General features: G+C 43.7%; 107 protein-coding genes, 1 tRNA gene and 1 other RNA gene (1 of these 109 only partly in view). 24 read left to right on the plus strand and 85 right to left on the minus strand.

Going from position 1 to position 115,343, the window contains the following annotated elements; genetic code table 11:
* The 6 genes in view from BO18_RS06650 to BO18_RS06675 are tightly spaced (at most 47 nt apart) and all read right to left on the minus strand, a layout consistent with a single transcriptional unit that may run on beyond the window.
* A protein-coding gene (locus BO18_RS06650; RefSeq protein WP_034444718.1) for a DUF5711 family protein crosses the window boundary here: on the minus strand, positions 1-843 show its 5' portion. Its footprint begins 384 nt before the window's first position; only the first 843 of its 1,227 coding nucleotides appear in the window; the start codon lies at positions 841-843; its stop codon lies off the left edge, out of view.
* A 35-nt stretch (positions 844-878) separates the two neighbouring features.
* Positions 879-1,922 carry an aldose epimerase family protein gene (locus BO18_RS06655; RefSeq protein ID WP_034444720.1) on the minus strand — a complete coding sequence of 348 codons (1,044 nt, stop codon included), beginning with the start codon at positions 1,920-1,922 and terminating at the stop codon, positions 879-881.
* A 37-nt stretch (positions 1,923-1,959) separates the two neighbouring features.
* A complete protein-coding gene (recR, locus tag BO18_RS06660) occupies positions 1,960-2,559 on the minus strand; it encodes a recombination mediator RecR (RefSeq protein ID WP_034444722.1) in 600 nt (199 codons plus the stop codon).
* Positions 2,559-2,906 carry a YbaB/EbfC family nucleoid-associated protein gene (locus tag BO18_RS06665; protein ID WP_034444725.1) on the minus strand — a complete coding sequence of 116 codons (348 nt, stop codon included), beginning with the start codon at positions 2,904-2,906 and terminating at the stop codon, positions 2,559-2,561. Before BO18_RS06665 ends, recR begins: the two co-directional genes overlap by 1 nt.
* Positions 2,906-4,507 (minus strand): DNA polymerase III subunit gamma/tau, encoded by a 1,602-nt coding sequence (gene dnaX, locus BO18_RS06670; RefSeq protein ID WP_034444727.1) that lies wholly within the window; start codon positions 4,505-4,507, stop codon positions 2,906-2,908. The genes BO18_RS06665 and dnaX overlap by 1 nt, the downstream gene beginning before the upstream one ends.
* Positions 4,508-4,554: 47 nt before the next feature.
* A complete protein-coding gene (locus tag BO18_RS06675; RefSeq protein ID WP_034444730.1) occupies positions 4,555-5,628 on the minus strand; it encodes a 6-phosphofructokinase in 1,074 nt (357 codons plus the stop codon).
* A 164-nt stretch (positions 5,629-5,792) separates the two neighbouring features.
* Between BO18_RS06675 and BO18_RS06680 the strand changes: the two genes are divergently transcribed.
* Positions 5,793-5,878 (plus strand) — tRNA-Ser (locus BO18_RS06680).
* A gap of 1 nt (position 5,879) precedes the next feature.
* Here BO18_RS06680 and BO18_RS06685 read toward each other — a convergent pair.
* From BO18_RS06685 to BO18_RS06720, 9 genes are all read right to left on the minus strand, one after another.
* Positions 5,880-6,896, minus strand: coding sequence for an HD-GYP domain-containing protein (locus tag BO18_RS06685; protein WP_034447110.1), 1,017 nt, complete (start codon positions 6,894-6,896; stop codon positions 5,880-5,882).
* Between the two features lie 3 nt (positions 6,897-6,899).
* Complete coding sequence (locus BO18_RS06690; RefSeq protein ID WP_034444732.1) at positions 6,900-7,943, minus strand: hint domain-containing protein; 1,044 nt, start codon at positions 7,941-7,943, stop codon at positions 6,900-6,902.
* A gap of 105 nt (positions 7,944-8,048) precedes the next feature.
* Positions 8,049-8,270, minus strand: coding sequence for a hypothetical protein (locus BO18_RS06695; RefSeq protein ID WP_034444734.1), 222 nt, complete (start codon positions 8,268-8,270; stop codon positions 8,049-8,051).
* A 73-nt stretch (positions 8,271-8,343) separates the two neighbouring features.
* Positions 8,344-9,045: a LytR/AlgR family response regulator transcription factor gene (locus tag BO18_RS06700; RefSeq protein WP_034444737.1), complete on the minus strand. Its 702-nt coding sequence runs from the start codon at positions 9,043-9,045 to the stop codon at positions 8,344-8,346.
* Between the two features lie 20 nt (positions 9,046-9,065).
* Positions 9,066-9,812, minus strand: a complete 747-nt coding sequence (locus BO18_RS06705; protein ID WP_034444740.1) for a DUF6033 family protein — start codon at positions 9,810-9,812, stop codon at positions 9,066-9,068.
* Positions 9,813-9,877: 65 nt separating this feature from the next.
* Positions 9,878-10,795 (minus strand): hypothetical protein, encoded by a 918-nt coding sequence (locus BO18_RS06710; RefSeq protein WP_034444743.1) that lies wholly within the window; start codon positions 10,793-10,795, stop codon positions 9,878-9,880.
* Positions 10,796-10,853: 58 nt separating this feature from the next.
* Complete coding sequence (locus BO18_RS06715) at positions 10,854-11,510, minus strand: NUDIX hydrolase (protein WP_034444745.1); 657 nt, start codon at positions 11,508-11,510, stop codon at positions 10,854-10,856.
* Positions 11,511-11,519: 9 nt separating this feature from the next.
* Positions 11,520-11,690 (minus strand): DUF6472 family protein, encoded by a 171-nt coding sequence (locus BO18_RS34800; RefSeq protein WP_185752362.1) that lies wholly within the window; start codon positions 11,688-11,690, stop codon positions 11,520-11,522.
* The gene (locus BO18_RS06720; protein WP_081860943.1) at positions 11,687-13,378 is read right to left on the minus strand and encodes an ASKHA domain-containing protein; all 1,692 of its coding nucleotides are present in this window, start codon (positions 13,376-13,378) and stop codon (positions 11,687-11,689) included. Before BO18_RS06720 ends, BO18_RS34800 begins: the two co-directional genes overlap by 4 nt.
* Positions 13,379-13,484: 106 nt before the next feature.
* Here BO18_RS06720 and BO18_RS06725 point away from each other — a divergent pair, with 106 nt between their 5' ends.
* From BO18_RS06725 to BO18_RS06745, 5 genes are read left to right on the plus strand one after another with little or no spacing between them, the layout of a single operon-like run.
* Positions 13,485-14,675 (plus strand): SPFH domain-containing protein, encoded by a 1,191-nt coding sequence (locus BO18_RS06725; RefSeq protein WP_034444747.1) that lies wholly within the window; start codon positions 13,485-13,487, stop codon positions 14,673-14,675.
* 23 nt (positions 14,676-14,698) lie between these two features.
* Complete coding sequence (locus BO18_RS06730; protein WP_034444749.1) at positions 14,699-15,760, plus strand: hypothetical protein; 1,062 nt, start codon at positions 14,699-14,701, stop codon at positions 15,758-15,760.
* Positions 15,761-15,781: 21 nt separating this feature from the next.
* Positions 15,782-16,660, plus strand: coding sequence for a TPM domain-containing protein (locus BO18_RS06735; protein ID WP_051688548.1), 879 nt, complete (start codon positions 15,782-15,784; stop codon positions 16,658-16,660).
* 20 nt (positions 16,661-16,680) lie between these two features.
* Positions 16,681-18,444 (plus strand): GGDEF domain-containing protein, encoded by a 1,764-nt coding sequence (locus BO18_RS06740; protein ID WP_034444750.1) that lies wholly within the window; start codon positions 16,681-16,683, stop codon positions 18,442-18,444.
* Entirely contained in the window at positions 18,441-20,141 is a 1,701-nt protein-coding gene (locus BO18_RS06745) for a GGDEF domain-containing protein (RefSeq protein WP_034444752.1), read from the plus strand. The genes BO18_RS06740 and BO18_RS06745 overlap by 4 nt, the downstream gene beginning before the upstream one ends.
* Before the next feature lie 53 nt (positions 20,142-20,194).
* On the opposite strand, the gene BO18_RS06750 is transcribed toward BO18_RS06745, so the two are convergent.
* The 7 genes from BO18_RS06750 to BO18_RS06775 are packed head-to-tail and all read right to left on the minus strand — an operon-like array spanning position 20,195 to position 27,821.
* A complete protein-coding gene (locus BO18_RS06750; protein WP_034444754.1) occupies positions 20,195-22,258 on the minus strand; it encodes an oxidoreductase in 2,064 nt (687 codons plus the stop codon).
* A 20-nt stretch (positions 22,259-22,278) separates the two neighbouring features.
* Positions 22,279-22,989 (minus strand): hypothetical protein, encoded by a 711-nt coding sequence (locus BO18_RS06755; protein ID WP_034444755.1) that lies wholly within the window; start codon positions 22,987-22,989, stop codon positions 22,279-22,281.
* Positions 22,990-23,007: 18 nt separating this feature from the next.
* Positions 23,008-23,175 (minus strand): hypothetical protein, encoded by a 168-nt coding sequence (locus tag BO18_RS34805; RefSeq protein ID WP_185752363.1) that lies wholly within the window; start codon positions 23,173-23,175, stop codon positions 23,008-23,010.
* A gap of 32 nt (positions 23,176-23,207) precedes the next feature.
* Positions 23,208-24,002 (minus strand): acyl-CoA dehydratase activase, encoded by a 795-nt coding sequence (locus BO18_RS06760; protein WP_034444758.1) that lies wholly within the window; start codon positions 24,000-24,002, stop codon positions 23,208-23,210.
* Positions 24,003-24,053: 51 nt separating this feature from the next.
* Complete coding sequence (locus BO18_RS06765; RefSeq protein ID WP_242856523.1) at positions 24,054-25,829, minus strand: 2-hydroxyacyl-CoA dehydratase family protein; 1,776 nt, start codon at positions 25,827-25,829, stop codon at positions 24,054-24,056.
* The gene (locus tag BO18_RS06770; protein ID WP_034444762.1) at positions 25,826-27,037 is read right to left on the minus strand and encodes a 2-hydroxyacyl-CoA dehydratase family protein; all 1,212 of its coding nucleotides are present in this window, start codon (positions 27,035-27,037) and stop codon (positions 25,826-25,828) included. Before BO18_RS06770 ends, BO18_RS06765 begins: the two co-directional genes overlap by 4 nt.
* A gap of 13 nt (positions 27,038-27,050) precedes the next feature.
* Positions 27,051-27,821, minus strand: coding sequence for an ATP-binding protein (locus tag BO18_RS06775; RefSeq protein WP_034444765.1), 771 nt, complete (start codon positions 27,819-27,821; stop codon positions 27,051-27,053).
* Positions 27,822-28,017: 196 nt separating this feature from the next.
* Here BO18_RS06775 and BO18_RS06780 point away from each other — a divergent pair, with 196 nt between their 5' ends.
* The 3 genes from BO18_RS06780 to BO18_RS06790 are packed head-to-tail and all read left to right on the plus strand — an operon-like array spanning position 28,018 to position 31,123.
* Positions 28,018-29,205: a 2-hydroxyacyl-CoA dehydratase family protein gene (locus BO18_RS06780; RefSeq protein WP_034444767.1), complete on the plus strand. Its 1,188-nt coding sequence runs from the start codon at positions 28,018-28,020 to the stop codon at positions 29,203-29,205.
* 5 nt (positions 29,206-29,210) lie between these two features.
* Positions 29,211-30,902 carry a 2-hydroxyacyl-CoA dehydratase family protein gene (locus BO18_RS06785; protein ID WP_034444769.1) on the plus strand — a complete coding sequence of 564 codons (1,692 nt, stop codon included), beginning with the start codon at positions 29,211-29,213 and terminating at the stop codon, positions 30,900-30,902.
* A gap of 17 nt (positions 30,903-30,919) precedes the next feature.
* Entirely contained in the window at positions 30,920-31,123 is a 204-nt protein-coding gene (locus BO18_RS06790) for a hypothetical protein (protein WP_034444771.1), read from the plus strand.
* A gap of 54 nt (positions 31,124-31,177) precedes the next feature.
* On the opposite strand, the gene BO18_RS06795 is transcribed toward BO18_RS06790, so the two are convergent.
* The 4 genes from BO18_RS06795 to BO18_RS06810 all read right to left on the minus strand — a co-directional run bounded on the left by BO18_RS06795 (position 31,178) and on the right by BO18_RS06810 (position 34,709).
* The gene (locus BO18_RS06795) at positions 31,178-31,360 is read right to left on the minus strand and encodes a CooT family nickel-binding protein (protein WP_034444773.1); all 183 of its coding nucleotides are present in this window, start codon (positions 31,358-31,360) and stop codon (positions 31,178-31,180) included.
* A 39-nt stretch (positions 31,361-31,399) separates the two neighbouring features.
* A complete protein-coding gene (locus BO18_RS06800) occupies positions 31,400-31,834 on the minus strand; it encodes a hypothetical protein (RefSeq protein WP_034444775.1) in 435 nt (144 codons plus the stop codon).
* A gap of 53 nt (positions 31,835-31,887) precedes the next feature.
* Positions 31,888-33,582 carry a phospho-sugar mutase gene (locus tag BO18_RS06805; protein WP_034444777.1) on the minus strand — a complete coding sequence of 565 codons (1,695 nt, stop codon included), beginning with the start codon at positions 33,580-33,582 and terminating at the stop codon, positions 31,888-31,890.
* Positions 33,583-33,713: 131 nt separating this feature from the next.
* Positions 33,714-34,709: a radical SAM protein gene (locus BO18_RS06810; RefSeq protein ID WP_034444780.1), complete on the minus strand. Its 996-nt coding sequence runs from the start codon at positions 34,707-34,709 to the stop codon at positions 33,714-33,716.
* A gap of 88 nt (positions 34,710-34,797) precedes the next feature.
* Between BO18_RS06810 and BO18_RS06815 the strand changes: the two genes are divergently transcribed.
* A complete protein-coding gene (locus BO18_RS06815; protein ID WP_034444782.1) occupies positions 34,798-35,379 on the plus strand; it encodes an Hpt domain-containing protein in 582 nt (193 codons plus the stop codon).
* A gap of 10 nt (positions 35,380-35,389) precedes the next feature.
* Here BO18_RS06815 and BO18_RS06820 read toward each other — a convergent pair whose 3' ends face one another.
* The gene (locus BO18_RS06820; protein WP_034444784.1) at positions 35,390-36,688 is read right to left on the minus strand and encodes an ABC transporter substrate-binding protein; all 1,299 of its coding nucleotides are present in this window, start codon (positions 36,686-36,688) and stop codon (positions 35,390-35,392) included.
* Between the two features lie 13 nt (positions 36,689-36,701).
* The gene (locus tag BO18_RS32500) at positions 36,702-39,203 is read right to left on the minus strand and encodes a response regulator (protein ID WP_051688549.1); all 2,502 of its coding nucleotides are present in this window, start codon (positions 39,201-39,203) and stop codon (positions 36,702-36,704) included.
* Positions 39,204-39,487: 284 nt separating this feature from the next.
* On the opposite strand from BO18_RS32500, the gene BO18_RS06830 reads away from it, so the two are divergent.
* Complete coding sequence (locus tag BO18_RS06830) at positions 39,488-39,679, plus strand: hypothetical protein (protein WP_034444786.1); 192 nt, start codon at positions 39,488-39,490, stop codon at positions 39,677-39,679.
* 178 nt (positions 39,680-39,857) lie between these two features.
* The gene (locus BO18_RS06835; RefSeq protein ID WP_034444789.1) at positions 39,858-41,138 is read left to right on the plus strand and encodes a dicarboxylate/amino acid:cation symporter; all 1,281 of its coding nucleotides are present in this window, start codon (positions 39,858-39,860) and stop codon (positions 41,136-41,138) included.
* A 28-nt stretch (positions 41,139-41,166) separates the two neighbouring features.
* Here the strand turns inward: BO18_RS06835 and BO18_RS06840 are convergent, their stop codons facing one another.
* The 5 genes from BO18_RS06840 to tig all read right to left on the minus strand — a co-directional run bounded on the left by BO18_RS06840 (position 41,167) and on the right by tig (position 47,458).
* Positions 41,167-41,517 (minus strand): LytTR family DNA-binding domain-containing protein, encoded by a 351-nt coding sequence (locus BO18_RS06840; RefSeq protein ID WP_051688550.1) that lies wholly within the window; start codon positions 41,515-41,517, stop codon positions 41,167-41,169.
* A 358-nt stretch (positions 41,518-41,875) separates the two neighbouring features.
* Positions 41,876-43,426, minus strand: coding sequence for a glutamine-hydrolyzing GMP synthase (guaA, locus tag BO18_RS06845; RefSeq protein ID WP_034444792.1), 1,551 nt, complete (start codon positions 43,424-43,426; stop codon positions 41,876-41,878).
* Between the two features lie 43 nt (positions 43,427-43,469).
* A complete protein-coding gene (locus BO18_RS06850; protein WP_034444794.1) occupies positions 43,470-44,795 on the minus strand; it encodes a C40 family peptidase in 1,326 nt (441 codons plus the stop codon).
* Between the two features lie 54 nt (positions 44,796-44,849).
* The gene (gene asnS / locus BO18_RS06855) at positions 44,850-46,241 is read right to left on the minus strand and encodes an asparagine--tRNA ligase (protein WP_034444797.1); all 1,392 of its coding nucleotides are present in this window, start codon (positions 46,239-46,241) and stop codon (positions 44,850-44,852) included.
* A 32-nt stretch (positions 46,242-46,273) separates the two neighbouring features.
* Positions 46,274-47,458: a trigger factor gene (tig, locus tag BO18_RS32510; protein ID WP_051688552.1), complete on the minus strand. Its 1,185-nt coding sequence runs from the start codon at positions 47,456-47,458 to the stop codon at positions 46,274-46,276.
* 136 nt (positions 47,459-47,594) lie between these two features.
* Between tig and BO18_RS06865 the strand changes: the two genes are divergently transcribed.
* On the plus strand, positions 47,595-48,068 hold the full coding sequence (locus tag BO18_RS06865; RefSeq protein WP_185752364.1) for a hypothetical protein: 474 nt from the start codon (positions 47,595-47,597) through the stop codon (positions 48,066-48,068).
* Positions 48,069-48,097: 29 nt separating this feature from the next.
* Here the strand turns inward: BO18_RS06865 and BO18_RS06870 are convergent, their stop codons facing one another.
* Positions 48,098-48,550 carry a DUF1934 domain-containing protein gene (locus tag BO18_RS06870; RefSeq protein ID WP_034444798.1) on the minus strand — a complete coding sequence of 151 codons (453 nt, stop codon included), beginning with the start codon at positions 48,548-48,550 and terminating at the stop codon, positions 48,098-48,100.
* A 12-nt stretch (positions 48,551-48,562) separates the two neighbouring features.
* Positions 48,563-49,432 (minus strand): 4-(cytidine 5'-diphospho)-2-C-methyl-D-erythritol kinase, encoded by an 870-nt coding sequence (gene ispE, locus BO18_RS06875; protein ID WP_034444801.1) that lies wholly within the window; start codon positions 49,430-49,432, stop codon positions 48,563-48,565.
* A gap of 222 nt (positions 49,433-49,654) precedes the next feature.
* Between ispE and BO18_RS06880 the strand changes: the two genes are divergently transcribed.
* Entirely contained in the window at positions 49,655-50,281 is a 627-nt protein-coding gene (locus tag BO18_RS06880) for a hypothetical protein (RefSeq protein ID WP_034444803.1), read from the plus strand.
* Between the two features lie 67 nt (positions 50,282-50,348).
* Here the strand turns inward: BO18_RS06880 and BO18_RS06885 are convergent, their stop codons facing one another.
* Genes BO18_RS06885 through BO18_RS06895 form a run of 3 tightly spaced genes read right to left on the minus strand, consistent with a single transcriptional unit; the run spans position 50,349 to position 53,399 of the window.
* Positions 50,349-51,248, minus strand: a complete 900-nt coding sequence (locus BO18_RS06885; protein WP_034447117.1) for a dihydroorotate dehydrogenase — start codon at positions 51,246-51,248, stop codon at positions 50,349-50,351.
* A gap of 11 nt (positions 51,249-51,259) precedes the next feature.
* Positions 51,260-52,060: a dihydroorotate dehydrogenase electron transfer subunit gene (locus BO18_RS06890; RefSeq protein WP_034444805.1), complete on the minus strand. Its 801-nt coding sequence runs from the start codon at positions 52,058-52,060 to the stop codon at positions 51,260-51,262.
* Positions 52,061-52,076: 16 nt separating this feature from the next.
* The gene (locus BO18_RS06895; protein WP_034444807.1) at positions 52,077-53,399 is read right to left on the minus strand and encodes a dihydroorotase; all 1,323 of its coding nucleotides are present in this window, start codon (positions 53,397-53,399) and stop codon (positions 52,077-52,079) included.
* Between the two features lie 136 nt (positions 53,400-53,535).
* Here BO18_RS06895 and BO18_RS06900 point away from each other — a divergent pair, with 136 nt between their 5' ends.
* Positions 53,536-54,273, plus strand: a complete 738-nt coding sequence (locus BO18_RS06900) for a lysophospholipid acyltransferase family protein (RefSeq protein ID WP_034444809.1) — start codon at positions 53,536-53,538, stop codon at positions 54,271-54,273.
* Between the two features lie 33 nt (positions 54,274-54,306).
* Here the strand turns inward: BO18_RS06900 and BO18_RS06905 are convergent, their stop codons facing one another.
* The 6 genes from BO18_RS06905 to tadA are packed head-to-tail and all read right to left on the minus strand — an operon-like array spanning position 54,307 to position 61,606.
* The gene (locus BO18_RS06905; RefSeq protein ID WP_034444811.1) at positions 54,307-55,512 is read right to left on the minus strand and encodes a D-alanine--D-alanine ligase family protein; all 1,206 of its coding nucleotides are present in this window, start codon (positions 55,510-55,512) and stop codon (positions 54,307-54,309) included.
* A 31-nt stretch (positions 55,513-55,543) separates the two neighbouring features.
* A complete protein-coding gene (locus tag BO18_RS06910) occupies positions 55,544-57,196 on the minus strand; it encodes a Mur ligase family protein (RefSeq protein ID WP_034444812.1) in 1,653 nt (550 codons plus the stop codon).
* A gap of 11 nt (positions 57,197-57,207) precedes the next feature.
* Positions 57,208-58,002 (minus strand): alpha/beta fold hydrolase, encoded by a 795-nt coding sequence (locus tag BO18_RS06915; RefSeq protein WP_034444814.1) that lies wholly within the window; start codon positions 58,000-58,002, stop codon positions 57,208-57,210.
* 8 nt (positions 58,003-58,010) lie between these two features.
* The gene (locus tag BO18_RS32515) at positions 58,011-59,555 is read right to left on the minus strand and encodes a glycoside hydrolase family 9 protein (protein WP_051688553.1); all 1,545 of its coding nucleotides are present in this window, start codon (positions 59,553-59,555) and stop codon (positions 58,011-58,013) included.
* Positions 59,545-61,092, minus strand: coding sequence for an extracellular solute-binding protein (locus tag BO18_RS06925; RefSeq protein WP_185752365.1), 1,548 nt, complete (start codon positions 61,090-61,092; stop codon positions 59,545-59,547). The genes BO18_RS32515 and BO18_RS06925 overlap by 11 nt, the downstream gene beginning before the upstream one ends.
* The gene (tadA, locus tag BO18_RS06930) at positions 61,085-61,606 is read right to left on the minus strand and encodes a tRNA adenosine(34) deaminase TadA (protein WP_051688555.1); all 522 of its coding nucleotides are present in this window, start codon (positions 61,604-61,606) and stop codon (positions 61,085-61,087) included. Before tadA ends, BO18_RS06925 begins: the two co-directional genes overlap by 8 nt.
* 69 nt (positions 61,607-61,675) lie before the next feature.
* Between tadA and ffs the strand changes: the two genes are divergently transcribed.
* Positions 61,676-61,775, plus strand: an RNA gene (ffs, locus tag BO18_RS33950) — signal recognition particle sRNA small type.
* Between the two features lie 55 nt (positions 61,776-61,830).
* On the opposite strand, the gene BO18_RS06935 is transcribed toward ffs, so the two are convergent.
* The 28 genes from BO18_RS06935 to BO18_RS07070 form a co-directional block, all read right to left on the minus strand.
* Positions 61,831-62,919 carry a PucR family transcriptional regulator gene (locus BO18_RS06935; RefSeq protein ID WP_034444818.1) on the minus strand — a complete coding sequence of 363 codons (1,089 nt, stop codon included), beginning with the start codon at positions 62,917-62,919 and terminating at the stop codon, positions 61,831-61,833.
* Between the two features lie 167 nt (positions 62,920-63,086).
* Positions 63,087-64,196 carry an ABC transporter ATP-binding protein gene (locus BO18_RS06940; protein ID WP_034444820.1) on the minus strand — a complete coding sequence of 370 codons (1,110 nt, stop codon included), beginning with the start codon at positions 64,194-64,196 and terminating at the stop codon, positions 63,087-63,089.
* A gap of 207 nt (positions 64,197-64,403) precedes the next feature.
* Positions 64,404-65,717, minus strand: a complete 1,314-nt coding sequence (locus tag BO18_RS06945) for a GGDEF domain-containing protein (RefSeq protein ID WP_185752366.1) — start codon at positions 65,715-65,717, stop codon at positions 64,404-64,406.
* Between the two features lie 121 nt (positions 65,718-65,838).
* Complete coding sequence (locus BO18_RS06950; protein WP_034444824.1) at positions 65,839-66,639, minus strand: YesL family protein; 801 nt, start codon at positions 66,637-66,639, stop codon at positions 65,839-65,841.
* An 18-nt stretch (positions 66,640-66,657) separates the two neighbouring features.
* Positions 66,658-67,077, minus strand: a complete 420-nt coding sequence (locus BO18_RS06955; protein WP_034444826.1) for a GNAT family N-acetyltransferase — start codon at positions 67,075-67,077, stop codon at positions 66,658-66,660.
* Positions 67,078-67,129: 52 nt separating this feature from the next.
* The gene (locus BO18_RS06960) at positions 67,130-68,083 is read right to left on the minus strand and encodes an alpha/beta fold hydrolase (RefSeq protein WP_034444828.1); all 954 of its coding nucleotides are present in this window, start codon (positions 68,081-68,083) and stop codon (positions 67,130-67,132) included.
* 61 nt (positions 68,084-68,144) lie between these two features.
* On the minus strand, positions 68,145-70,184 hold the full coding sequence (gene metG / locus BO18_RS06965) for a methionine--tRNA ligase (protein WP_034444830.1): 2,040 nt from the start codon (positions 70,182-70,184) through the stop codon (positions 68,145-68,147).
* Positions 70,185-70,207: 23 nt separating this feature from the next.
* Positions 70,208-71,083 (minus strand): methionyl aminopeptidase, encoded by an 876-nt coding sequence (locus BO18_RS06970; RefSeq protein ID WP_034444833.1) that lies wholly within the window; start codon positions 71,081-71,083, stop codon positions 70,208-70,210.
* Positions 71,084-71,157: 74 nt separating this feature from the next.
* A complete protein-coding gene (locus BO18_RS06975; protein ID WP_034444835.1) occupies positions 71,158-72,699 on the minus strand; it encodes a bifunctional metallophosphatase/5'-nucleotidase in 1,542 nt (513 codons plus the stop codon).
* 2 nt (positions 72,700-72,701) lie between these two features.
* Positions 72,702-73,511, minus strand: a complete 810-nt coding sequence (gene phnE / locus BO18_RS06980; protein WP_034444836.1) for a phosphonate ABC transporter, permease protein PhnE — start codon at positions 73,509-73,511, stop codon at positions 72,702-72,704.
* A gap of 17 nt (positions 73,512-73,528) precedes the next feature.
* On the minus strand, positions 73,529-74,350 hold the full coding sequence (gene phnE / locus BO18_RS06985; protein ID WP_034447120.1) for a phosphonate ABC transporter, permease protein PhnE: 822 nt from the start codon (positions 74,348-74,350) through the stop codon (positions 73,529-73,531).
* An 11-nt stretch (positions 74,351-74,361) separates the two neighbouring features.
* Positions 74,362-75,132, minus strand: coding sequence for a phosphonate ABC transporter ATP-binding protein (phnC, locus tag BO18_RS06990; RefSeq protein ID WP_034444838.1), 771 nt, complete (start codon positions 75,130-75,132; stop codon positions 74,362-74,364).
* Between the two features lie 233 nt (positions 75,133-75,365).
* A complete protein-coding gene (locus BO18_RS06995) occupies positions 75,366-76,472 on the minus strand; it encodes a phosphate/phosphite/phosphonate ABC transporter substrate-binding protein (protein WP_034444839.1) in 1,107 nt (368 codons plus the stop codon).
* Between the two features lie 153 nt (positions 76,473-76,625).
* Entirely contained in the window at positions 76,626-77,969 is a 1,344-nt protein-coding gene (locus BO18_RS07000) for a glycoside hydrolase family 30 protein (protein ID WP_034444843.1), read from the minus strand.
* Positions 77,966-78,979: a LacI family DNA-binding transcriptional regulator gene (locus BO18_RS07005; protein WP_034444845.1), complete on the minus strand. Its 1,014-nt coding sequence runs from the start codon at positions 78,977-78,979 to the stop codon at positions 77,966-77,968. Before BO18_RS07005 ends, BO18_RS07000 begins: the two co-directional genes overlap by 4 nt.
* A 117-nt stretch (positions 78,980-79,096) precedes the next feature.
* Positions 79,097-80,749 carry a DUF3502 domain-containing protein gene (locus tag BO18_RS07010; RefSeq protein ID WP_051688556.1) on the minus strand — a complete coding sequence of 551 codons (1,653 nt, stop codon included), beginning with the start codon at positions 80,747-80,749 and terminating at the stop codon, positions 79,097-79,099.
* A gap of 76 nt (positions 80,750-80,825) precedes the next feature.
* Positions 80,826-81,752: a carbohydrate ABC transporter permease gene (locus BO18_RS07015; RefSeq protein WP_051688557.1), complete on the minus strand. Its 927-nt coding sequence runs from the start codon at positions 81,750-81,752 to the stop codon at positions 80,826-80,828.
* Between the two features lie 16 nt (positions 81,753-81,768).
* Positions 81,769-83,196, minus strand: a complete 1,428-nt coding sequence (locus BO18_RS35555) for an ABC transporter permease (protein WP_242856524.1) — start codon at positions 83,194-83,196, stop codon at positions 81,769-81,771.
* A 265-nt stretch (positions 83,197-83,461) separates the two neighbouring features.
* Positions 83,462-84,115, minus strand: a complete 654-nt coding sequence (gene rpe / locus BO18_RS07025; RefSeq protein ID WP_034444847.1) for a ribulose-phosphate 3-epimerase — start codon at positions 84,113-84,115, stop codon at positions 83,462-83,464.
* Positions 84,115-85,056 carry a transketolase family protein gene (locus tag BO18_RS07030; RefSeq protein WP_034444848.1) on the minus strand — a complete coding sequence of 314 codons (942 nt, stop codon included), beginning with the start codon at positions 85,054-85,056 and terminating at the stop codon, positions 84,115-84,117. Before BO18_RS07030 ends, rpe begins: the two co-directional genes overlap by 1 nt.
* Positions 85,057-85,071: 15 nt before the next feature.
* Positions 85,072-85,905, minus strand: a complete 834-nt coding sequence (locus tag BO18_RS07035; RefSeq protein ID WP_034444850.1) for a transketolase — start codon at positions 85,903-85,905, stop codon at positions 85,072-85,074.
* Positions 85,906-85,965: 60 nt separating this feature from the next.
* Positions 85,966-86,670 carry an L-ribulose-5-phosphate 4-epimerase gene (locus BO18_RS07040; protein ID WP_034447126.1) on the minus strand — a complete coding sequence of 235 codons (705 nt, stop codon included), beginning with the start codon at positions 86,668-86,670 and terminating at the stop codon, positions 85,966-85,968.
* An 81-nt stretch (positions 86,671-86,751) separates the two neighbouring features.
* Positions 86,752-88,347: a xylulokinase gene (locus BO18_RS07045; RefSeq protein ID WP_034444852.1), complete on the minus strand. Its 1,596-nt coding sequence runs from the start codon at positions 88,345-88,347 to the stop codon at positions 86,752-86,754.
* A 30-nt stretch (positions 88,348-88,377) separates the two neighbouring features.
* Positions 88,378-89,457, minus strand: a complete 1,080-nt coding sequence (locus BO18_RS07050; RefSeq protein ID WP_034444855.1) for a GntR family transcriptional regulator — start codon at positions 89,455-89,457, stop codon at positions 88,378-88,380.
* Between the two features lie 295 nt (positions 89,458-89,752).
* On the minus strand, positions 89,753-90,010 hold the full coding sequence (locus BO18_RS07055) for a zinc-ribbon domain-containing protein (protein WP_034444857.1): 258 nt from the start codon (positions 90,008-90,010) through the stop codon (positions 89,753-89,755).
* Positions 90,011-90,466: 456 nt separating this feature from the next.
* Entirely contained in the window at positions 90,467-91,741 is a 1,275-nt protein-coding gene (locus BO18_RS07060; RefSeq protein ID WP_034444859.1) for an IS110 family transposase, read from the minus strand.
* 119 nt (positions 91,742-91,860) lie between these two features.
* Entirely contained in the window at positions 91,861-92,550 is a 690-nt protein-coding gene (locus BO18_RS07065) for a hypothetical protein (protein ID WP_034444861.1), read from the minus strand.
* A gap of 59 nt (positions 92,551-92,609) precedes the next feature.
* Positions 92,610-92,990 (minus strand): DUF805 domain-containing protein, encoded by a 381-nt coding sequence (locus BO18_RS07070; protein ID WP_034444863.1) that lies wholly within the window; start codon positions 92,988-92,990, stop codon positions 92,610-92,612.
* Between the two features lie 556 nt (positions 92,991-93,546).
* Between BO18_RS07070 and BO18_RS07075 the strand changes: the two genes are divergently transcribed.
* Both BO18_RS07075 and BO18_RS07080 read left to right on the plus strand, forming a co-directional pair.
* Positions 93,547-94,236 (plus strand): hypothetical protein, encoded by a 690-nt coding sequence (locus tag BO18_RS07075; RefSeq protein ID WP_034444865.1) that lies wholly within the window; start codon positions 93,547-93,549, stop codon positions 94,234-94,236.
* Positions 94,237-94,248: 12 nt separating this feature from the next.
* Complete coding sequence (locus tag BO18_RS07080; protein ID WP_034444868.1) at positions 94,249-94,650, plus strand: zinc-ribbon domain-containing protein; 402 nt, start codon at positions 94,249-94,251, stop codon at positions 94,648-94,650.
* A 107-nt stretch (positions 94,651-94,757) separates the two neighbouring features.
* On the opposite strand, the gene BO18_RS07085 is transcribed toward BO18_RS07080, so the two are convergent.
* The 3 genes from BO18_RS07085 to BO18_RS07095 all read right to left on the minus strand — a co-directional run bounded on the left by BO18_RS07085 (position 94,758) and on the right by BO18_RS07095 (position 97,335).
* The gene (locus BO18_RS07085) at positions 94,758-95,348 is read right to left on the minus strand and encodes a hypothetical protein (protein ID WP_034444871.1); all 591 of its coding nucleotides are present in this window, start codon (positions 95,346-95,348) and stop codon (positions 94,758-94,760) included.
* Between the two features lie 91 nt (positions 95,349-95,439).
* Positions 95,440-96,960 (minus strand): bZIP transcription factor, encoded by a 1,521-nt coding sequence (locus BO18_RS07090; RefSeq protein WP_185752367.1) that lies wholly within the window; start codon positions 96,958-96,960, stop codon positions 95,440-95,442.
* Between the two features lie 12 nt (positions 96,961-96,972).
* Positions 96,973-97,335, minus strand: coding sequence for a hypothetical protein (locus tag BO18_RS07095; protein WP_034444875.1), 363 nt, complete (start codon positions 97,333-97,335; stop codon positions 96,973-96,975).
* A 129-nt stretch (positions 97,336-97,464) separates the two neighbouring features.
* On the opposite strand from BO18_RS07095, the gene BO18_RS07100 reads away from it, so the two are divergent.
* Together BO18_RS07100 and BO18_RS07105 are read left to right on the plus strand one after the other, a co-directional pair.
* Positions 97,465-98,715, plus strand: a complete 1,251-nt coding sequence (locus tag BO18_RS07100; protein WP_034444877.1) for a hypothetical protein — start codon at positions 97,465-97,467, stop codon at positions 98,713-98,715.
* Positions 98,712-99,782: a WYL domain-containing protein gene (locus BO18_RS07105; RefSeq protein ID WP_034444880.1), complete on the plus strand. Its 1,071-nt coding sequence runs from the start codon at positions 98,712-98,714 to the stop codon at positions 99,780-99,782. Before BO18_RS07100 ends, BO18_RS07105 begins: the two co-directional genes overlap by 4 nt.
* A 14-nt stretch (positions 99,783-99,796) precedes the next feature.
* Here BO18_RS07105 and BO18_RS32520 read toward each other — a convergent pair whose 3' ends face one another.
* The 5 genes from BO18_RS32520 to BO18_RS07130 form a co-directional block, all read right to left on the minus strand.
* Entirely contained in the window at positions 99,797-101,953 is a 2,157-nt protein-coding gene (locus BO18_RS32520) for a protein kinase domain-containing protein (protein WP_051688558.1), read from the minus strand.
* The gene (locus BO18_RS07115) at positions 101,953-104,157 is read right to left on the minus strand and encodes a protein phosphatase 2C domain-containing protein (protein ID WP_034444882.1); all 2,205 of its coding nucleotides are present in this window, start codon (positions 104,155-104,157) and stop codon (positions 101,953-101,955) included. The genes BO18_RS32520 and BO18_RS07115 overlap by 1 nt, the downstream gene beginning before the upstream one ends.
* 51 nt (positions 104,158-104,208) lie before the next feature.
* A complete protein-coding gene (locus tag BO18_RS07120; protein WP_034444883.1) occupies positions 104,209-105,057 on the minus strand; it encodes a DNA-3-methyladenine glycosylase family protein in 849 nt (282 codons plus the stop codon).
* 88 nt (positions 105,058-105,145) lie between these two features.
* Positions 105,146-105,487: a restriction endonuclease gene (locus BO18_RS07125; RefSeq protein WP_242856525.1), complete on the minus strand. Its 342-nt coding sequence runs from the start codon at positions 105,485-105,487 to the stop codon at positions 105,146-105,148.
* A gap of 153 nt (positions 105,488-105,640) precedes the next feature.
* Complete coding sequence (locus BO18_RS07130) at positions 105,641-106,720, minus strand: PTS transporter subunit IIC (RefSeq protein WP_034444888.1); 1,080 nt, start codon at positions 106,718-106,720, stop codon at positions 105,641-105,643.
* 168 nt (positions 106,721-106,888) lie between these two features.
* On the opposite strand from BO18_RS07130, the gene BO18_RS07135 reads away from it, so the two are divergent.
* From BO18_RS07135 to BO18_RS07150, 4 genes are all read left to right on the plus strand, one after another.
* Complete coding sequence (locus BO18_RS07135) at positions 106,889-108,784, plus strand: acyltransferase family protein (protein ID WP_034444890.1); 1,896 nt, start codon at positions 106,889-106,891, stop codon at positions 108,782-108,784.
* A 65-nt stretch (positions 108,785-108,849) separates the two neighbouring features.
* Complete coding sequence (locus tag BO18_RS07140; protein WP_034444892.1) at positions 108,850-110,280, plus strand: MBOAT family O-acyltransferase; 1,431 nt, start codon at positions 108,850-108,852, stop codon at positions 110,278-110,280.
* Between the two features lie 16 nt (positions 110,281-110,296).
* Positions 110,297-111,325: a hypothetical protein gene (locus tag BO18_RS07145; RefSeq protein ID WP_185752368.1), complete on the plus strand. Its 1,029-nt coding sequence runs from the start codon at positions 110,297-110,299 to the stop codon at positions 111,323-111,325.
* Between the two features lie 121 nt (positions 111,326-111,446).
* Positions 111,447-112,127, plus strand: coding sequence for a hypothetical protein (locus BO18_RS07150; RefSeq protein WP_034444896.1), 681 nt, complete (start codon positions 111,447-111,449; stop codon positions 112,125-112,127).
* 56 nt (positions 112,128-112,183) lie between these two features.
* Here BO18_RS07150 and rsgA read toward each other — a convergent pair whose 3' ends face one another.
* From rsgA to BO18_RS07175, 5 genes are all read right to left on the minus strand, one after another.
* Complete coding sequence (gene rsgA, locus BO18_RS07155) at positions 112,184-113,155, minus strand: ribosome small subunit-dependent GTPase A (RefSeq protein WP_034444899.1); 972 nt, start codon at positions 113,153-113,155, stop codon at positions 112,184-112,186.
* Between the two features lie 280 nt (positions 113,156-113,435).
* The gene (locus BO18_RS07160) at positions 113,436-113,945 is read right to left on the minus strand and encodes a methylated-DNA--[protein]-cysteine S-methyltransferase (RefSeq protein ID WP_242856526.1); all 510 of its coding nucleotides are present in this window, start codon (positions 113,943-113,945) and stop codon (positions 113,436-113,438) included.
* A gap of 76 nt (positions 113,946-114,021) precedes the next feature.
* Entirely contained in the window at positions 114,022-114,576 is a 555-nt protein-coding gene (locus BO18_RS07165) for a hypothetical protein (protein WP_242856527.1), read from the minus strand.
* 8 nt (positions 114,577-114,584) lie between these two features.
* Complete coding sequence (locus BO18_RS07170; RefSeq protein ID WP_034444902.1) at positions 114,585-114,806, minus strand: hypothetical protein; 222 nt, start codon at positions 114,804-114,806, stop codon at positions 114,585-114,587.
* Complete coding sequence (locus BO18_RS07175; RefSeq protein WP_034444905.1) at positions 114,790-115,089, minus strand: hypothetical protein; 300 nt, start codon at positions 115,087-115,089, stop codon at positions 114,790-114,792. Before BO18_RS07175 ends, BO18_RS07170 begins: the two co-directional genes overlap by 17 nt.
* Between the last annotated feature and the right edge of the window lie 254 nt (positions 115,090-115,343).

Below are 115,343 nucleotides of genomic sequence, written 5' to 3' on the forward strand. Positions count from 1 at the left end.
GAACATTATCCTGTCGTCAGAAACAGCAAAGGCTGCTGAAGTGTTCATAAACTGAACGTAGGGTACTACCACAGAGGGATAATCATAGCCACTGACATAGTTGTCGATGGAGTTTTGTCCCACTGATCCAAAGTTGAAGAAAGCAACACTGGTCTTAAGAGTTCCCTCTTCAGGATACAGGTAAGAAACGCACACCAGCTCTCCATTGGGAGAAATGCTGATTGAAATCGGATAACCGCTGTCCTTCATTGTAGTCTTGAAGTTAGCAAGAGTATTGCCCTGAGCATCGTAAAGATATATCCAGGTAACATCAGTTCCATCAAGAACTGCTGCAACAACTCCCTGGGAGGAAACACAGAACTCTCTTATAGGAAGATTGGTATCAACCTGTCCAAGTGCGCCACTGACGTTGTTGACGTAAATGTTGTGACCGTTGTAATCACCAACAGCAATAACTTCGCCACAGGTATGGGCAATGGGATTCTGCATCTCATAGGTCTGATTCCAAAGAACCTGACCACTTGAGCTAATGCAGCTCACACCATCCTTACTGTACTGCACGACATGCCCATTGATACCAAGCACTGCAGAATCTGTTCCATTAGTTATAGCTGTCTCCTGAGTTACAACAGCCTCTGCGTACTCCTTATCTCTCCATCCAATATAGACTACGGCAATGAACAAAAGTGAACCCAGAATAATAGCTGATGTTCTGAAAACAACAGCTAGCTTGTGGTTCCTTATCTTCTCTTTATAAGAAGGTTCAACGTCAGACAGCCTTTGGCTGGAATCTCCTCTATTAAGTTTACCTGCATATGAGGTGAAATCACGTACTTCAGCCAAAAGCTATCCTCCGGTACAATTTCTTTTGATAATGATCAGATAAACTGATAAACAGTAACTGTGTCGTACTCTCTGTCTGGTCCAAATACGCAGTCAGGGAAGCCTTCCTGATTGATGGAGTTTGGATAGAACTGAGTCTCAAGACAGAATCCATCACGCTTGTTGTAAACAGCGCCCTCTTTTCCGGGCTTGTTTGCGATAAAGTTTCCTGTGTAGAGCTGGAATCCGGGAAGTGTTGTTGAGCACTGCATAGCGATTCCCGTTGCAGGTGATGATACTGTGCAGAAATTTCTTCTGGTTCCATCGGCGCCATCAATTACATAGTTGTGATCATAGCCTCCAACGAACTTAAGCTGCTCGTTGTCTGCCTCAATATCTCTTCTAAGAGTCTTCTCCTGGCCAAAGTCAAATGGTGTGCCTTCTACGCTGGCAATCTCACCGGTTGGAATAGCCTCGGAGTTAATAACCGGTGTGTAATGTGATGCGTTCATCTTCATAACATGATCAAGGCAGCTGCCTGAATTGTGGCCGCTCAAGTTGAAGTATACATGATTTGTCATGTTGATAAGAGTCTTTGCATCACTGGTTGCATGATAATGAAGTGAAAGAGCCTTATCATCAGTAAGAGTAAATGTAAGCTCAAATACTCTGTTTCCTGAAAAGCCCAGATCACCATCCTCAGCCTTCAATGTAAACTTAACAAAGTTATCGCCCTCTTCTGCATCCCAAACACGCTTGTGGAAACCGTTGTTCATGTCGGTGTGCAGGTTGTTAGGACCATCGTTGATAGGAAGGATAAACTCTTTTCCATCGATGGAATACTTCGCGCCGGCAATTCTGTTAGCTGTTGGGCCAACTGTTGATCCAAAGAAGCAATCATTGTCAAAATACTGCTTGTAATCGTCATATCCAAGTACAACGTCTACCTTGTTGCCATCCTTATCAGGAACAAAGATGTTTCTGATGGTGGCACCATAATTAAGAACAACTACCTCAACACCTGAATTGTTAGTAAGATGATACGCATAGATAGGTGCTCCGCTTGTAGCTTCTCCCCAAAATTCTCTCTTTACTGCCATACCCGTTATACCTCCTTAGTCTTGTGAACGGTTTAACTCAAAGCTCGGTTCTTCCCTCAAGGGCTCTGAGAAGTGTAACTTCATCAATGTACTCCAGATCTCCTCCCACAGGAACGCCGCTGGCTATCCTTGTGACTTTTATGCCTGTAGGTTTAACAAGTTTACTGATATACATGGCGGTGGTTTCACCTTCCAGACTCGAGTTGGTTGCAACAATAACCTCATTGATCTCCTCAGTCTGAAGTCTTTGCATAAGCTCGGTCAGTCTGATGTCAGAGGGCCCGATTCCCAGCATCGGCGAAATGGCGCCATGTAAAACATGATATACCCCTTCGTATTTGCCGGTCTTCTCATATGCTGCTAAATCTCTCGCATTCTCCACAACCATAATGGTGTGATGATCCCTGTTGTCATTACTGCAAATTGGGCATACATCATCGTCCGTTAGCGTACAGCAAACCTGACAATAATGGACATTCTCTCTTGCATCGGTTATGGAATCCGCCAGTTTCTTCACCCTGTCCTCGGGCAGGTTGATGATATAAAAAGCCAGCCTCTGGGCCGATTTACCACCGATTCCCGGAAGGGCAGCCAGCTCATCAATTAAACGGTTGATATGTCCGCTGTATAGATCCATTAGAAAGGTAATCCTCCGCCAAGTCCACCTGTCATTTTGCTCATCATAGCTCCGCCGGCTTCGTCAGCCTGCTTCATAGCCTCATTGACAGCTGCTACGATCATGTCCTGAAGCATCTCAACGTCATCAGGATCAACTGCGTCCGGAGAAATGGTAACACTCTTAAGTGTCTTGTTACCAAATACAGTAGCCTCTACAGCTCCGCCGCCGGCCTTGGCTGTAAACTCCTTAGCCTCCAGCTCCTTCTGGCTCTCCTCCATCTGTCTCTGCATTCTCTGAGCCTGCTTCATAAGATTGCTCATGTTTCCAGGCATTCCTCCGCCTGGGAATCCTCCACGTTTTGCCATTATTCATTCTCCTTATCTTCGTCCTCAGTCACAATATCAAAGTTTATTGACTGAAGGTTAACATATGATTCTTCAAAGGTCTGGGTCGGTTCAAGACACCTGGTCTCATATTCCACGTGCTTTCCCATCATCTCATCAATGAAATTCTGGAATTCCTCCGCAGATTCTCCCTTTGAATATTTATCTGATAACTGCTTGTTGTCAAAGACTATCTGCAGCTTATCATCATTTCCAAGACTGAGCTTCGCCTTCTGCATGTAGGTCTTCATGGGGTTCCCCATGCGCAAAAGAGCTCTCGGCCACTCGCTCACAAGCTTCTTGATATCATCAGGCACTGCCCTCTCAAGCACTTTCTTTTCCTTGGGCCGGATAGGCGCTCCTGTAACTCCCGGAGCTGTAGCAACTGATATCTGTCCACTCTGAAGCCCATCAAGGAGCTTAGAGTTCTTTTCATCATGCTCTTCAAGGATCCTTAAGCGGTCTTCAAAAGAATCCGCCTCGTCTTTATCCATCTGAGGTTTGCAGAGCCTTATCAGAGTGATCTCAATCAGTATTCTCTTCTGGGTTGCATACCTGATGTTGGATGACAGCTCGGAAAAGATCCTTATGAACCTGAGTATGGTATCGGTATCTGCACCTTCTGCCTGTTCCTTCAGGGATTTCAGATTGTCGGTGGAAATGTCCACCACATCCTCCATCTGGTCTGAAGCCTGTACCAGCATAAGGTTTCTAAGGTACCACACAAAATCGTTAACAAACTGTGTCAACTCCCTGCCCTGAATAACTACATCTGACAGGATTGTCAGTGCCGAGTTGGCATCCTGAGTATATAGGGCGGAAAAGAGCTTTTGGAAAACTTCCGTGTCTACGGCGCCAAGCACCCCCAGCACCTTATCATAGGTAAGTTCCTCTCCGTAGTTAAATGCAATGCACTGGTCAAGGAGACTTAGGGAATCTCTCATGGAGCCATCGGCCGTCTTAGCAATGTAGCGAAGAGCCCTCTCCTCAACCTGAATTCCTTCCGCATCAACGACCTGCCTGAGTCGCCCTTCGATGGTATCTATTGTGATCCTGTGGAAATCATACCTCTGACATCTGGAAAGAATGGTGATCGGGATCTTGTGGACTTCCGTTGTAGCCAGGATAAACATCACGTAGGAAGGCGGCTCCTCAAGGGTCTTAAGAAGCGCGTTAAAAGCACCGGCGGATAGCATGTGTACCTCGTCGATGATATAGACTTTTCTTTTTCCTTTGGTTGGGGAATAGGAAACCTCGTCAATGATCTCTCTGACATTGTCAACGCCGTTGTTGGATGCAGCATCGATCTCGATGACGTTCATGCTGTTGCCGGTGGCGATCTCTTTACACATCTCGCACTGACCGCAGGGGCTTCCGTCTATGGGATTCTCGCAGTTTACTGCCTTCGCCAAAATCTTTGCAACAGAAGTCTTACCTGTTCCACGAGTTCCGCAGAACAGGTAAGCATGTCCAACTCTATCTGATCGAATCTGATTCTTGAGCGTTGTGATTATATGATCCTGGCCTTTGACATCTTCAAAGACCGGGGGTCTGAATTTCCTGTATAGTGCTACATAACCCATTTAAATAACTACTCCAACAAAACTTCTATGCTGACGCAAGGCTGCCTTTAATCCCCAAAGCATACTCCAAGCATCTTTGCTTCCTTGATAATGCTGGCATCAGGTGAAACGTATTTCAGCTTGCCTGCTATCTCGGAAAGAGGTACCTTAACAATCTCTCTGTTCTTGTAAGCTACCATATATCCATATTCTTTATTGAGAATCAGCTGGCCGGCTTCTGCACCAAGTCTTGAAGCAAATACTCTGTCGTAAGGATCAGGCATTCCGCCTCTCTGCATGTGTCCGGGAACTGTAACCCTGACTTCATGTCCGGTCTTCTTCTGGATGGCTTCAGCTATCTCGTAGGATACTGATGGATACTTGTAGTTAGCCATCTTCTCCTTGAACTCCTTCTTGGAGAGCTTTGCATCCTTCTTGGAGATCGCACCCTCAGCAACAGCAATGATGGTGAATCTGCTGCCTCTCTTGTCTCTGGCCTCAATAGCCTCACATACCTTGCCGATATCATAAGGAATCTCCGGGATAAGGATTACGTCTGCACCGCCTGCAAGGCCGGCATTCAGAGTAAGCCATCCAACCTTGTGTCCCATAACTTCAATAATGAATACACGGCCGTGGGAATCAGCTGTGGTATGGATATTATCAATAACATTGGTTGCAACATCTACAGCACTCTGGAAACCAAAGGTCATATCTGTGCCCCAAAGGTCATTATCAATTGTCTTAGGAAGGGATACAACATTGAGTCCCTCCTCACTCAGCAGATTAGCGGTCTTCTGGGAACCGTTTCCGCCAAGAACTACAAGGCAGTCAAGCTGAAGCTTATAGTAATTCTGCTTCATTGCCTCTACTTTATCAAGTCCGTTCTCATCAGGCTCTCTGATAGTCTTAAAGGGAGTTCTTGAACTTCCAAGAATTGTTCCGCCCTTTGTCAGGATACCTGAAAAGTCCTTCGAGGTCAGCATTCTGAAATCGCTGTAGATGAGTCCTCTGTATCCATTCTTGAATCCATAAAACTCAACTTCCTCTCCGCTGTGCGCAATACACTTAACAACGCCGCGCATTGCTGCATTCAAAGCCTGACAGTCACCACCACTAGTCAACATACCAATTCTCATCATGTGAAAAAGGCCTCCTTTGAATTAAAAGCTATAAGCTTATTTGTAAACGCACACTACTAGTAATTATACATTAATTCTGCCCATACTGCCAACTAATCCGGTTGACTATGAATCATTAAAAAAGTATAATAAAAAACGCTTCGGTGCTATGCCCGAAGCGCTTTGGAGACGTATCAAAGTGGTCGTAATGAGGCGCACTCGAAATGCGTTTGTCCGTAAGGGCACGCGGGTTCGAATCCCGCCGTCTCCGTTTAATCTAGGATCCTGATTACTGTAACATCCAGTTTTTTCATCATATCTATTACAGCTCCGTTCTGGAGTTTAACCTTAGGCCTTGAAAGGTTCTTTTCATCATTCTCCATTACTATACCCTGCAGTCCATTAGACATAAGAACTTTACAGCCCAGCGGGTAAGGAGCAACATACTTAAGGAACGTGTTGATAACGTCAATATCAAACATAGTTCCGCTGTTGGCCATGATGTATTCTATGGCATCTGCCGGATTCATGGCATCCTTGTAGGCGCGCTTAGCAGTAAGTGCATCGTACACATCTGCAACATGTATGATCCTGGCAAACTTATGGATACCTTCGCCCTGAAGGCCTCTGGGGTAACCGGATCCATCCCAGTTCTCGTGATGGGAGTATACAGCGTTTTTAACAACAGCCGCAACATCTTCAGCTCCCGTATCAACTCTGTCACGGAGCCTTTTAAGGCCGTACAGAGGGTGGTTCTTCATCTCCTCGTATTCTTCCTTGGTAAGCTTTGCAGGCTTATTAAGTATTTCCACAGGAACATCGCATTTTCCGATATCGTGCATGAGCGCACCCTGGGAAAGCAGCTCAAGCTCACTGTTCTTAAGCCCCATTCCAATACCAATGATAACGGAAAGCACATCCACGTTTACGCTGTGGACATAGGTGTAGCTGTCGTAGGAACTTAAGGAAACCTGCTCCACAATAAGCGAATCAGAACTCTGGATCTCATTTACGATGCTGTTGGCAAGGAACATACAGGCGTCGATATCAAGCTTTCTGAGCTTGTTGATGGCCTTCATCCTGGTTTCATCTGAAACGATACTTTTAACGTTTTCCACGTCTCCGTTTTCGTAGACATAGACACCGTCAAACTGAAGCTTTTGTATCCTGGCAATAAACGAATCGGAAAGCTGGGTGTTTGCCCTTAAAAGCACCTGTTCATTATCGTCGTATAGGTTGCTGGACAGAATCATTCCAGCCTTAAGGTCTTTTGCGCCGACGTACCTCATACCTCACACCTCCTTGACATGTCCCGTAGTACAGTTGTGTGAGATAATTCCATTTGCGATGAAGTTTCTGCCGGTAGTCATTATCTCCACCATATCTTCGCATTCAACTTCCTCAATGGATACTATCCTGACTTTATCGCGGTGCTTATCCTGAATATCTACATTCTCGAGCTTACAGGTAGTCACAGGATTATAAATATTGTAAAAACGCAGCAGTTCTGAAGGTCCGCCCAGGAGCATAGCCTTCCTGTCTTTACTGCTGTATTCATATTCGAAGCCATACATATCAAGGCCGTATTTAACTATGTCAAGGAACTGCCTCTTTGAACTGGTGACATTCTTCACGAAGGGATTTCCCGATCCGTTTGAGTCATAGACTCCAGCCACAAAACCTCTGATGAAATCCTCCTTGTCCTTATTCTTAGAGAACTTATTGGACAGGTTTATCATCTCGGTATAGGGAAGGTTGAGCTTCTTGGTTATATAGTATTCGTTAGTATCAATATCCCTGGCAAAGCAGTCTTCTATAGTCGCATCAGCGCCAAAATACAAAAGATAATTGTACATGCGCTTCGTTACTGCTGCCTCCTGAAGCACAAATTCAGCTATATCACCGCCTTTAAAAGAGATCAGATTCTTGCCATAGATCTCCGCGCTCACAAAGTACCCCTGCATATAGAGCTTGGTCTCCTCGTGGGCTTTCTTAAGACTCCCTGTAAGACCGCACATTTTGATGTCTTCTTTCAGGTAAACCTTTCCTGCAGGAAGGGTGTCATCATCATAGGTAAAGAGCCATCCCTGCCTGGTCAGCCACTGGTGGTTAGCGCTACTTATTAAAACTCTGCCATCATTTAAGGTTATCCTGATAGCCTTGCCTTTGCGCTTGTATACGCTGATAACCTCACTCTTCACGTATTGATAGGAATCTCCGTTGTACTGAACAGCATAAACAGCATCGCCTTTTTTCAGCTCTTTGACCTTTCTCATTGTATTGTTGTACATCAGAACAGTCATATTACCGTCAACACAATCAAAGTTTCTTTTCATAGTCAGCCTCTCCATAGAAATGTCCAGGTTACCATTAAAAAATCCCAGCAGGTTAACTTAACACTGCTGAGATTAATTTTACACTATCTTTCGATTGCTATCCACTTATAATGTTGGCTGTGTTCCACAGAACTGACAAACCATTCGAGTACCGGAATATACGATATGAGGAGTATCCTTCTGACACTTAATACAGTAATGGGTGGTCTTTCCAGCCCCCTCTTTTATTTCTGCCACCTCAGCTCCACTGGAGGCTTTGGCAGTCCTTCCACCGGCAACATTTATAAGTTCACTCTCTTCAAGTTTTTTCTTCATTTCATCAGACATAAGGCAATCTCCTTTCCCCGTTTCCCATTTATACGAACAATAAAAAATATTGGCAAATTTCTTTTTAAATTATTCAGAAGGTGTACTTTAAAACCAGCTCGCTAAGAGCCCTGTATGTTCCCCTTGGCACCGAGAACTCTTTTCCATCCTCCATGGCCACGTAGTCCTTGGTTATCTTTAAGACTCTTTTCAGATTGATTATGCTCTTGGTCCCAAGTACGTAGAAGTATGGACGGTCCAATTCATCAATAAGGGGCTGCAACGTACTCCTTATAAGGAAGCAGTCATCGCTTAGCACGATCCTCTTGTAGTGGTCCTGAGACTCGATGTAGAGAATGTCGTCAAGCTGCACCCTGTGGACCTCTCCGCTCTCCCTGAAGGTCAGAAACTTTGCCTCTTCCTCCTGGGTGCATACCCTGTCCATGGCATCAAAAAACTCTTCCTCCAGGATAGGTTTTTCCAGATAATGAACCGCATGGATCCTGAAGGCCTCCTTGTAAAAGGCATTTGAGGAGGTCATAAAGATGATCTGTGCATCTTCATTCTTATTCCTGATAGCCTCTGCCAGTTCAATTCCGTTTATCTTGTCGATATAGATGTCCAGCAGATAGATGTCGTAGATCTGCTTTTCCATGGCACCCAAAAGATCCAGGGAGCTGTAAAAGACATCTGCCCTGATCTCTAAGCCTTCATGTGCCTTCCTGTATTTCTCCAAAAGCTCTGCCGCCTGAGCAGCAGAGCTTTTTTCATCATCACATATTGCTAAAGAATACATTGTTCCCCCAACGTCCTTCTTTATCCTTTGAAGTCTATACTCTGACCAACAGTCTTCTCATAAGGTGTCATCACTGAATCAGCCCTAAGCGAGAAGTTGTAGTCTTCAATCTTTCTAAGGAGATCCTCCACAGAATCTGCCTGTAGGATAACAAAGTCCTCCTCGTCATCCTCAACTTCGGTTCCGTCTTTATTCCGGAGCTTTTCAAGCCGCTCTTTTTCTGCTTCCTTCTTCTCTACAGCCTTTTCAGCTTTCTTTTTCTCTGCTCTCTTTTCCTGGAGCTTATCCATCATTTCCTTGTTGGACTTGCTCATAACAGCGAAGAAAGAAGCTGTTCCATTGTCATTGACCTGCATTCCGATGGTCTTGACTCCGGACTGACTTTGCATAATGGACTTAAGCTCCGGCATCTTGGCCTGAGCCTGGGCTATAAGGCCCTCATACTTTGCCCTGTACTCCTCATCAGTGGCCATTCTCTCGATCTTCTCTTCATCGATAAGAACTACCATCCTGTTGGCGTTGCCAAAGGAGCTGGCATTTGCCTTGGCATATTCCTTCATGTCCTTACTCACAAGGACAAAGTCCATATTGGAATATTTCTTTTTCAGTTCCTCGTAGTACTTGGCACCCTCTTCACTGAGCTGTACCTTTCCCAAAGTTTTGCCGTAATTACCGGTAGTTTTGCCGGTTTCCTTGGTTTCGGAAGTCTTAGCTGCCTCATAGACAGCAGGATTTGTGCCGGCAGCAATCTCAGAAATGTTACTCATGGTTCCCTCCTTGTCTCGAGAATAATCCCGTCAGCCTCCGTGCTGATGTGAACATTTACAGTTTCTTACTCTACCTTATCTCCTGTTGTGGCATCATATACAGATGACTCCAGCACTTCACCTGTTTCATACAATACCTTGGAGAATATTATCTGTTTCTTTTTCTGATCATACTCTGTCTTATATGTATATCGGACATTATCCTCAAGAACTTCACGGTCTCCGATCCACATTGGGCAGAAAAATTCAAATCCATCTCCGGACTGAACATCAATCATCTTGTTGGACACATCTACAGATACTCCCTCATCGGTCAGGAGTTTGTACTCAAAGTCAGAATAATCGCCAATCTCAGCGTCTTCCCTGCCAATCTTGCTAAGGTACTCCTCTGCAAAAGCTCTCTCCTGCCTCTCAAGCTCGTTCAGATCGTCAGAATCGATGGTGATGCATCTGCTCCAAAGAGCCTCCGGGAAGTTCTTTTTAATTGAATCCACAAAAGCACTTCCATCCTCAGCCTCAACCATGGAAATGAATTCATAGAGCCCGTCGTCATGGGACTGAACGGTTACAACTGCAGGGATAGCTCCGCTTCCTGCGCACTTTACGAAGTTGCCATTCTGGAACTCATAAGCGCCATACATCTCCAGTACGTAGCACTTTTGCTTGCCTTCTTCGTCAGGCTCGTCCTTATCCATAAGGATATGTCCCTCGCCCTTTGCTTCACCAGCCTTGAATAAATTGTTATTGCAAAGAATAATACCTGCAGAAATAGCATCGTCTAGAGAAGAAGTAATGTCAGTCACAACATCCTGAACCGGTTCCTCAACTGATGCTTCAACAGAAGCTTCAGCGACAACCTCCTCTACAGATTCCTCCTGGGTAGCAGCCGCCGGTTCCTCCGGTGCAGCCTGATTCCCACATCCGGCTACCATGGTAGAAGTTAAAAGAGCTACTGTTAATAGTGCAATTACTCGATTCTTCATAAGGCCTCCTCAAGGCTTTTGCCTTTTAACTCAAATGTTAGTTTTTCGTCAATACTCATTATAACATGTCGCTTACAAAATACATAAGCGCTGCCCAGGTATAGACAGAATAAAAATCTCCCTTACCATCTACTCCATTCCTGAGTATCTCTTTTGCCTGATCCTTTGTCAGAAGTTCAAAGCCATTAAAGCATTCCTGCCCTTCCGCGCCCTCCTGGGTCAGCCCTTCAAGGCTCTGAAGGTGGAGCTTTACGCACACAAGGGCATTGCTCTCATCTGTCATTCCCGGAGTGCTGAAAAGGAATGGATTGATCACAAAAAGCTCATCCCTGTCCTCATCCACCACAATTCCGGTTTCCTCATGGATCTCCCTCTTGGCCGTCTCCAATAAAGGCTCATCCTTCTCGGCATCCTCCGGGTCCACAAGGCCTGCCGGAACCCCTAATAGAAATCTTCCCGCCGGATATCTGAATTCATAGGAGAAAAGAAGCTGTGGCTCCTTTCCGGGAAGGTCCACAATAACAACGCAGCTTACTGCGTCCGGAAGGGCCTTTCTAAACTCTTCGTCGCTCATGGTTGCCACAAGCTTTTCAAGGGGTCTTCTGGTGGCATCAAAGTAGTGCCTTCCCTCCTCATACTGAAGGTCAAAGACCCTTATAAATTTCTTGTCAAGAATAGTCTCAACGCACTCTTTAGTAATAACCGGTTTCTTCATAGCTCTCCTTTATATCTGATGTCTTACGACCTTGTACTCATCATTGTCCTGGTAGTAGGGACATTCCTTGGCATTACCGGACATGAGTCTGTAGTAGTCGTCTTCATCCATGTTCACCATGCAGGTGTAACACTCCCAATCCTCATCGTACACATAGTTTGCACATGTATCGCAGATCATAAATTATCCTCTCTTGCGCCAAAATTCATGGCATCAATATATTCCTCGTCAAAGCTGTCCAGCTCTGCAAGCTGTATAACCTTTGCCTTTCCGGTGATAAGGTCCAGCTTTCCTTCAGCTTCTTTTTGGGCTTTCTGTCCGGCAAGAGTCCTTTTAGTGAAAAGAGCTGCTCCCTTCAGGGCGGAATTGCCAACAGCTTCTATCTTACCATCAAATTCCGGCGGAAACATCCTTAGTCCGCTGATATTTTCCTGACTTATGTTGCTGCCAAAGCCCCCGGCAATATATACTCTGTCAGGTTTCTTTTCCTGCAAAAGAGCTTTCGCCCCCGTAAGGATTGCTGCCTTAGCCAGCTGAACATTTCTTATGTCCTTTTGAGTGAAGCGGATCTTGCCATCCTCTGTCACAGGGAAGCCTTTATCAAAGTATTTATCAGCCAAAAGCCCCGTCTCATCAATAATTCCGTTTCTGTATAGCTCGGAGACAATCTCCATGACACCTGTTCCACAGATTCCTATTGGTGGCTTGCCTCCTATGGTCTCATAGGTCACAGTATGGGTCCCCGGCTCTATCTTCACATGACTTATGGCTCCCGGGACTGAAGGCGCTCCATCGGAAATTCCGCCTGCTTCAAATACAGGGCCTGCTGCCGTGGAGGTCACTTTAAGCTCATTGCCGTCATAAAAGGCCATCTCTCCGTTGGTTCCAAGATCCAGGAAAAAGATCTTTTCGCCGGGAGAAACGTCAAGTGCAAATAATCCTGATACTATGTCCGCCCCCACAAAGCCTGATATTCCCGGCAAAAGAGTAAGCTGTATTCCCGGGATGTTTGGCAATATCTTTTCCGATGGTATATGTTCCAGGTCAAGGAAGTCCGAAGTATAAGGGTACTTCCCAAGGCCTGACACGTCCCTTCCTGCCAAGAGATTTAGCATGGTGGTGTTACCGGCAATTGTTATGGCCTTCAGGTCAGAGTTCTCTCCTTCACAGGAGATTCCTTCCGCAGCCGACAGTTCTTTTATCAGGGACTCTATGTCTGAAGCAGCCAAAGCGCTAAGCTCATTGAGGATTGTCTCATCCTCCGCAGCTGAAATCCTCGAAATCACATCCCCTCCGAACTTACGCTGGGAATTGACGCAGCTGGCGGTTCTGACAATTTTGTAGCTTCCTCTTTCAGATTTGGCAGCCTCATCTGCAGCTATCATGTTGCCATTCCCCTTTACCAGGGCTGCTGCTATTGTGGTTGTACCAAGATCCACAGCGATTCCGTAGGACTCCTGGAGCTTGTTGTTCGATGTCCGACTGTCAGTTTCAGCCATTTCCGCATTGCCATGGATGGTCTGTTCTCCTACTTTGGAATCCAAAGCCTCAATAGACATATCTTTTTCCAAAGCCTGCTGTCCAAGCTTGATATCGCAATCTTCAGAAAGGACACATCTGCAAAGAAGCCTTACACCCTCTGCCAGCTCCCCATCTGAAAGAACATCCGCTTCATAGGAATCTGCCTCTGGCGCCCCCTTAAGGAATCGCACCCTGCACATTCCGCAACCTGTGTCTCCGCCGCAGGGCAGGCTGTAGCTGACCTTTTCTCTATCGAGGACATCCTTAAGCCTCTCGCCCTTCTCGGCATTTAGTTTATGTTTTATGTCATATTCAGTTATTGTCGCACTAATTCGTAAACCCTTCATACATCAATAGTTTAGCATAAAAGTAGTTGCATTATTGTGGCATTTTTAGGTTAAATGTGAGAAAATATTAGGTACGGAATATTTTTTAGTATGAAAGGAGATAGTTATGGGGCTTATATCAGCAGCACTCTCAGCAGGTGGCAGCGTTCTTTCTGATCAGTGGAGAGATTATTTCTACTGTGAATCACTTCCTACCGAGGTGCTTCTTACCAAGGGTAAGAAAAAACAGGGAAAAGGAAATGACAACATCATTTCAAACGGTTCTATCGTATCAGTTAACGAAGGTCAGTGTATGATCCTGGTTGATCAGGGACAGATTACAGAAATCTGTGCAGAGGCTGGTGAGTTCGTATATGACACCTCCACAGAGCCATCAATCTTCTATGGTGACCTGGGAGAGAACATCGTTAACTCCTTCAAGGAATTTTACAAGAGACTCTCTTTCGCCGGCGGAACAGCCAAGGATCAGAGAGTTTACTATATCAACACAAAGGAGATCATGGGCAACAAGTATGGCACAGTTAATCCTGTTCCATTCCGTGTAGTAGATACCAACGTTGGCCTTGACATGGATATTGATATCCGTTGCCACGGCGAATACAGCTACCGCATCGTTGATCCTGTTCTCTTCTACAAGAACATCGTTGGCAACGTAAAGGATGAATTCAAGAGAGATGAGATTGATTCTCAGCTTAAGAGTGAGCTCCTCACAGCTCTTCAGCCTGCATTTGCCAAGATCTCCGAAATGGGAATCCGTTACAGCGCACTTCCCGGACACACAACCGAGATCGCAGATGCGCTCAATGAAGTCCTTTCAAAGAAGTGGACCGGAACCTATGGTATCAAGATCAGCACCTTTGGTATCAGCTCTGTTAACGCTTCCGAGGAAGATGAAAAGACAATCAAGGAGCTCCAGAGAGCCGGCGCTCTTAAGAATCCTAATATGGCAGCTGCTACTCTTGCCAGCGCACAGGCTCAGGCAATGCAGGATGCAGCAAAGAACACTGCTACAGGTCCTATGATGGCCTTCGCAGGAATGAACATGGCTCAGCAGGCTGGCGGAATGAACGCACAGCAGCTCTTTGCTATGGGCGCTCAGCAGCAGCCTCAGGCAGCACCTCAGATGGCACCTCAGTCAGCAGGTAATTCCTGGACATGCTCTTGTGGCAATGTCAACACAGGTAACTTCTGCCCTAACTGCGGATCACAGAGACCAGCAGCCGGATGGACATGTTCCTGCGGAACAGTTAACACAGGAAACTTCTGCACACAGTGTGGATCACCAAGACCCAACTGATAACTTTTTCAAAGGATAAATAAATGGCCCTTCACGAATATGAATGCCCCGCCTGTGGCGGGGCAATGGAATTCAATCCTCAGTCACAGAAGCTCAAATGCCCTTTCTGTGACTCAGAATTTGATGTTAAGGACTATGTGGCCAACCACAATTCAAATGGCCCGGCACAATCAGCCGAAAACTACAACACCCAGAGCACGGACAAGGATGATAATCCTATGTTCATCTACAGCTGTGGGTCTTGTGGCGGCGAGATCCTGGCTACCGAATCTCTTGGTTCCATGAAATGTCCTTTCTGCAGTAATAATGTAGTAGTAAAAGAGAAATTCACCGGAAAGTTTACGCCTGACTACATCATTCCTTTCACCAAGACAAAGGAAGATGCTATGAAGGCTTATTCAGGTTATATCAAATCCAAGAAGCTCCTTCCTAAGGTGTTTGCAGAGCAGAACCACATTGATGAGATAAAGGGGATCTATGTGCCCTTCTGGCTCTTTTGTGCAACTGAGAATTACAGTGCCAGCTTTGAAGGCACAAAGATCAGGACCTGGCATGATTCAAACTACAACTATACTGAAACCAGCTTCTACAATATAGAAAGAGCCGGTTCAGAAAAGTTTGAGCACGTACCCGAGGATGGTTCAAAGGAAATGCCTGATGACCTGATGGAATCCATCGAGCCCTTCGACAGATCGGCAATGGTTCCCTTCAACATGGGATATCTGGCAGGCTTTCTTGCCAACAAATATAACGTTACAGCTGAAGAGGACAAGAGCAAAGCTTTGGACAGAATGAAGAACACAGCTACTGCCAACTTTAGGAACACTGTAGTTGGGTACAACTCCTTAAGAACCCTTAGCGAAAGCTGCACCTCCAGTGGCGAGAGCAGCAAATATGCTCTGTATCCCGTCTATGTGCTTAACACATCCTGGGAGGGAAAAAACTACCTGTTTGCCATGAATGGTCAGACCGGGAAATTTGTAGGAAATCTACCCGCTAGCATGAAACGTGCAGCAAAATACTACTTCCCTATAGCAGGAGTTGTGGCTGCGATCGCATTTGCAATAATGATGCTCGTCAGCTGATCAAATTGATTGGATAATAAGATGAATACATTATTAAAATATAAAAACAAGACAGCTTCGGCCATTTTACTGTTCCTGATCCTTGTAATGCTTTTACCAGTAAACGCTTTTGCTGCAGACGTTCTCTGGGACAGCTATGAGGTTCCCTCCACCAGACAAAAAGAAAGGCTTTTGGATAACGCTGATCTTCTATCTGACAGTGAGGAAGCAGCTCTTTTACGTAAGCTGGATAGCCTCAGTGAACAGTGGAATTGTAATATTGTGGTCCTCACAGTGGATTCACATAACGGACCGATCCAGGACTATGCAGACGATTATTTCGACTACAACGGCTTTGGCACAGACTATAACAGCGGAATTCTCTTTATGCTCAGTATGGCTGACCGGGAATGGGCTATCAGCACCTACGGATCAGCTATTCAGACCTTTACTGATTATGGCCAGAGTCGCATGATGGACAACATGATGCCCTATTTAAGGGATGGCGATTACAGCGGAGCCTTTAATGCATATGCTGAAACCTGCGACTACTACCTTGCACTGGACGAAGAAGGAGAAGCCTATGACGTAGGCTATCAGGAGCCCAGGACAAGTGCCGATATTGTACGTATGCTCCTTATTAGTATCGTTATTGGTCTGGTAGTAGCTCTTTTCCCTGTTCTTCATATGAAGTCTCAGCTTAAGACTGTAAAGACTGCTACCAACGCAGCCAACTATGAAGCCAAAGGCGGAATGAAGCTGAATGTCAACCGGGATACTTTCGTTCGTACCCAGGTGACCAAGACTCCTATTCCTAAAGATACCGATAGCGGAAGCAGGGGAAGCTCCTTTGGTGGCGGAAGCTCCACCCACTCCTCCAGTTCCGGCTCAAGCCATGGAGGTAGCCACGGACACTTTTAAAAAGCAGGAGGATTTATTCAGTGAATTTAACTGTAAAGATCCGCACAGCTTTATTGTCGGTACTGGCAGTGATTGTCTTTGGTGCATCACTTCTGGTACTTGGTAATCAAAATTTTAATACGCCTTATCAGTATGAATTAGTCCAGCTGGATGACGGCTGGACTATTAGTCATGGAGAAAAGACCTGGAAGCTTGATAGTGTCAAGGAATCCAACATTGGAATTATTAATATGGGTGAAACCATTACCCTTTCCAGAACTCTTCCTGTTTCAGACCTATCCCCTGCAACCATCAGATTTCGCACCATTCTTTCTACTGTTAAAGTCTTTGTAGACGGAAAAGAAATCTACTCCTACGGCCAACACTATGCTGATACCAACTGGATGCTCCCTAAGATGCTTAACTTTGTTCAGCTTCCTAAGGACTACTCCGGAAAAACCATCACCATTGAGATAACTGCCTGTGAGAATAATGCATTTTCCGGCCTCTCACCGGTTTTCTTTGGCAACTACAACGATCTGAAAAATAATCTGGTTCAGACCACCCGTCTTTCTATGGTAATCGGTGTATATCTGTGCCATCTTGGATTCATGCTTCTTATTCTGGCACCGTTCCTTGCCTTTGCCGACAACCACGACTTCAGCATTTTCCCTGCAGCTGTTACATCAGTTATGATGGGTGTGTACATCCTTTGCTACAACGATGTATTCTGGTATATCTCTGACAGTCCTTCTTTCTATACCTTTGTAGAATACTTCTCACTTTACATGATCCCAGCTTCTATTCTTGGATTTGTCATTCTTGCAGGTCAGTCCAAGTTCAGGCGTACAGCAATAGCGTTATTTGTCATAAACATCATATTTGCTTTTTCAACGACCCTTTTGCATATTGCTCGCATTGTACATATCTGTAACTTTGTTTCGTGGCTTCACATCATCGGTCTATGTGAAGGCATATTCCTTATCACGTCTCTTTTCATAACAGTAGCTGATTCCAGAAAAAATGAATTTGACTACAAACTCTCCATTACCTCCACCAACACTCTTATTTTTGGTCTGATATTATTCCTGTTCTGTGCTGTCACAGACATCATAAAGTTTAATATCATGAAGTTTACAAAGATTGGAGAGATCAATTCCCATATAAACTTCACCACCATAGGAGCCCTTGTATTTATCATGTGTCTGCTCCTGCATTACTTCTACCACTGCATAGAGTATATTAACGAATCCACAGTAAAGCCCCAGCTGGAAGGTCTTGCCTACACTGATGCCCTGACAGACCTGTCCAACAGATCAAGGTGTGAGGTTGTACTGGCTGAGCTTAGTGGCGATTATACCATCATCAGTCTGGATCTGGATTATCTGAAATATACTAATGACAACTATGGCCATGATCAGGGCGATAAGCTCCTGAACGGCTTTTCACAAATGCTGAAGAACAGCTTCACTGACGCTTCTCTAGTAGGCCGAATGGGCGGTGATGAATTTATCGTAGTACTGCCTTTCGTGGATGATGAGCGCACTCAGAGGGACATCGATTGTCTCACTGATCTTATGGAGCACAGAAACGCCTCTGAATCAAGGCTTCGTTTCTCTGCCTCCTGGGGCTATGCCTCCAGCAAAGATAAGGATCTTAGATTTGGTGCTAATGCCCAGCATGTATATCTTTTGGCCGACCAACGCATGTATACCATGAAGGGCAAACATCATCAGCAGTCTCTGGGGCGTCTTTATGATGACCTTGTTAATAAGCTATTGGATGAAGGAGGTAAACGCTCATGAAGCATAAACGTTTGATCTCCATCATCTGTTCACTATTGATCGCAATGTTTGTAAGTTGGCTCATATCCACCTGTCTTGTCTTTAAGCCAGCCTATGAGCTTATTTCTATAGACGATGGCTGGAAGGTCACTATCAATGACGACCAGTTTGATAATGTGAAGCTCTCTGAGTTTTATAAGATCCTTGACGGAGAGAAGCTTCGCCATGGTGATGAGCTTACATTTTCAATCACACTCCCTAGTGGCCGGGAAAGTGTCCCATTTCCTGCACTTCTTTTCAGAAGCCGATATACTACTCTTGAGTGTTTCATAGATGACACTGAGATATTCAGCTACGCTCTTGATATGTATGAGAAAGGCAAATTCATTGGAAAGCAGTATCACTTCATCTCTCTGCCAATAGAATATCAGGGGAAAGAATTCACCATGAAGATGACCGTGGGAGAAAACGATGCCTTTAACACCCTGAGCCCTATCATTCTTGGAAGCCAGCAGGATGTAGAGAGTAAACTTGTCAACGATCACCTTGCCATAATTGCAACAGGTATGTTCCTGTTCATATTTGGTATCGCCTTCCTGTGTATCACTATGTTTTATGCCCCCACTACACCGGAAGTATTAGGTCTGATGGTAGGCTCCCTATTCTGTGCCAACCTTGCTGCCTGGCTTATGAGTTATTACAATCTCCTGTCTCTTTTCATTTACACCAGACTTGAGACGCAGATTGAATACTTTACCATGTACCTGATCGTGCCCTACTGCTATCTTATGGTGTACTTTATTCAGAAGATTGAAATGAAGAGACTCTATATAACTGCAGGCCTCATAAGCACAGGCGTTACTCTTTTGCAATATATACTTCACTATATCTTTAATATCCACCTGAGGGTGACACTACCGCTTTACCACATTGTTGCAGTCTTTGGTTTTGCTGTTATGTCATACTTCTTTATAAGGAATATCCGCAAAAGAGATATCTCACCTTCCGGGATGATCCAGATGGCCGGACTGGTAGCCTTTGCTGTAGCTGAGATAATCCACCTTGTAGCCTATGTTTTAGATGGCTTCCATATTCCTAACTCCTATACTTTGACAATGAATGCCATAGATAGTGGATGTCTTATTTACGTAATGTGTCAGCTGTCCAACTACATGCTCTATGTGACACAGGCCTATGCTCAGCGCAAGGAATATGCTTCACTTACTCACCTTGCTTACGCAGATGGACTTACTAATATGCCAAACAGAGCAAGAGCTGATAAGATCCTTGAGGATCTCAACAAAGGGGACAATGACTACTGTATAGTCAGTGTTGACTTGAACGGCTTAAAGACGGTAAATGACAAATTTGGCCATCTTTCAGGCGACAGATACATCAAAGACTTTTCAAAGGTTCTTGTCACTTCATTTGAGGAAAAAGGATTCTGTGCAAGAGTTGGAGGTGACGAATTCCTGGTAATCATTCAGGAAGCCACAGAAAACGAAGTTGAAGAGATGATCGGGCGGATGAACAGTGCCCTTAATGTTATGAACGCCATCTACTCTGAGTATCAACGAAGTGTAGCTACTGGCTTTGCCTTCAGACACGAGTGTCCTGAAGGATCTCCATCCCACGAAGTTTACCTTCTTGCAGATCAGCGCATGTATGAGATGAAGCGAAAGATGCATGAGGAACTGGGAATCAAGAACAGATTATAAAAAACTCCCCGCGCAAAGTTAACCTGCGCGGGGATAATTATTTCTATAGCTATTTAGATCTTCATGGCGATGTCCCATGCACCCCAGATGGCTGAACGGACATTACCAACCTTCTTACAGTCACCAAGAAGGTGAACATTCTTAGCTTCCTGCAAAAGAGGAATCGGATGATATCCAACTGACATGATAACGTTATCAGCAGGAAGTACCTTTGTTGTTCCATCCTTGAGAGTAATCTCAACTGTCTTTTCATCAATCCTGGAAACACCAGAGTTGAGATAAACAGGAACTTTATTGGTCTTGAAGCAGTCACGAAGGTAACTGGTATTTGCAAGGCACATGTTCTTTACAGCAATAAGGTCATCCTTCATCTCTACGATCTGAGGGTTCTTACCCTTTCTGAAAAGATCCAGTGCGATCTCACATCCTGTAAGTCCACCACCTATAATAACTACATCCTTTCCAACGCTCTTCTTACCAAGAAGGTAATCTGTAGCATCCATAGCATACTCTGCTGCACCCGGGATAGGGATCCTGTTGGCCTCAGCACCTGTAGCGATGATGTATTCATCTGCTGAAGGAAGGGAGTCTGTTCTAACCTCATAGTTGAAGTGGATCTTTACGCCCAGCTTTTTCAGCTGATACTTCTGCCATGCAATGAGCTGCTTATCCTTCTCCTTGAACTCAGGAGCAGCTGCTGCGATAAATACGCCGCCCAGCTCACTTGTCTTTTCATAAATCTCAGGCTTATGTCCACGAAGTGCGAGGATTCTTGCAGCCTCCATTCCTCCGATACCGCCGCCAATGATAGCGACTCTCTTTGGATTATTGGTAGGTTTAACCTTGTACTTCTTGGTCTGCATGCTTCTTGGGTTAACAGCACACTTGCACATTCCGGCTGACTCTGTAAGATCCTGATCATTAGCTGTTCCATTGTGCTTTGTTAAGTTAAAGCAAGCTGAGTGACAGCAGATACAAGGTCTGATCTCCTGGGGCATATCTCTTTTAAGCTTAGATACCCACTTGGGATCTGCCAGGAACTGTCTTCCAACAGCCATGGCATCTATGCCACCATCCTTGATGGCCTTTGCTCCAACGTCCGGCTCCATCTTTCCTGCACAGACAACAGGAATATCAACGAACTTCTTGATATGTTCCACATCCTCAAGGTTGCAGTTCTGTGGCATGTACTGCGGTGGATGAGCCCAGTACCAGGCATCATAGGTTCCATTGTCGCAGTTGAGCATATCGTAACCTGCATCCTGAAGATACTTAGCAGCCTTCTCAGACTCTTCCATATCTCTTCCGATCTCTTCGAAGTCCTCTCCTGGCATAGCTCCATACTGGAACGCCTTGGTCATGGATCTTACTGAGTATCTGAGAGATACAGGGAAGTCCTCTCCACAGGTCTTCTTTATCTCTTTTACGATCTCTACCGCAAAACGATAACGGTTCTCAAAGGATCCGCCATAGTCATCAGTACGCTTGTTGGTATATTTAAGAGTGAACTGATCAAGAAGATATCCCTCATGAACAGCGTGAACCTCAACACCATCAACGCCGGCTTCTTTGCAAAGTCTTGCTGTCTCGCCGAATGCATAAATGATGTCCTTGATCTCTTTTTCCGTGATGGCACGGGTTGTTACGTCATCAGCCCATCTGTTAGGAAGAACTGATGGTGCAGCTGTAAGATACTCTGCGTCGATATAGGGCTTTGCCAATGTGTTCAGGGCCTTATTCTTAGCCAGCATAGCAAGAGGTGCTGTGAGGGCAAAGCTTCTTCCAAAGCCTGCAGTCATCTGCACAAACATCTTGGCGCCGGTTGCATGGATCTGATCCATGAACTCAGCAAGTTCGTCGAATTTGCGCGGATTCTGATAGAGCCACTTACCGCCCAACATGTCCTTTACAGGCGCAATACCGGGAATAATAAGACCACAATCATGCTTAGCGATCTTAAGAAGAAGCCTTGCAGCTTCTTTATCGAAATGGCTTCCGCCTGGCTCCATCCAGCCGAAGATACAGGTTCCGCCCATAGGAGCTAACACGATTCTGTTTTTGATCTCGAGATTCCCAATTTTCCATGGGGTAAAGAGTGATTGATATTCCTCTTTCATTAGAGCCGTTTCCTTTCCTTTTATTTTTTACCAAGGTGAAGTTCTCTCATTCCCTCCACCTCATCACATACAGGCTTCATGCTGCAGTGACCACAATCTGTGGGAAGTCCATCCAGGATATGGGTCAGTGTCTTTGTGATGGCATCGACCTTATCCGCATTGGGACTTAAGACTTTCACCAGTTCAGTGTCAGTAATGAAGATAACTCTTACCTTCCTGACCTGGCTTACTTCTTTATATTTCTTTATATACGCTGCTCCAACTCTGGCAAAATCGATTCCGCCTTTGAGAGCTGCGCTGCTGATACGAACCTGTTCCTGATTGCTCTGGGAGGAAACCCTGACCATATATCCCTTGGGGAAAACATGGTATCTGACAAACTCCAGATTTCTGATGGCCTGAAAAGCCTTCTCCTGGTCCTTGTCCTCTCCAAGATCCTCCGTCTCCAGCATCACTATCCTGGCAAAGGCAGTATCTCCTTTTATCTCTCTTATGTCTTTTCCATAAACCAGGATCTCATCCTCCAAGACCTTTCCGGAGGTGGTGACACAAGTATAATTTACCGAAGGCATTCCTGCGCCTCCCAGCTCAAGTCCGGCATCTCTTTGCATGATGAACTCGGTATTTTCAAGGCATTCCCAGGCACTTGCCGGATCAAAAGAGATTTTCCTGCCCTGGAGCTTTTCAAGCTCCTCCATGGTTCCATCAATCAAATTGTCATATAACTTCATAAAACTATTACCTCTCGATCAGAACTTGATATCGGCCTTCTTTCGGTCGAATATCTTATTAACCTGGGTATAAGCCCAGGCCATAAGCTTCTGGTCAAGATTCCAGAAATAAATGACAAAAAGAATTCCTGTAACAATGGTAAGGATTTTAAATATTTTGAGAATGATCTTAATCGTCTTACTCATCCTTATTTTATCCTTTCATCTATTACGTCAGATTACTTTGCAAGGCCCTTCTGTCTTGCATACTCTGCAGCACCAAGTGCACCCATGAGCTGAGGATCGATAGAAAGATCTACAACCTTAAGCTTAAGTACCTGCTCGATGGCAGCCTTAAGTCCGGCATTCTTAGCACATCCACCTGTAAGAGTGATGGAATCTGTAGCGCCAGCCTTCTTAGACATTACGAAGCATCTCTTTGCAACAGCCATCTCGATACCTGCTGCGATCTCATCCATAGGCTTTCCTTCACCAACGAGAGTGATAACCTCAGACTCAGCAAATACTGTACACTGAGCTGTGATAGGAATAACGTTCTTAGCTGAAAGTGAAAGGTTTGAGAATTGTTCAAGACTCATTTCAAAGGAACGCGCCATAGCTTCGAAGAAACGTCCTGTTCCTGCAGCACATTTATCATTCATGGCAAAGTTCTTTACAGTTCCGTCAGTATCAATTGAGATACCCTTAACGTCCTGTCCACCGATATCGATGATAGCCTTAACTGATGGATTAGTTACATGAACGCCCATAGCGTGGCAGGAAATCTCAGAAATATTCTCATCAGCAAAAGGTACCTTATTACGTCCATAACCTGTACCGATAAGATACTCAAGATCCTTAGAGCTGTTAAGTCCCTCAACCTGGGAAATAACCTCTTTCATTGCTATCTCAGCTGACTCCTGTGCAATGATCTTGCTCTTGACAGTAGTTCCAGCAACCATCTTTCCGTTCTCGTCAACGATCACCGCCTTAGTGTAGGTTGATCCTACATCACATCCGCCAAAGTACTTCATTTTTTAAATCCTCCTAAAATCAAAATTCATTTTTTGTATATCTCTAAAACTTTACCAGGTGGTATCGTCTTCGAAATCTAATAGTGATGGGTCTACAGGCTCTGCCTTCATTACAGTTCTCATGAATTCATTTACCTCAGCCCTCATATCTTTTCTTGAAACTGTTCTTGGATCCATCAGATCGTGGCTGCACCACAAAAGCTTGATGCCTCTCTCCCTTGCCTGATCCTCGAAAAGTCCCTGCACTGTAGCCATGTTCTTACAGGATACGTGCTGATACATAAGAACGAAATCTACGTTCCAGGCCTCGCACTGTCTCCAGAGCTCTGTTACTACGTGATCATATCCACCGTTGGTATGACGTCTCATAACCATTCGCTCGTAGAGTCTTGCCAGATCCTTAAGAGCCTCGTCCTTATCCTCTGTCTCCAGTGGCTTTGTGAAGTTCAATGACTCCATCTCAACCAGGATATCTACACCCCAGCAATTTGCAAACCAGTTGGAGAAGTTCGCATAGTAGTGAGCCGGGATAGACCAAACGATAGCTCTGTACTTCATCTTTCCGCGCCAAGCCTCATCCTTGTTCTCATAGGCCTTCATCATGATCTTGTCGACCTTCTTGAAGGTTGAGATGATTCTTGGATCAAGACCGCCATCCATCTCGTAGTTCCACTTACGGAACAACTCGTAGCAAGGTCCGATAAGCTGTGGAGTAGGAGTCTGGTTAATCTCCCATTTCTGGAGTTCGTACTTTGTCTCCTCATTGAAGCGCTTCATAGCTGAGAAGTATGCATCCCAGTTCCACTTAGCTCCTGTGTTATCTTCGATAAACTTGATGCAGCCCTTAATATCTTTTACCGCTGCATCCATCAGGGATTCGTCCTCATATCTTACCGGGAATGCCAGATGATATGTAGGAAGGTCCTTGAACCTTCTGCTTGTATAAGAAGATGCCATTACAGAGCCATCACAGGGCATTGAACTTGAAATGAAGCATGCTCCCATGTGTGGAAGAGCATCTGCTACAACAGCTCCGCACTCAGATGAAGGAACAGGGCAGGTATCTGATGGAAGTCCGTAGGACTCTATCGCATCAATGTATGGCATACATGCCAGCTGATCGATCTCGGAAAGAAGGAACACCGGCATAAGCTGGTAAGGAATTCCGATAAGATCCGGGAAACCGGCCATGATCTGTGACATGGTCATCTCATCGAAAAGAACTATCTTCTTGGAAAGATCCGTGCTGTTACCAACCTTCTGATCTGCCTTCATAAGAAGAACCAGATTCTCAGCAACATATCTGAAAATAGCATATATCAGCTCATGGTGCATCTTAAGGGCTCTTCCGCGAAGACCTAAGGTGTTCTTATCCATAAAGGAGTGACAGCAAAAGTAGGAAATCATCCATCTGTAATGAACTGCCCCCATCATGGCAGGAACCAGATCCTTTGAGAAGGTGGCAAGAAGCATTGCCCACATTCTTCCCCACTCGTAGAAGTCCGCTCCGGTATCCTTAACACCTCTCCACTCACGCCTTACTGTGGCCATCTTGCCATTGGCGTAGAGCTTACCAAGCTGTTTTTCACCATTTAGCACCAGATCCTTAACTTCTTCAGGTGACATGTTTTTCAGGAGATCTGCCTCGTGAAGGACACGTTTCTTTAAGCCCTGGGCATCCTTTCCGGCTGCCTTGGCAACATCCTTCCAGTCCGTCTCCTTAATGAGTTCGCCAACAATTCCGGCGATCTCTTTCATATTGTCAGCCTGAGCTTTCCAGTCGATATGATCTTTCATTCGAAAGAACTTGGGATCAATATATTTCATACAGGTACCTCCTGCTTCTCCGCTTTTTTACCCCTGATGCGCTTGATCTCAAGAGCCTCGACAAACGCCTGGAAACGGGTTCTGAGCTGTCCTGAATTATGAACGTTGTAGGAACGGTCGATGGAAAGGGTTGGCCATCCATACTCCTCAGTGAGGATGTGGCTTGCCAGTGGTCTTTCAAATGCCCAGAAGTCACAGTACTTCATCTGCTCGTAGACTATTCCATCTGCGCCATACTCTTTAGCAAGTCGGTCTGCTGTGTCACGCCTCTGCTGTATCTTTTCCTCGGCCATGTATCTTGGGCACTCGCTGGTCATCATGTAATGCCTTGCGATCTGCTTGACCACATCTTCTTCATCATTTAGTATGATCTCTTCTCTTCCCGGGAAAGAACCGTAGCAGTATCTGTCAGCTACTACCATGGCTCCGGCCTCCTCAAGAAGCCTTGTAAGATCCAGGTCATCCACCTCAGATCCAACGATGGCAACTCTTGCTCTGTACCAGGGCTTTGGATCGGGTTTTCTCTTCTTGATCTCCTCAAGAGTCTCCTCCAACAGTGGAAGGATCTTAGCAGTAGGACAACAGTAGCTTACGAGACAGATAACATGAAACTCATATCCTGTTATTGGTGGATTCTCCAGCTTCCTGAAGTTTCCTATCTCTGTGATGACTCTGCAGAGCTTGTTGTGCTCCTCTACAGCCTTTCTGATAGCCTCATCTGATACATCGGTGCCAAGCTTCTCGTGCATGACATCCAGAACTCTGAGTCTCATCTGTGCTGCAACCTGGTCCACATTGTAGCTCTCAACCTTGTAAGGAACATCGGTGTGAGTTACAAAGAAATGTGGTTTGTGATTACAGTCCAGAACCTCAAGGTGCTCATAGCATCTGTTCATGGCTGAGCAGGCATCTACTCCTGCAATAGCATCAAGGTACTCATATCCTCCCTCAATACCTCTCTCTAAAAGAGCTCTCGCAAACTCGCAGGTGTAGTTGGACATGTAATAGGTTGAAATGTCTATGGAACCTGTACGTGGTGCTCTCATACGGGTTGAAAAACAGTTATCTACATTAAGTAGAACCTCCGGCATGTGATAGCAGGTGTATCCGATGGCATACTTTCCTTCTGCCTGGGCTTCCTTCACAAGATCATTGGCTGCATCATCCAAAAGACTTTCAAACTTGATCAAATGTTTTAAATCCTGCACGGCTACCTCCTTTCTATGCCTGTTTATAAATATTTAGATTTTGAAGGGCCTCATCTACGCCCTTTAATATTCCTGTATCATTGGGAAGCTCAAATACGCTTCGTCCCTCAATGTCGTTCTCGGTCATGGCATTGTCCTGGGGAATAACAGATACTATCCTTACTCCTCCAATCTCCTTCTCCGTGATACGTTCCGGTAGAGGAGCCCTGTTGACAATAAGTCCAATATCGTCATACATTACAAGCTCGTCAGCAACTTCCCTTATTGTCTCGATGATCTTTAGTCCCTTCTGGCTCTGATCTGATACGCAGATCAGATGGGTGACCTTTTCGAGAACTCTTCTGTTTATCTGTTCTATGCCGGCCTCACCGTCGATGACAACATAGTCAAAGTCGTCCACCAGCATCTCTATTACTTTCTTAAGATAAGTGTTGATCGCACAATAGCATCCGGCTGCTTCCGGTCTTCCAATGGCAAGGAAGGCAAAACCCTTCTGCTCCGCCATGGCATCATACAGCCTGAACTTGGCTTCTGCCAGGATGTCCTGGGTGTCTTTTAATTTCCCGGTAACATCCTCTGCTACTCTCTTCCTGATCTGGTCAAGGGTTTCCTTAACTTCTACCCCTAAGGCGACAGAAAGACCTACCGCCGGATCCGCATCAATAGCCAGGATCTTGGCGTCAGGTCTCTTTTCAGTAAGGAGTCGCACGATGGCAGCAGAAAGAGACGTCTTTCCAACGCCACCTTTTCCCGCAAGTGCGATGACCACAGTATTATTTGCCATATCTCCCCCTAAAACTAAAATAATTCCCTATATTTAATTATATTTATTTGGGCAGTTTTAACAAGTATATTGCTTCAATCTTTCAAATTTTGTGAATATGTGATATTATATCCTCATAAAAAATTGTTATTTTTTTAGCAAAATGCCAATGGTATTTTTCTTTTTTTATTCTTTTTGAGGGGAGATAGAGCTAAATATGAAAGATCTCGTGCACATTTTTGAGCTCGAAGACCTTTTACAGGAAGCAAATAATCCGCTGGTTCGTCAGGCAAAAGCCGACGGCAAACGCGCCTTGGGCTACACTTGTTACTTCATGCCTGAGGTGCTTTTAGACCTGCCGGGTTGTTTTTCCGTACGTCTTCGTGCACCCCGTAGTGGATCGCCTGACATGGCAACCTACTATATGTCTAACCGCACCTGTATGTATGGTCGTTGTCTTTTGGAGAGGGCCCTGGAGGGAGGGTTCAATTTCCTCGATGCCCAGATGGCTACTGAGACCTGCACTGTAACCTGCAGATTCCAGGAACACCTTCAGCTGATGGACATCATCAAGAATCCTGACTTCTTCTGTGAATTCACGGATGTTCCATTCAAGAAAAATGAAAATTCAATAGAACACTACATGGGCCAGTTACAGTTCCATGTCCTTGACAAGCTTAAGGAGCATTTCGATATCGACACAAGTGACGAAGCTCTTCTTAAGGCTATTGAGGAGCACAACGAAATCTGTCGCCTCATAAGCGAGATAGGCAGCTATCGTAAGCTTGATGAGCCAACCATCACAGGATGGGAATTCTCTGTCATTCAGCTTGCCACACTGGTATGTCCAAAGTATCTTATCATCGATAAGCTTAGAGATATTGCAGAGCAGCTTAAGACCAGAACTCCCGACGCCAAGAAGACCTACAGATGCAAAGTAGTTCTTTCCGGTTCCGAGATGGACGATCCTGACTTTGTTAAGCTTATCGAGGAGTGCGGAGCTTTGGTCGTTGCAGACAGACACTGCTATGGCTCACTTCCGGGTCGTGAAGAGATTGTGGTAAAAGAGGGTGAGACTCCTCTTTACGCTATCGCCCGTCATTACCTTGAGAGCAGCCAGTGTCCTCGTTTCATGGATCAGCATGTAATGCGTGAAAGAAAGCAGTTCCTGGCTGATGTGGCAAAGGAATATAAGGCTGACGCCATCATCATCACCCAGATGAAGTTTTGCGAGTACTGGAGCTATGAAAGAACCATCGATACTCTTGTTATCCCAAGAGACTTTGGATATCCTGTATGCTCCATTGAGAGAGAATATGTCAACAATGCCGTGGGCCAGTTAAGGACCCGTTTCCAGGCATTTGTTGAAAGTATTGAGCTTAAAAATCTACATAAGGAGGGCTAACATAAGTGGCATTTGGATTAAAAGACATAAAAGCTAAATATCGCGAGCTCTTCGTAGTAGAAAAGAGCCCCGAAGAAAAGAACCAGCCAAAGGACATCAAGAAGATGGCCAGGGATTTCTGGTATGGAAAGCCCCACGAAGAGAGGCGTCTTGGTGATCTCTATGTTGGAAACACAGGCCTTTACAAGCACCGTGAGTGGCGTGGCTTTAAGGATACCATGTATTACTTCAACATGATCTGGCTTTACAACTATGCTCACATGGTTACCGATATCATGGAATATGGCGGCGGACCTCAGGGTATCGTAGAATTCGCCAAAGGTACCATGAGATATCGCTGGATGGGCCAGACCTATCTTACTGTTATGCATTGGTTTGACAGAGGTCTTGAAGGCGCCAGAGGTGAGGCAATGAAGGCTTCCGCCTGGCACTATCGCGGAATGGTAAGCGAGACCATCAGACAGTTCATGAGAATGTTTGAGGCTGACAAGAAGCTCCACGGCGGAGAAGAAAACGAGCTATGGAAAAAGACCATTGCCCATAACGAGACCCTTAGCGGAAATATCTTTTACGGCTGGAGAGATCAGCTTGATGACGTAGCTCTTGAGATGATCCCTTACTTCGTTTCAGTTCATGTAAACAACCATACAGTTCTTAACTATATCGACGCAGCTCAGTCCATTGGACTTCCATCAGATCCATGTCCTATGTGTCAGGCTGAGTACGGACTGTTCGTTCAGGATGACTACCCTGATTACAGCCCTGTAATGCTGACAACCAACGAAGCCTGCGACGGTTCCGTTGCTACTTCAGTTCTTCAGGACTGGTTCCTGAACCGTCCTCTCTACGCTATGCCACAGCCTATGCGCTATGACGATCCTCTGGTTCAGAAGCACTGCCAGAAAGAGATTGAGGGCGCATGGAAGTTTGTTGAAGAGAACTTCGGCATCAAGATGAACTGGGATCTGTATGTTGAGCACGCAAAGAACTTCAACAAGCTCACTGAATTTGAGTGGGAGAAATGGGATGTTGCAGCCAACACTCCTTACTATCCTATCACCGGTGTTGCTCAGGCTCTTTACAGAATCTACTATTCACAGGATGGCGACAGACAGATCTGGCACGACATGGATGCACATGTTAAGCGCATCATGGACAAGTGCGTAAAGAACAAGATCGAGACCTTCCCAAAGACAAGACACCGTGCAATTGCATGGAGCTGCGCTCCACTTTATTACTCACACTGGTGCACATGGGCATACAACTGCTGGGGTATCAACTGTGTCATCAACATGGATTCACTTATGTTTGACCAGTACCTCAGAACCGACACTTATGAGCATGCCCTTGAGGATCTTTCCTGGTTCAATGAAAAAGCTCCCATGCGTGCAATGGCTGTTGGTGGTCACGAGCATATTCTTTCTCTGTTTGATTATATGGAAAGATTTAACTGTGACATGGTCATCATGTATGATCAGCTTCAGTGTAAGGGAATGCAGGGTATCCACGGAGTATTTGAGGATGAGTTCAGAAAGCGTAACATCCACGCAATCTGGGTTCCACATGCACTTCCTGACAAGAGAACTGTTTCCCGCGCAGAGATCCGTGATATCATTAATGATTATATGACCACTGTAATGCGCGAAGAGCCGCTTGATCCTACACTGCTTGATTTCGATGACAGTGGAAGCTGGTAATTAAAGGGGAGACGATCATGAAAACATTATTCAGATTCTTATTCAAAATATTAAAGATTGCTGCTTTGGTCTACGGAATACTTTTCGCAGTGTTCTACTACGATCTGGATGGCAAGTTTATGTATTACATTTGGGAGCCTCTCATGATCAAGAGATTTGATAACATGAAGCGCCCTGACGCAACAGCGATGCCGTACTCTATGAAAGAGTCGGTTGAGTAAAGCCGAAAAATGCCGTGCTCCCTATGGTGCACGGCATTCTTTGTTTTATTGATATCAACAATCTATCCTGATCACAGCACCGGTTAAATCGGCAAAGGTAAGGCGACCTTTGAAGGTCTTTTTTTCACCCATAAGATCTGTGAGGGTTACGTTTTCTCCATCGATATCAATCTTACTGACATCTTCCATCAAAACCTCGTCTGGTTTCGAATCCCTAAATGCTGTTGAAAGGCACATATTCTGTCCTCCGTTTCCGCTAAATTATTACAACCTGTTTTACGCTTTCTTAAGCAGATCCAGGGCTTCTCTGAGGGCTGCATTTCCTTTTTCAAAGGCGTCGCAGGCCTCTGAAACCTTGGCAGCTTCAGCTTCGTATCCCTGGTCTTTCAGTTTCTCAGCAAGCCGCTTCAGTTCTGATGCATGGCTCTCGTTGTGCTGGCAGTTGTAGTCAAGGAGGGCTACCATTCTGTCCTTGGATTCAGGAATTGGCTCATCATGATGATGGTGACTTCCATGCTGATGTGCATACTCATGATCGTGATTCTCTACCTCGTGGTTATGAGTGTGCTCATGGCTCTCGTTTCCATCATGAGAATGCTCATGGGAATGAGTATAGGTGTGGGTGTGCTCATGAGAATGCTCCTGACCGTCATGGCCATGGGGGTGCTCATGTGTATAGGTATGTGTATGTTCGTGTGTATGATCGCTCATTCTTTTATTCCCCTTCCGTTCATTAATAGTTCTTTTCCCCGGGCTGTGCCCTGTTACTCTACAGAGTTGATCAGGCCAAGAATTGCTCCCTTGATATCTGCGTTTACCTTAAGGGCGTCTTCTCTGGACTTCTGGTTTGAGTAGAAGTAGAACTTGATCTTTGGCTCAGTTCCGCTTGGTCTGATAGCGAACCAGGAGCCGTTATCAAGGAAGAGCCTTAAAGCGTTCTGTGGTGGAATATCCTCGTAGCCGTTGATATAGTCGATAACTTTTTCTACCTTGGCACCGGCAACTTCTGTTGGAAGATTCTCTCTGAAGTATTTCATCATGCGCTGGATACGCTGTGCTCCGGCAATTCCCTCAAGGACAATGTTTGGTTCATCCTCAGCAAAGAAGCCGTACTTTGCATAGATCTCATTGAGCACATCCCAAAGAGTCTTTCCCTGTTTGCGGTAGTAAGCTGCTGCCTCTGCAACAAGCATTCCTGCCGAGATTCCGTCCTTGTCACGTATGTCCTCGCAGGCTGCGTAACCAACTGACTCCTCATATCCAAAGAGGTAGGTGTAGTCATTCTCATGAAGGTAAGGAATCTTTCCGCAGATGTTCTTAAAGCCTGTAAGAGTCTCGAACATCTCTACGCCGTATGCCTTGGCAATTATTGTTGAAAGAGTTGAGGTAACAATGGACTTAACCATAGCTCCCTTTGCAGGAAGAGTTCCAGCGGTCTTGTGTCCCTCCAGCACGTAGTTTACAAGAAGGTATCCTGTCTGGTTTCCGTTAAGAGGAATGTAGTTGCCGTTGTCATCTCTTATCTCAATTGCAAATCTATCTGAGTCAGGGTCTGTAGCCATAAGAAGCTCTGCGCCAAACTCCCTTCCGTACTTCTCAGAAAGAGCAAAGGCCTTTGGATCCTCCGGGTTAGGATATCCTACTGTTGTGAAGTCAGGGTCAGGATTTTCCTGCTCAGGAACTATCTTCCAGTTGCTAAAGCCTCTGTCTGTAAGCATCTGTCTGAATGGAATTGAACCGCATCCGTTAAGTGGCGTGTAAACAAGAGGAATAGTAAGATCAAGCTCATCACCTTCGTGAATGGCAAGGCCTTCTACCTTATCCAGGTACTCTCTGTCGTATTCCTCGCCAAGAACGATGATCTTTCCTGCCTTAACCCCCTCTGCGTAGTCAGATTTCTTTACACCATTCCACTGGTCTACTGCGTTGATGCACTCTGTCATTCCATCAGCAACCTCTGAAGAAACCTGGCATCCGTCATCCCAGTATGCCTTGTATCCATTGTAATCCTTTGGGTTATGAGACGCTGTGATGTTGATACCTGAAACAGTGTGAAGTCGCCTTATCATAAATGCCAGCTCAGGTGTTGGGCGAAGGCTTGGGAAGGTGTAAACCTTGATGCCATTCGCTGCAAAAATGCCTGCTGCCAGCTCTGAAAATTCTTTTGAAAAATATCTTGGGTCATGGGCAATGATAACACCTGCGTCCATGGCCTTTTGTCCCTTAGACACAATGTAATCAGCGACACCCTGAGTTGCCTTTCCTACTGTAATGAAGTTCATTCGGTTTGTTCCGGCTCCAACTTTTCCACGTAGTCCGGCAGTACCGAAGGAAAGATCCTGATAAAATCTCTCCTCTTTATCCTTTTCATCATTAGCTATAGCATTAAGCTCAGCCTTTAATGGATCCCCATCTTCCAGCTTTGAAAGCCACTCCTCGTATCTTGCCTGATAATCCATAAATATGCCTCCGTTCTATTTATTTTTACGCTCTGACAACGATTAAAAATCTGTCTTTTTTAAAGCTCCCTTAGAGCTTAATTGTACCATAATTCACAGGTTCTTTTACCTAAAATCTTGCCACAAAATCTTTACACTCCCGTGCAGTCAAACTCAGGGATAAAGCTCTCTTTAGCAGTATCTCCTTCCTGAACATAACCATTAGTAACGCCAAGTCCTGCTGCGTAGTCCACAAGGCTCTTATATTCTGACTCGGTGACCTTCCTGTTTATTTCCGGATGTTCCGCCAGTTCCCCGTTTGGAGTGAACTGGTTCATGAGGCTTATATAAATGGAGTCCCCATATTTCTCATAGAGATACTTCACTATCATCTTGGCCTGTATCAGCATTCCCGGCATTAGAAGGTGCCGGACGATGACGCCCCTTCGGATCAGCAACTGACCTGGTTCATAGGCACTTTTCGGAGCTTTAGCTGCAGTGTCACCTGTCTCGTCTCCCATTATTGCATCCTCACGGATATTCCTAGCCACCTCTGGCTCGAACTTGCACTCAGGGCACTGACTTACCATCTCCTCTATGGAGGCCTTTGCTGCCCCAACGTACCCCGGTGCGTTGCTGTACTTTATGGCATCCTCATCTCTGATGTACTTAAAATCCGGAAGATATATGTCGATCAGCCCCTCCAGCATCTTAACGCTGTCCGGATTCAGATAAGATGATGTGTTGAAAAGAAATGGCACCTTAATTCCCTGCTGTCTCGCCTTCTCAATTGCTTCTGCGATGGTGGGGATGAACATATCCCCGGTCACAAGATTTATGTTATTGGCTCCTTTATCCTCCAGCTCAAAAAAGATCTCCACCAGGCGCTTAGTAGTTATCTGCTCCCCCACTTCGCCCCGGCTGATCTTCCTGTTCTGGCAGAATATACATCCCATGTTACAGCCCGAAAAGAACACCGTTCCGGAGCCGTTTGTTCCTGAAATACAGGGTTCTTCCCACATGTGAAGGGATGCTCTTGCAACCTGGAGAGAGCTCTTTTCCCTGCAATATCCTGTTGAAATCCTCCTGTCTACCCGGCAGTTCCTGGGGCAAAGCGTACAGGAAGAATACTGATCAATAGTTTTCATTTATAAAAACCCCACACCAATCATCCCTGATTTATAATAGTAGTATACTCAAAGTGTGTTGATTCAAAAAGCCATGGAGGACCTTTCTATGAACATTAGTATCCCCGGTATCGATATAGAAAAAGGCATTAAAAACTCTGGTTCAGAGGAACTTTTGACAGAGCTTTTTGGCGATGTTTACAAGATCATAGATGAAAAGAGTGATCTTATAGAAACCTACCTGGGAGCCAAGGATCTGAAAAATTACACCACTCAGGTTCACGCCCTTAAGACCACCTGCCGAATGATCGGAGCAATAGATCTTGGTGAGGATTTCTTTTCCCTGGAAATGCTTGGAAAAGAAAACAATCTGGAGCAAGCCGAAAAACTTACTCCAGACATTTTAAATGCTTTCAGATCGCTTAAGCCTTATCTTGAGCCCTTCGCCACTAAAAAAGTCGTACCAGTAAATGCTTTTGACAAAGATGCCGTTTCAGCCATCTTAAAAGAGCTCATTGAAGCAATAGATGACTTTGATCTTGGCACTGCCGAGGAGGCCACTAAAAAACTGTGCTCCTACAGCTGTAGAGATGACCTTTCCGGCAAACTGGAAGCTCTGGAAAACCATGTTTCTAATCTTGACTATGACGAGGCAAAGGAACTGGCATCCCAGATACTTGAAAGTCTCTGATTAACTGCTCTCATTTAGCTGTAAATTTTCCGTAGTTTGCTACCGCTTCATCCACAGTCATTTTTCCGTTTATTACAGCATCGGCTGCTGCCCTGAACTCTTTTACCGCAGGATCCAGAATTTCCGTATCTCTGAAATTGACGGTCCTATCCTCAGGGAATCCTGAAAGTGAAGCGTATACCTGATCCAGGGAGTAGTCCTTGGTAGGAGTTATGAGCCTTTTCTTTTCTGCCATAAGTCCAAGCTCTTCCTCACTGGTGAGGAACCTTATGAACTCATTGGCCATATCAAGATTTGCACTGTTCTTATTTACAGAAAACAGAATTGACATGGCATCCATATAATATCCGCCATCATCTCCGGATGGAGCAACAAAGAAGTCATACTTGAAAGGATTTTCTGTGAAGGCTTCTGACTTACTCTCGCGCTTTTTGGTTCCGGAAACAACGTCGCCGGAGCAGAGCATCATAGGCACATCCCCTTCAAAGAATCTCAGTATAACAGCATCATAATCATTTTCGATTTCAGCTGTACACTTGTCGATATCTATGCAACCACTATCCACAAGTTCTTTTAATCTGGTAAGTGGCGCTCTCATTACTTCCCCTGCAGAAGGCACAAGGTTATTCAGATCATTCTCTATGCTTCTGTCATTCTTTACAGCTTTTGCCAGCATTGGATAAGCAAAGACGTAGCCGATTCCCGGAGTGGTTGTGGTATTACTTCCCATAACAGGAGATTCGTAGCCTGCTGCCTTTAGCTTTTCACAGGTTTCTTTCAATTCGCCAAAGTTTGTTGGTACCTTAAGTCCCTCTTTTTCAAAGATATCCATATTTACCAGCATTCCATAGGAAGTAGCAAATACAGGCAGAGTCAGTATCTCGCCGTTATCCATTTCCCATTTAAGGCCGGGACGGATGCAATCCAGGTTGATCTTAAGGCTTGGATCAGATAAAACCTCAGCCCCCTCAAACAGAGGATCAAACTGCTCATTTCCTGACATCCAGGGCTGAACAACGTAAATATCCGGTGGCTCCTGACCAGCCAGAGCAGGGACTATGGTATTTCTGTAATCATCAAGGTAGGTGTACTCAATCTCACCATTGGGATAATGTACATAAAATCTCTCAAAGGCGCTTTCCAGAGACTCAAAATTAGAATAGGTGCCCACCACTGACAGCTTATACTCGGTATCCGCTTTGTATTTTGGAGAAAACTCCTTGCTGGCCCCACTCCCACAGGCCGATGTGCCAAGCACCAGCATCGCCAAAAGAGCCATAGAAATAATTTTCTTAATAGATTTATTCATGTGTCCTCTCCTTTCAACAACCTTCGTCAAAAAACTTATTCACCTGGGAAGTGATCTCATCCTGACTCATATCTTTGAAATTGTCCCGAATGAGTTTTGTCTTATCTAAACCGTCTTGCTCCTGCAAACCAGAATCCATCAATATCAGCTCAGCCTCATGCTTTTTAAGGTAGGCCAAAGCCTGCTGTCCTGACTTAACTACCACCACGTTATACTGGTCTGTAAGCCACTCCCTGACCTTGCGCAAAAACTCCACATCGTCAGCCACTACCAGTATGCTTCGTTCAGGCGCCTGCTGGCTCTTTTCCTCCTCCGTGTCATTCTCAGCCTTCTCCACAAGATCGGTCGGCAGATATTTTAGAAGCATACTCTCAAGCTTGCCTGTATCAATAGGCTTTGTCAGGTAGTCATCAAATCCGGCATTTATGTACATCTCACGCATTCCGGAAACCGCGTTAGCTGTAAGGCATATAACCGGCGTCTTCTGGTTTGGCGTATCCGTGCACTCCTTCATTTCCTTTATGGTCTCGATACCATCCTTGTCCGGCATCATATGATCCAGGAAGATCACGTCGTAAGGATTTCTCTTGAAAAGAGCTATGCAGGCATCTCCGCTATCTGCGGTCTCAATCTGCATTTTTGTCTCGCCAAGAAGACTTACAAATACCTTAAGGTTAACCTCAGTATCGTCCACCACCAGTATTCTTGCTTTTGGTGCCGTAAACTGTACCCTGTAGAGCTTTCTTTCGCTAATGTAACGCTTAAATGCTGCATCGAACTCGCCCACGGGCTCCCATTTCACCACTTTTTGCTCCAGGTCAAAAGAGAATACGGAGCCCTTTCCATATTCACTATCCACCTGAAGTTTGCTGCCCATCATATCGAGAAAACTCTGGGCTATGGCCATTCCAAGTCCGGTACCTTCAATATTTCGATTTCTCTTTTCCTCGATTCTCTCAAAAGCTACAAACAGCTTATCAATGTCCTCTTTCTTGATTCCGATTCCCGTATCCTTAACGCTAATATGGAGGGTTACATAGTCCGGTTTATCTTCGCATTTGGTGGCGGAAACAGAAAATGTAACGCTGCCTTCCTTGGTGTATTTGACGGCGTTTGAAAGGATGTTGGTTATAACCTGCTTGATCCTTATTTCGTCGCCATACATAACTCCTGGAATATTCTCATCCACATCCAGCTCGAAGGTCAGTCCCTTTTCGTCTGCCTTTCGCTGAACCATGTTCACAAGATCATTTAAAAGAGATACGAAGCTGTAATCCACGTTGATGATCTCCATTTTGCCAGCTTCGATCTTGGAAAAATCAAGAATGTCATTGATGATCCCAAGAAGGGTATTTCCTGCCGTCCTGATGCTCTCTGAATACATCAGGATCTTCTCATCGCGGCTGTCTCTAAGGATCATCTCATTCATGCCGATAATGGCATTCATAGGCGTTCTGATGTCATGGGACATGGTGGACAGAAAATAGGATTTTGCTTCATTTGCCTGATTTGCTTCCTTCGCCGCTGCTGAAAGCCTGCGGTTCAAGCTAAGAAGAAGTATCAGGTTGAAGTGAAGCAGCGCCATAAGTCCCAAGGTAACAATTCCTAAAAGGATCCAGTCAATTGACCTGTTCATCGTTAGCTCTTTTGCCGGAATATATGCCACGAGGAACCAGGAGTCCACACCACTAAGAGGAGTAAAGGCAATTACGCTGTCCTCATTCCTGGAGTTGCGGATATGCATTGATCCCTCGCTTGACAGGATGGTCTCCACTACTTTGTTGTATTCCTGAGGTGACATGGGATTGTAGGATCTGAAGTATTCAAAGAAATTGCTGTTTTTTAGGGACTTTCCGTGGATCATGTAGTCTCCATCCAAGTCTATAATGGATATTTCCACGTTTTCATACTCGCCCTTCAGAAAAACAAGCTTCTGTTCAAGACGGCTTACAGGAACCACGCGAATGATAAGTCCATCTCTCAAAGCGCCGGTCTCATTATCCAGGATCTTTACGTTATTTAAAAAGGCAATGGACTGGACACCATTAAGCGGATTCGTGTATGCCCTGGTCAGATTCACCCCGCCATTAACGTTACTGATCTCAATATTGTCAAAAATATCGATATGGGAATAGTTTACAGAATAATCCGTCAGATCCGTTGTACTTGGGGTAGTTGAAATACCTTTCATGGATCCGTCATCAATGAAGATAAGATGGCCTTGAATTTCAGGGGATACCTTGGCTTTTCTGATGTAAGAAATGGCTGCCTCAATGGTCATTGGAGTCCCGGCCTCTGCAGACCCGTTGATATAATTTGCCCAGATATCACACAGATGCTGCTCATCCTCCAGATAATTGGCAATGATCTGGGCTGTTGTTGTTGTCATTTTTTCAAAAGACGCAATTGAAGCACGGTCTGATTCTGTGGCTCTATCGTTAGCATATTTCACGATAAAGAAAAGGATCAAACCTACTATCACGATATTGATGATGATAATATCTCTTTTTTTCAATCTGTATCCTCAGTAAACTGCCCAACTTTTTGTATATCAACACAGATTAATTTTACCATTTTTTCGTACACTTATGGTATCAAAAAACACGCCCCATGGTTTTATGCTTATTCCCTGCTCTTTAGGGCCTCAACCATCTGATTCGCCTATACAATTATCCTATACATTTGTATACAAAAATATTAAATAATCATAAAATCGCTGCCACGTTGTACTCCTTACCGTATAATTATCTGGAAACAGAAATATTTCTTTCGAAATATAATGATATGGAGGGCTAATATATGAGTGATGAGATCAAGAAAAACGTTTCTGAAACTGATCTGGAAAAAATATCCGGTGGCAAAAAGGGCAGTATAGGAAAGAAGGGCAGTATAGGAAAGAACGATATAAATATTGTAGGTACGGCCATTGCAAGTTCTGGAGATGACCGCCGAGGCTGGGATGATCACGTATATGATCATGAAGGACCTTGAGCATTAAGGGCGGAAATTTAGAGGATGATGTAATAAAGGTCTCCTGGAGAATTATTCATATTCTCCAAGAGACCTTTTTGATTGCACCTACAGTTCGTAATATCATTCCACGCGTTCAATAAAATCATATAAACTTAATATCGTGGCATGGCAAACAATTATTTGTTAAAATAGAGTCATGAAAAACGAACATATTAAACCATCAAAAAATGCAAAAAGCATCATAATAACACTTCTTGCACTTATCCTTGGTATCGCGACAGGATTGCTACTCCAGTATAAAGCTCCAAAAGAAGTCGCCGATACACTTAGTTCTTATGTTTTTACCCCAGTCTATACCATGTTCATGAATGCACTGAAGATGATCGTGGGGCCACTGGTATTTTGCTCTATAGCTGCCAGCATATCGTCATTCTCTGACCTTAAAACTCTCGGAAGAATTGCCGCCAAAATAATGGCTTTATACGTTCTCACTTCTGCAATTGCTGTATTTGTAGGGTATTTTGCCTGGAATCTGTTCCCCATAGGTAATCCATCTCTTTTGGACAACATCTATGCGGAAGAGGCAGCTGAAACCGTCAAAAAGGCTGAGAGTACAACTGTCTCCATATTAGATACCATCGTAGATATTGTCCCAAATAACATCATTGCTCCATTTCAGAACTCAGACATGCTTGAGCTGATATTTATGGCTGTTATTCTTGGACTGGCAGTGGCATCTTTGTCTGACAAATACCCCATCGTAAGGGACATCCTTGTGGCTCTCGATAAGGTGTGCTCCAAGATAACAACTATTATTGTTTCATTCATTCCACTGACTGTATTCTGTTCCATGGCCAAGACCATGATCTCCATGAATATAAAAGAGTTCTCTAATGTTGTCGCCTGGGTTCCTTTGATCTACTTTGGCGACATAATGATGATGTGTGTATACATGCTGCTACTATTGTTCCTGGCCAGGTTGAATCCTTTCAGATTCGTGGCCAAATACCATCCTGCCATGCTTTCAGCCTTCACCTTTGCATCCAGTAACGCTGCCCTTCCATCCTCCATCGAAAAAGTGGATGAGCTTGGAGTATCCTCAACAGTCTATTCCTTCTCATTACCCCTTGGCGCCACAGTAAATATGGACGGCAGCTGTGTAGCACTTATAATATCCGCTCTGTTCTATGCAAAGACATACAGCGTTCCAGTAACCAGCAGCGTTTTCACAGCTCTTTTCATTGCGATCATCGCTCTGTCCCTTGGATCTCCCGGCGTTCCCGGAGGAAACCTGGTATGCATCGCAATCCTTATCCCAACAATAGGAGTTCCGCCCGAAGCAGTCAGCCTGATAATGGGTCTTTACCCACTTGTAGGCATGATCACAGCCTGCACCAACGTCACTGGAGATGCAGTTGTAACAACCATAGCTGCAAAAGCAGAAAAGCTGTTTGATATCGAAAAGTTCAATTCATGAGATTCGACCATTTGTATGCCTTATATACCTAAAACACCAGCCTTTGTTTCATCTCATTATATTTTTCTGAGGTCATAAGCGCGGTTTCATCGGTGTCTTTAAGAGTTACTGTATATGTCCACCTGCCGTATACCTCAAGCCTTTTGACCGCTTCTACTCTTATGATATATGACTTGTGACATCTCATAAATTTGTCAGGATCCAGCTTATCCTGGATAGTGGATAGAGACGCGGATGTAAGAAAGATCTCGTCTCCGGTCACTATTCTGCAGATGCCATCGGTACGTTCTATCATTATGATATCCTTAGTATCTATGAGGTTTATCTCTTCCTTGCCACGAATAACCAGCTTCTCATAACCGTTCTCTGTTTTAGCCACATTTAGGAGACTTCATTTTCAGTTGGTGACAATTTGTCACCAACTGACTTCCCTCGTCTTTAAGTCTCTGCTTTAGCTTATTCCAGTATTTTCTTCCATCCACACTTTCCGTAAGCGCCTGCACCACATCAACAATAGAGAAATACCACTCCTCTTCTAGAAATTGCAAAAAGCGCAATTTCTAGAAGCATCTGTTGTCGCCAGATACTTCGATAATTCATATGAAAATCCCTTCAGGATTTCCGCCGATAACAAAGGAGTCAGGACTGAAATGCGAGCATTTCATCCTGACTCCTTTATTATCGACTAAAGCCACTGCGTGGTTTTTCATATGAATTATCTCGTGCCTGGCTCGTTATCACTCAAGCTCCACCGTTCCTGGGGGCTTGCTTGTAAGGTCAAACATTACGCGGTTGACGCCTTTGACTTCGTTGATGATGCGGCTCATGACGCGCTGGAGAACCTCGAAAGGAATCTCAGAAGCTTCGGCGGTCATAAAGTCTACGGTTTCAACGGCACGAAGGACTATTGCGTAGTCGTAGGTACGCTCGTCGCCCATAACGCCTACGGAGCGCATGTTGGACAGAGCTGCGAAGTACTGATCGGGAAGTTTTTCAAGGCCTGCATTAGCAAGCTCTGTACGGTAGATGTAGTCTGCATCCTGAACGATACGAACCTTCTCAGCTGTAACTTCCCCAATGATTCGGATGCCAAGTCCGGGACCTGGGAATGGCTGACGGAACACCAGGTACTCAGGAAGCCCCAGCTCCAGTCCTGCCTTTCTGACCTCGTCCTTGAAAAGTGTACGAAGAGGTTCAATTATCTCCTTGAAATCAACGTAATCCGGAAGTCCTCCAACGTTGTGGTGAGACTTGATGACTACTGACTCTCCGCCAAGTCCAGATTCAACCACATCGGGGTAGATGGTTCCCTGTGCCAGGAAATCTACTCTTCCAATCTTCTTAGCCTCTTCCTCGAAGACACGGATGAACTCTTCACCGATTATCTTACGCTTTCTCTCAGGCTCTTCCACGCCTGCCAGCTTCTTATAATATCTGTCCGCTGCATTTACGCGGATAAAGTTAATGTCAAATTTTCCGGAGGGACCAAATACACCTTCTACCTCGTCTCCCTCGTTCTTCCTAAGAAGTCCGTGGTCAACAAATACGCAGGTAAGCTGCTTTCCAATAGCCTTAGCAAGGAGGGCTGCAAGAACAGAGGAATCTACGCCGCCAGACAAAGCCAGAAGGACCTTTCCGTCACCAACCTTCTCTCTGATCTCCTTAACTGTATTCTCCACAAAGGAATCCATTCTCCAGGTTCCTTCTGTCTCACATATTCCGCGAACAAAATTATAAATAATATCCTTACCACGAACGGTATGTAAAACCTCAGGATGGAACTGGATAGCATAAAGCTTCTTCTCTTCCCAGGCAGCTGCAGCAACAGGGCAGTCCGCTGTGTGGGCTACGATCTCAAATCTGGGAGCAATCTGGCTGATGTAGTCGAAATGACTCATCCATACAACAGTCTCTTTTTCTACTCCCTTAAATAACTTGTCAAAAGAGCCATCGATGAAGGTATTGGTTTTCCCGTATTCCCTTACAGGAGCCTTCTCGACTTTTCCGCCCATCAGAAGCATCATCAGCTGAGCTCCATAGCACAAGCCCAGAACCGGTATTCCCAATTCAAAAAGCTCCTTGGTATAAGATGGAGCGCCTTCTTCATAACATGAGTTAGGACCGCCGGTAAGAATGATTCCCTTGGGATTCATCTCCTTAATCTGCTCGATAGGTGTCCGGTATGAATAAATCTCGCAGTAAACATTACACTCTCTGACTCTACGGGCCACTAACTGGTTGTATTGCCCACCGAAGTCAATGACTATGACCTTTTCTTCTGCCGCCATTTTGCCTCCTGTCTTCTAAAGCTGATCATCCCCAATACATATATCACAAAAATCTTCTTACAGAAATAATTGACCTGTATGTGGCCGGACTATACTTAATTCCGGTCTTCTGAGTGCTGGCATGCACTATCTGGCCTCCGCCTATGTAAATACCAACATGACCACCATAGTAAATAACATCTCCGGGCTGAGCATCTCCATAGGAAACTTCTCTTCCATAAGACCCTTGCGCCCATGAGGTTCTGGGAACCGATATTCCAAAAGCCTTGTATACTGCCTGAACAAAACCGGAGCAATCTGCTCCATCTGTAAGGCTTGTTCCTCCGGGAACATAGGGATTTCCCACAAACTGGCAGGCATATTTCGCAATATTAGATCCTGTTGCACTTCCTGCAGCTGCGTAGGTCTTGCTGCTTGACCCGGATCCTGAAGAGCTGCCTGAACTGCCTCCTGCTGTATAGGTGCTGTCTCCCGAATCGTCATCATTATTCTGCGCGGCTTCCGCAGCAGCTTTTTCCGCTGCAAGCGCATCATCCGCCGCCTTCTTGGCTTCATCAACTTCTTTCTGTTTGGCCTCTATCTGTTTCTGCAGACTTGCAATGCTAGCCTGCTGACTCTTAACCTGTGCTGTGTAAACCGCCGCATCCTGCTTAGCCTTGGCAAGCTTAACCTCATAGTCAGCGTAAGTTGCCTTATACTCAGCAAGAAGCTCCTCCATGTAGGCTTCCTCTTCTTCAAGCTCATATTGTGAAGCCTCAAGCTCTGCCTTCTCCTCTTCAAGCTGTTGTCCCAGGGCATAGGCAGCTTCCTTGGCTGCAACAAACTCTGCAAGCTTTATCCTGTCATACTCATAGAGCTGTTCGACATACTGTGCCTTATTGAGGGCATCTGCGTAACTTGTAGCTGTCAGAAGAATCTGCACATATGAGAAATTCCCTTTCTCATACATGAACTTTATTCGCTGTACCATAGATTCATACAGAGTCTCTTCGTGGTTTTTGGCCTCCTCGTACTCTGCGTTGGTATCATAGATCTGCTGAGATTTATCAGCAATATCTTCCTTGATCAGCTCAATATCTGTCATAAGGCCTACTATCTCGGCCTGAGTAGTATCAATAGATTCCTGTGTCTCCCCAAGAGCCTCCGAGGTATCATTTATCTTATTGTTGGCCTCGTTAAGCTTATTCTGACTGGCTTTCTGCTGGCTCTCTGCAGCATTTTTCTGCTTTTTAAGGGCCTTCTCTTCCTCCTCCAACTTCTTTTGAGTCTGCTGAAGTTCCTCACTGGTAGTAGCATAGGAGTACACAGGTGTAAGCGCAAAAAAAGCAAGGGAAAGTATCACGGCCATGACAGAATATAATCTTCTCATACCAATACCCCCTTGCTTAGTTTTCTTAAAGTTATTATAACATGATATACATCATCAAAGCTCGCAGTTTCCTACAGTTCTTGGGAATGACTCAACGTCTCTGATGTTACCCATTCCTGTAAGGTACATTACGCAGCGCTCAAAACCAAGTCCAAATCCTGCATGGCGAACGCTTCCATATCTGCGAAGGTCAAGATAGAACTGATAGTCCTCCTTCTTAAGTCCAAGCTCATCCATTCTCTTTTCAAGAGTCTCAAGATCATCCTCTCTCTGGCTTCCACCAACGATCTCACCGATTCCGGGAACAAGACAGTCAGCAGCTGCTACAGTCTTTCCATCCTCGTTGAGCTTCATGTAGAAGGCCTTTATCTCCTTTGGATAATCAGTTACGAATACAGGCTTCTTGAAGATTTCCTCTGTAAGGTATCTCTCATGCTCAGTCTGAAGATCACATCCCCAGCTTACCTTGTAATCAAACTTGTCATTATGCTTAGCTAAAAGATCTATTGCCTCAGTGTAAGTGATTCGACCAAACTCGTTGTTTACTACATTGTTAAGTCTCTCAATAAGACCCTTATCAATAAACTCGTTGAAGAATGCCATCTCCTCAGGGCAGTGCTCTAAGACATACTTGATAACGTACTTGAGCATAGCCTCTGCAGTATCACAGTCATCCTTAAGATCTGCAAAACACATCTCAGGCTCGATCATCCAGAACTCAGCAGCATGTCTTGTGGTGTTTGAATTCTCTGCTCTGAAGGTTGGTCCGAAGGTGTAAACATTCTTGAAGGCGAATGCATAGGTCTCAACGTTGAGCTGTCCGCTTACAGTAAGGTTTACAGGCTTTCCGAAGAAGTCCTTTGAGTAATCAACCTCTCCCTCCTCTGTCTTAGGAACATTGTTAAGATCCATTGTTGTAACCTGGAACATCTCACCTGCACCCTCACAGTCACTGCCTGTGATAAGTGGTGTGTGAACATATACAAAACCTCTCTCCTGGAAGAAAGAGTGGATTGCAAAAGCTGCCACTGAACGAACTCTGAATACTGCTTCAAAAGTATTTGTCCTTGCCCTTAAGTGTGGAATTGTTCTAAGGAACTCAAGGGAATGTCTCTTTGGCTGAAGAGGGAAGTCAGGAGTTGAAGGTCCTTCGATCTCTACTGTATCTGCCTGCATCTCGAAAGGCTGCTTTGCATTAGGAGTTGCAACGATTGTTCCTGTTGCGATAATAGCAGCTCCCACATTGAGCTTGCTGATATCTGCAAAATTAGGAAGTGCATCTGTATATACAACCTGCAGAGGCTTGAAATATGTACCGTCATTTAAAACGATAAAGCCTACAACCTTAGAATCACGGGAATTTCTTATCCATCCACCAACTGTGACCTTCTTCCCAACGAATTCATCCTGCTTCTCAAATAATGCTCTGATATCTGTTAACTCCATCTTTTTATCCCCTTTTCGAATATACGATATATTTACTGTGCGTCTACCACAGTATCTTTCTCTACCAGGAATTCTGCAACCTTGTCAGTAAGGATTGTCTCTCTGTAATCCTCTGTATCAAGAATAGCCTTGAACTCCTCAAATGTGCTGTACATCTGAGAGTAGTAGCTGTCATAGTAGGTGCGGATCATGTCATCAACTTCCTGCTCTGAAACCTCTATGCCCTCTTTATTAGCTATAGCCTGTACAATCATGCTTCTCTTGGTCTGCTGAGTTATGATATCCCCAAGGTAATCCTCAACTGTGCCTGAAATGCCATTGCTCTGCATAAGGCTTGTGATGTATTCATCAACTGTGGTCTGTACTCCGTATGTGTAGTATAGCTGCTGAATGTAGCTCTCCACTGAAGAATTGACCATCTTGCTGTATCTGTTGTAAAGCTCCTCGGGAACCTCTTCTACAGTGGCATTGTCAACTGCAACCTCAATGGCCTGATTCATAACCTCTGCCTTGTATTCCTCTTCAGCATCTGCTTCAAGTTCTTCCTTAAGTTGAGCCTTGTACTCCTCAAGAGTCTTGGCATCCTCAAGTCCAAGGGATGCAACCCACTCATCAGAAGGCTCCTCTTCTGCCACCTTAATGCCATTAACCTTTACTGTGAAGACCACATCTTTACCAGCCAGATCTGTTGCCTGGTAATTCTCAGGGAAAGTAAGATTAAGATCTACTGTCTCTCCGATTCCTACTCCGATAAGTCCGTCCTCAAATCCGTCAATAAAAGATCCTGACCCTATTACAAGTGAATAATGCTCTGATGTGCCACCCTCAAATGCCTCAAGAGTATCAGCATACTTGCCTTCAAAATCAATATCTACTGTATCGCCGCTCTCTACTTTTCTGCCTGTAACATCCTTCATGAGAGGGTTTGAAGCATACGCACTTTTTAAGCTGCTCTCCACTGCCTCATCTGTAATCTCAGTCTTTGTGGCCTCAATTGTAATGCCTGTATACTCTCCAAGCTTAACCAGTTTATCAAGGTCGTAGTCAAGAACCGTCTTTGTAGGAGCTTCCTGCTCTGCTCCTTCTGTAGCAGCTGCTTCTGTACCAACCTCTGTAGAAGCCTCTGCTGAACCTTCTGTCTCAGTCTTTGAACCGCACGCTGAAACGCAGGCTACTGTCAGCATTAATGCCGCTGAAAGCATGAATTTCTTTTTCATAATAGTACTCCTTCAAACAATATTTTTTATACTACCACACTCTTCCTTCTTATTAAAGTATTTTATTGCCTATCCAGATAAAGAATGCTAAAATAGGAATGCACTTTTTTTGATTTGTTTTCGGGAGGTTTTAGTTTTGAACACAGGATTGATCGTACTTATTGTTGTTGCAGTGATCCTTGCTGCAATAGTTGTTGCACTGATAATACTTGGTAAGAGAGCCCAGAAGAAACAGGAAGAGCAGCAGGTACAGCTGGATGCAATGAAGCAGACCGTAACCATGCTTATCATTGACAAGAAGAGGATGAAGCTCAAGGAAGCAGGTCTTCCCCAGGCAGTCATCGATCAGACACCTAAGCTCCTTCGTGGTTCCAAGCTCCCTATCCTCAAGGTAAGAATTGGCAACAGAGTTATGAGCCTTATCTGCTATGAGAAGATCTTCGAGCAGGTTCCAACCAAGAAAGAAGTTAAGGCTTCAGTAAGCGGTATTTATGTAACTGAAGTAAAGGGACTTCACGGAAAGGTTCAACAGAAGGAAGAGAAGAAGGGATTCTTCAAAAATCTTGTATCAAAGGCCCAGGAAAAGGCCGGCGCCAAGATGGTTAAATAATTTCATAAGGAAAAGTAAAGCGGTGGCATTTAATTTGCCACCGCATTTTTTATATCTATAACTATCATCGATCTGGACACCACCTGCCCCTGAAGCTCAAGGTCATACTCTGCCACCACCTTGATCTCTTCATCGTTCCTTCCCTTGTTGAAATCAAAGCTGTGGGTAGTTACCTTCATCTGCATGGAGCCATAGGGTGTAGCATATTCAGTATCGTAGACCAGGTTCTCGCCAAAGGTTAGCGTAGATTTTGTGGCGCCACCTCTTGTGATCTCCATCTTATTTCCATCTGCATCAATAAGGACCTTATTATGAACCTTCATGGAATTGCCACCAAGATCCTGTTCCTCATCATATTCTACGACCCGGCTTCCATCCTCAAGCATCTCAAAGATACCCTCGGCAGAAGTCTCCACCTTCTCAGTAGGTTCTCCCTCCCTGGCGTGTATGCCTGTGACATTTACTTCTACATTTCTGTTCATAAGTTCACCTGCTTACTTGTTGGGGTCAATGGGTTCTGATAAAAAGAGCTCTGGGGCCAATCCACTTTCCTTGACTGCCCTGTAGCCTTCCTGTGCTTTCTCCTTGTCGTCATAAATTGCAAAAACTGTAGGACCTGAGCCTGTCATAAAGGCTCTTATGGCACCATTGTCTTCCAATATCTTTTCTATGTCTTTGATGATACTGTACTTTGATGTGGTCACATCCTCCAGTACATTACCTATAAGATCACACATTCCCTTAAGGTCACCACCCTCGATGGCATCCCTTATTCCATCTATATCAGGATGAGAAGGAATATCTTTGCTATCAAGTTCTGTGTATACCCAGCCTGTAGAAACTGCTATGGCAGGCTTAGCTATCACAAGATGGCACGCCGGCATCTCCTTAATGGGGGTAAGGACCTCTCCAATCCCTTCGGAAAGAGCTGTTCCTCCAATAATACAATATGGAATATCAGCCCCAAGCTTAACTGCCAGTTTGCAGAGCTGTTCCTTAGTAAGTCCCAGGTCCCAAAGATCGTTAAGTGCCAGATAGGTAGCTGCACCGTCGGTACTTCCTCCGGCCATTCCTGCCGCCACCGGGATCCTCTTTTCAAGGGTAATGTCAACGCCCTTTGTCACTCCGTATTCCTTTTGAAGCTGATGAGCAACCTTACAGATAAGATTACTGTCATCCGTAGGAACCCCTTCAGCCGAAGCAGAAAGATTTACCTCTCCTGATTCGTTTAATTTATATGTAAGAGTGTCATAAAGATCTATATTCTGCATTATCATGCGAACTAAATGGTAGCCGTCATCTCTTTTACCTGTTACATCAAGTCCCAGGTTTATCTTGGCATATGCTTTTCTGGTAATCTCCATACTCAAAAGCCGCTCCAGTACTTAATATTAGCCCTTTTAATCTGCTATAAATCATCATAGGACCACGCTTAAACGTTTACAAGAAAAAAAATCATAAAAAAATAAAAAATTTTTATTTTAGCCCTAAAGTTTTTTCCAAATCTGCCGACAAACAGATTAGGTAAACTATAGTTTCGTTTCAAGCGCGGTATTTAGCTAACCTGTGCGGAAAAGGAGTTCTATATGGGCGTAAACGGAGTTACCGAGGTTACTAACAACATCGCAACGACCTATGCTTCTACCATTAATGCTCCTGTAGAGGACAAAAAGAAAAATGAAGAAGTAAAGGCCAAAACAGAAGCGGCTGCAGTTTACGAGAAATCAGAGGAATCGTCTTCTAATACCGCCAAGACTTCCTCAAAGGAAACCGACAGAACAAAGATCATTCAGCAGTTGAAAGCCGATGATGCGCTTCGCCAACAGCAACTTTTGGACATAGTCCACAAGATGATGGGCAAGCAGGCCAACGCCTATGGTATGGCCAACACTGATAATGACGATGATTCTATCTGGAAATTCCTGGCTAAGGGTGATTTCACCGTAGACGCAGCAACAAAAGCGCAGGCGCAAGAGGACATCTCAGAGGATGGCTACTGGGGCGTTAAACAGACCTCAGAGCGAATCCTTGATTTTGCCAAAGCTCTTGCGGGAGACGATCCTGAAAAGCTCGAACAGATGCGTTCAGCATTCGAAAAGGGTTACAAACAGGCTGAAGAGACCTGGGGCGGCGAACTGCCGGAGATTTCAAAAAACACTTTCGATGCGGTAATGAAGGGATTTGACGACTTGACAGGAAAAACAGAAACCTAAACTGTTGCTAGTAACAAAAGAGGAAGGGCCCTCAAAAGCTCTTCCTCTTTTCTTTTTGCATTTATTCTTACAGGATTCCCCGAAGTTCATTTATATCTTCGACATTGTACTGTCTCATGTAATCCTCAATGCCCTCAATAACCTTTTCAGTGGTATAAGGATCATGGAAGTTCATGGCGCCTACTGCTACTGCTGTGGCACCGGCCATGATAAATTCAATGGCATCCTCTCCGTTTGCAATTCCTCCCATTCCGATAACAGGGATCTTAACTGCATGAGATGCTTCGTAAACCATTCTCACAGCAACAGGCTTTATGGCAGGACCTGAGAGACCTCCTGTCTTATTCGCCAGAGCAAACTTCCTCTTGTGTATATCAATCTTCATTCCTGTGATGGTGTTGATCAGAGAAATAGCATCAGCTCCTGCTGCCTCTGCAGCCTTTGCCATCTCGGAGATGCTTGTAACATTAGGGCTGAGCTTCATGATCACAGGCTGCTTAGCGTGTGCCTTTATCTCTTTAGTGATGTTATAAAGCGCATCTGCATTTTGTCCAAAGGCAATGGCCCCTTCCTTGACATTAGGACAGGACACATTTATCTCCAGCATGTCAACAGGCTTATCGGACAGTTTCTCCACCACATCAACGTAGTCCTCAACGGTCTTTCCGCAGACGTTAACTATGACACGTGTGTCAAAGTCCTTAAGAAATTCCAGATCTCTTTTTATGAAAAGATCTATTCCCGGGTTCTGAAGGCCAATGGCATTTAGCATTCCGCCGAAAACCTCGGCTACTCTGGGAACAGGATTACCCTCCCAGGGCACGTTGGCAACTCCCTTTGTAACCACAGCTCCAAGGCGATTAAGGTCCACAAACTCCGAGTACTCTATACCGGAACCAAAGGTCCCTGAACCTGTCATTACCGGATTTTTAAACTTTACTCCTGCTATCTCAACTGATGTGTTCATCATGATTCCTTTCACATATCCAGATCTCTTGCATCAAATACGGGACCATCTGTACAGATCCTTGCATTTTTAACAAGGGAGTGATCATCAACATTCTTCGTCTTGCAGATACAGCCAAGGCAGGCTCCAACTCCGCAGGCCATTCTCTCCTCGAGGGAGATATAGGCTTCTATATCGTTTTCCTCTGCGTAGTTCTTGATAGCCTTAAGCATGGGCATTGGACCACAGGCAAAGATAACATCGCAGGGGACTTTATCAGCCTTTATGGCATCCAGAACATTTCCCTTTGTACCCGTGCTTCCATCCTCAGTTGCAATGTGCATGCTGCTGTATCTGGAAAACTCATCAGCAAGGAAAGTCTCACTGTCCCTGTATCCCATGACAGCACTTACTTCCTCAGGTGTTGTATCTCCCCTTAATAGCGAAAGCCTTTTGGTTGTCTCAAGAAGTGGTGGAACGCCAATTCCACCTCCCATGACAACAGCTCTTTTGCCAGCAGCCTTCTCAAGCGGAAAGCCATTTCCCAAAGGTCCAAGGATCATGATATAGTCCCCGGGCTGATACAGTGCAAACTCTGCAGTTCCGGTGCCCACAACCCTGTACACCAGTCTAATGGCAGACCTTTCAGTATCCACCTCACAGATGCTGATGGGTCTTGGAAGGAGTGTTGCCTTGTTCACAGGATAAACGCCTACAAACTGGCCGGGCCTTACATCACCTGCCATAGGGGTTTCCAGCCACATGTCATAGATTCCCTCAGCCAGCATACCCTGGCTCAATACTTTAGCTTCTTTTTTTATCTTTTTTGACATCAGAAATCTCTCCTAATCAATTATCAGAGGCATAGACTACATTTCCTCTGCAGATTGTATCATAAATCTTTCCAGGGAACTTCTCTCCAAGGAAAGGTGTGTTAGTGGATTTTGAAAGGCTTTGATCAAAGGCCCACTCCTCATCAGGGTTAAAGACCACAAGATCAGCGCTTCCCCCAATCCTTATTGCTCCTGCATCTATACCGTATAACGCTGCAGGATTACAGGTCATGGCTGCAAGAAGCTCCATGAGGCTTAAGTGTCCGGGCATAACCAGCTCGCGAATGCCCAGGGCCAGGGAAGTCTCCAGTCCCGTAATGCCACTTGGTGCCTCCCTGAATGGCTTGTCCTTCTCTTCCTTTGAGTGAGGAGCGTGGTCCGTGGCGATCATGTCGATGGTGCCATCTTTAAGTCCCTCTATTATTGCCAGTCTGTCACTTTCAAGTCTAAGAGGCGGATTCATCTTGGCCAGGGTTCCGTGGGTCTTAACTGCATCCTGGGTCAGTGTGAAATGATGAGGCGTTGCCTCGGCAAAGACCTTTACCCATTCCCTTCTGGCCTGCCGTATTAGCTCAACAGATTCAGCAGCGCTTATGTGCTGGACAACTATTGTAGCTCCGGTCTTTTTGGCGATATCGATATCTCTTTTCACCATGGAGATCTCAGCTTCTCTTGGAGAGCCCTTAAGCCCCATGGTCTCTGCCACTTCCCCGGCATTTATGCCATTGTCTGTTATTACCGCCGGATCCTCCTCGTGAAGGCTTATGACCTTTTCAAGTCTAACTGCTTCCTCACAGGCCTTCTCCATCAGGTTTTCATCCATCAGGGGTTTTCCGTCATCAGTGAAAAGAACTGCTCCTGCCTCTACAAGCTCTTCCATAGGTGTAAGCTCTTTTCCCGACATGCCCATGGTGACATTTCCGCAAGCGTAGATTTTTATTCCGGTCTTGCCTCCACGGTCAAGCACATCCTTAATGGTATTCACGTTGTCCATATGGGGATAGGTGTTTCCCATCATTATCACACTGGTAAAACCACCTCTGGCTGCTGCCCTGGCGCCGCTTTCAATATCCTCTTTGTAGGTAAATCCAGGATCTCTAAAGTGAACATGACCATCAACAAGTCCCGGAGCAACTACACATCCGGTGGCATCTATCTCTGTAATAGATTCGGACTCCACGCCCTCCATGAGCTTCATGGACGCAGCTTCCTTCGCCATCTCATCCAGGCTTCCGCAAAGCCCGATACTGGCGATCTTGTCACCGTCTATTAAAATGTCGTAAAGGCCCTCAGTCCCCGTAGCAGGATCCATCAGCCTTCCATTCTTTATTATTATCATTCTTACAAGCTCCCATCCTTAATGTTCAAATTTACTTTATCATAAAACCTTTGGCTCACACCACAGCTTTTGTTGATTTAGCCCTGCAACTATGAGAAAATAGTCTAAGATTTTTGGAAACAGGAGATTCATCATTATGATACGAACTATTCTTGCAGTTTTGTTTGTTGCAATATTTCTGATACTAAGTCTGCCATTACAGGGAGTGCTCTTGATCATCGGAAAGTTCAATCCCATGGTTAAGAAGAAAGTATCCCTAGCAGTTGTCGGTTGGGCATTTAATGTAGTTTCTTTCATCAGCGGCGTTAAGCGCACCGTCATCGGCGAGGAAAATGTTCCAAAGGATCAGGCTGTTCTTTACGTAGGAAACCACAGAAGCATTTTCGATATTGTCATTGCTTACCCAAGAGTTCCGGGTCCAACAGGATTTATTTCCAAGAAAGAAGTCTTAAAGGTTCCTCTTCTTAACATCTGGATGATCTATCTTGATTGCCTGTTCCTGGACAGAAAGGATCTCAGAAAAGGCCTTGAAATGGTCCTTACTGCCATAGATAAAGTCAAAAACGGTATTTCCATCTTCATTTACCCTGAAGGAACCCGAAACAAGACAGACCAGCCTTTGGGAGAGTTCCATAAGGGAAGCTTCAAGATTGCCCAGAAGTCAGGATGTCCCATCATTCCTGTTGTAATGAACCACTCAGATGAAATCCTTGAAAAACATGTTCCATTCATCCGCAGCACCAAGGTTGTAATCGAATATGGCAAGCCCATAATCATGAGCGAGCTTTCAAAGGAAGATCAGAAGAACATCGATGGATATGTAAAGAATATCATCGAGGAAATCTACCTTAAGAACGCAGCAATGAAGTTGTAAAAAAAGCAGGAGTGGCCACTCCTGCTTTCTTTTTTACATCTTGCTGCCCTTGCTTCCGCCTCCAAGCTTAACGCCTTCAAGGACGTTAGTATCGAAGGAGTAAACCACCTTGTGGTTCTCTCTGTCAGCCTTAAGAGTCAGCTCTATCATGTTGTCCAAAAGAGTCTCATACTTCATTCCCAGTGGCTCCCAAAGATAGAAGGAAAGAGATCCGGGAATAGTGTTGATCTCATTTAAATATACTTCATTGGTGTCCATATCGATCATGAAGTCGATTCTTGATACACCGCTGCAGCCAAGGCAGATAAATGCATCAACTGCCATCTTTCTGATCTTGTCTCTCATCTCGGAAGAGATCTCAGCAGGAATCTTTCTCTTAAGAGAAGCCATTCCCTTGCTGCCTCCGGTCTTAGCACCCTTAGCGCCGCCCTTTGCTCCACCGATATACTTATCTTCAAAGCTGAGGATCTCGTCAGAGTTAACTGGCTCCTCACACTCAGAAGCCTGGGCTGACTCGTAGTCGCCAAGTACTGAGCAGTTGATCTCCTTAAGGTTAGTGATAGCTCTTTCTACAAGTATCTTCTTGGAGAATTCAAATCCAAGATCAAGGGCTTCCAAAAGCTCATCTCTGTCCTTTGCAAGCTTGATACCGATACTGGAACCAAGGTTTAAAGGCTTAATGATAACAGGATAGGTGAATGCTTTCTCGATCTTTGCAACAAGACCATCCACATCCTCATAGTCTTTCCAGGTATAGCACTTGCAGTCAAGAACAGGTATATCATTGTCCTTAAGGACTGTCTTCATTACGTATTTATTCATTCCGACAGCAGATGAGAGAACATCACAGCCCACAACAGGAAGCCCCATTGTAGCCAGGTATCCCTGTAAAGTTCCGTCCTCAACATTTGTTCCGTGAACGATAGGGAATGCGATATCTACCTGTGTGATCACATTGTTACCAAACTTCTTCATTGGGTATCTTACAAGGGATACTCTATCACCTTCCTTAACCCATATAACCTGTGTGCTCTTTTTGAGAAGTTCAGGAATGTGAGTGTACTCCTCGATATTTCCTACTGCATCACCTACATAAAAATCATTGTTCTTTGTGATGTAAACAGGTATCACATCATACTTTTCCTTGTTGATGTAACCAATTGCCTGTATTGCTGAGATGATTGAGATCTCATGCTCTGTACTTTTTCCGCCAAATAATACTGCTACTTTCAGCTTCATAAAATCCTTCTTTCACCGGTCTGCAAATTTCTTACTTATAATTATCGGGCAGATCGTTCTCTAAAAGTATAACCTTTTCTCTGCCTGCGTCAAGTTCATACATAAGCTTGGAAGCTTCCGTAAAGGTGCTCTTTACAAAGAGCTTCTCCGGGTCAAATCCGGCTTCCTCAACGCCTTTCTTAATGGAAGCACTGTTCTTATCTCCTACCAGGATTATATAATCACAGACTCCAGCTGCCTGAGCTCCGAAGTCTTTGTTGTACTCATCTTCCTTCTCTCCCAGCTCAACCATTCCGGGAGTAACAAGGATCTTAACGCTGTCCTCAAAAAGAGCCAGAGTCTCAAGAGCCACCTTTGCTCCATTAGGATTAGAGTTATAAGCATCATCAAGGATAGAAACATTTCCGTGCTTAACAAGTTCAAGTCTGTGGGGAACGCTCTGAAGCCTTCTTACAGCCATCCGAAGCTTTGTCATAGGAATGCCCAGACTGTTGGCTGCAGCAATGGCTCCCACAATATTCTCCACGTTGTGTCTTCCCACAAGCTTTGTATTAAACTCGCTGCTCTCTCCGGTCTTTGAAGTAACAGTAAATGTAGTTCCTGCGCCGGTAACCTTTATATCTGTTGCCCTGAAGTCACAACCTTCTGAAAGTCCATAGGTTATAGCATCAGGATACTTCATATTATTTCTTATGATCTCGTTGTCGCCGTTTACAAACTTAAGGTGTTTGCCGGGAACCTTTCCTCCCTCAGCCTTCTCTTTTTCATCTACTGCATCTAAGAGTTCATACTTGGTGCTGATGATATTTTCCAGGGAATGAAAGGTTTCAAGGTGCTGATATCCGATAGATGTCACGATTCCGTCATCAGGATGAACAAAATCCGTGATCTCTTTTATATCATGAAGGTGACGGGCGCCCATCTCGCAGACAAATACCTCGTGAGTTGGCTGCATGTGCTCCCTTATGGTCCTTACGATACCCATGGGAGTGTTGTAACTCTCGGGGGTCATAAGTACTCTGAAGCCCTCAGACAAAAGCGTTGTCAGATAATACTTAACACTGGTCTTTCCATAGCTTCCGGTTATTCCGATGATACGAAGGTTCTCATGTTCCTTCAGTATCCTTACTGCGTCGTCAATAAATCCCTGATTTATACGGTTTTCTATTGGCTTGTTGATAAGGTTAGCAAGAGCAGGGATAAAAGGAAGCACTGTCACATAAATCACAGCTCCCATAATCAGTCCCACGGCAAATAGCACATCACCGTATTCATCAAGCCCAACCTGAGTCACTCTCACGCCAAGACATCCCAGGGCAAAAATAAGGACTGTCAGGACAACGTAAGTGATAAAAAGTCTCTTTACCCTGTCAGTTACCACAAACTTTTTCTTGGCCTCCCTAGGAAGATAGGAGATAATAAGGCCGATGAAGATTCCAAGTATTGCCAGCAGCATTACTATCGGCAACGCCATGGAATTAAAGCCTGCACCAAAGAACACCAATACAAAAAATATAAGGAAGAGAATATGGAACAACACTCTCTTCCAGTTAGTCTTCATGAACCTGAAATATCCCTGAAACTGGTAGCTGGAAAGCTGAAGCATATGGGTATAAAACCGCAGTCCCAGAAAAGCCAGACAAAGTACAGGTATTATCAATACAAAAGCTGAAATCAAAAACATAATCTATTACCTCAGATACTTATTCCCAAAAAGCTTCCCAAAATCTTGTTGTAAAGATATGGATTCTCAAGGAATGAATAATGCCCCACGCCGTTAATTACTGCAAGGCCAGCCTCAGGCATCTCTCTTTCCATGGTCTGTCCATCCGAAAGAGGAGTCGCTGTGTCTTTATCGCCCCAGATCAAAAGAGCCGGCATAGTCACAGACTTCATGTATGGTACAAGATCCTCGTTTACAACCTTAACAAGAGACTGTCTCATAACAGGCGAAGCTGCTGCATAGTCCGCACTTCCAAATTTCTTTTGAAGCTTGTCCAAACTTCCGGGAAAAGCCTTGGCAATTCCGGTCTTGGTAAGAAGATTCTTGTAGAACTTATATCTCCTGGTGCGTTTCTTTTGCGCCTCAGTCTTTACAGGAAGCACCCCGGCAGCATCCGTCAGAATTACCTTGGGGATAGTAAAGCAAGCCTTGATCCTTCCATCATGAATACCGGATGCAAGCTTTATAATGATCCTTCCGCCCATGGAATGACCAAGAAAAATGATCTCCTTCTCCTGAGGATAAAGCTCTTTTATGAACTCAAGGACAAAATTCACGAAGTCATCAACGTTCATGGGCTCAAGAGGTTCATCGCTCTTTCCAAAGCCCGGCATATCCATAGCCACCACGTGGTACTTACTCTTTACGAAATTAATTATCCCGGAAAAGAGCTCTATGTTGGAACCCCAGCCGTGAAGCAAAACCAGGAGCTGTCCCTGCCCCTCGTCTATGTAGTTTATATTTAATCCATTAATAGTAGTCTTCATAATCCAATTTATATTATCACACTTAACATAAATATGAAAAGCGCGTCACTCTCAGGGTCTCCAAGAACTCCGGTAGTCCCTGCTGTTTCATAGGTTCTCTCAGTATCATCAGAGATGAAGTTTATGGCATCCGGGTTCATCCCCATAAGAAAATGAGCATGATTCTCAATTATGGTGGTGTACTCGTGGTTATAGATGATATGGTCCGTTATTGTAAGGCAGCGCATATCATCCAGCATCCGGTCAAACCTGCCACTACTTTCCGCATCGGTCACCAGATATGGTGATTTGGAGGCGTCAGATGCTATCTGCTCCGATCTTTTCATCAGGAGTTTCATGAGAGCTGTACATCTTTCCACATCTACAGCCTTATTAATGGACAGATAGGTCACGCCACCCATGAAAATGTTTTCGTCTGTATCAAAAAGGCTGTCAAAGTCGCTTTTTTCAAAGAACTGTTCCAGGACCTGATGATAATTTTCTGCTCCGGTTGCCCTGTAGAGCTGTGCTGCTGCCTCAAAGGACGCAGTGTTTTCTATAGGTTTCTGGTTGTTCAGATAACAGGTCCAAGCCCTATCTGCTGCTTTTAGACAAGTGGTGGCAAATTCTGCATCGTACTGCTGATAGATGTAACTGAATCTGGCTGCCGCCGCTGCAAAAGAAACTGTCGCCTCAAGATCAGTGGGAGTCACAAATACAGGCGCAGCAAAAAGATCTGCTCCATTTGTTGAGTCAGTGACCGCCGCGCCGTACTCTCCTCCGGTCTTTGCATCCTGCATCTTAAGAAGCCATTCAACCTCATATCTGACTTCATCAAGAATATCAGGAATACCATTGCCACTTTCCGGAATCCCACTTTCATCAGAAAAGGGATCCGGATTCATCTCGTAGGCCAGCAGAAGGTTTTCTGCGATCCTGCTTCCAAGCTTGGTGTCTCTTCTTGCCTGTTCATCCATGTGCCATCCGCCTGACACATCAATCTGGGTGTCAGGGTCTTCCTGTAGCTTTGCCATGGTGGTATGGCAGGCGCTGTGGGCATTTTCTCCGGCGTAATTTTCCGACAGGGCAAGTCCACACCGATTTATGTAGTATTTTTTGCAAGCCCTGTTAAACACCTCACCATATATGTCTTCTTTTATGGAAAAAGAGTAGGACTCTCCCACTTCATCAGTATAAATATAGTAGCTTCCCTCTTCCTTTAAATCTGTAAAATGTCCCTGCCCTTTAAGAATAGTTCCTGTGTACACAGGGATTCCTGTCTCCAGTTCGCAGACATAGAAATTTCCAGAAAGGCCTTCTTCACTAAAAACCACCGCTTTCTCAGAGTCTATGTCATAGCCCACCTGATCTATAAGGATCCTCGGAATCTGGGTGGGTGCTTCATAGGAGAGCTTTACCTCCTCAGAGCTTAATATCTTCTCCGGGCTCTCCTGAGGTAATTCAGCAGAAGAAGCGCCACATCCTGCAGCGCTTCCAATGATGGGTATTGTCAACCCCAGTGCCCATATCCTGTTTTTGTTCTTTTTTATAAAAAGGCTTAAATTACTGTGCATTATAAATCCTTTGTAGCTGTCCTGTTATTCGTTCAAAGCCCGCCTTCATAAGCTCGTTCCTGAACTCAGCCACCATCTCCTCAGGCCCAACGTCATACTGGCCTGTTGAGATAAGTGGTATATATTTATCGCAAATTGCTGTTATCTCTGAAAGCTGTGCATTGATCTGTGGAGTTGAGAATGGAACACCATCCCAGGGATAATCTATTGCCACATGTTCATAGCTTCCAACCAGCTCATAATAATCATCCCATGAATTAGCAGAATCCGGAATCTCAAGTACATCACGCCTGCCCCACCAGAAGTTAGTCACTATTCCATCCTTGGCTTCATTATAACCACTTGGTTTTTCCATCATTCCGCTATCAGTGACAGTATACTGGATTCCCTCTATCCCATACCGGAGCAGCCTGTAACAATCCTCGTCATTTCTGAGCATATCATAGACCATAAGTGCTCTCTCGGGATTTTTGGAGTAGGCAGAAATCGCCATGGCTCCATGAAGGTCGCTGAGCCTCATAAGATTTCCGCTTTCCTTGCCAAACCAGTAAAACTTAACGCCAACATCAGGATTTTTTACCCTCATGGCGGGTTTTATTAAGGTAAAGAAATTCTGAGTATGGTGCTGTGCCACAGAGGATGTTCCTGCATAGAACTCCTCAGTATTGTCCTCAGCAGTGGAAACATTGTTTCTCCAAACACCCATCTGATTCCACTTCTTCATCAGTCTTGCATACTCAACAAATTCATCTCCCTTATAAAAAGGAGATATTATCTTACCCTTGTTATTTAAATCCTCCCCCCATAGTCCATAGGTTGTCACCTCATAGATAGGTACATACTTCATGGAAGACATAATATATCCAAGGGCAGGGACTCCGCTATCTCCAGCAAAATCCCAGGGAATCATCTCCGGGTGATTTTTGATCACACACTCAAAGTATTTATCCAGGTCATCCCAGCTTTTAACCTCGGAAAGGCCGGCCTCCTTGGCAATATCTGTTCTATAGATGAAGCCGTGGTTCGTCCACTGTGTGTACTCGTTTTCCGGCAGAAAATAAATACTACCATCATAGGAACATTTCTTCCAGGTAGTCTTCGGAACATTAGCAAATGTTTCCGGACAATACTCTCTGATCATTTCCTCAGTAAGCGGCAGAAAATTGCCATTGATGACATTTGGCCAGGCATCCAGCCAATCTGTTCCGGTTCCCACAAGGTCAATTCCTGCATTGGGATTTTCCAGTGTCCTGTCATAATTCTGAAGATAGTCATTCCATCCCACGTAATAAATATCCAGCCTGGCATTGAGACGTTTGATCAGGATCTTATTGAGCTGTTCAATCACTTCCTCAGTGCGGCCATTGACTGGCTTATCTCCGATAGTCAGATAGGTAATTGTGACCGGTTTCTGGCTAAAGTCTATCTGACTGGCTGCCTTGTTCTTTTGATATCCCCTGTTTTCGCCCTTTCCGCATGCAACGATAGTCATAAGCATGAACAGAACGAGCAGAATTGAAACAATTCTCTTACTCACAGGCTTTACCTTTCTGCTCTTTTTCAGCTTTATTCCTTGCTCTCAGTTCCAGAAAAAATTTTTTTAAAAGAGCACTGCTCTCTTCTTTAAGAACACCCTTCTTTACACTTACCTGATGATTAAACTCCGGGTTGTTCAAAATATCCATAACTGACCCTGCGCATCCGGCCTTAGGATTTTCAGCCGCCATAATGACCTCTGGTATTCTGGCCTGAACTATAGCGCCGGAACACATCTGGCAGGGCTCCAGAGTAACGTACAGCTTGCAGCCCTCAAGTCGCCAGTCCTTCATTACCTTTCCGGCCCTTTTTATTGCCGTAATTTCAGCATGAGCCAGGGGCGTTTTATCTGTGTTTCTCCTATTGTACCCACGGCCTATTATCTTGTCCTCATATACAATGACGCAGCCAATAGGCACCTCTCCCAGTTTATAAGCCTTCCGAGCCTGGGCAAGGGCTGCCTTCATATATTTGATATCGTTCTTTTCTTCTTCTGATAAAGTGTTATTTGACATAATAATAAAAAATAAGTATAGTAATAGAGCGGTTTTGTAAAGGGTGTATGTAGCAGTCCTTTCGTGTGAGACCGGGTCTTATGCAATGGAAATCTGCGAACCGTGTCAGGTCGGGAACGAAGCAGCACTAAGTAGAACCTTCCATGTGTTGTAAGGTTGCCTGTTCTTTTCCGGGAGTCAACGTGCATGCATCCTTTACAGAACCGCTTTTGCGTTTCTTCTATTTATCTGGAATTCTCCAAATACTTCATATAATTGATAACCATCATAGCAATCTTGAATGTCAGGGCATCATCGAATTTCCTTACATCAAGTCCACAGCTCTTTTCCAGTTTCTCAATCCTGTACACAAGAGTATTTCTGTGAACAAAGAGCTGCCTTGAGGTCTCTGATACATTCAGATTATTCTCAAAGAACTTATTGATGGTGCCAAGGGTTTCCTCATCAAGGTCATCAGGGATTTCTTTTCCTGCAAATATCTCCTCGATGAAGATACGGCAAAGGCTCTCAGGAAGCTGATAGATAAGTCTTCCAATCCCAAGAGTGTTGTAGGCATTGACCATCTTCTCTGCATAAAAAATGCGTCCAACCTCCAGAGCCATTTTGGCTTCCTTAAAAGATTTGCTAAGGTCCTTAAGCTCATAGACGATTCCACCGTAAGATACCCTTACGTTAAGCATCGCCTCTGTGTTCATCATATCCACAATGGTAGTAGCAATCTTTTGCACTTCATCGTAGGTCTGGATCTTGGACAGGGTCTTGATCAGAATAACACTGTTCTCATCCACAGCTGTGACAAAGTCGCCGGAGTGGGCACCAAACATTCCTCCAAGAAGCTCCTGGGCAGTATTGTCTTTTGCATTTCCCACTTCCACAAGGATTATTACTCTTGGAGCATTAACCTCTATCTTAAGCTTTCTCGCCCTGTTGTATACATCAATAAGGAGCATGTTATCCAGCAAAAGATTCTGGAAGAAATTATTTCGGTCAAACTTCTCCTTGTAGGCCGTAATCAGGGCCTGCAATTGACTTACTCCAATCTTTCCAACCATGTAAGCATGCTCAGAGTCGCCCTTTGCAAGAAGTACATACAAGGGCTCTGTATCATCCAATACCTTAAAGAGGTGAACATCGCCTATTACCTGAGAATCCACAGGTGAATTTGCAAAACTGGTAATAATGGAGACATCCAAAAAATCTTTCTCACTGGTGGACGCAACTACTTCTCCGCTAAGATTCAGCACACAAAGCTCCACCTTAGTAATAGCGCCAAGTTCTTCAATACTTGTTTTTATGGTCTGTGAAGAAATCATAGTTTACCCCTTTCAGTGAAAACCTCTCTATTCGAGTATAACACGCAAAAAAGAGCTGCGCAAAGTGCGCAGCTCTTGGAAATTACAAGGAAGTTCCGCTCTCGGCAAAGCCTCGCCGGAACAAAGTAGTACACTAGGCTCGAAAGAGCCTCGCCAAGTGATTACTTTTAGTTTGTGATTGTCTGCTCTGTCTCTTTGTCGAAGATGTGGATCTTCTCAACATCGAAAGCAAACTTAACCTTATCGCCAGGTCTAGCTGTTGTACGAGAATCAACTCTAGCTGTGATAGGGAACTCAGCAAGATCAAAGTACAGATAAACTTCTGCACCAAGAAGCTCGTAAACGTTGATTGTTGACTCGAATACAGCCTTTGATGTGTTAACAACCATCTCAGAATCATCAACATCCTCAGGACGGATACCGAATGTAACTGTCTTTCCAGCGTAGCCACCCTCGATAAGCTTCTTAGCCTTTGCAGGTGGAAGCTCGATTGACTGACCAGCGATCTGGAGGGAAGCCTTGTCGCCCTGTACATCAACTACAGCGTCAAGGAAGTTCATCTGAGGTGATCCCATGAATCCAGCAACGAAGAGGTTGCCTGGCTTGTCATAGAGGTTCTGAGGAGTGTCAACCTGCTGAACAACACCGTCCTTCATAACTACGATTCTTGTTCCAAGAGTCATAGCCTCTGTCTGATCGTGTGTTACATAGATGATTGTTGTGCCAAGTCTCTGGTGAAGCTTAGCAATCTCTGTTCTCATCTGTACACGGAGCTTAGCATCAAGGTTTGAAAGAGGCTCGTCCATAAGGAATACCTTAGGGTTACGAACGATAGCACGTCCCATAGCAACACGCTGTCTCTGTCCACCTGAAAGAGCCTTTGGCTTACGATCAAGGAGCTTCTCAAGATCAAGGATCTTAGCTGCATCTCTAACCATCTTGTCGATCTCTGCCTTAGGAACTTTTCTAAGCTTAAGTCCGAAAGCCATGTTATCATATACAGTCATGTGTGGATACAGAGCGTAGTTCTGGAATACCATCGCGATATCTCTGTCCTTAGGCTCTACATCGTTAACAACTCTGTCACCGATCTTAAGTGTTTCTGAAGAAATATCCTCAAGTCCAGCGATCATACGGAGTGTTGTTGACTTTCCACATCCTGAAGGTCCTACGAAAATAATGAATTCTTTATCCTCAATGTTAAGGTTGAAGTCTTTAACAGCTTCGAAACCGTTAGGATAAACCTTTGTTACATGTTCAAGTGATAAACTTGCCATACCTATCTTTCCTCCTAATATTGTGTAAATAGATTTACGCTAGATAAAAGTATATTATCTTGGAAATTTATTATCTATTCACCAATTTCACAAATTTTTTATTATTCCTTAGCCATTCTGCCTAGAATAACCCCGGAAAGATAGAAAACCAAAAATGTTGACGAATAAAAGAAATTATCACTGTGCAACTTGACTATTGCATAATTCTCAAAATGACAGTTTACCTCTTCCTACTTCCTTAGACCTCTCCAGCGCCTCTTCACAAGACTCCATAAGTTCTTTTACATCTTTTCCGTTTTCAGGGAAAAGAGCTGCTCCGGCATGTGCATATCCGATTTCCGAAGTATCAACTCTCAGATCATGAAGGAACATCTGCATCTCATCAGTCTGCTTCCTCACATCCTTATCTTCATGTACCCCCTTCAGGAATACCAGGTATCTATCATCACCTATCCTTGCAAGAATATCAGTTGCCCTGAAATTCTTGCTAAGAGTCTTGGCAAATTCTTTTCTTCTGGAATCAATAATAGCCCTGTCCAGATCCGTCACTGTTGACACACCCTCAATTCCAACAAAGAACAGCAATCCTCCTTTGTTGTCCGGAGTATCCATATAATTTTGGATTTCTGCTTCAGCAGCAGTTCTTGTAATCAGTCCCGTCACCGGATCCGTCTCGTTCTGGGAAAGTTTCTTTTCCCTGATCTTCACTTCAATAAGATCACTGATGACATGAGCAAGAAGAACCATCAGCAAAAGAACTGCAATAAGAACGCCAATCTTTACCAGAAGATCCCTAAAGTCAAGTTCTTCCTCGGCAATCATCACTTCCATCTGGTCATCACGAATCAGCACCACTGCTCCGCCTGTAGGTACTCTCATTGGTATTACAAGAATATATCCATAATCTTTTATCCTGCCCATATATACGTTCTTTTGGGAAATGTTTAACTTGATGGTATCTTTAGAAATGCCAATGGGAAGCTGATTCCAGAAAGAAGTTCTTCCTTCACTTACATTTTCATGCTGCCCCCTTGCTGTGGCCAGGACAATTCCATCAAGGGTTATTACGGCAAAATTATCTGCCATGAATCTGTCCATAAACAGGCTGTCTGATAACGCCATCACAGGAACTTTGACCACTATGACACCGTCTTCTTTCTTCTCGAAAGCCACGTGACACACCAAAAGGACTTCCTTGTCATCACCCTCGCCATAGTCGTCAGGAAGGACCATTCCAAGCCCGCCCTTTGAATACTCTGACAGAATTTCTTCGAAGTAGGTTTCATCAGCCAAATAAACATCCCAGTCCTCATTATCATAGCCCAGTCCATCAAGGCCACATATCATTGCCTTGGTAGCATCCGTCGAAGACACGATGTTGTTTAATATATCCAAAATCTGATTGCGATTATATTGAAGATTATACTCAGATATGGCATTAGAAGATGCCAAAAGACACGACGAGGCATTGGCAAGGGAGATATCAATCACCTGTAGTTCCTGCTCAATAGCAAGAACCATTTCAGTCTCCTTTGCCGTAATTGCCCTTTCATGGATTTCTTTTTTGTATTCAAAAAGGAAGAATCCCAGTAATACAAAAAAGATAAACAGAGGTACTAACCACCGAAGATGTGATCTGTTCTTAATTTTCCTCATCATCAATCTTTCTTATTGCCTGTTCCAGCTCCTCTTCCTCAGAAAGAACTTCTTCCTTAGGCTCAAACTTTTTGAAAGTTTCGCTGTAGAGAGCTGCACAGCAATAGCCTGGTCCGGCTATTCCCAAAAGGAACAGAACCGGTACAACTTTAAGTTCAAAGAAATATACCAAAAGAATGGGGAAAAGTGTTACAACTACCATTCCCACAGTTCTTGGCAATGCCATGATAGACACAAGAAATGCGTTCTTTATAGTTCCAAGTATGGTGTTCTCAAACTTTGACTGCAGAGGGAAAATGTAGAGAGACGCCATGAAAATGATAAGTCCCACTGCTAATACAATGTATCTGTAGATGCTGTTTAAGTTTGAAGTCAGAATGAAATCAAGGAAAATGATTCCAAAGGCAACAAACTGAAGTACCTGAAGAATAGCACTCTGCTTAAAATTCTCCTTAAATGATTTAAAGAAAGTCTTTGTAATGTAGCTCTCTTCTTCTCTGACAACCTTAAGAAGAACAAAGTGCATAGCTGTAAGCGCAGGACCTAACGGAATGGAACAGATTATTCCAGCCACCCAGGCAATAATGATAACTAGTATATAAGATCCAAAATTAAAAGATCCCGGTTCAGCATCCATCAGGTCAATATATACTGGAGACATAAGAAAGAACTGCTCCACCACAAGCGGTATTGAAAAAACCAGCACCAGTACATTAATCCACATAACATCAGCAAGCTTGTTCAGTGCTCTGATAAGAGGACTGTCAAGATCAAATATTTTTCCCATTTTAAAACCCTTTTCCTTTTACCTAAATACCAGTTCCATCGGTGTGAATCTTATCCCGTCAGCAACAGTTTCCCCTTGTAAATCCCTGAAGCCCTTTTTGTGATAAAAATCAACCGCATATGGAGAAGCATTAACTGTGAGCCTCTCCTCACCCTCCTCAGTAAGAGCATATTTGCACACAAACTTTAGTAGCGCACTTGCAACTCCGTGTCTGTGATATTTTTCATCTACAAACAAAAGAGAGATATGCTTCTTTTCCCTCAAAGAAAGCATACCTACATATCTGCCCTCATCCATGGCGACAAAAAGCTGATAATGACCTGCCACAAACATATTTCTGAGCATTTCATCATGTATAAAATTATAGAAGTTGTCTATTCCTTCCTGAGAATAATCAGGGGCGTCGAATCTCACAAAGGTGTCCCATGCGAGCTTCATCGCCCCATCCCAATCAGAATGGTAAGCGCATCTTACCATTATTTTTGATGTGTCAATTATTTGTTGATCCACTATCCAGCACTTTCTTTATCCACTCATACTGCTCAGCATAGATCTTTTCTCTTCCGATCTCCTGCTGAAGTTCATGGCGCATTTCATCATAAAGCTTAAGCTCAACCTTAGTCATCTTCAGTTCGTTAGTGTAGATAGCAAAAAGCCTCTTAGGAGCTTCTCCATATCCGCCTACCGGATCCTCTTTACCAGCAGTTATAAGAACAGGCAGATCCTTAGGGATATTCTCCATCTCATCCATGTCCTGGACTCTCTTTAAGATGTCAGCCATGGTCTTGAAGCCATTAAGTGTGAATACAAAATTACATGCAGGATCTGCAATGTACTTCTGTATGCTCTCGTCATTATGTGAGAGCCAGTCAAAGTTAGTCTTATGATCAGGGATCCTGGAAAGATAACCTTTGAAGGCCATGTTGTTAACCATGTTGCTGCGATACTTCTCGCCCATGATGAACTGAAGGAAGTTTACCAGGCCGGAAAGGCTTCTGATAGTTCCTGTTGGCATATATGCTGTACCCTGAATAATAGCACCCTTGATACCTGTTCCGTATCTTGTGATATATTCTCTGGCAACAAAAGAACCAAAGCTGTGTCCAAGAATGAAGCATGGAATTCCTGGATAATCCTCCTGAGTCATCTTCTTAAGCCTGTGAGCGTCCCTTACAAGAACTGTCGCAGGATCATTTTTGCAGAAGTAACCATAAGTACCCTTGTCACCAACAGACTTTCCATGTCCGAGATGATCATTACCAATCACGAGAATGCCTTTCTCTGCAAGGAAATTTGCAAACTCATCATAGCGATCGATATACTCCTGCATTCCATGGATGATCTGCAAAATAGCTACAGGCTCTCCCTCTGGAATCCATCTAATCGCATGAAGCATTGTCTGTCTGTCTCTTGATTTGTAAGTCAGTTCCTCTTTGCGTACCATTTGGATTATCCTCCACTCATAAGTTGTTATATATATATAATACTACAGATTTCATTCAGGATTAGCAAATTTCAGCTCCTGATGGCATATCTTTTTCAGGAGTCATAAGTGCCAGATTGCCTTCCGCATCCTCTGCGCAAAGGAGCATTCCCTCAGAAAGAACTCCTGCAAGTTTAGCAGGCTTAAGGTTTACAAGAACCATTACCTTCTTGCCAACCATCTCCTCAGGAGAGTAGTACTTCCTGATTCCGGAAACAATCTGCTTTACCTGACTGCCGATCTTTACCTGTGAGCACAAAAGCTTCTTAGATTTCTCAACTGCCTCACACTTTATGATCTCTCCAACCTGGAACTGCATTGCTCCAAACTGCTCAAAAGAGATTTCCTCTTTTGCAGGAATATCGATAACCGCCTTCTCCTCAGAGTCCTTCGCTGCTTCCTCCTTAGGTGCAGGAGCAAGTCCTGCCTTAGCAAGGTTGATTGCTGCCTTCTTCTGGGACTCTTCGAAATCAGCTTTCTGCTTCTTTGTGATCTCAGCTGCCTTTTCAAGAACATCCTTAAGATCCTTACGTGCAAAGAGCATCTCAGGAGTCTCAACTACCTTTGTGTCGTTTGGAAGCTTTCCGAACTCAGAAAGAGAATCAAAATCTCTGTCAGGTGCTGAAAGCTGCTCTTTGATCTTCTGAGCTGTCTCAGGCATAAATGGATCAAGAAGTGCTGCTCCTATGGAGATTGACTCCACCAGGTTGTAAAGAACTGTTGAAAGTCTGTCCTTCTTGCTCTCATCCTTACCAAGGATCCATGGCTCAGTCTCATCAATATACTTATTGCATCTCTTGAAAAGAGTGAATATCTCAGTAAGAGCATCGGCTACACGAAGCTCATCCATCTTTGTCTCAACCTTGCCGTAGCAGGATGTAACAACAGCCTTAAGGTCATCGTCAACAGCCTCTGATACGCCCTTATCAGCTACAACTCCACCAAGATACTTATTGCTCATTGCAATTGTTCTGTTAACAAGGTTTCCGAGAGTATTAGCAAGATCAGAATTAAATCTCTCAACCATAAGCTCCCAGGTGATAACACCATCATTATCAAAAGGCATCTCGTGAAGAACGAAGTATCTTACAGGATCTACCCCAAAGAGGCTTACAAGATCATCTGCATAGATAACATTGCCCTTTGACTTACTCATCTTTTCGCCGCCCTGTAACAGCCATGGATGGCCAAAGATCTGCTTAGGAAGTGGCTCGCCAAGGGCCATCAGGAAGATAGGCCAGTAGATAGTATGGAATCTGATAATGTCTTTTCCTATAAGGTGAAGGTCTGCAGGCCACCACTTCTTATAATCTTCTGAGCTGTTTCCGTCAGCATCATAACCGATACCGGTAATATAGTTTGAAAGAGCGTCAAGCCATACATATACAACGTGCTTGTCATCAAAATCAACAGGGATCCCCCATTTAAAAGAGGTTCTGGATACACAAAGATCCTGAAGTCCCGGAAGCAGGAAGTTATTCATCATCTCGTTCTTACGGGATACAGGCTGAATAAACTCAGGATGTGTATTGATGTGCTCAATAAGTCTGTCAGCATATTTGCTCATCTTAAAGAAATATGCCTCTTCCTCAGCAGGATGAACAGGACCACCACACTCAGGGCACTTTCCGTCAACAAGCTGTGACTCTGTGTAGAAAGCCTCACACTCTGTACAGTACATTCCCTTGTAGGAACCCTTATAAATATCTCCCTGGTCATAGAACTTCTTAAAGATCTTCTGAACCTGCTGAACGTGATCATCGTCTGTTGTGCGGATGAATCTGTCATAAGATGTATCCATGAGGTTCCAAAGGCCCTTGATCACGTCAGATACCTGATCAACGAACTCCTTAGGGCTGCTACAGCCCGCCTCGATAGCTCTTGTTTCGATCTTCTGGCCGTGCTCGTCAGATCCTGTCTGGAAATGAACATCAAATCCGTCTCTTCTCTTATATCTTGCAATAGCATCTGCCAGGACGATCTCATAGCTGTTTCCAATATGAGGCTTTCCTGATGTATATGCGATTGCAGTAGTAATATAGTATTTTCCTTTATTCTGCATTTTTCCTACCTTCTTCCTGTCTATTACCAGCACAAAAGCTCATAGCCGTTTTCTGTAACCAAAAGCTCAACCTCCCACTGGGCTGATGGCTTAAGGTCTGCTGTATAAACTGTCCAATCGTTCTCTTCATCAATGAAGATCTCATTTGTTCCCATGTTTACCATAGGCTCAATTGTAAATACCATTCCTGGAACCATGAGCATTCCAGTTCCGGGATCACTTACAAAGCTAACAAAGGGCTCTTCATGGAATTTATTTCCACAGCCATGTCCGCCGATCTCTCTGACAACGGTATATCCGTTTTTGAGAGCGTGCTGATGGACTGCGTTGCCCATATCTCCTATGGGTGTCCAGGGAATAACTGCTTTTAAGCCTTCTTCAAGGCATTCCTTGGTCACATCCACAAGTCTCCTTTTCTCAGGGGATACTTCACCGATACAGAACATTCGTGAAGAATCCGAAAAGTAACCGTCCAGAATAGTGGAACAGTCAACGTTTATAATGTCACCGTCTTTAAGGATAATGTCATCTGATGGAATACCGTGGCAGACTTCCTCATTTATGGAAGTGCACACGCTCTTAGGAAAACCTTCATAGCCAAGATCTGCCGGAATTCCTCCCATCTTGGTAGTAGTGTTGTAAACAATATCGTCAATTTCCTGAGTGGTCATACCGGCATGGATCTTCTCGCCGATCTCATCAAGGACTGCCATGTTAATAACAGCACTCTTCTTGATCCCCTCAATGTCCTTCTCAGTCTTAAACAGTCCCCTGTTGGGAACTATCATTCCCTGACGCTGAAAGTTTATTATTTTGTCATCAAAGGCTGCATGGCAGCTTTTATATTTCTTGCCACTGCCACACCAGCACTGATCATTTCTGTCTAATCTCTTATACATTGCAAAACCTTCTTACCAAAACACATTCTTTTACTAATTTAGTATGCCTTCTAATATGTCAAAAGTCAACCGACTCACTGTTTTTGCGGCTTACAGGAGAATCGGCTGTTATGTATCTCGCCAACAGGAGAATTTCTCCTTATGAAATCTATAAGAAGATCCGGCATCTCATCAGAAAAGCTTCTCACTGTGGGGCTCTGACCGATGCATTCATATCCGCCTGTTCCAGTAGCACGGTAGTTGCTGGTAACAAGTGTGTACTGCTTATCATCGGAAAGCTCTTCGCCGTTTAACTTCTTCATCTTTACAACCCTATCTCCTACAGGTCTTGTAAGGTCGAACTCATAATCCAGTCCAGCATAGAAGTCATAATTGTAGTGCTCAACCTTTGGCTGTAAAAAGACCTTTGAAATGCTGATATCACCTGTCTTCTCATCATAATCAAAATACTCTGCACATCTCTCCAGAGCCTGCTTTAGCACAGCCTTAGTCACACCCTTTACTTCTACAGTGTTGGCAAACTGATAAATTCCCAGAACATCCCTGACTGTAATATCCTTCTTAAGTCCAAGAGGATCATTTGAAAGAGAAGTGCAGGAAAAATCAGCCCCGGTGTATTCCAGCTCAACCTGGTTAAATATAGAAGCAACCTTGCTTCCATAAAGAGCAGCTATAAGCTTATCCTCCGGCGCTATCTCTTTTTCCAGACAGCCGATAGGCTCATCAAGCCACACGTTGAGCTTATCATTAAGGTCCCTCATGAAACTGTGGGCCTCTTCTATCTTCTCGTATTCTGCTCCAGGAGCTTCTACAGGCACAAGGGATGACTCAAAGCTCCAGCTTCCCTTCTGGCCCCTAGCAAAGATCTCACAGTACAAACGAGCCTTGTCAGGAGGCTGTACTCCATAGGTTCCGGCTATTTCCACGCCCTCTACTGCCATATGCTGATGTCCCGTAAGAAGCAGGTCAAAATCCATCTCACGAGCTATTCTGCAGGCTTCATTTTCTCTGGTCTCAGAGAGCTTTTTGCCGGAAGAAAGATCCTCTTCGAAGCCGCCATGATAGATGCATACTGTTATGTCGCACTTATCCTTCATAGCTTCGAGCTCATCCTTAAGAGCTAAAACCGGATCTGTGACCTCCAGCTCAGAAAGGTTCTCCTTCTGCTCCCAGACATTTACATAGCCTGTGACTGCAGCAGTAATTCCCACCTTTGTACCATCTTTCATCTCATGGATAACGCTCTTTTTGATCCCGAGAGCGCCTCTCTTGTCGATAACATTAGCAGCGATCAGCGTTGCTTTCATGGATGAAACATAGTCAAGGATCACGGCATAACCAAAGTTAAAATCATGATTTCCCAGGGTATAGTAGTCAAGCTTCATTTCATTGAAGCCCTCTGCTATTGGATGGAAATCCATCTCATCTCTGTGCTGAAGATAGTAGGAAATAAGCGGAGTTCCCTGAAGGCTATCTCCTCCATCCAGGACCAGTGTGTCCTCATCCTTTTTTATCTGTGCAGCAACACAAAAAAGCCCCGTGTTCTCGGGGCAATTTTTTGCGTAGTTTATCGGATATATACTTCCATGTGTATCTGAAGTGAAAACTATTCTCATTATCAACCTCTTGTCAGTTTAACTCTGATCCTGGTTGAGATGTACTCAATGATAAGGATCAGGATGATAAGTCCAGCCAGAAGCGCTCCTGCCTCATTCCATCTGTAGGAATTCATGGCGAAGATAAGAGGAGCACCGAAACCACCGGCTCCAACCATACCAAGGATCGTAGCATCACGAAGATTGATATCAAATCTGTATATAGCAGTTGAAGCAAAGTTTGGCATCAGCTGTGGAAGGATTCCATATCTGATCTTCTGCCAGGTATTGCAGCCTGCTGCGTCAAGGGACTCAATGACATGTGTGTCAAGATCCTCAATAGCCTCGATATACATCTTACTGATCATACCGATGGAGCAGACACCCATTGTAAGGAGACCAGCGAAGGCTCCGGGTCCTGTAACACGGATGAACATAAGACCATATACGAAAGCAGGAATAGTACGAGCTGCCATGATAATAATTCTTCCTGCAAAAGCGATTGGCTTAGGAGTAAGGTTTGACGCTGAGATAAATGCCAGCGGAACTGAAATGATAGCTCCTACTATTGTTCCAAGGAATGCGATACAAACCGTCTCCAGCATAAGGTATGGCACTCCGGATGTTGTAAAGTCAAATAAAAACTCAAGATCAGGATGAAAAATACCTGAAAGTACGTTTAATGCAATCTGTCCTCCATCCTGTGTGGATCCGCTGGTCTCAACGGCGCTTCCGCTCCATACTAAAAGGCCAACAACTACGAGGGCAGTTATCAAATTGTAAACCCAGTCTTTGGGTCTTTTTTCATATGCCTCTTTAATTCTCTGATTCATTATATTTCCTCCAACTGTCAGACAAGCTTCTTACGCAGTGTTCTGCTGACAGTCTCAATGACAAACACGGTTACAAAAAGAGCTATGAGAATCATTCCAACGCTTGGATATTCTCTCCAGCTTATCTTTTCATTAAGAATCAGACCAATTCCACCGGCACCTACATAACCAAGTACTGCAGCATATCTTACATTACCCTCAAAGTTGAAGAGGCAGTTTGAAAGATAAAAAGGAAGCACCTGAGGAATGATAGCTGAGATAAATGCCTGTGATCTGGTTGCGCCCATGGCCTGCATAGCCTCAAAGGCTCCCATATCAACAGTCTCAATCTCCTCGTAGGTAAGCTTTCCGATATAGCCAAAAGAGAAAACTGCTATAGCTACTGTACCTGCTAAAGTTCCAAGTCCAAAAACAAGCGTTGCAACCAGCGCAATAACGATAGTTGGCAGTGTTCTGATAAGGCTGAACATTACACGCATTATTGAAACAACAATTTTGCTTGGGCAAACATTGGTACTTGCCAGCATAGCAAATGGAACAGACAATAAAGCTCCCGTAACAGATCCAAGCAGTGACATCTTGATGGTGTCAAAAAGCGGATTCCATACAGTTGGCATATAGCTTGTTTTAGGTGGGAACATATCACCCAAAATAACAAAGAACTGTCCTATTCTTGTTACAAGAATCTCCATATCAAAGCCTGTGATCTTTACTGAAAGAGCACACATAGCAAGAATAAGAATGGTATAGATCGGAGCTCTGGATGCCTTTTTATAGGCCTTCTTACCATTACGGAGGACATATTCTTTAGGTTTGAATATCTTATCGTATAGAGTCAGATTCATCTATATTATTCCTCCTCCTGTAAATTTCCGTCGCGGTCAACCTTTCCGTTGTAGATCTTATCAAGGACTTCCTGAGTTACTCCGGAAGTAGGTCCATCGAATACGATCTCACCTTCTCTGATACCAACAACTCTGTCAGCATACTTAAGCGCCAGGTCGATATGGTGGATGTTGATAAGGATAGAGATCTTCATATCCTTATTGATCCTCTTGAAGTCTCCCATAACCTGGTTTGCTGTTACAGGGTCAAGAGCTGCTACAGGCTCATCAGCAAGGATGATACTTGGGTTCTGTGCAAGGGTTCTTGCAAGAGCAACTCTCTGCTGCTGTCCACCGGAAAGCTGGTCAGCACGAACAAAAGCCTTATCAAGAATACCTACTTTATCAAGGCACTCAAGGGCATTAAGTTTCTCAGTCTTTGTGTAGATTCCAAACAAAGATCTGTACCATGGCATATCTGGTACAAAGGCTGTAAGAACATTCTTTATTACAGTAGTTCTTGTGATCAGGTTGAAAGACTGGAATATCATTCCTATCATTCTTCTGAATCTTCTGAGACTCTTTCCTGAAAGGCTCATAACATCAACATCATCCACGGTGAGTTTTCCACTGGTTACATCGTGCATCCTGTTGATAGTACGAATTAGTGTAGACTTACCAGCTCCGGAAAGACCGATGATAGCAACGAATTCTCCCTGCTCAATTTCGAGATTTATGTTCTTCAATCCCTCGAAACCATTTGGGTATACTTTTCCAACGTTCTCAAACTTGATCATTTTTGATTTTTCTCCTGGTTCTAAAAAAGGGAAGACTTTTCATCCTCCCCCGTTTATATTATCCGTGACATACGGATTGCTACGTTACACTCTCGCAATCCTACATCCATTCGGAACTCGGATCACTCATTCTTCGTGACCCTTTATTCCTCATGTCTGTTTGGTCCTCAAGGTCACAGCATACACTGTGCAAGCACAGCATGCTGTGACTTTGAATCCCTATATCACTCATATTACTGCATTGACTTGATGAGCTCCTGAGCAGCTCTCTCTGACTCGTAATCCTCTGGCTTAGCCTCAACGTATCCGTTGTGGTTGTAGATAGAGATTACTTCCTTACCGGCATCAGAATTTCCGATGTTGATGAATGCCTTTGTAAGAGCAGCCTTGAATGCATCATCCATAACCTTAGATGTCTTGCTTACACTGATTGTATCGTTGTAGATACCATCTGTAACGCCGATAACGTTTGTCTCATCCCAGATAGAATCTGTTCTGCCAAACTCTGATGTCCACTTCTCCTCGTTGTCACGTCTTGCATCAGCATAGCAGCAAAGAACGTCGATCTGGCCAGAAGCAAGTCTTGCGAAAGCGTTACCATAAGAATCAGCCTGTACAGCATGTGTAAGGTCTGTGATGTGCTTCTCATAGTTTGACTGAAGCCAGAGTGAAGGATAGATATATCCAGCAGAAGATGAAGAGTTCATAACAGACCAGTTAAGTCCATCAAGATCTTCCCATGTGATCTCCTCACCAGCGTTAACCTTAGCAGAGATAGCCTGACCAGCCTCTGAAGGACCTGCAATGATAAGTCCACGGTAGAATGTTACCTGGTCCTCTGTAGGCTCAGTTGGCTTGTTGTCGTTCCATGTCTTAGCATCTGGGCTCTCGATTGAAAGACCGTCTCTTGTTGCTGTAAGGATAACATCACAACCATCCTCGTAAAGTACGTATGTACCACCAGGGATAAGTCCAACGTCGATAGTACCAGCAGAAAGGCCCTCGCCTACTGCCTCATAGCTTGTTCCAACAGTGATATCAACCTCACCAACCTCGTATCCAAGACCAGCAAGCTCTGTTGTAAGGAGCTCCTTAAGAGGCTCTGTTGCTGTTACAATCTCATCAGGATCACGTGAAGGTACGAAACCGATTGTCAGCTTATCGATCTGTACTGTTTCTGCAGCAGCTTCTACAGCTTCTGTTGTTGCCTCAGCTGTTGTCTCTGCAGTTTCTGTTGCAGTAGTCTCTACTGCTGTTTCTGTTGATGCAGAATTGCCGCATCCTGCAAGCATTGCTACGCAAGAAACGCCTGCAATCATAGTTGCAAAAAATCTCTTCATAATTCCTCCTGCCAAAAAAGGCTTTTTAAATATTTTTCGCGCAAAAAAACCCATGTGTGTATTACACATGGGTAATCCTTGCAAACTACACGACAAGATTCTAAGTGATTAAGTTAAATTTGTCAATGAAATTATGATTTATGTAACCTATTTTTAAGTATAATACCTAACCGTCTTAATCGAATGTGCCTTTACTTCAACCATTACTGAAGATTCACCCTCTTTTATGGTAATTGGAACATCCTCCTCTGACTCATTCAAAAGAACTATTACCCTCTCCCCATCAGGATTGACAAAGGAAGCACACTGAACTTTATCCGTGTAACATGAAGACCACACAAGTCTTGCCCCTTCCCTGATATATCTGGAAAAATGTCCAATATAATAGTAGGAAAGCTTCTTCTCGTAATCATCACCTGCTTCAGTGGCCTTTATGGGTGCATCACAGTAGTTCCCCACATGATTAGGGCCTCCTTGATAGTCCACCATAAGGTTCCAGTCGAAAATGGCACTAATTCCGCCCTTGAGGTTGCCCAGCATCTGGTGGGCATACATCTCAGCGTTATGAACATCTCCATCCACAGCAAACCTTGAATACTCGACACACCCCTCCGTAAAGAATATTTCTTTTTCTGGGAAGTGCTTTTTGATAAGCTGAAGGTTCTCAAAGTGATCTCCCGTATACCAGTGAACTGCGCAGCCAAAAATGTACTCATCTGCGCTGTCTCTCGCCATTATCTGTCTGAATCTGTCATAGGCTATCTCTTTGTTGTGATCCCACACCAGGATCTTAACGTCATCAGTAAGCCCAGCTTCCTTCAGAGCCGGTCCCAAATGGTCTATCGCAAACTCCGCCTCTTCATCGGCGTCATACCTGCAGGAATCCCAGGTCTGGGTTGCATTTGGCTCATTTTGAATGGAGGTAAAAGAGATCTCGATGCCTCTTTTCCTGTACTCCTCAATAAATCTTACATAATACCTGGCCCAGAGGTCTTTATACTCCTCCTTCAACTTTCCCCCATGATTCATTTCCCCGTTAGTCTTCATGAAGGGCGGTGGTGACCAGGGTGCCATCAAAAGAACTAAGGGCTTTCCCAGCTCTTTTTCAGCCTCTTTGATCATCGGAATGATCTCTTTTTCGTCGTGCTCTATATTGAAGGTCTCAAGGCTTTCATCGCCTTCCTCAATGTATGTGTAATTCCCCAGAGCAAAATCGCAGCTGTTCATGTGGATACGGCCGATATTGTAACGAAGACCGTCATCTCCGAACAGGTCTTTGATCAGTCTTTTTCCTGCTTCTTCGCTCAGGTTCTTGTAGGTATGGGCGGCAGCCTCTGTAAAAGCACCTCCAAATCCCCGAATGGTAGTCTCCTTCTCATCGGGAAAAACTACCAGGACCTTCATCTCTCCGGCAGGTCCAAGATCCTTATAGCTGTTGTCACAGCTCCAGAACTTTCCACCGGCCTGATGGGTCTCTATTACCGAAATGTTTTTCATAATGAATCCTTTGCTGTTGTAGAATCGCGCGGGATTATCCTTCCGTTCAGGGTAATGAGTTTTCCTTCCTCGCCTGCGATCATACGGATCAGCTGCTCTACTGCAATGATCCCCTGCTTTTCAAAAAAGGTCCGTATGGTTGTGACTGAAGGACTAACAAGTCTCGTAGTCTCAATGTCATCACAGCCCATTACGCTGACCTGCTCAGGGACCTTTACTCCTCCGTCCCTAAGGGCCTCAAGGGCACCAATAGCGCTCAGATCGTTGGCGGCGAAAATTGCATCCGGAAGCTCTTTTCCCGAATCAATGAAGCTGGTCACCGAGTTATAGGATGCTTCCCGCTCAAATTTACCCTCTAATATGTAATCTTTCTCCACTGCAATTCCCGCCCTTTTCAGGACTTCAAAAAATCCTTCGCGACGTTCATTGCTGTCGTAGTTGTCATGCTCACCCTCAATATATATAAATTTCTTATGCCCCAGCTCCAGCAAAAACTTTGCTGCCTGTTCTCCGCCATTCCTTGAGTCAAAAACCACGCTTGAGGACTTTTCCCCTACAAGAATCCTGTCTATATACACAGTTGGAACCCCCTGGTTCTTAAGGATCTCTTCCTGTTCCGGGCCTATGGCAGGGTTTAAGACAATAGCTCCGTCAACCCTGTGTCCCAGGATATTAGCCACAATGTGGGATGGTTCTGAGCTTAAGAATATCTCCAGCTCATAGCCGCCCTCGACACAGGCGCGATATATGGAATCAGAAAGCTCTCCATAGTATGGTCCTCTGATGGCTCCAAGAAAAAGTCCAAGGACTCCTGTAGCCTGAGCTTTAAGGTTTCTTCCGTTAAGGTTTGGCGTGTAGTTCAGTCTTCTGGCTACCTCCAGTACTCTTTCCTTTGTGTCCGGATGAAGAACATTAACGTCATTAAGGGCATTTGACACCGTGGAGATCGATACTCCCGCTTCTCTTGCCACATCTTTAATTGTTATCTTTTTGCTATCCTTTTTTGACAAGGCGATTCCCCTTTTTCCTCTTTATCTGCACAATCCTCTTTTGTGCAGGGGGCAAAAACGTTTTTACCCCCTGCCATTATAACACATCAAAATCAGGTCAGGAGAAGCCTCCTTGTATTACTGGTAGTTGTACTCCTCGCAGTATGCCTTCCATTGCTTTGTGTACTCTTCACGGCATTTATCAATGCCAGCTTCCTTCATCTTATCCCTGAACTCGGTAACTGCTGCGTCAACATCATCAACAAGTCCGGCCTCAAGTGGAGCAAGATACTGTCTCATAACGTTGCTTACTGCAGATCTCTCAGCACTGTATGCCTCGTAGTTCTCTGAGAATCCGTCATAGATGTTTACGTTAGGGAACTTGGTGGTTGCGCCAAGCTTCTCATACTTGTCAAACATCTCCTGAAGGGCCACATCTGTCTTCTGAGGAAGCTTTGTGTCGCCGTTTCTGAGGTTCCAGGTGTTGAATCCCTCATAAGGGAATGTAGGTGTTTCGCCGGCCTCTTCCTGAAGGTTCTTATAGATTCCGTCAGCCACATCATAGTGAGTTCCCTTGATACCATACTGAACGATTGAGTTAACCTCATCGTCGCAGAGCATTGTCTGAAGAACAAGAAGTGCTCTCTCAGGATCCTTGCAGCCTCTTACGATGGCTGTTCCGTTCTGTGTTGCATGTCCCGGATAGATTGTGTTTGTAACTTCACCGTATGCAACATACTCAGAAGTCCAGCCTTCTCCGGCGTTCTCGAAATCAGCAATGGCTGTGATCTGCTTGTTAGGATTCTGGCCGGCTACTTCTGCTACACATAGGCCATTTTTATAAGCATCGGAATTGTTGGTGTCAGAAAGAGCACTCTTTGACCAGAATCCCTGATCTGCCCAGCTCTTCAAAAGCTTCATATCCTCTGTAAAGTCATCTGAATACCAGTAGTCATAAACATCGGACGGAGAATCATAGTTAGCTGCAAGACCGTAATCAAGTCCGTTTGTTGAAACCCATGGATACTTGAAGTTGAGAACCCATGCAGCGTCGAAGCCGGTCTTAAGCCCCTGGCTCTCCTCTGTTGTTACAGTAAGAAGTCCCTGGTTAGGCTCATTCTCCTTGATTCCCTTAAGGTAAGCTTCAAGGTTTTCGATTGAATCGGGAACAGGAAGGTCATACTTTTCTCTAAGATCCTCTCTGTACTTAACGCCGTTACATACATACTCTGGCCATGTATTTGGAATAGCATAAATCTTTCCGCCAACTCTGCACATGTTAAGGCTTCCGTCCCCTACCATTGCCTTGAGGTCAGGTGCTACTGTATCAAGCATGTCATCAAGCTCTTCAAAAGCTCCGCTGCTGGCAAGCTGTCCATAGTTGAGCCAGTTTGCGATATAGATGAGATCAGCACTCTGGGCTGTGATCTCGTTGGCATACTTTTGCTGGAAATCTGTCCAGGTTGAGAACTGCATATCAACTGTCGCGTTACACTTCTCAAGGAGTTTCTCGTTAAGAGCTGCCTCTACCAGCTCTTCATCCTGAGGAGCATCACCCATTACGTAAAATACCAGATCCACCTGCTGTGAAAGATCCAGCTCTTTTGCCTCAGGTGCACTCTCAATTGTAGCCTCCTCAGCTACAGTAGTACTCTCAGCCACAGGAATCTCAGTAACGCCCTGCTCCTCAAGCTGATCTGCTGCTGACTGGGTGCCGGCGCTTCCGCAGCCTGTCATGATGCCCACCAACATGGTCATTGACAATAACATACTTAAAACTTTCTTTTTCATATTCTGCCTCCTTTTTGCATTATGAAAATGGGTTGTATAAAAACGTTTTTATTTCTCTCCAAAAATTTTTTCTCCATCAACCCTTAACCGCTCCCACAGTGATTCCTGATACAAAGAATCTCTGAACGAATGGGTAGAACAAGAGCACAGGGCCTGTTGCTACTACCGCCATGGCAAGCTTTACGGACTCGGTAGGCAGATCCGCTGTCTTCATGCTGACATTGGATGCCATCTGCTTCATGGCTGTAGTTGCATTTAAAAGATCATAAAGATAAAACTGAAGCTGCCAGGTTGATGAATTTGTACTGAACATGGATGATCTGTACCAGTCATTCCAGTAGCCCAGCGCCAGGAACAGTCCTACTGTTGCAAGTCCAGGCTTTAGTACCGGCAGTACAATTCTGCAAAAGATGGTAAAGTGTCCTGCACCATCTATTTTTGCTGATTCTGTAATGGCATCAGGAACAGCTCCTACAATGAATGTCCTCATTAGGATTACAAGGAACGGGCTCATAAGAGCAGGGAACCAGATTGCCAGTGTGGAGCCCTTGAGCCCCAAAACGTTGGCATACATCAGATACCATGGAATCATTCCTCCTCCGAAAATACTGGTAAAGTAGATCAGGAATGAAACTGTATTCCTGTACTTAAACTCTTTTCTCGAAATAACATACCCTGTCAGGGTTATCATCATCAGTCCAAGGCCGGTTCCCACTATTGTGTAGTAGAAGTTCATCTTATAGGCCTGCAATATGTCTTTTGGAGACTTGAAAATAGTCTGGTAGGCCGAAAAGGTGAAATCCCTGGGAAGTAGTGAGTATCCCTTTGTCAGGATCGTTGCGTTGTCCGTAAAGGAACCCGACACGATGATGATGAATGGCAGTACACATATAACCGATCCAAGGATCAGGAGAAAATATGCTACAGCCTCGAAAGCCTTGGTGCCGGTAGACTTTTTGATGGTCTTTGGCGCGGATGGTTCATAATCAAGATCTTTTGCCATATCTGCTCTCCTTTCCTTAGAATAGTGCGTACTCCGGATTTCTCTTTTTCACTACGTAGTTCACCAGAACAATGATGAGGAATCCGAACAGTGACTGGTATAGTCCTGCAGCCGTTCCAAGACCGATGGAGAGTGGCTGTGTCATGGTGATTCTGTAGACATAAGTATCAAAGATATCCGTTGCGTTAAATAAAACTCCGTTGTTTCCAATTAGCTGATAGAACAGCTCGAACTGGCCCTTCATGATACTGCCCAGTGCGTAAAGCAAAAGTATGATGAAGGTTGGCTTGATGTGCGGAAGCGTGATGTACCAGATCTGCTGAAGATCATTGGCTCCGTCTACCCTTGCAGCCTCATAGATCTCGTTGTCTATACCCATGATGGTTGCCAGGTACACCACCATTCCGTATCCGATATTCTTCCAGAGATAGAAAAAGGTGATAAGGAACGGCCAGTAGGATGGGTTGTTATAAAAGTCTATCCGCTCGCCTCCAAAGGATGTGACCATGTTGTTGATCAGACCGTACTGATATTCGAACACGTTGTACACGATAACCTTCAGGATAACGAAGGAAACAAAGTAAGGCATGAACATCAGTGTCTGTGAGGTTTTCTTAAACCACTTCACCGTCACTCTGCTGACCAGAATGGCGAAAAGAATCTGAAGCACATTTCCCACGCCGATGAACACAACATTGTAAAGCACTGTGTTCTTAGTGAGCCTGAACAGATCTGCCTTGATCAAAAACTCAAAGTTCTTAAATCCTGTAAAGGGGCTGGACCAGAGTCCGTCTCTGAAGTTGAAGGACGTAAAGGCGAAGTACACGCCAAGCATAGGAAGGTAGTTGTTGATCATGAAGTACACAAATGTAGGTATCAACATAACGAACAACACCCAGTTCTTTTTCAGTTCAACCCAAAGGCCGTGTTCCCTGTACTTGTCACGCTCTTTCTTCTCCAGAACTTTGATGTAGATATAGGCTAAAAGAGATATCACAGCCGACAGGATTACAGGTACTCCCGGAAGGAATCCTGTCATTTTGAAATGCACATTGGAAAAAACCACAAAAACTATAGTTGCAATTGCCGTCAGGAACTGAAACAGAAATGCACATTTACCGGCCGAGAGAAGTGAAAGCTCCCCCTTTCCCTTCTTAAGCCCCAGAAGGCTTCGAATGATGAATGCTACATTAAAGTAGATTGCTGCGACGGCCAGGATCAGCAGAACCATTGCGAAAAGTCCCAGAACTCCCTGATTTGCATATTGGACAAAGGAAAGCAGGTTGTACAGGTTATAACCCGTAAGCAGATCCTTCGCCATATCCTTGGTAACTCCTATCCTCGAAAAGAGATCCACAAGATTGACTACCCTTATCCAATTGAAAAACGGGAGTAATAGAACCAGGAACAATGCGCTCACCCCGGAAATCCATTTATTTTTCATAAGATCCTCCCAAAAAGTACTTGAAGCCTGAATAAAAACGTTTTTATTATTGCGTTGTGTGTAGTCTAGCACTATGTTTAATTTTCTGCAATATACAAAACCATTTTTTGTATACATGCAACAAAACAGGCATAAAATTTCATGGCTTTTCAACAAAAACGTTTTTATTTTTCAATATAATATTTTAGAAATAAAAGGAGGAGACGGTCATTTAACCATCTCCTCTTATCCGGTTATCCCCGGGAAATATTTAAGTTTTGATCCATCATGCCATGATTTCCAGCATGTCTTTTACATTCTGGCCTGCATCGCCTCGGTACACCGTAGATCCGGCCACTATTACATTGGCTCCCACATCCAGTACGGATCTGAGGTTCTCCTTGGTGATTCCTCCATCCACCTGGATGTCAGTTTCAAGTCCCCGGTCACTTAACATTTTGCGAACTGCCTTTATGCGATCGTAGCTTGCCTCGATGAAAGGCTGTCCTCCAAAGCCGGGCTCTACGGTCATGATAAGGATCATGTCCAGCTTATCAAGATAGGGAACAAGCTCCTCAACCTGGGTTCCGGGCTTAATGGACATTCCGGCCTTTTTACCCAAACCATGGATCTTATCTATCACAGCCTGCGGATCTGGTGCAGCTTCCAGATGGAACGTTATGATATCTGCCCCAATCTCTGAAAACTCTTTTATGTAACGGATAGGGTCCACTATCATAAGGTGCACGTCAAAGACCTTGTCTGTGGCGCTTCTTATGCTCTTTATCAGTGGCATTCCAAAGGAAATGGATGGCACAAAACTGCCATCCATAACGTCAATGTGAATATACTGAGCCCCAGCATTGTCTACATCGACAATCTGCTGACCCAGTTTTTTAAAATCCGCTGCTAAAATTGAAGGACTAAGGATATTGTTCATTACTTAAGAAATTCCTTTACTGATGCGTAAACACCATCTCCATCCAGTCCGTACTTCTTAACAAGATCTCCTGCAGATCCGGACTCGCCGAACTTATCCTGCATACCGATCTTCTTAACAACAGTTGGGCACTCCTCGGAAAGAACATCACAAACTGCACTTCCAAGACCGCCGATTACTGAATGCTCCTCAACAGTTACTACCTTGCCGGTCTTCTTTGCTGTAGCAACAACCAGCTCTCTGTCGATAGGTTTAATGGTGCAAATGTTGACAACTTCTGCGCTGATTCCGTCTGCAGCAAGTTTCTCTGCTGCTTCAAGAGCTGCGCCTACTCCTATACCAGTAGCAATTATACTTACATCTGTGCCTTCGCGCAACAGTGTTCCCTTGCCAATCTCAAACTTGTAGTCAGGTCTGTCGTTTACAACAGGACATGCAGCACGTCCAAATCTGATGTAAACAGGGCCTTCGTGCTCAGCTGCTGCTCTTACACAGGCTCTTGCCTCAACATCATCTGCAGGGCACATAACAACCATTCCAGGGATAGTCCTCATAAGAGCAATATCCTCGTTGCACTGATGGCTGGCTCCGTCCTCACCTACAGTGATTCCAGCATGGGTTCCACCGATCTTAACATTGAGATGTGGGTATCCGATTGAGTTACGAACCTGCTCGAAAGCACGTCCTGTAGCGAACATAGCAAATGTGCTTACAAATGGGATCTTGCCTGTTGTTGCAAGTCCTGCTGCGATGCCCATCATGTTGCACTCAGCGATACCACAGTCGATGTGACGGTCAGGAAACTCCTTCTTGAACCATCCTGTTCTTGTTGCTGCTGCCAGGTCTGCATCAAGGACTACAACCTTGTCGTTAACCTTTGCCAGCTCTATAAGTTCTTTTCCATAGCTGTCTCTTGTAGCTATCTTCTTAACTTCACTCATGATTCAACCTCCTTCTTAACCTTCGAGCTCTTTGCCGATCTTCTCAAGATCTGCCATAGCTATAGCATACTCTTCATCGTTAGGTGCTACGCCGTGCCAAGCTACCTGGCCCTCCATGAAGGAGACGCCCTTACCCTTTAAGCTGTGGGCGATGATGGCTGTAGGCTGGCCCTTTGTCTCTCTGGCCTCCTTGAAGGCTGCTCTGATTGCGTCAAAGTCATGAGCATCAACATTTATTACATGGAAGTTGAATGCTTCAAACTTCTTGTCGATAGGATATGGTGAACATACCTGATCAATTGGTCCGTCGATCTGAAGACCATTGTTATCAACGATAACAACAAGGTTATCAAGCTTACGGAATCCGGCAAACATAGCTGCTTCCCAAACCTGTCCCTCTTCTATCTCGCCATCACCAAGAAGGGTGTAGGTTCTGAAATCCTTATTATCAAGCTTTGCAGAAAGAGCCATTCCGCAAGCAACTGAGATTCCCTGTCCAAGGGATCCGCTGCTCATATCAAGTCCCGGAAGGTACTGCATACTTGGATGTCCCTGAAGTCTTGATCCAAGCTTACGAAGTGTTGTGAGCTCCTCTACAGGGAAGTAACCACGCTGTGCCATTACTGAGTAAAGACCAGGTGCTGTGTGTCCCTTTGAAAGAACAAATCTGTCGCGATCAGGATTCTTAGGATCCTTGGGATCAATGTTCATCTCCTCAAAATACAGATATGTGAAGATATCTGCTGCTGAAAGTGATCCACCGGGATGTCCTGCCTTTGCTGCGTGTACAGCTGTGACAATGCCCTTGCGGACTTCGTTTGCAATTTTCTGCAATTCTTTGTTTGTCATAATTCCTCCACTTCCTCTTTGAAACGTATTTACAACTTTCTTATTGTATCATAAAACCAATTAATGAGCGGATCCTTGTCCGTAGTATGCATTGGCTCCATGTTTGCGATAGTAGTGCTTATCCTGGAGTTCCTGTGGGGCAGGCTTAACTTCGGGATTGATAACCTCGCACCTGTAAGCCATCTTAGCCACCTCTTCAGTAACTACAGCATTGTGAACCGCCTCATGGGCATCCTTTCCCCAGGTAAATACTCCATGGTTCTTGCAAAGAACTGCAGGAACAGCCACAGGGTCTTTTCCCATGCGATTGAATTCGTCAACGATGAGATGTCCTGTGTTCTCCTCGTAGGCGCTCTCTATCTCGTCCTTTGTAAGGCATCTTACGCAAGGGATCTCACCGTAGAAGTAATCTGCGTGAGTTGTTCCGTAGCAGGGAATACTGCGTCCGGCCTGTGCCCAGCTTGTGGCGTAGGAAGAATGGGTGTGCACAACACCCCCAACCTCCTTAAATGCCTTGTAGATCTCCACATGGGTAGGAGTATCTGAGGATGGATTGAGCTTTCCTTCCACCTTATTACCCTCAAGGTCCATGACAACCATATCATCCGGAGTCATTGTCTCATAATCAACGCCGCTTGGCTTGATGACAAAAAGTCCAGACTCCCTGTCAATCTCACTTACGTTTCCCCAGGTAAAGGTAACAAGCCCATACTTGGGAAGAAGGATATTCGCTTCATATACTCTTTTTTTGAGTTCTTCTAACATTTCTTTTCTCCATCCATCATACATTTTATTACGGAGCATCTATACAATGCTCCGTAATTATTGCTCTTTATTTATCAAAAATTACTTGAGGCTGTCTACAGCAGCTCTCTCAATTGCAAGTCCTGCATTATAGTCCTTCATGAACTTATCAAAGCCTTCAACATCTGCAGGAACAGGATCGCAGGTCTCAACCTTTCCGCCTACAAATACCTTGTCGTTAAGGTATTTCTCAAGGCTCTCGCCCTCTTCCTTCTGGCACATAAAGCCTGCAAGAATAGCCTGTCCCCAAGGGCCACCCTCTCCTGCTGTCTCCATGAGCTTGATAGGTGTGTTAAGAGCTGCTGCCATTACTCTGTCACCAACTCCGCGAACCTTAAAGAATCCGCCCTGTCCAAAGAAGAAATCAGCCTTAACATTCTCTTCCTTCATAAGGATATCGTTACCTGCTTTAAGAGCTCCAAGAGCTGTGTAAAGGTGTGTTCTCATGAAGTTTGACAGATTGAACTTGTCATCAGGTCTTCTTACAAACAGTGGTCTTCCCTCGTTGAAGCCTGTGATACTCTCGCCTGAGAAATAGTTATATGCAAGGAGTCCGCCACAATCAGCATCTCCTTCCATGGCCTTTCTGTAAAGTGTTCCGTAGAGAGTGTCATCATCTACATCCTTGCCGATAGCTCCGGCAAACTCTCTGAACAGACCTACCCATGCATTGAGGTCAGATGTGCAGTTATTGCAGTGAACCATGGCAACCTCTTCACCTGAAGGTGTTGTAACCAGGTCAAGCTCTGGATATGCCTTTGAGAGGCTGTGCTCAAGAACAACCATTGAGAATACGCTTGTTCCGGCTGAGATATTACCTGTTCTTACGCCAACAGAGTTTGTGGCAACCATTCCGGTTCCGGCATCTCCCTCGGGAGGACAAACCTTGATTCCGGCCTTGAGTGTTCCTGTAGGATCAAGCTTTTTTGCACCTTCTTCAGTAAGTGTTCCCGCTGGTGCGCCTGCAGGAAGTGACTTAGGAATAATATCCCTGATCTTCCAGCCCAGATTCTTTGGAGCAATGAGCTCGTCGAACTGATCAAGCATCTTCTCATTGTAATTGCAAGTTGCAGAATCGATAGGGAACATTCCTGAAGCATCGCCAACACCAAGAACCTTCTCTCCTGTGAGCTGCCAGTGAACGTAACCTGCCAGTGTTGTGAAGAATCTGATCTTTGAAATGTGCTCCTCATTGTTGAGGATAGCCTGATAGAGGTGAGCAATGCTCCATCTCTGAGGAATATGATATCCAAAGAGATCTGTAAGTTTCTCTGAAGCCTCTTCTGTAATTGTATTTCTCCAGGTCCTGAAAGGAACCAGAAGCTCTCCCTTTTCGTCAAATGCCATGTATCCGTGCATCATGGCTGAAAAGCCCATAGCACCAACTGTTGTAAGCTTCTCCCCGTACTGCTTCTCAACATCTGCTGCAAGGTTCTTGTAACAATCCTGAAAACCGCCCCATACATCATCAAGAGTGTAGGTCCAGATTCCGTTGTCCAGTCTGTTCTCCCAGCTGTGGGAACCTGAAGCAATTGGATTGTACTCAGTGTCTGTGAGTACTGCCTTGATCCTGGTTGAGCCAAACTCAATACCCAGATATGTCTTTCCCTCTGCAATAGCTTTTTTTGCGTCTCCCATAATAACCCTCCATTTAAAATGTTTATTGATTTAAGTCCTCTGACTTACTGAATCCCTCAGAATAACATCCTCTTCGAATTCATAGGTGGCATTGTAATAAAGCTTACCTTCATGGATCATCCTTATCATGTTCTGAGCTGCCTTCTCTCCAAGCCTCTCCTTTGGATGAGGGATGGATGAAATTGTAACCCCACAGCTGCCTTTTCTGGCTATGTCCGAATCATCTATGCCAATCACTGAAATATCCTCAGGCACTTTAATTCCCTTGTCCGCCAGCATTTCGATCATAAGACCTGCCACCTGATCGTTATAGCAAAAGACTGCGCTGCATTTCTTTACTCTCTCCCATACTTTATTAAGAGAGCTCTTTCCCTTGGCAATATCTATGGTATCAATCCAGTTCACATGATCATAGGAAAAAGAAGCACCGGCTTCTGTTATGGCCTTTAAATATCCCCTGTATCTCTCCCGACCCTGACCATCATCAAGCTTAAGAACACAGCCTATATCCTCGTGCCCTGCGTCTATCAATGCCCTCACTGCCTTATAGGCGCTAAGAGCGTCGTTCAGCGACACATGGGGTACATCCAGCTCAGGGTAGAAGGTATTTATGAAAAGAATCTTCACCTGTTTGTCCTGCAGCTTCCTGTACAGGTCCATGTTGGGATTGGGAAGAGCACTCTTTACAGGCTCCATGATGATCCCCGCCACGTCGTTCCTGCCAAGGAGATCCAAAAGGATCTGCCTCTCCTTACCAACTGTATTGTTGGAGAAAGAAAGCTGCATCGAGTAACCTTTTTCACTCAGCTTGCTCTCAATGCCCTTTATGGTGCTGGGGAAAATGTAGTCATCCACATAAGTTGTCACTACGGCGATGACATTTCGTTCTCCCTCTTCCGCTCTCTGGTCAGCCACATAAGTTCCGCTTCCACGGCGGCTTTCCAGAAGGCCATCCTCTGCCATCTTGGCAATTGCATGCCTGATAGTCTGACGGCTTAAGTCAAAACGATTACAAAGCTCATTTTCAGAGGGAATCTTCTCACCGGGTTTAAGCACTCCCGAGTCGATATTTTCAGTTATCCAGTCAATTACTTTTTGATATTTAGCCACGTTTTTATTCTCACTATAAAGAGTTAATTATCTGCACAACCATTTTCCCTTAACCTGTACAAGCAGTCAATGTGAAAAATATACATTTTTATCAAGTTGTCTATGTACAAATTTCACCCTCCATCGTCTGACAGAGTATCTGTATTGGCCAGTATACAAGGGTTCACGATTGTGGCACAAAAATAGGGCAGTGACAAATCTTAATTTGTCACTGCCCCTTTTAATCTCTTTGCATTCACTCCTCTTTTCGGAGTCAATTGTTGCAATCACAGAAAACAGACTCCATTTGCAGTACTTATTTCCACGGTAACAAGAGTACCGTAAACAATATCACAGTAGCTGCAGACATAGCAATAGGAAATAAAACACCAAATTTCATAATGCCCTTATTCACAAATTCATTAAACTTTCCAGCCACGCTTACTTGCGCTTCCGGGCTCTTCGGAACACTCACTTCAGTTACATTATCCTGATCATTGACAAGAGCAGCTCCACAGGAAGAACAGAACTTTACTCCATCTTTGTTTTCTGCTTCACAATTTGTACATATCATAGTTTTTTCTCTCTATACTTTCTTATATATTTTGCACAAAAGAACCAGCATTTAAGCCTTCTGTGCAATTGGTTAATAAGTTACAAACAATGATAAGCAATAAATAATGGGCGAAAACTATGTCATTTCAGGTACAATGCATATGTGTTTCCAGTCAGAAGGGTGCACGAAAGATAACGTCATCCTTTTTATGAAGGCGAATCTGTGTCCCATTCTTCCCTATGGCTGCTAACCTCTCATGTCTAACAGGATCATACTCCCGTGGGAGTGTCCTAAATTCCTTCGTCCAGCCTACCCATAGTGGGGTGCCGCTTTTGCTCCTTATCAGGGTCATTGCCCTATAAATTATGTCTCAGCGGCTTCGCTCTGCTTTGTCATTGATAGAGAGCACTCCTGTAATCCAGCACCAATTGAACTCTTGGCGGACGTTGTCTGGTACAGTATGTGCTGTTTGAGTCAGGCTGCTTCCGGTCTGATAATGTCCCTTCGGAACTTCTCTTCATCAAAGTCACAACCTGTCTGTAGTATTACGTAGAACACTCTGATAGCCTTACATGCAACTGCAATCTTTGCCTGCATTCCTCCAAGCGGATTTCTTGTTCTATTCCTGTAATAAAGGAACACATCTTGAAATGCAGGATTCCAGTTCATCAGTGCACGAGCTGATTCATACATTGTTCTTCGTAGCTTTCTTCTGCCCCTCTTACTGATTCTTGGCTGTCCTTTTTTCTTTCCAGAACTCTTTTTGACTATCTCTAGCCCTGCAAGCTTCTGTATCTGCTTAGGGTCTGTGAAACGTCCGATATCACCAACCTCTGCAACAAAGCCAATCACAGTACTCATCCCTACTCCTTTAATGGCGAGCAGTTTCTCCACATTTGGTACTTCTTTTATCTTTTCTTCCAGGTATTCATCAAGTCTTTTAAGCTGTTCTGCCTTAAGTATGTAGTCATTCACAAGAACCCAAATCTCGAGTCTTGCAGCCTCACCGGCTTCTAACCCCACACTTTCCTGTGCAGCTTCCACCAGGGTCTGAGCCCTCTTTAATCCTGCCGCACGGACCTTTGCATCACGCCATATTTGATTGATTCCACCTGCCCCGATTTTTAGGATATCCTGCGGAAGGGGTGCACTCTTTAAAAGCATAAGTCCACTTGTTGAATCCCAATCGGAATAACAATCCAGATACTCAGGAAAGAATTTTTGTAACCATCCCTGTATCTGGTTTGACAGACGCACATGTTGCTTCATGATCTGGTCTCTGCATACAGAGGCTTCTCTGATCTCTGCATATACACCTTCCGGCAGATAAGACGTTGAATATCTTCCTTCTTTAACCAGCATGGCAATTGTTTTAGGATCCTTTAGGTCACTTTTTTCTGGGCTGTTATCATCCAGTTCTTTGCTTCTGTTTACAGTAAATGGATTAACTGTTACAAGCCTTACATCATGGTCCTGTAAGAACTTCTGAAACGTAAGCCAGTAGCAACCAGTAGGCTCGCAGCCGACAATGACCTTCTTCATATCGGTCTTATTCATGAGTTCCTCAATCCATCGAAGGAATGTAAGGAATCCCATTCGGTCGTTACTAAACTTAAACACTCTTCTGGATAGCTCAAATCCCCTCCAGTCAAACGCTCTACAGAAATGTGTCTGTGATCCAACATCAACCCCAACAATCAGTGTATCTGCAGTTACTTGCTTAAGTCTGTCATTCTGTGTAAAATTCATTTTGAGAAACCTCCGGTTAGCATAAGATGTTTTTTCATCCGCCAAGATGAACACCTTTATCTTACTTAGAGGTTTCTTTTTATTCAATTGGCGTTATTTCTGAATTACAGGAATGCTCCTTATAGACTATCATTTATACTTTTCAAGGATGACGCTGCACTGGCTGTATTAAACGCTGTAGCGACATTTGCAACTGCAGATACCGCAGCCAGAGAAGTCTGGTATTTTTGCTGCTGAAGAATCTGGCTCTGCATTTGTTCCATACGGTTCCTATGTAACTCTTCTTCATACAGATTGATCGCGTCCTTTAAACTTCCAGCTCTGCCATTTTGCAAATATGAGCAAAATGAACTTACTGCATATGAATACTGATATTTAGTGGGAAGGCATTCTGTAACCGCTCCCAAATATGGTGTTATAAAGTCTAACTGAGCTTCTTCTATGTCCGATATTGCCTGGTTTTCTTCATTATCTATCGCATCAATTTTTCTTTTATTAACCAGCTTAAAGTACAAATAAAAGTAGAATATTGGCAATCCGATGACTCCAAGCACGATAAGTCTCATAAAAGCCGGAGGATTATGAAGAATAACTCTGAAGTTTAAAATAAAAAATGCGATCAGGCAAAGTACAGGAGTAACTATATATGCCACAATTTGAGAAGACTTTATACTCTGTCTGCGCTGCTGACAAATTGTTCTCGTATAAGCTTTTTTGTCCTCCATTGATTCAAACACTTTCAGTGGCTCAATCAGTGGGCTAAGTTTACTAATCAATTCATTAGGTGTTAAATTTTCCATATTGTTCATCGGTATTATCCCCTTTTATAACGCATTGAATATCTGATCATCTTTTCCCAAACTCAGCATCATACAAATGAATTCATATCTGTTGAAGAAACATTGCCAATGCCCTTAGGATTTGGTCCATACATATTATCACCAACCTGTGAATCCTTGAGTAACCATATTGTTACGATCCAAACGCCTACTATAGGAATAAGCACAAAGAAATAAAAAGTTCCCGGTTTTCCAACATCATGTAGTCTGCGGACATTAAGAGAAATAGCTGGTACCCCAAGAATAAGCGATACTATGATCACCAGCATAGCGCTACCCAGAAAATGATCACATAACAGAAAAACAGCTAAAGAAAAAATAGTGTAATACCAGTATTCCTTTCTTCTTGCTCTGCCAGAAAAATTCTTGAAGTTCAAAAACACAGATTTAATAGCATCGATAAATGACATTTTTTATCCTCCCAAAAATAATGATTCAATGTTTTTAACTACCTCATAACATTCTATTGACATTCAAAAAAATACAACCCATAAACTATATCTTTTTTTATCAATTTGAAATTATATTTCAGGTAGCTATTGCCTGAATTAAACCAGGCATTGCTCTAAGGGCCCCAAGCGATTTAACTTACAATATAATCATATCAGTATGCATTCCAACTTTTTTGAACGGTTTGCATCCTATACTTATAGCCGTGAAAAAGCGTGCGTTTTGCACCCATGATACTCGATCAGAACAACAGATGTTCTATGTTAAAGCATGCGTTTTTATGCAATTTACCAATTGAAAATAAAGAAAGTTTTGTTTATACTACATAAGCCAATGTAAGTAAATGGGCAAAGATAAAGCAATTTAGTAACATAGAACCATAGGGAATCCAAGAGTTAGCCAACGAATAAATAGTTCTTTTAGCTGCTGTTTCCCAGTAGCTTTTTTTATGTCCTAAATGTGCCCCAAATTGCCACATGAAACTGATCCTCGTGATCAAAAAAGGAGAAATGGTTAATGGTCAATCTAGAAAATTATAATTCAACAGAACTTATTGGAGTTTTTTCGCCACTCATTGAGCCTTTAAAGAAATTTGAAGCTTTAGTAGATAAGGAAGAAAGAACAAAAAAGAATTATCAGATGCGTCAAAAAAATGTTTACTCGTCCAGGGTCTGGATATACATTTTGGTTCCTATAGTATCTTTAATTGCATTTACCATACTGAATATCAAAGTTATGATTGCAAATCCTCCCTCTTTCCTTAGGCTTATGGTGTTAGCTGTTATAGGTCTGCCTATACTGTATTTTTATCTGTACTTTAAGCCCATTATGAAAAAAGAATCAGAAGATTTGATGATTGAAGAAGAACGTGTTTTGCAGGAAATAAAAGATGCCCAGATAGCAGAAATCTCTCCATACTGGGACCAAATATCTGATTATGTACCAACTAATTATCAGAACTCTTTTGCCGTTAGTTCTTTTTGTTCATATCTTCAAAATGGAAGAGCCAGCAATTTGAAAGAAGCCATTAATCTCTATGAGGAAGAGCTTCACAGATATCGCATGGAACAAATGCAGAGCCAGATCCTTCAGCAGCAAAAATACCAGACTTCCCTGGCTGCCGTATCTGCTGCAGCAAATGTTGCAACTGCATTTAATACGGCCAGTGCAGCAGCATCCTTAAGTAGTATAAATGATCGTCTATAAGGAGAAACAACTATGAAATGTGAAAAATGTGGAGCAGATAACCCAGCAGGATCAAAATTTTGTACATCATGTGGAGCGCCTTTCCCGGAAGAGGTCAAAGCAGAGCCTGTATCAAATGAGAATTCTATTGTTGAAACGTATAGTAACAAGATTGAATATTACATGAGTATAGGTTCAAAACGATGGGGGATATTATTTCCTATAGGTTTAACAGTAGCTACAATATTATTATTTACAATACTACTTATTCCCTGGAAAATTGGTGCTGCGATCAACAGTCATAAGCATAAGGATTCCAAAGCAGACATCATTAAACTTGCTGAGAATGATTTCGAGTCAGATCTGGAAAATGATTGCGAGCTAATCCTCAAAGAGTATATCGGGGATGATTATGATGTCGAGATCAGGTCTTAAGTTATTGGTGTGCCTGTAACTCATATGTAGTAGAAGATTGAGATATGAAGAAACCCCAGATGCGTCTTGCATCTGGGGTTTTCCTGTTTAGTTCTACTTACTTTGTCTCAATCTGCTCCGACCCAGCTGTATACTTCTCCACTTGGTAAAGTTATTGAGCCGCTTGTGGGATGATTGATCAACCAATCAATACGTGCTGCTGTTGATCCCCATCTTATGTTATCCGTATATCCATTTGCACTTATTCCATAGAATACCCCATCTTCGAAATACCACATCCAGGTTCTTAGATCTCCGCTCGCCAATGCGTAATTGTCGAAATTATATCCAACCTTGATCACGACTGTATTAGGCAGGTATTCACTATATCCGGATGGCAATGTGTAATTCACCGCCCACTCTTCGGCTGGTGTTGAATTATAAAGGTTCAACAATTCATCCAGATATCTCTGTGCCTTAGCCTCATTTTCACACTGCTCATATTTCTCTATTAACGAATCCACCTTTTTCTGCAGTTTCGTTGCTGTAGCATCGTAGATTGCCTTGTTTTGTTTCGCGGTATTCACTTTTTGATCACGTTCAGCCATGTAGGCATCCCATTCCGGATCCAGGCCACTCTCATAGGATGAAGCCATAACAGTTGTTGAGAATAACATTGATAATACAATTGTTAAAAAAAGTGTTTTCATAGTTTTCATTCGTTTCTCCTCCGTATTGAACAACGATTTTGTTTACAATAAAATCATATCAATACGCATTCCACTTTTTTTGAACAGTTATTTTCGTATATTAAAACCCTCTATTATCATAAGTATGATCGAACACCACATATTCTTCCTCTACCTTGCTGCTATCAAGACCATATCTGCAGACGCCAGTTAAGATATTGGTACAGAATATGGCCTCTTCATTATCGTCAAGGCTGAACTTATATAATATCCATCCGACATAGCCCTCTGTATCCATTGATTGTCTGGACAACAATTTAACTTCTTTATCCGGATAAGCATCTTTTATTATATTTTCAGCAAAAAAATCAGCATCATCATTACTCATTAATACATAAGGCCCTGTCAAAGCATCAAAAGAAGTCTCCTTATCCATGAAAGCATCATAATCTATATCCCCTGGGTTTGATGAGAAATCATACACAGCAGGTTCATGACCTTTTTCCAAATACATACCATTCTCTATGTCCCATTCCTCAATAAATTGTGATCCGATATCTATACCCGTTGATGCATAGATACATTCCTGAGATTTCATATCAAAAGAACACCAATAATTTACTACTGCCATTACATCATATTCCTCATATCTATCATGTGGCATTATGTATCCAGTGATCAGTGGCGCCCCTTCATATTTTACAATATCCTTAATATACTCTTCGCGAAGGTAATAATGGCCATCAGTTTTAGCAGATCTGTTCGCCTCTAAATCCACCTCAGTAAGTCCCATCTTTTCGTAGAAAGCAGGAGCGTCACTATATTTTAGCTTGCCGCCATAATACATTTCTCCATCATAACGGATGCCTCCTGTATACCAAATATTCTGGACAGCATATTTATTGCGGGAATTCATATCATTCATATAGTTATTCCATTCTTTATCATCAAAACATGAGCATGTCAGAGCTTCTTGAATAGGTTTCGTTTTACCCTCACCATTTACATCATATGGCTTAGCAGGGCGTATGTTTAAGTCTTTGGTTATGAATGTACTCAAACTTGCAGGTTTTGTCTCAGGGTTCTCAAACGTTACGGAACAATAACCATATCCATTTTTAGCAACAAGTATTTCAACTGAGCCATCAGCAAGACGTTCCGTGGTATACTCTTCGTTCCCATCATCTAACCAAAAGCTGTATGCATCTCCTTCTGCTCCACTTTGTGTTAACTTGTCAATAAAGCCCTGGACTGTAATGGGCATATCTTTAGATACATCAAATACCACGTCATCAAGTTGTATACAAAAAGTATCTATTGCTGGATACTTCTTTCCATCATTAGGATGCTCGACTAACTTAGGCTTAAAATCTAACAATTTGGAATTGCATTCATATACATACCAATTTTGTGTAACTGTATTCTCAGCAGTTTCATCTTCCTGTTCATTCACAGCTTCATCCCCGGTTTCTTCCGGCTGTTCTTTGGATTGCTCTAATTCTTGAACCTGTGCCTCAAGTTCTTTTATTCGCTGTGTCTGATCTGCTTCTTTACTTGAATTTCCACATCCAAACAAAAGAGCTGAAACAACAGCCATAACAACTACAATTCTTAAACGTCTTTGCATATTCATCTTTTCCATCCTCCTAAAATTTCAATTATTTTCTTCTTGATCCAAAACTTTGAATTTCTCCCGTTGACGTCTTTTGTTCGCACATTCACATAATTCTTGAAACAGTCCGTTATAAAACGCTTTGAAATCCGGATTCTCTTCTATGTATCGTTCAGCCTGCTTCTTTTCAATTTCTGTGAGCCCGTCTTCCTGCCCCATCATTATGTTAATGGCATCATGTAAAGGTTTGTCCTTTCTTTTCTTTTTTTCTTCGCCTACCCAGTGGTTTCTAAAAGCCAGGTGCTCATATTCCAAATCCTTTAGATAATCCATCTTTTCTTTGTGAGTCATCTTTGGAAAATCCTTATTAAGCAGCTCAAAGTTTAGATTTACTACGCTACTCATTTTTTCTCCTCCGTATTGAACAGCGATTTAGTTTACAATATAATGATATCGATGTCTATTCCATGATTTTTGAACGGTTAACCTCCCATACTACGCACCGTAAAAAAGAGAATTTGAGGATCAACTACTATGAGCGCAAAAGAAGATCGCAAGAGATTATTACTGTCATCATTCCAAGACAACAAAGAGCTTTCCACCAGACAGATAATGGAAATATTACACACAAACTCAAAGGGAACCGTAAACACATATATCAACTACCTTCGCTCTGATGGATTCATAATTGAGGAAAAGCAATTAACGCAAGGAAGAAAAGTCTATTCAGTACATATTGATGAAGATATTGATTACCCGGAAATTTCCAAGAAGATATGGCAGAATTTTATAATTATGTCATCGTTAAGCGATGATCTTTCAGACGCCCCACGAGTCATCCGCAATCAGCTAATAGACTATATTCTTAATGAAAAAGAGCTAAGCATCGATCTGAAACAATCTGCCCTTTTTACGAGAATAGATGACTTATGCAAGGAAGGCCTGATCAGCGAAAAAAAAGAAGCAAATGCAAAAAACATTTTCCCCTCTTCAGCAACTCCAATCGTTAAGTCCTTTCAAATCGAGGAAGCTGACAAGCTGGTAAAAGATCTTTCCCTGGTTCCCAGCGCTGCTCCCTTTCATAAATCCATAAATGATTTCAGACAGACACTTGAAGGGCTATCAGATGTAATAGCCACTATTGAACAGGCACCGTCTTTCCTCTCGTTAGGAAAAAAATATGAGAAAGGCAATATCGATCAGGTGTTAACCAGCATTTTCGGGACATGTAAGTATAAAGAAAATGTTTGTGATTTCTTATGCGATACCAGAAAGGGACGGAGATCAATAAGGATGGCTGTCGGAAAAATCGCATACGTCATAGAAAAAGACTGTTTATATATTATTGGGAAAGAATATCAGGACAACACATCTCAATCCAATATCATTATCAATGCTGACAGAATACTTCACGTCACCACTGCCACACACAACGGACAGGTAATAGAGAACCATGCCTGGAATTCCAGCGAATACAACGCTATTTTCGAGGAAATGTTAAGTATTTCTGTAGAGCCAGTTGAAAAAGTAATACTGCGTTTTGACGACATCCATTTTGTCGAAGAAAAGATCAAGACTTTGATGAAGCAACGAAAAACAGCAAAAATAGAAAAAAGAGATGGCTATATTTATTATTATGATGACATACGAGGATTGGCAGATTTAAGGAACTATCTTCGCTCTTTTACTGAACGATGTGTCGTAATAAGCCCCAGCAATTTAGTTGATGATACCATAAACAGCATAAATAACAGCCTAAGTTTATATGAGGAGTCTGAGAAATGAATCAGTTGCATGATCCTTACCGCCGCATTCAATACTACTACATCTACTTTTCCAATAAGGATTACACATTAGTTGAAAACATAGAATACGGCTGCTCCATTGCTGAACTTCATCGCATTTTATCGATCCCGGTATCAGTCATCAGAAGGGATATCGCCAGCCTCTTTTCAATGCCGGAATGTGGATATGTTTATTTTGATGATGATTCTGAATTGTCGGAGGAGTTATCAACGCATGATATTTGCTCAAAGATAGTTTCCGGCGAGCTGGACAATATCGCAATATCATCAGCACTCCCATTCCACTTTGCCGATTCAGATATACCCTTCGCAGTATCAGCCGGTGATCTGAATTATATATCCCGCTACTCAAAAATAATAAGATCAGAAATAACAAACTCAGAAAGCGCATATTCAATTAAACAAAGCTACAGATTTCGTGACACCATGGCATTAACAGACAAACTTCAGCTATTCAGCAAAGCCATATCTCAAAACTGTGCCGTTATAATACGTTATCAATCTCCAAGAACAACTGAAGAATCCTCGAACCTGGAAATATATCCGGTTCGTCTGCTTTATGATGCAACCGATAACATTTATGCCATAGTTGCATGTTTTGACAATTTCACCCACCTATACACATACCGTCTGGACAGGATGGTCTATGCTGCCCTCAGAAGCAAAAAATGGGATCCAACCGATCCAAAATATAAAGAATTATTAGACAGACTTGATTATGCTCCATATATCTGGAACAGAAATTTTGATGATATACAGCTAACCCATGTAAAGGTATGCTTTAGAAAAACCGGCAACGTATGGGAAAAAGTAAAAAAAGACCTTGCCTACCGTACAAATGGTAAACTGTACGAAGGCAAGGAGAATATATCAGGTCAATCTGAACCTGTCCTGTATTATGAAGATGAAGTAAGTGGCATGAAGTCCTTCTATCATTGGCTTGCAGGATACGGAAGTTCTGTTAAAATTCTGGAGCCGGCTTCCCTTAAAGAAGATGCGATTCTATCATTAAAAAAGCAGCGGCTAAACTATTGCCAGGACACCTGATAAAGCACGATAAGTTAGTCAACATAAAAGATACCGTCTGATACTATTCCACCATATTCAATAGCATCACTACTTATTTTGAAAGTAATAAACTCAACTCCGCTTACATCCAGGTCTATTGGTGTTACTGGAAGTGCTCTTGTATAGTCAAGCAAATATAAGGGCTCATTTTCGTCATCACCATATATCTTCAACCGATAATCACCATTATCGCTGCTATCATCACAGGCAAATTTGCACCTTAATCTTTTATACTTTCCGCCAAGATAGTACTTAGCAAATCCTGGACCGGTATAGTCTTCAATACAGAGAACATTGTTATACTTATTACCCAATGTATCTTCTGCGTTTTCGTATATTCCTGTATTTCCGTGATTGCGTTCCACAATCGCCATGCTTGTAATTTTTGTATCTTTGACAGCTTCCTCTACTTTGGCGGAATCCGTGTTAAGATCCGCGTCGTCAACATAGAATATCCCTTCAGATATTATTCCACCATATTCAATAGCATCACTACTTATTTTGAAAGTAATAAACTCAACTCCGCTTACATCCAGGTCTATTGGTGTTACTGGAAGTGCTCTTGTATAGTCAAGTAAATATAAGGGCTCATTTTCGTCATCACCATATATCTTCAACCGATAATCACCATTATCGCTGCTATCATCACAGGCAAAATTGCATCTGAATCTTTTATACTTTCCGCCAAGATAGTACTGAGCAAATCCTGGACTTGTGTAGTCTTCAATACAAAGAACATTGTTATACTTATTACCTAATGTATCTTCTGCAGTATCATATATTCCTGTATTTGAATGATTGCGTTCTACTATCTCCATGCTTGTGAGTTTTACTGACGCAGCTGTTTCAACGCTTTCTGCTTGCTCCGCTTCACTCTTTTCTGCATCTGCCTGTTTATCATTACTGATTTCTCCAGTATTTTCCGCTTCCTCCGACTGAACAACCGTCTCTTCCGAATAGCTGTCATTGTTCTTGTTAGTAACATTCTTAATAAACTTTACAAACTTCATCGAGGAAATGATCATACAGATAAGAACAATCAAAGCTATGACTGAATATAGTGCAATAGGCTTTGTCTTCGTGGAAGGTCTGATTTGCGGCATATTAACATCAGACTGCCCTTCATTCGAATAAGCAGCATTGCCGTCACCTGTAGAAATACTCATTATGTTGATGTTATTTGTCTGTTCTGCGGAAAAATTCACCTGAATATTAGGATTATCTAATACCTTAATTGCATCTATCACTTCTCCAGCAGACCTATAACGATCTTCGGGTTTAGATGCACACATTTTTAATACTATATTTGCAAAGCCATATGAACAATTATCCGGAAAAGGCATTACTGCATTATCCGATAATCTCTTTTGCTGCGCCTCATAATCATTTGACACACTTAATTCTGCCGGATAGTTTGGATAGAACGGAAGTCTTCCGTGATTAACTATCTGATAAAGGAGTAAGCCAAGAGAATAAATATCTACACGGCCATCATATGACCCAGTCTGTACTTCAGGGGCAACATACTTTTCTGTTCCACGTGAACTGAGATTGGTTATATTAGGCTGCATTTTTCTTGCTATTCCAAAATCTCCAAGATAATAGTCGCCTCTTTTTGAGCAAAATATGTTCTCAGGCTTTATATCCCTATGAACCACATTCGCTTCCTCGCACACCTCTAAAGCAGAGCAAATATCCATCGCCACCTTTTTTGCCATGTTCTCTGCCTGTGCCCTATTATCTTCTATATGTTCATCTAGTCTGCTCCCTAAATCTTCAAGAAGATCCATACTGAATAGAAGGTACCATCCAACACCATTCTCTTGCTTGACGGTGGTATTTCTATTTATGTGTACTATATGGGGACTCTTTAGCTTTATTAGTTTCTCTATTTCACTAACTGCGCCTTCCAGCTGACTCCTGAAGTATTCTTCCGGCTCCTTTCCTTTCCGACGAACATCTTCAATCTCCATGTCGTCCATTGGAATAGGGATGATTTTTACTGCTTCTTCATCTTTTACGCCGACATTAGCATCTTCTTTTACGCAGCGAAAAACATACCCATAGGCGCCGTGCCCCAGGTAGTCCACAACCTTTGTATCCGTCCAGGTTTTTTCTATTATTCCCGATAAGATTTCACGTAGTCCCATTACTTGTTTCTCCGTTTTTCCAGTAACGCAATAGCTATATTATCACGTCCGCCTTCCTTAACAGCTATGTCCTTTAGATCCTTTACTTTATCCACTAATGTTACATCATGTTTTTTTACAATAGAAGTGATCATTTCGTCCGCAACATAATTGGATAAACCATCAGAACATAGCAGCAGAAATGAATTATCCGGATAATTCTCCAGATTATAATATGGCTCGATCTTCATGTTCAGGGAAGAAACGCCCAAATACTGGTATAGCTCTCCTTCTTTCAAAACTGATCTATCATATCTGTGAGCCTTAGTCATTTTAACAGATTTTGAATCCTCAATCAGAAAAACAGAGCAATCGCCCATATTGACAGTATATACATGGTCATCATGAACAACCGCCAGCGCAAACGCACTCCCTGCTTTCAGCAGTTTATACTTCCGTATATAATCCGCCACTTCTTTTTCAAGGGCATCAGTAACACTCTGTATTTTTTTACTATAGTCATTGTCATCGTCTGAAACAATAACATTCTGAATCAGATCGTGCAATGTATTTATAGCCTTTTCTGTTACCTCGCGGCCGTCCTCTCTTCCGCCAAAGCCATCAAAAACAGCAACCCAAATATCTTCATCCACCCGAGTGCCATATGTCAGATGATCATTATCCATGCTCATGCAGTCACGTTCTATATATAAGCCATCCTGCTGTTCTATCCTATCCCCGATATTTATGATCCCTGCATATTCTACCACATTGCTCTGACTAACACTTACAGAAGTTCCCATTAACTCCTCTATAGTTGGCCTGTTGTCTGGATCCCTGTCGATCATTTTTTCTATTTCTTTTAAAACCGGCAAAAGATTCTTTTTGAAGTCTTCTGATGGGGCTGCTTTACCGGTATTGATATATAGGATCAGTCTTCCCAGTGAATAAATATCGGCTTTTTTATAGTCTTTATCAGGTTTGTCATCTAATACCTCAGGTGCCATAAACCCTGCTAAAAACAGGTTTTGATAGTACTTATCCAACGTTTCATGTACAGTGAAGGCAGATGTTTTAAAATCCTTGACCGTCTCAAAGTTAACAAGAACAGCCCTCAGTCCCTGGGAAGTTTCACATATCAGGAAGGAAAACGGATTCAGCCCTCTGTGTGGTAAAGGTGGATTAACGGTATGTAATGAATGAATAGCCTTCTTCATATCACTAATGATCGTATTCTTATCCTTTTCCTCAAGCTGGCTCACTCTTGAAGCAGTTAAGACAGTTGGCTTTCCCGGAAGCTTAAACACCTGGTAATCCTCCGAGCATGCCCTGATCACCTCGCTATCTCTCAAAACCCTGTCCGGTGTTACAAAGCTATCATTCCAAAGCCTTTTGATCGCATCAATATTTCGCTGTTCTGAATTATGCTCTTCATCATCTCTATAGATTTTTTTGATGAGATAGTAGGAAACTTCGTTATTTATAGCCGTAAAAAAGACATCTTTCTCTGTAATGCCGGTTTTTTCCTTTGTAGGATTCAATATTTTCACGGGCAATTTATAATAGTCATTGATTGGCGATAAATTGTCAGCAAAAACCTCCGGATGATCAAAATATGTTTTAAAAGCAACAAATAAAATTTTTACTGCAGCAGTCAGGTCTTCATCCTCTATTTCTTTTTCGCCTATATGCATAGAACTATCAGATGAAATTCCGTAGAGGACATCTAACAGCGCAGTATAATCAGTTGCACCCTGTTTCTGATGAGCAGTTTTTATCTCTTCAATTTGTTCCTGTATTGCATCAGGAAGATTCAATATCAAATTTTTTACAGCTTTTCTTTGACTTTTCTTAAGCGTTGGCTCCTTCTCCATCATCGCTTTTCTGGCCATATCTCTCGGAGTCTTGCTTGCATCAAAGTTCTTACTCCTATTCCTACTCTGCTCTTTAGATTCCGCTGCTAAACTATCTATTGTCTCCTTAATAGCTTTATCATCCTGGGGATCGTCTACCAACTGCAATGACCTGGTATAATAGCCAAACTGTTCAATAGCCAGTCTGATGTGCTTTAAGGATTCCCCGACATCTGAATAACGGTTTTTCTCCGCCTCGAGACAGCAATTGAACAACTCCTCATTATGCGTTTTCTCATAGACAAAAGAAAAATTGCCCTTGGGAACTTTTATTTCATCAATCTCGAAATAATTAATCCGCTCTTCAAACATCAGAATCCTCCATAATTGCTTTAGCAAAAAAGGGGATGAAAGCCTGAACTTTCATCCCATGCTTCTGGAATAGAAAAATAAGTACTGCTGCATCACCCCGTTGTATGGAGCGTATTTGTCAAAAAGAAATCCCTGTGGGTACTGCTCTTCAAGAACCCTGTTTATCCATACATCTTTTGGAAAAGCATCCAGTCTGTGGTAGCCAAAGAGAATCTCGCAGTTGGCCACTTTAACGCCGACGCCAAAAAGCTTAAGAAGTTCTTCCATAAGTTTGTCGTCGCCAACCTTTTCAAGCGCCGAAAGATCCACCGCTCCGCTTACCACATCCAGAGCCGCCTGATGAACATACTTGTCCCTGTAGCCAAGGCTGCAGCCGGAAAGCTGCTCCATGGAAAGAGCTGCCAGTTTATCCGGCGTCGGGAATGAATATATCCTGCCGGTTTCAGGATCATCAGCGATCACATTTCCAGCCAGAGCGCAGAGCTTCTCGATAGAAGCCTTGATGGCGGGAATGTTTTTTCTCTGGGATATTATAAAAGAGATAAGCATCTCCCAGGGATCCTGACGGAGTATCCTTATGCCCTTTCCATACTCTGACGCACGATAAAGGTAAGGATCTTTTTTCTTGTCAATCTTCCCGCGAATCTGACTGTAGCTGATATCCAGGTCGAAATATCTTTTCCAAAAAGATTCAAACTCATCCTCTGAGCAGCCAAACTCGTACTTGTCCTGTCCAAGCTCTGTCACAAACAGATGTCTGTTGACCGCAGCAACGCTATAGCGCTTATGCACTACTCCTGCGTCGCCACTTCCGGAACCCGGCACTTCATTGAACCTGAAGCACTGACCGCTATCTGCAATTTTTCCAAGATCAAAATCATCCTGTATGGTTAGTACCATCGAAACATCACCTCATAGATGGAAAAAGATTGCCATGTTGCCCAGCAATCATCGCAATCCTATATCCTTATTGTTCACTATATTATATTCATTTGGTATCCATACTGTCCAGATAACCACGATCCCAAAGCATAATGTTGAGCTTCTGGGCCAGTTCCACCGCCGGCTGAGTGAAGTATTGGTTAGTCATCACAACACCAACCATTCTTCCATAAAAGTCCCTTCCGGCATATACTTCCTGAACTGCCTTTACTCCGATAGGCTTGTCGTAACATTTGCACTGAACAGCATAGGTTATCCCATCCTTTTCTGCCAGGATGTCAGCACCAAAATCACCACTGCCCTTCGTGACCTCAACTTCTATAAAACCATTGGCTCTCAAAATATCAGCGCAGTAATACTCGAAGTCATGGCCCTCCATCTCATCCATAGGGAGTTCCTTGGGTGGGCGGTTCTTAAGCCAGTGGAAAAAAACTGCCACCAGGATGACAAGTATTATAGCTAAACTTATGATCAAAATCGGAACGCGAACATTTAACATGTCTTTCCATACCCCAATCTGTTAATCCTGGTCAGACGAGTATCAGAGCTTAAGATCTCCTTCTTTAACCCAGCCGAGCTTCTTAACTACCGCGTGGATAGCAAGAGAGAAAACTGCTGGAAGAACAAAGGAAATAAGTACAAGTCCGAGCCAGTCAAAGCCTGTAATAGGGCCTCTTGCACCTTCAGCAATCTGGTTGACCCAACCGGTGTAAACACCAATCTGACCAACAAGTCCACAGGTTCCCATTCCTGAGGAAACAGGTGCGCCGTCCATTCTAAGTCCAAAAATGCAGGTTGCGATAGGTCCTGTAATTGCTGAAGCAAGAGTAGGTGCGATCCAGATCCTTGGATTCTTGATGATGTTACCCATCTGAAGCATTGATGTGCCGATTCCCTGTGAAACCAGTCCGCCCCACTTATTCTCCTTAAATGAGATAACTGCAAAGCCTACCATCTGTGCACAGCATCCTGCCACAGCTGCACCACCTGCAAGACCTGTAAGTCCAAGGGCTGCGCAAATAGCTGCAGAAGAAATAGGAAGTGTAAGGGCCATACCAACCACTACAGCAACAAGGATTCCCATAAGGAATGGCTGAAGCTCTGTAGCCCACATGATAAGGTTACCTACTGCCATTGCTGCTCTTCCCAGGGGAGGTGCAATGAGCCAGGAGAAAAATACACCCACTGCTATAGTAACAAGTGGAGTGACCAATATATCGACCTTAGTCTCTTTTGAAACTGCTTTTCCGAATTCTGCAGCGAGAATTGCCACAAAAAGAACTGCCAGAGGACCGCCTGCTCCGCCCAAAGCGTTAGCTGCAAATCCTACTGTTATCATTGAAAAAAGAACCAGTGGCGGGCACTTAAGTGCATATCCGATAGCCACAGCCATAGCCGGACCACTCATGGCTGATGCAAGACCGCCAACAGTGTAATCTGAACCCGCGATTGTTGCTACTGTTGTAGTAAGAAATGGAATTTTGAACTGTGTTCCAACAGTGTTGATGATGGTTCCGATGAGCAGTGAGCAGAAAAGTCCCTGCGCCATAGCTCCCAGAGCATCAATGCCGTATCTCTTTAATGAGATCTCAATGTCTTTTCTTTTTAAAAACTCTTTCATATCCTTCCTCCTAGTCGACGCCGCATCTTTTTATGGGTCGCCGCTTTATATCTGGCATCTTTCCCATGCCATACATCTGCACGATTTTACCACAGTTTCCACGCATTCATCAACACCAATCTGCCATTACCCCTTTATTTATGCGCTAAAGCTGATAAACTAATAATTATGAAAAGCCAAACGCTAGACTCACTTATTTTACTCATATTTCCCATAGCTCTTTTGGCTGTCACCTTCTACAAGGCAGAGTTTTCAAGGCTTTGCATCGGCCAGGAATCTGAACCTACCAGGGACGGCAGGGATTTTCTGACCCAGAGCAGGATGATCCGGGCAAGCGCCTGCATTTTCATCATCCTCCACCACCTGGTCCAGACAGTGACCTCCTATGGGTACGTCTACAAAGGCCCCATCACTTTGCTTAACTACATGGGGTATCTGTTTACTGCGCTCTTCTTTTTCTTTTCAGGCTTCGGCCTTATCGTAAGCTTTTACTCAAAGCCGGATTATCTGGATCACTTTTTCTCCAGGCGAATCCTCTCTGTTCTTATTCCGTTTTGGGTCGCCAACCTGGCAGGCATTGTCATAGAAGTTGTAAAGGGCCTCGGAACGCCATCTTCTTATTTAAAAGAGCTTGTTGGCCTTACGCTCATCAACGGCAATGGCTGGTTTATCATTGAGATAGTTCTTTTATATTGCGCCTTCTACCTGTTTTTCAGATTCCTGAAAAACAAAGACCTGGCACTTACCCTTATGCTGCTGACAGTTCTATTTATAATAGTAGCTTCATTCCTTCGTGGTCACGATCTTGATAGCGGTGATTCCCGTTGGTTTAGGGGGGAGTGGTGGTATAACTCAACTATTGCATTTGCCTTTGGCATGCTCTACGGTCGATTTAAGGATTCCTGGGACAGTTTTTTTGAAAAGAGCTATAAGATTGTCACTGCACTTTGTGGCGTAGCATTTCTTCTTGTCTTTTCACAGTCCATCTATACTAACAACCACAGGGGTTATTATCATGAGCTGTCTTTCCATGGCCAGAGAGATGCGCTATTGACTCTGCTTATCCAGACTATCACCTGCCTGCTTTTTTCTCTGCTTGTCCTGCTTATAAACAGAAGGCTCACCATAGGAAACAAGCCACTGAAATTCATAAGCTCCATGAGTCTTGAGATCTTCCTGATCCACGGATTCTTTGTGAGTATGATTTTTGGCGGCAAAAACTATCCCGACCCGATATTCTTTCTGGCAGTCCTTATCAGCTCCTTTATTCTTGCATATCTGCTCTCCCTAGCAGACAGCTATCTTCTTGATAAGGCAAAAGAGCTTTTGACAAAGCTTCAAAATAATGACAAGCGCAAAAAAATGCTGGTGACCGTTCTTTTGGCGGCAGTACTTTTCTTGGCGGTAATAGCTCTTTTCTCCGGGAGGCGTTTTATTCTGGCAAAGAGTGAATATGAAGATGAGCTTGTAACCTTAAGAAATGCTGATGTGGGGGACGAGGTCAGATTCGGACATTTTGATACGGATACGCTGCTGCCTGGGGCAGAGAGGCTCACATGGATAGTTATTGACAGGAAAGGTAACAGTCTTCGGCTGCTTTCCAAGTACGGAATTGCCGGAAGCTTCTACAATCAAAAGCATGAGGAGATTTCCTGGAGAGATTCTGATCTATATGCGCTTTTGAATTCAGAGGATTCTACACAAGCCTTTAGCCGATACGAAGTTCGGATTCTGTCTGAAGATCCCGGCACCAAGGAAACCATCAGCCTTCTGACTGTTGACGATGCAAAAGAGCTTTTTGCCACAGATAAGGACAGGGAGCTGGAGATCACATCTGCTGCCCTTGCAAACGGAACCAACGAAAACCAAAAGAGTAAGTATAACGAATGGGACATGAAGGGCTATCGAACTTCCTGGTGGTGGCTTAAGGGAAGTGACACTCCTAGTGTGTATGCACCTATTGTCACAGAGGATGGAGAGATCTTGGAGGATAAAAAAGTCGTAAATAAGCCCTCCGGAGCCATCAGGCCTGTAATATGGGTAACGCTCCCTTCTGATAACTAATCGTTTGAAAAGGACCATCGGGGGATGTTATACTAAGTCGTTGGAAGAGTATAAGGGGAGATAATATGACATTTAACATTCAAAGCCTTGCCTTTATGGGGGCCGTATTTTTAGTATTCTATTTTATCAGGCGACGGGCCAGGGCCTATTTTCTTTTGGCAGCAAGTATTGCCTTTATCGCGTATCTTGATGTAAACTCCTGCTACTGGGTTCTTGCAACCTCCGGAATTATATATGTTTGGGGCCTTATAGAAGGCTTCCTTACGAAAAGAAATAGACCTCTTGCCAAGGTCTTCATGGCCACTGGCGTTATTCTTTGCGCCTCCTCATTATTCCTATTAAAGCATGTGGCAAAATGGAACTTTTCTGACGAGATTCTTAAGAGCCTTATCATGCCACTGGGCTTTTCCTACTATATTTTCCAGGCAATCGCCTATATTGTGGATATTTATCAGGAGAAAATGGAGCCCGAGGGAAACATCCTGTTCTTTTCTCTTTACATGTGTTTCTTCCCAAAGTTTCTCAGCGGACCTATTGAGGCGCCTGAGAATCTTCTTCCTCAGATCAAGACTCTTCACAAGGTTTATATGGACGATGACAACAAAAGAATTTTCATCGCTTTTCCTACGTTACTCTATGGCTTCTTTATGAAGACAGTGGTGGCAGACAGGCTTGCCATGTATGCGCCGAAGATTTTGAATTTCCCACACATTTATGGCAGCCAGTGGCTCTTTTTAGGAATGATCATGTTCACCATGCAGATATACTGTGACTTTGCAGGCTACAGTGCAATCGCCATAGGATTCAGCAGAGCTCTTGGCATCAGACTTACGGAGAACTTCAATGCCCCATATCTGTCACCGGATATTACTACCTTCTGGAGAAGATGGCACATTTCCCTGTCAACCTGGCTCAAAAACTATATCTATATCCCACTGGGAGGAAATCGGAAAGGTCTTCCAAGAAAGCTTCTTAACACGATGATCGTCTTTATCGTATGTGGTCTCTGGCACGGCGTGGGCCTTAGCTTTGTGATCTGGGGAGCTCTTCACGGGATTTACAGCATAATTGACACTCTTTTAAAGAACCGCAAAAAGAAGGGCGATAGCACCAAGATAAAGACCATCCTCTGCACAATAGTCACTTCCTTTGCAGTAGCTGTGGCCTGGATATTTTTTGGGGCTCCGAACACCAAGTTTGCACTGAACTTTATCTATAGAATGCTCAGGTTTAGCACTGGTGAGATTCCGCTGGATATTCAGACTTTGGAACTTGGCGTTAAAAAATTCGACTTAAATCTCATACCTTATGGAATTGTTGTATTTGCCATGGATCTTTTTATGTTGAAGATGAAGCTTCCTTTTGGCGAGGCTCTGCATAAGGTTTCGCCGGCCATCAGGTATCTGGTGGAATACCTTTTGATACTTGCGATAATTCTTTTAGGTGTCTACGGACCAGGCTACGACGCTGCAGACTACCTGTATCAGGATTTCTAATGGAGTTAATATGGAAATGAAATTAAGAAAGCATCTTTTGCAGAAGAAAAATATTCTTCGCATCGCATTTATAATACTCACGCTGTTCTCACTCTGGTACTGGAACGGAGTCATGAGCGTAAAGAACGACCACGGTATAACCCAGGCAACGGCTGTATACTATCAGCCCAAAAACACCGTCGATGTTGTCATGATGGGTTCCAGCCACATCCATTACAACATAAACACAGGAATACTGTGGCATGACTATGGGATTGCTTCTTTTGACTACAGTGGAGCTGAGCAGCCCCTTTGGATCACCTATCACTATCTGGTAGAATTCTGCAAGCATCAAAAGCCCAAGGTAATGGTCCTTGATCTTTATTCCCTTGCCAACAACAAGGACGATTACCAATATGACTGGATAAAGCCCAACATTCTTGGCATGCGCTTTTCTCTGAACAAGCTCCAGATGCTTTATGACAGCGTGGAAATTGAAAAGATCGGAGACTACTTCCCGTCAATTGCAGTTTATCACGACAGGTTCAGCGAACTTACCAAGGAAGACTTCATCTACCCATTTGTCCTTCAAACCGAAATGCAAAACTTTAAAGGTTTTGCCCCTTCATTTGAGACTAACAGTCAGGAACAGCCCACCTGGAGCCAGACCCAGAGCGGCGGAATGACCCTGAAGCAGGAGCTGTACCTTCAGAAGATAATTGACTATACCAAGAAGCACAACATAGAGCTCTTTTTAATAGTAACGCCTTACATCACCAACGACGAGGATGAGCTGGTTTACAACCGTGTTAAGGAAATTGCTGCCATGAACGGTATAGATTTCAACAGTACCAACTACGACTATGATGAGATCGGCCTTGATTTCTCCAGGGACTTTTATGACCGCTCGCACCTGAACTACAGAGGCGCCGAGAAGTTTACCAATTACCTGGGAAAAGAGCTAAAAAGCCTCTTCGAAATTCCTGACCGTCGTGGCCAGGAAGGCTACGAATCCTGGGACAGGGACTACGAGAATATTCAGGAAATGATGGAAAAGAATTCGTAACTCAACACGTTTTTGTGTGACAATACTGTGACATATGGCCTGATATAATGCGTACATAAGGATAAGAAATATCCTTACGTACGCATTTTTAATTTATTAAGAGAGAAAAGGAGATGGCGATATGAGAAAGATGAGTTTAATTGCAGCAGCTATTGCTTGCGCAGTAATTTTCGTATTTGGTTTTTCAGGCTTCAAGTCAGAAGCAGCCATGCAGGGACAGTCACTTGGCGGATGGTCTCTTGTAGACAACAATTCGCCTTCCATGATGAAAGATGAAGACAGCGCACGTATCAAGACAGTGCTCCAGGATCAAGGCTACAACTTTAATGTGTTAGATCTGGTGGCAACTCAGGTGGTATCCGGTGCAAATTATATGTACCTTGTATACGGAACAACTGCAGATTCCACAGTTCCCGGCTACTATTTTGTAACTGTCTATGAAAACACACAGGGTGTCGATTCAATAGTTGGAGTATCTCCTATAGATGTAACATCCATCCAGACAGGAGCTCCATTAGGATTTGGAGCAACAGGAGCATGGGTAGTACGTGGCACAGGCAAAGCAGGAATGCTTCCTGATCAAAATGCGCAAGCTTCCTTTGATGCCATCAACAATGGTGATGTAATGTATAATCCGGTTGCTCTTCTTGCAACACAGGTTGTATCCGGAACAAATTACAAAGCTCTTTGCAGGGGCAATGATAAGAACCTTTATGTAGTAACCTGGTACAAGAATCTGCAGGGCAACTCAAGCCTTACATCATCAGAATGTGTTAACATCGGTGCATATTCAGGATTATAAGAATGGTAACCCAAAGCTGTCCTCTTCAGGAGGGCAGCTTTTTTAGTTTAGTCATATTAGAATCTATTTTTCATTTTCTTTGCAGCTTTAGCCCATTTTGATATTTCTTTTTTCTTGGCGTAGTTTTTGATGTTCTCCACGCTCAAGGATCTATACAGGTTATATCGCTCCAGAGAAAGCTCGCCACTCTCTATTGCTGCTTTTATAGCGCAGCCCGGCTCGGTATCATGCTTGCAATCACTAAATTTACAGCAGCATTCCAGCTCGATAATATCTGAAAAGGTATTATCGATTCCCTGTTCTGTGTTTGCCATTCCAATCTCCCTCATACCGGGAGTATCAATGATGGATACGCCATTAGGTAGTTCAATCAGCTGCCGATGGGTTGTGGTATGCCTTCCTGTGGAATCAGATTCCCTGACTCCGGAAGTCTTCATTATTTCCTCCCCTACAAAGGTGTTCAGAAGGGTAGACTTTCCTGCTCCGGAGGAACCCATGAGACATATTGTCACACCAGGTTTCATATACTCCTGTAATTCATCAACGCCTATTCCATATAGCGCAGAGATCGCATGTACTCGCACCTTGTCAGATATGCTCTCCACTTCCCTTACATACCTTCCATAGTTGCTGCACAGGTCTGATTTTGTCAGAGCCACAACCGGAACAGAGTTTCCCTGTAGTACAACACTTACATATCTGGCAATTCTGTTATAGCTATAGTCCTCATTAAGTGATGTGACGATAAACGTGTAGTCCACGTTTGCCACCATATACTGCATCACTCCGGTTTTTGCCTGATCCGGCCTTTGCAAAAAGCTCTTTCTCTCACAGACTGACTCAATAAGTGATTCTCCCGAAGGATTATAAATAAAGTTCACATAGTCACCTACTACCGGGAGTTCATCCGCCTCTCCTTCAAAGAAGCTCCCCTTAAGCCTTGCAGGGATATCATTATCCTTATATCTTATGGTAAAACTGTTCTTTTGAATGGCAGAAATTCTGCCTGTCGAAAAATTATTATTCATTTTGATTCTCCATTTCTGTTCTATGTTATCAGTCCTTTGGGTTATACAGAAAGGGAGCCCCTATAAACAGAGTGCCAAATGGCAAAAGAAAACCGTGACTAAGAAGCCACGGTTAAAAGATTCATATTGGGTATTTCTTTAAAAATCGCAAACCGAGGTTCTCTTTCTGTATGAAGTTACAATCTCTGTTCTCTTTGCACTCATTATTATGATTACCTCGCTTTCCTTTTTATTTTATAACAATGATATTGTATCAGTATCACGTACTGATATCAATACACTATTTCCACTGAAGTATATCAAGATCAACCTTCCCGCCAGAAACAGTTATGCCTTCCGCCTCCAGCAGCTTTGCCTGTGCTCCTGCTCCTCCAAAAGCAAACTTCCCTGACAGTTCTCCTTTAGCATTCACAACGCGATAGCAGGGAATACTATCCGGATCCGGGTTCTTGTGAAGAGCATTCCCTACAGCTCGGGCCATCTTCCTATCCCCAGCAAGTTCCGCAATCTGTGAATATGTAGCAACATGACCATATGGTATCTTCTTTACTACCTCATATATTCTCTTTGAGGGGCAATCGCTGATAAGGTCATAGCTCTCTGCAATCATGAGTTTGATATCTTCATCCGGAATGGTTTCGTCAAGGATGATTGTATTCCAATGTTCCTTGTTCTGATGATATCCCGGGATTACTGATTTGTGGATATTTCTCCAGAAAAAAGCCTTCTCAGGATCCACTTTCACATTCAAATTGATATATCCATCCCTTTCCACTTTCTTCTTTGTCATAATAACGAAATCCTCCAAAATTATTGTTGACATCCAACGCAAATCTCTTTAAGATAAAAACCAAGAAATGGGTTTTTTACTGAGTAAGGTCTTCGGACTGGAAAAGGTTGCTCGTTTCTTTTTTTATGTTCATAATGTCATAAAGATATTTCTTTCCGTCCTGTGCATGTCTAAAAATCATGGCTGCATGAAATACATTATACCTTTCAACCTCTCCATCACTCCCAAATACCGGCAATGCAAATCTTGATTCATACTTATACCAGCCATACATTGCATCTTTTTTATGTTTTGCCTTGGAATTCTCGGTAAACACCACGTTGGTAGCTGTACTAATTAATTCTGGTAATCCTTGCGTAGCATTAGCTTTGGCCTTCTCATTTGCTCCTTTTAAAATAATCGTATATTCAGAATGTGTGTATTCATCAGGTAAGTCCGCCCCAATATAAACTACTTCATTTGAATCCGCTATAGTATAGAAATCCCCGACATAACCTCTAAGATATTCTTCAACATCCTCCCAATTAATTCCGCGCTTTCCCTTGAAAATAATATCATTTATCATGACAATGTTGTTTCCGTCTGCATCCTTAATTACAGACACATTTCTCCCAATATTTCCTTTTTTCATTAAACTCCTTACTCCCTATCTAACCACCCACTTAAATTTACAGCTATTATTTTGTGGTCACATTTTGTGACCTCAATTCTGTTTGCGGTCGATTTTTTCGTCCGCAAGTTTTCAAGGTGAATTTCTTCACCTTGAACCTTGTGGTACAATTTTTGCACCGCAAATCTTGAAGTCGCATTTTTCAAACTCAACTTGAGGTCAAAAATTTTGATCTCAAGTTTGTAATTCATTTTCCCCTGTCTTCTCCTGCATCTTCTTCAGTTCTTCGTAGTACGCCTTGTACCTATAAGCAGTCCGGCGGCTGATCGCACCCTTAGCAACAATCTCCATGATAGTCATGCCACCTTCATATTGAATCACGAAGTCGTTATATGATTGCATCCAATGTTCATCATGCTTCTGTCTACCAGCAAACTTTTTGCTCTTGTAATATTCAAGTTCCTCTTTGAGCTTTGCATTCTCTTTCTCAAGCTCTGAGATTCTTTTTAATGCATCTTCAATTGTTGTGATCATATCTCGCCCTCCTGTGCCAATATTCTCATGGCACAATTATAGTATTGCGCCACCCTTGTGTCAATTTAATCATGGCACTTAATCTGTTTTCTCCTGTTCTTCATGTTTCACATTCCTATGACGTTTAGAATATTTTGCAAATGCTCTCAGTATTTTTTATAACATCATGTCACAGAGTCATTTCTATAAGATGAACAATCGCATCCTTCACCACTATGCAAAACACCTGCGGGCAAATACCCACAGGTGCTTTC

This window comes from Butyrivibrio sp. AE2032, assembly GCF_000702965.1.

Coding starts and splice junctions, on each gene's coding strand:
- BO18_RS06655 (WP_034444720.1), bottom strand. CDS start 1,922: ATGGCAGTAAAGAGAGAATTTTGGGGAGAAGCTACAAGCGGAGCACCT.
- recR (WP_034444722.1), bottom strand. CDS start 2,559: ATGGATCTATACAGCGGACATATCAACCGTTTAATTGATGAGCTGGCT.
- BO18_RS06665 (WP_034444725.1), bottom strand. CDS start 2,906: ATGGCAAAACGTGGAGGATTCCCAGGCGGAGGAATGCCTGGAAACATG.
- dnaX (WP_034444727.1), bottom strand. CDS start 4,507: ATGGGTTATGTAGCACTATACAGGAAATTCAGACCCCCGGTCTTTGAA.
- BO18_RS06675 (WP_034444730.1), bottom strand. CDS start 5,628: ATGATGAGAATTGGTATGTTGACTAGTGGTGGTGACTGTCAGGCTTTG.
- BO18_RS06685 (WP_034447110.1), bottom strand. CDS start 6,896: ATGAGGTACGTCGGCGCAAAAGACCTTAAGGCTGGAATGATTCTGTCC.
- BO18_RS06690 (WP_034444732.1), bottom strand. CDS start 7,943: ATGAAAAGAAACTTTGATTGTGTTGACGGTAATATGACTGTTCTGATG.
- BO18_RS06695 (WP_034444734.1), bottom strand. CDS start 8,270: ATGTCTGATGAAATGAAGAAAAAACTTGAAGAGAGTGAACTTATAAAT.
- BO18_RS06700 (WP_034444737.1), bottom strand. CDS start 9,045: ATGTATTCTTTAGCAATATGTGATGATGAAAAAAGCTCTGCTGCTCAG.
- BO18_RS06705 (WP_034444740.1), bottom strand. CDS start 9,812: ATGAGTAACATTTCTGAGATTGCTGCCGGCACAAATCCTGCTGTCTAT.
- BO18_RS06710 (WP_034444743.1), bottom strand. CDS start 10,795: ATGAAGAATCGAGTAATTGCACTATTAACAGTAGCTCTTTTAACTTCT.
- BO18_RS06715 (WP_034444745.1), bottom strand. CDS start 11,510: ATGAAGAAACCGGTTATTACTAAAGAGTGCGTTGAGACTATTCTTGAC.
- BO18_RS34800 (WP_185752362.1), bottom strand. CDS start 11,690: ATGATCTGCGATACATGTGCAAACTATGTGTACGATGAGGATTGGGAG.
- BO18_RS06720 (WP_081860943.1), bottom strand. CDS start 13,378: ATGAAGGGTTTACGAATTAGTGCGACAATAACTGAATATGACATAAAA.
- BO18_RS06725 (WP_034444747.1), top strand. CDS start 13,485: ATGGGGCTTATATCAGCAGCACTCTCAGCAGGTGGCAGCGTTCTTTCT.
- BO18_RS06730 (WP_034444749.1), top strand. CDS start 14,699: ATGGCCCTTCACGAATATGAATGCCCCGCCTGTGGCGGGGCAATGGAA.
- BO18_RS06735 (WP_051688548.1), top strand. CDS start 15,782: ATGAATACATTATTAAAATATAAAAACAAGACAGCTTCGGCCATTTTA.
- BO18_RS06745 (WP_034444752.1), top strand. CDS start 18,441: ATGAAGCATAAACGTTTGATCTCCATCATCTGTTCACTATTGATCGCA.
- BO18_RS06750 (WP_034444754.1), bottom strand. CDS start 22,258: ATGAAAGAGGAATATCAATCACTCTTTACCCCATGGAAAATTGGGAAT.
- BO18_RS06755 (WP_034444755.1), bottom strand. CDS start 22,989: ATGAAGTTATATGACAATTTGATTGATGGAACCATGGAGGAGCTTGAA.
- BO18_RS34805 (WP_185752363.1), bottom strand. CDS start 23,175: ATGAGTAAGACGATTAAGATCATTCTCAAAATATTTAAAATCCTTACC.
- BO18_RS06760 (WP_034444758.1), bottom strand. CDS start 24,002: ATGAAGTACTTTGGCGGATGTGATGTAGGATCAACCTACACTAAGGCG.
- BO18_RS06765 (WP_242856523.1), bottom strand. CDS start 25,829: ATGAAATATATTGATCCCAAGTTCTTTCGAATGAAAGATCATATCGAC.
- BO18_RS06775 (WP_034444765.1), bottom strand. CDS start 27,821: ATGGCAAATAATACTGTGGTCATCGCACTTGCGGGAAAAGGTGGCGTT.
- BO18_RS06780 (WP_034444767.1), top strand. CDS start 28,018: ATGAAAGATCTCGTGCACATTTTTGAGCTCGAAGACCTTTTACAGGAA.
- BO18_RS06790 (WP_034444771.1), top strand. CDS start 30,920: ATGAAAACATTATTCAGATTCTTATTCAAAATATTAAAGATTGCTGCT.
- BO18_RS06795 (WP_034444773.1), bottom strand. CDS start 31,360: ATGTGCCTTTCAACAGCATTTAGGGATTCGAAACCAGACGAGGTTTTG.
- BO18_RS06800 (WP_034444775.1), bottom strand. CDS start 31,834: ATGAGCGATCATACACACGAACATACACATACCTATACACATGAGCAC.
- BO18_RS06805 (WP_034444777.1), bottom strand. CDS start 33,582: ATGGATTATCAGGCAAGATACGAGGAGTGGCTTTCAAAGCTGGAAGAT.
- BO18_RS06810 (WP_034444780.1), bottom strand. CDS start 34,709: ATGAAAACTATTGATCAGTATTCTTCCTGTACGCTTTGCCCCAGGAAC.
- BO18_RS06815 (WP_034444782.1), top strand. CDS start 34,798: ATGAACATTAGTATCCCCGGTATCGATATAGAAAAAGGCATTAAAAAC.
- BO18_RS06820 (WP_034444784.1), bottom strand. CDS start 36,688: ATGAATAAATCTATTAAGAAAATTATTTCTATGGCTCTTTTGGCGATG.
- BO18_RS06830 (WP_034444786.1), top strand. CDS start 39,488: ATGAGTGATGAGATCAAGAAAAACGTTTCTGAAACTGATCTGGAAAAA.
- BO18_RS06835 (WP_034444789.1), top strand. CDS start 39,858: ATGAAAAACGAACATATTAAACCATCAAAAAATGCAAAAAGCATCATA.
- guaA (WP_034444792.1), bottom strand. CDS start 43,426: ATGGCGGCAGAAGAAAAGGTCATAGTCATTGACTTCGGTGGGCAATAC.
- BO18_RS06850 (WP_034444794.1), bottom strand. CDS start 44,795: ATGAGAAGATTATATTCTGTCATGGCCGTGATACTTTCCCTTGCTTTT.
- asnS (WP_034444797.1), bottom strand. CDS start 46,241: ATGGAGTTAACAGATATCAGAGCATTATTTGAGAAGCAGGATGAATTC.
- tig (WP_051688552.1), bottom strand. CDS start 47,458: ATGAAAAAGAAATTCATGCTTTCAGCGGCATTAATGCTGACAGTAGCC.
- BO18_RS06870 (WP_034444798.1), bottom strand. CDS start 48,550: ATGAACAGAAATGTAGAAGTAAATGTCACAGGCATACACGCCAGGGAG.
- ispE (WP_034444801.1), bottom strand. CDS start 49,432: ATGGAGATTACCAGAAAAGCATATGCCAAGATAAACCTGGGACTTGAT.
- BO18_RS06880 (WP_034444803.1), top strand. CDS start 49,655: ATGGGCGTAAACGGAGTTACCGAGGTTACTAACAACATCGCAACGACC.
- BO18_RS06885 (WP_034447117.1), bottom strand. CDS start 51,248: ATGAACACATCAGTTGAGATAGCAGGAGTAAAGTTTAAAAATCCGGTA.
- BO18_RS06890 (WP_034444805.1), bottom strand. CDS start 52,060: ATGTCAAAAAAGATAAAAAAAGAAGCTAAAGTATTGAGCCAGGGTATG.
- BO18_RS06895 (WP_034444807.1), bottom strand. CDS start 53,399: ATGATAATAATAAAGAATGGAAGGCTGATGGATCCTGCTACGGGGACT.
- BO18_RS06900 (WP_034444809.1), top strand. CDS start 53,536: ATGATACGAACTATTCTTGCAGTTTTGTTTGTTGCAATATTTCTGATA.
- BO18_RS06905 (WP_034444811.1), bottom strand. CDS start 55,512: ATGAAGCTGAAAGTAGCAGTATTATTTGGCGGAAAAAGTACAGAGCAT.
- BO18_RS06910 (WP_034444812.1), bottom strand. CDS start 57,196: ATGTTTTTGATTTCAGCTTTTGTATTGATAATACCTGTACTTTGTCTG.
- BO18_RS06915 (WP_034444814.1), bottom strand. CDS start 58,002: ATGAAGACTACTATTAATGGATTAAATATAAACTACATAGACGAGGGG.
- BO18_RS32515 (WP_051688553.1), bottom strand. CDS start 59,555: ATGCACAGTAATTTAAGCCTTTTTATAAAAAAGAACAAAAACAGGATA.
- tadA (WP_051688555.1), bottom strand. CDS start 61,606: ATGTCAAATAACACTTTATCAGAAGAAGAAAAGAACGATATCAAATAT.
- BO18_RS06935 (WP_034444818.1), bottom strand. CDS start 62,919: ATGATTTCTTCACAGACCATAAAAACAAGTATTGAAGAACTTGGCGCT.
- BO18_RS06940 (WP_034444820.1), bottom strand. CDS start 64,196: ATGGCAAGTTTATCACTTGAACATGTAACAAAGGTTTATCCTAACGGT.
- BO18_RS06945 (WP_185752366.1), bottom strand. CDS start 65,717: ATGGTTCTTGCTATTGAGCAGGAACTACAGGTGATTGATATCTCCCTT.
- BO18_RS06950 (WP_034444824.1), bottom strand. CDS start 66,639: ATGGGAAAAATATTTGATCTTGACAGTCCTCTTATCAGAGCACTGAAC.
- BO18_RS06955 (WP_034444826.1), bottom strand. CDS start 67,077: ATGAAGCTCGCATGGGACACCTTTGTGAGATTCGACGCCCCTGATTAT.
- BO18_RS06960 (WP_034444828.1), bottom strand. CDS start 68,083: ATGGTACGCAAAGAGGAACTGACTTACAAATCAAGAGACAGACAGACA.
- metG (WP_034444830.1), bottom strand. CDS start 70,184: ATGCAGAATAAAGGAAAATACTATATTACTACTGCAATCGCATATACA.
- BO18_RS06970 (WP_034444833.1), bottom strand. CDS start 71,083: ATGTATAAGAGATTAGACAGAAATGATCAGTGCTGGTGTGGCAGTGGC.
- BO18_RS06975 (WP_034444835.1), bottom strand. CDS start 72,699: ATGAGAATAGTTTTCACTTCAGATACACATGGAAGTATATATCCGATA.
- phnE (WP_034444836.1), bottom strand. CDS start 73,511: ATGAATCAGAGAATTAAAGAGGCATATGAAAAAAGACCCAAAGACTGG.
- phnC (WP_034444838.1), bottom strand. CDS start 75,132: ATGATCAAGTTTGAGAACGTTGGAAAAGTATACCCAAATGGTTTCGAG.
- BO18_RS06995 (WP_034444839.1), bottom strand. CDS start 76,472: ATGAAGAGATTTTTTGCAACTATGATTGCAGGCGTTTCTTGCGTAGCA.
- BO18_RS07000 (WP_034444843.1), bottom strand. CDS start 77,969: ATGAAAAACATTTCGGTAATAGAGACCCATCAGGCCGGTGGAAAGTTC.
- BO18_RS07010 (WP_051688556.1), bottom strand. CDS start 80,749: ATGAAAAAGAAAGTTTTAAGTATGTTATTGTCAATGACCATGTTGGTG.
- BO18_RS07015 (WP_051688557.1), bottom strand. CDS start 81,752: ATGGCAAAAGATCTTGATTATGAACCATCCGCGCCAAAGACCATCAAA.
- BO18_RS35555 (WP_242856524.1), bottom strand. CDS start 83,196: ATGAAAAATAAATGGATTTCCGGGGTGAGCGCATTGTTCCTGGTTCTA.
- rpe (WP_034444847.1), bottom strand. CDS start 84,115: ATGAACAATATCCTTAGTCCTTCAATTTTAGCAGCGGATTTTAAAAAA.
- BO18_RS07030 (WP_034444848.1), bottom strand. CDS start 85,056: ATGAGTGAAGTTAAGAAGATAGCTACAAGAGACAGCTATGGAAAAGAA.
- BO18_RS07035 (WP_034444850.1), bottom strand. CDS start 85,905: ATGACAAACAAAGAATTGCAGAAAATTGCAAACGAAGTCCGCAAGGGC.
- BO18_RS07040 (WP_034447126.1), bottom strand. CDS start 86,670: ATGTTAGAAGAACTCAAAAAAAGAGTATATGAAGCGAATATCCTTCTT.
- BO18_RS07045 (WP_034444852.1), bottom strand. CDS start 88,347: ATGGGAGACGCAAAAAAAGCTATTGCAGAGGGAAAGACATATCTGGGT.
- BO18_RS07055 (WP_034444857.1), bottom strand. CDS start 90,010: ATGATATGTACAAATTGTGAAGCAGAAAACAAAGATGGAGTAAAGTTC.
- BO18_RS07060 (WP_034444859.1), bottom strand. CDS start 91,741: ATGAATTTTACACAGAATGACAGACTTAAGCAAGTAACTGCAGATACA.
- BO18_RS07065 (WP_034444861.1), bottom strand. CDS start 92,550: ATGAACAATATGGAAAATTTAACACCTAATGAATTGATTAGTAAACTT.
- BO18_RS07070 (WP_034444863.1), bottom strand. CDS start 92,990: ATGTCATTTATCGATGCTATTAAATCTGTGTTTTTGAACTTCAAGAAT.
- BO18_RS07075 (WP_034444865.1), top strand. CDS start 93,547: ATGGTCAATCTAGAAAATTATAATTCAACAGAACTTATTGGAGTTTTT.
- BO18_RS07080 (WP_034444868.1), top strand. CDS start 94,249: ATGAAATGTGAAAAATGTGGAGCAGATAACCCAGCAGGATCAAAATTT.
- BO18_RS07085 (WP_034444871.1), bottom strand. CDS start 95,348: ATGAAAACTATGAAAACACTTTTTTTAACAATTGTATTATCAATGTTA.
- BO18_RS07090 (WP_185752367.1), bottom strand. CDS start 96,960: ATGGAAAAGATGAATATGCAAAGACGTTTAAGAATTGTAGTTGTTATG.
- BO18_RS07095 (WP_034444875.1), bottom strand. CDS start 97,335: ATGAGTAGCGTAGTAAATCTAAACTTTGAGCTGCTTAATAAGGATTTT.
- BO18_RS07100 (WP_034444877.1), top strand. CDS start 97,465: ATGAGCGCAAAAGAAGATCGCAAGAGATTATTACTGTCATCATTCCAA.
- BO18_RS07105 (WP_034444880.1), top strand. CDS start 98,712: ATGAATCAGTTGCATGATCCTTACCGCCGCATTCAATACTACTACATC.
- BO18_RS32520 (WP_051688558.1), bottom strand. CDS start 101,953: ATGGGACTACGTGAAATCTTATCGGGAATAATAGAAAAAACCTGGACG.
- BO18_RS07115 (WP_034444882.1), bottom strand. CDS start 104,157: ATGTTTGAAGAGCGGATTAATTATTTCGAGATTGATGAAATAAAAGTT.
- BO18_RS07120 (WP_034444883.1), bottom strand. CDS start 105,057: ATGGTACTAACCATACAGGATGATTTTGATCTTGGAAAAATTGCAGAT.
- BO18_RS07125 (WP_242856525.1), bottom strand. CDS start 105,487: ATGGATGAGATGGAGGGCCATGACTTCGAGTATTACTGCGCTGATATT.
- BO18_RS07130 (WP_034444888.1), bottom strand. CDS start 106,720: ATGAAAGAGTTTTTAAAAAGAAAAGACATTGAGATCTCATTAAAGAGA.
- BO18_RS07135 (WP_034444890.1), top strand. CDS start 106,889: ATGAAAAGCCAAACGCTAGACTCACTTATTTTACTCATATTTCCCATA.
- BO18_RS07140 (WP_034444892.1), top strand. CDS start 108,850: ATGACATTTAACATTCAAAGCCTTGCCTTTATGGGGGCCGTATTTTTA.
- BO18_RS07145 (WP_185752368.1), top strand. CDS start 110,297: ATGAAATTAAGAAAGCATCTTTTGCAGAAGAAAAATATTCTTCGCATC.
- BO18_RS07150 (WP_034444896.1), top strand. CDS start 111,447: ATGAGAAAGATGAGTTTAATTGCAGCAGCTATTGCTTGCGCAGTAATT.
- rsgA (WP_034444899.1), bottom strand. CDS start 113,155: ATGAATAATAATTTTTCGACAGGCAGAATTTCTGCCATTCAAAAGAAC.
- BO18_RS07160 (WP_242856526.1), bottom strand. CDS start 113,945: ATGACAAAGAAGAAAGTGGAAAGGGATGGATATATCAATTTGAATGTG.
- BO18_RS07165 (WP_242856527.1), bottom strand. CDS start 114,576: ATGAAAAAAGGAAATATTGGGAGAAATGTGTCTGTAATTAAGGATGCA.
- BO18_RS07170 (WP_034444902.1), bottom strand. CDS start 114,806: ATGAATTACAAACTTGAGATCAAAATTTTTGACCTCAAGTTGAGTTTG.
- BO18_RS07175 (WP_034444905.1), bottom strand. CDS start 115,089: ATGATCACAACAATTGAAGATGCATTAAAAAGAATCTCAGAGCTTGAG.